This is a genomic window from Halobaculum saliterrae (genome assembly GCF_009831625.1).
Classification (GTDB): domain Archaea; phylum Halobacteriota; class Halobacteria; order Halobacteriales; family Haloferacaceae; genus Halobaculum; species Halobaculum saliterrae.
This window is the reverse complement of the sequence record NZ_WUUS01000003.1, coordinates 1-115,343: the sequence shown is the minus strand read 5'-3', so window position 1 is coordinate 115,343 and position 115,343 is coordinate 1. Positions and strand designations below refer to the sequence as shown.

Genomic DNA, 115,343 nt, shown 5'->3' with positions numbered 1-115,343 from the left:
CGTGTTCGACGATCGTCCGCCAGTCGTTCGGACGGATCGGGCGCTCCTCTTCGGACATCGTCACCCGAGGTAGTGCTCGACGGTACGGTTGAGGCCCTCTTCAAAGGAGTAGCGTGGCTCCCAGCCGAGCGCCTCGATCTTCGCCGTATCGAGGGCATAGCGCTGGTCGTGGCCGGCGCGGTCGTCGACGAACTCGATCAGATCCTCATCGGCGTCCACGGCGTCGAGGATCGCCTCGGTGACTTCGAGGTTCGTCTTCTCTGCGTCGCTACCGATGTTATAGATCTCGCCGACCTCGCCGTCACGGAGGACCACGTCAAGGGCGCGGCAGTTATCCTCGACGTAGATCCACTCGCGGACGTTCGACCCGTCACCGTAGACGGGAAGTGCCTCGCCGTCGGCGGCGTTTCGGATGAACTTCGGGATGAGCTTCTCGGGGTGCTGTCGAGGACCGAAGTTGTTGCACGTGCGTGTGATAAGGACGGGGAGGTCGTGCGTCGTCAGATAGCTCCGCGCGAGCAGATCTGCGCCGGCCTTCGTGGCCGAGTAGGGATTTCGGGGATTCAGCGGATCCTCTTCTGTGAACTTTCCATCGAGGATCTGGCCGTACACTTCGTCAGTCGATATCTGGAGGAAGCGATCTACGTCAGCTTCGGTGGCGGCATCGAGGAGCGTCTGTGTCCCCTGGACGTTCGTCGAGACGAACGGCTCGGCACCGTTGATCGATCGGTCGACGTGTGACTCCGCGGCGAAGTTGACCACCGCGTCGGCGTCCTCGACGAGCTCCGAGACGAGTTCGCGGTCTCGGATGTCGCCCTCGACGAACTCGTGGCGTGGGTCATCAAGTACACCATCGAGGTTGTCCGTCGACCCCGCGTACGTCAGCGCGTCGAGCGTGACGATCTCCACGTCGTCGTACGCGTCGAGTTCGTAGTGAACGAAGTTGGATCCGATGAATCCGGCCCCCCCTGTGACGAATATTCGCATTGTCGTCCAGTCATTCGGAGTACCTATTTACAGTCCTGTCGGTACAGTTGAATATGCGATCGCTCGTCGTCGGTGCGAACGGCTTGCTCGGGAGTGCTGTGGTCCATGCCGCCAGACAGCGCGACTGGACCGTCTTCGGGACGTATCATTCTACGAGTCCTGCGTTCGACATTCCGCTCACACAGTTCGATCTCCGCGACCACGGATCGTTCGTCGACGTACTCGTCGACTACGACCCCGATGTGGTGATCAACTGCGCCGCGATGACGGACGTAGACGGCTGTGAAGGGTCACCGGAACAGGCCGACATACTCAACGGCCAGGCACCGGGTGCGTTGGCCGCCCACTGTGAGGAGGCGGGGATCCAGTTCGTCCACGTCTCGACGGATTACGTCTTCGACGGGACGAGTCGCACCCCGTATCGAGAAGACTCGGAGCCTGCTCCCGTGCAGGTATACGGCGCGTCGAAGCTCGCAGGCGAGCGATCCGTTCGTCGCGAACACGAGGCAGCCCTCATCACCCGACTGTCGTTCGTGTGGGGGATCCACCGCGGTCGCGAGGAACTCACCGGCTTCCCGGCGTGGGTCCGTGAGCAGATCCGATCAGGCGAGTCGGTTCCGCTGTTCACCGATCAGTGGGTGACGCCGACTCGTGCTGGCCAGGCAGCTGACACGCTACTCGATCTGATCGAGTCAGGCGAGACTGGACTGTACCACGTCGCATGTCCGTCATGTGTCACCCCTTTCGAGTTCGGCTCGGCGATCGCGGACGCGTTGGGCACGGGCGAGGAGTTACTGGAAGAAGGATCGGTGGCAGACGTGCAGCGGGACGCGAGTCGCCCGACGTACAGTTGCCTGGATATGAGTCGAGTAGAAGAGGCGCTGGGACGGCCACAGCCCACGCTCCGAGACGATATCGCGGCTGTCGGGAACGCGTTCCGTTAGATCCGGTAGCGCTCCCGATTGTCGAGGAAGTGCTCACGGGCGTCCTCGGAGAGGTCCTCGAACCGGAGCACTGCCTCGCAGCCGAGCCCGGGGCATTTCATCACGCGGTTGGATTCGAGTTCGTTCGCCGCGACGACGGTACCACAGGCCGGACAGGAGTGGGTGATGATGCGCATCGGTTTCTAGAGTTTGAGCTGGGAGTTCTCGCCGACGACGAGGCGGCGGCCCTCAGGAAGGAGGTCGTCCGCGCTCACGACGTTCGCGCTCTGCCCGAGGAGGCTGTCGACGATGCGGCCGTTCGCGGTGATCTCGGAGTCGCCGATGACGACGCTGTTCTCGATGTGGATGTCCCGTAGGGTGCAGTCCGGTCCGATGGAGGTGTACGGACCGACGTACGTTCCCTCCTCGATCGTTGTGTTTTCGACGATCGAGACGGGGCCTCGAACGACCGCACCGGCCTCGATGGTCGCGGACTCGGCGAGTTCAATTCGTCCGGTGGTCTCGGCGCCGTCGGCGACCGTGCCCTCTATTTTGAGTTCGGAATCCTCGAGAACGAGGCGGTTCGCCTCCAAGATGTCCTCGGGCTTGCCGGTGTCCTTCCACCAGCCGGTGACGACGTGGGAGTCGATCTCGTGGCCGGCGTCGAGCAGGGACTGGATCGCGTCGGTGATCTCCAGTTCGCCGCGCCACGACGGTTCGAGGTCGTCGATCGCATCGAACACCGCGGGCGAGAAGACGTACATCCCGATGAGCGCAAGGTTCGTCGGCGGGTCGTCGGGCTTCTCGATGAGTTGTGTGACGTTGCCCGCGTCGTCGACATCCGCGATCCCGAACGCTTGGGGGTTGTCGACCTCCTGGAGCGCGATGCCGGCGCCGTAGTCGCCCGCCTCGAAGCTCTCGACGAGCTCGGTGATGCCGGAGTTGAGGATGTTGTCCCCGAGGTACATCACGAAGTCATCGTCGCCGACGAAGTCGCGCGCACAACCGGCGGCATGTGCGAGCCCAAGCGGTTCGCCTTGGACAATATAGGTGATCTCGACGCCGTATCTTGACCCGTCGCCGAGGAGTTCTTGGATCTTGTCTCTGCCTTTGTTCCCGAGAATGACGCCGATCTCGGTGACACCTGCTTCTTTGAGGTCCTCGATCGCGTATTCGAGGACCGGCCTGTTCGCGACCGGGACGAGTTGCTTGGGGCCGGTGTGGGTTATCGGTCGGAGACGGGAGCCAGTACCGCCGGACAAGAGGACGCCTTTCATCGATATGGATGGTACCTTACACGAGCGTAAATAGGGTTGTGCTTTGCCGACAGCCTAGTGGTTACCCGTGAATTTCGGCGTTCCAGTCGTACGGGATGCGGTCGTCGTCGTAAGGAATCCGTTCCTCATCGGGGTCCTCGTAGTCGTAGAGGTTCGTCGGGTAGTTGATGAGGAACGCGGGTTCGTCGCCAATGGCTTTGAATCCGTGCCAGCAGTCGCCGGGAATGCGGATCATTTGTTGGTTGTGTTCCCCGATCACGAATGTATCAAGTTCCCCCTGTGTGGGGGAGTCGTCGCGGTCGTCGTAGACGCCGACCGTTATCCGGCCTTTCGGGCAGACGAAGTGGTCGATTTGGCCCTCGAGGTGTCGATGCCATGCCCTGACGACGCCCGGGTAGGTCATCGAGTAGTAGGACATCTCCGGGTCGATCTCGTACTCCTCCCAGTCGCTCCGGAAGACTTCAACTAAATGGCCGCGCTCATCCGCGTTTACTTGGAGATCGCGCAGTTCTACGTCTTCTATCATATGCTAAATGACCTATCCGAGAAACTTACATTTTGGGATTCGAGAAAGCCGAACGTCCACTTATTTTATACGTTCCTATCTGTAGTAGATCAGACTGTCTTTCGGGATTCTACACACAATTGCAAAATAAAATAATCTAGATACTATTTGAATACATTTTACTACTGCATAATCAAAGGGATAGACTTTCATAAGTGAGCAAAATAGTGATGAATGCAAATTCGCTCTGTGACTTCTGAGAATGACCACTACTGACGACACCCCCACGTCGCTAACAGATCCTCAGAGGACGGTACATCTGGTAGTTGACTATCTAGCATACCATTCGGGACAAGCGAAAGTCGCAATCACTCGGGCCAAGGCGCTTGAAGAATTGGGGTATCGAACTAAAATTTGGACTGCTGACGTGGACTTTCCGTTTGCTGAATCGCAGTTTGACATCGAGACTCTAAACGCTCTTGGTCCAACAGGTATGCCGATGATCGCTCGACCAATCTCTGTACCGGAAGAGGATATCGTTATTTTAGAAGGAGGGGCCCTGGGGAATTTCTTTCTACACAATAATAACGTGGCTTACATCAATCATGGTTTCGTCCCAAGAAGTGTCACCGACACTCGAAGGATCTCTCATCAGGTGTATATCTCAACTAGACTACCGCAATTGCAATTTGCGGACAGTATATATTCTGTCTCTGAATATGCAAAAAGCCAACTCGAATCTAAATTAGGATATCAATCATCGGTATCCTACAATCCGATTGACACTAACCGGTTTAGGACGATAGCCACCGACCAACATCACGAGTTAGGTGTTCTATCTGGAAGCAGATCTCTTCTAAATGCACTGGAACAAACTGATATCAACATCTATTCACCTGATTTTGTTCCAGAGACTGAGTTACCAAAGTTCTATTCCAGCCTTTCGGTGTTCTGTCATTTAACTGCATGGGACAGTTTTGGACTGCCAGTGGTTGAATCGATGGCATGTGGTACACCGCCAGTCGTACTGGACAATTCCGTTAAGCGAGAGATCGTTGGCATTGACGAACTAATTGCGAGCACACCGCAGGAAGCTATTGAAATAATCAAGCAGCTAATTGACAACGACGAGCTAAGATCGGATTTGGCGGAGATGAGTCGCTCTCGCGTCGAGAATATGTTTGATCACACCGAATTAACACGCGAATTAATAAACGATATCTAAATGTCATACTTCAAAATATTTAGTATTTACTTCTGTCTGTTTAGCCGTGTTAAGTTAGGACTGAGACGGTCGTTAGTTCAGGTACTCTATGATCGAATTCGACCGTCTTAGCGGAGATAGCAAGTGGATCGATTTGGAGTTTGTGGAGCGGGCGCGGACACCCGAGCAGATCATTGAACTTGGTATTCAGCTCCATCTTGCGGGTCTCTCACTTTCGAATACCGAACAGTATCTTGAGAGATTGGGTGTCGAGCGGAGTCGCACCGCGATTCACAACTGGGTTCAGAAGGCCGATCTACAGCCGACCAACGACGGGGCTCCGAATCAGATCGCGGTAGACGAGACAGTGATTCGGATCAACGACGAACGACACTAGCTGTACGCCGTTGTCGATCCCAACACAAACGATTTTCTCCATGCCAGGCTGTTTCAGACGAGAACTACACAACTCACCGTGATGTTTCTACGTAAACTCCGCGAGAAACAGCAGGTCGAGCAAGCGACGTTCCTCGTCGATGGGGCGCACGATCTCAACGCTGCGTTGGAGCGACTGGGGCTCCGATTTCAGATAACTCGCCACGGAAATCGGAACAGCGTCGAACGTGTCTTTCGCGAGGTAAAACGCCGAACCTCTTCGTTTTTAAATACGTTCAGCAACGTGGAGCCACCGACGGCAGAATCATGGCTCCAAGCCTTCGCCGTCTGGTGGAATCAATGCAAAATTTAACACGACGGTTTATTACTATCAACATACACACTATATATAACCCAGATCCTCCAGCTGCTGTTTGGCCGACGCACTCCAGTCCGCCTGCTCGGCTTCAGCGGGGTCCTCGGGATGGGTCTCAAACCACTCTTTGAGGCGGGAACGAAGATCGTCCCGGACATCGGCAGTGGCTGGGTCGTCTATCAGATCCGTTTCCTCGTCCTCGATAGTGAATAGCGACTCCTTTTCGTCGCTCCGCAGGAGCCGATATCCGTCTTTCTCAACGGCTGTAACGGGTTCCGTGTGAACCAGCTCGTTCGAGTGCCCAGGTCCGTACTCATCCTCTTCGAACAGAATTGGGTTCACGCGCTGCGTGATGACGTAGTCTCGCTCGCTTTCCCGAAGGTTCACGCCAGTCATCCCCTCTGTATCAGCACCGACGTCCTCCAACAGAGTCCGTGTAATGTCGGAGTGAGTCACTGGGGCGTCGGTATTAGTATCCAAGTTCCACCCCTCCGCTACGAGCGGGACGTGAGTCAGGCCTCGATGCAACGTTTTCGAGTGAAATACTGTATTGCGCTCGCCAAAGAGATCCCCATGGTCAGCCGTTACGATGAAGATCGTGTCCTCGTACCGTTTCCGGAGTTGGTCGATGAGTCGACCGACCATGAGATCTGTGTAGTAGAGTTCGGTATCGTACATGATCCGAAGGGCTGCCCACTCGCGGTTTGACAGCGGGAGTCCGTCGGCCATGAGTTGGTGCATCTCGTCGTGAATTCGATACGCTATATCTGCCCCCTCTGTCGAGGTGAGGTCCCACTCTGCGAGACGATCCTCAAACTGATTCATAAACCCGTGGGGAGGATAGTACGGCGAATGAGGCTCAATATACTGAACTGCAAGGAAAAATGGAGCCTCGGCCTGACGGGTCGTCTGAAGAGCGATATCGTTGATCATTCCGGTTACCGAGTGCTTCTCTGTCTCACGTGAGAGGCCTGCTGAGTGTGTTCGAGCCCGAACGAGATGTCGAAGGACGTTTTTCGCGCCTGCGGTCTTCAGGAGTTGTTTGGGTGACGAACTTAGAAAGCAGAACTCGTCGAATCCGTTTGCGAGATTCGTCGCAGGCGCGAAGTGCGTGTTAGCGGAAACACCAATTGTCTCGTAGCCTACATCGGATAATCGGGAGGCAATCGTCCGCTCGTCGTCACCGAGCTTTCCTTCGGCTGGAGCGATACCGTGCTCCCACGGGTGGAGACCGGTCAGGAGCGACCCCATCGAACTCGACGACGTCACAGAGTGGGCGTGGGCATCGGTGAATTGGAGGCCACGCCTTCCGAGGTCGCGAATATTCGGAGTGATCACGTGCTCGCCGTGCGTCGGAACACGGTCGCCGCGAGCACTATCCAAAACGAGCAATACGATATTTGGCTGACTCATAGGTTAGTTAATGATCGCGACTCTTTTATTTGTCACGTTGCTCAGGCTTGTTTTCGTGTTCACATCAGAGAAGGACGTAGTTTCAACCACGACTCCAAGGCTATTTGCAACTCCTCGGTCGTTCACACCGGTATCCACAGAAACAATCGAGTCGCCATTATTATCACCCAAACACGATACCGTTCTACGACAGTGAATTGAGAGTGACGTTGATGCCATTGGGGTTGGGGGTCCAGTCTGTCGATCCTCCTGTCACACAGATTGTTGGGTTGACAATTGCTCCGTCTGGGATAATGATGTCGTCTTCGTTGTTGAAGCACGATGCTTCTTGAAGGTTTGCACGGACGCCTTGGCCGTGTTAAGTTAGGAGTGAGGCGGCCGTTAGATCGGATGTCTATGGCCGAATTCGACCGCCTCATCAGAGGTATCGACTGGATCGACTTGGAGTTTGTGGAGCGAGAGCGGACACCCGAGCAGATCGTTGAAGTCGGTATTCAGCTCCATCTTGCGGGTCTCTCACTTTCGAATACCAAACAGTATCTTGAGAGATTGGGTGTCGAGCGGAGTCGCACCGCGATTCACAACTGGGTTCAGAAGGCCGATCTACAGCCGACCAACGACGGGGCTCCGAATCAGATCGCGGTAGACGAGACAGTGATTCAGATCAATGACGAACGACACTGGCTGTACGCTGCTGTCGATCCCGGCACGAACGAATTCCTCCATGTACGGCTGTTTCAGACGAGAACGACGCAACTTACCGTGCTGTTCCTACGTAAACTCCGAGAGAAACAGCAGGTCGAGCAAGCGACGTTTCTCATTGATGGAGCGCACGATCTCAACGCTGCGTTAGGGCGGCTCGGGCTCCGATTTCAGATACGTCGCCACGGAAATCGGAACAGCATCGAACGTGTCTTTCGTGAGGTAAAATGTCGAACCTCTTCGTTTCCACATACGTTCAGCAACGTGGAGCCACCGACGGCAGAATCGTGGCTCCAACCCTTCGCCGTCTGGTGGAATCAATGCTAAACTTAACACGACGGACGCCTTGTTCAAACTTCGCGCCCCCTGAGTTACCAGTCACAGACACGCGAGCGAGATCTCCCAACGCTCCGTCGGTCGTATTAACAGCGAAGCCTCCAGCTGAGTCGTCAATGGTTGCACTCGCAGCATCGACAATTGTGGGGCCATTGACTTTCAGCGAGTTGTGGACACTAATATACGCACTTCCAATCATGAGTCGGGCACCATTGGTTGCTTCGGCCCCTCTGTTGGCTGCGTTGGTTGCCGTCGCGCCGCCAGCGGCGACCGTCTCTTTACTCACGAAAGTAGCCCGACTCCCACATGGGTTTCGCAGTAAGCCCCCCAGCGCGAGAAATACCGCTATTGCTGCAGGTGATGCAATTTGAAATATTCGAAGCATAGCGAACCGACGTCACAACCTAAAAATAGTCTTACGGCTATGAATGATTTGAATGGCGTACTCTCAGCGAGATAAACTCGGAGTAATTCTCGCGTTCGCCGCGATTTCTGTTCTCGCCATCTCATCGCGATTAATCACTAGTCCACCATATTGGGCATTCTTGGGGCTTTCAGTTCTCTTCCTTCTTGCATGGGCTAACGTTGTCTTTAAAAAGCGGGTTTTGATTCCTGCAGCCCTTCTACTACTGTTCGCCGCAACACTACGATCTCTTTACCTGACCCCGGATCCGATACTTATCGGCTACGACGCATACAACGAACTCCTCGCTCTTGAAAACACGATGGCTGACCACAAGTGGACCTTCAACAAGTCAGCGAGTTACATAGCCTCCTATCCAATTCTCTACGTCTTCTCAACGGTCATCGCAGAAGTATTCGGATGGGGATCGATGACGACAGCCAAGTATAGCAGCTGGCTCTACGTCTTCCTCCCAGGACTGTTTATTTATATTCTCTGTCGCAACCGAACAAGTAACTCGACTGCGTTTCTTCTCTGGCTACCCTTCGCAGTCTTATATACGCACGTGTTCCTACACACAAACATTCACCGAGAAGCTCTGGCTCTGGCATATATTCTTCTACTACTGTTCCTATATGATACTCTCAGGTACGACAACGCCGACCGACAGAAGCTCAATATGCTCAGTTTTGTCGTGCTTGCCACCCTGATCTTTACGCACCATATGACTAGTGCAGTAGCCCTTCTTTTCCTCATCAGCCTCTCACTCACCTATAGTATTGAATCACTTTCCGAATCAACCCCAGCGAATGTATATTTAATATCGGCGCTTGTCGGCGTTATGATTCTGATCTGGTTCTGGACCATACTTGAACAGACACCTATCCTACTAGTCGCGGCCATCGCAGAATCGATGACCGGCACCACCGGAACGGGACCATCCGGAGAAATTGGAACAATATCTGCCGGCTCACTACGTATCCAGATTCTGCTATGGGCCGAGGTTATTGCCGGGATCGTTCTCGGGATGCTGGGTCTCGGCGGTATTTACTATGGAAGGGGAGACTCCTTTGATCTCACGTTCCTCGGAATCGCCGGGTTATTCGGCATTCTCCTTGCGCTTACGATGGTCGGTGTTGTTTTTCCAGAGGAAGGACTCGGGCTCGCGACGCGATTTAAGACGTTTGTTTATATTGCGGCTCTTCCACTCGCCGCCTATACAATACACACGATGCAGAAACATCCACAGAGGGCGATATCGATACTGGCGATCATACTGGTTATTGCCTTCGCTATGTTGAGTGTCTATCGAATCCCTCCCTATCTTTATACGGGTGAGTACAATGGGGGGCCACGCGCAGTGATTACGGAAACGGATGCCGCCGCTGTGGAATTCCTCGGGACAGAGGCATCACACATGGATTTTGGAAACCCTATCGTGCCGAAGCTGAGAGGTTATTCGATATTAGTTCAGGATCGAGGGGGCGGATATGCGCCACCTAGCGCAGACTACAGCGTGACGCGAACAACACCACCGGATTCATCAGACTGTGCTATCTACTCATCTGGCCCCGTCGTTGTCACGAAGACGTGCAGCCCGTGAGAGTGGTAAACTCCCACTACAAACCCAGTGGATAACACCCACTCTCATGTTTGTCACGTTGCTCAGACTTGTTTTGATATTCAACTCCGAAAAGGACGTACCCTCAACCACGACCCCAAGGCCATTTGAAACTCCCTGATTGATCACACCAGTACCCACAGAACTATCGGCCCTCCTCGACAGTTATCCGACTCTCGGGTCGGCTGTCACGACATCGTACCTGTGCCCTTTGAGAGTAACCGTTTGATCCGTTGAGCGCGTTGTTTGCGGCTGCTTTCGCTGATGAGTCGCGGGAGTGAACAAGCTACTCAACGTTATGTGCGGCAATTTCGTACTCGATATGCCAGTTTTGAAAACCGTTGTTGGCAGCAACGGAATGCAGGCCGTCCGCGTTTCGCTGGACGACCTGCGGTGCGGTCTTCGTGTCATGCTTCCACCGGTCTGTGAACTGGAGGTCAAGAATGGCAAGCAACCCCATATTAGTAAATATCGTTACTTTCAGCGTCTGTACCGTTCGTCCCCCCACTGTCGGAAGTACGAGGATGCATGCCGTCGGTCAAAGAACGTGCTGTTGAGACGGCGTGGCCAGACTGCGGGTGCTGCTGTGCATTGCGCGTAGCAGCGTGCCAAACCTACTTTTTAGTCGATCAAATAATTTGTAGATCGTTGTGTGATCGGAGATATTGTCCCGATTGAGATTAAGAGCATCACGTACTTCGGCCAATTCAGTTCTTCAATTATACAGAGTTCATCAAGACCGATATAGCTCCGATTATCGGCGTCGTTGCCAACGAGTCTGGTGGATGATACCCCTCCATGTCGTGGACGCCATCGACCGTCTTTCGTATCTTGTGAATGGCATATAGCCAACAAGGAAGGAACTTTTCTTATAACCCTCTACCAAGAGAGGGCAACGGAGGTTAGAGCGGAGCGGTCGATTAGAAACCTTCAACACAATTGTAAGGACCAAATCATCTATGGCAGAGACAGGGTTCCGTGATTCTCCACTTCTCTCAATTATACAAGGGGCTGGATGGCATATTATCGGAAAGCTAGTGGCGAACTTCTTTGGCTTATTCACGACTATGCTTCTCACAAGAGGGCTGGGAGCGTCTGTCTATGGGATATTCGCCCTTTGTCTCACTATTGTCTCCGTCATCGGATCTGTTTCAAATTTAGGTTCTGATAAAGCTGTGCTGAAATTTCTTGCTGAGGATGAGGCCGACAAAGGATCACAACTCGGATTCTCCTATATCGTGGTTGTCTTTGGAGGAGGTATAGCTGGCGCTATTCTGTATATTGTTGCTCCAATTATTTCTTCATATACAGTCTCTAATAACACATTTATTATTTCGTTGCGACTCTTCGCACTCTACATAGTTATAAACCCAATTACTGTTGTTACGGCGAATGCACTTAGGGCCTTCAACCTTCCTGAGTATTCTTCTCTAATATCCAGAATTTCTCGTGCTGCAACAAAGTTTGTTTGTGTTCTTGGAGCGTTCCTTCTGTCTACATCAATATTTGGATTTATCATTGCGGTTCTAATCTCGTCATCCGCCACCGTACTAATAGGTCTCGCAATTATCATCCGCAAAACGTCTGTTCGTCCAGAAATCCCTGGTGACGAATTCCAGTTCGGCTCCTACCTCAACTTCTCAATCCCTCTCGCGTTCAAAGACGCTGGCTCTGTACTTTATACTCGAGTCGATATACTGATGCTCGGGATCTTCGCTGCCTCTGCCTCAGTAGGACAGTACCAAGTTACAATTCTTCTCTCCACAGTCCTCACGATGCCATTATCTGCAATCAATCAGATTTTTCCACCCATTATTTCAAACCTCAACGATCAGGGCGAAACAGAAGAGTTGGCCCAAATTTACTCCACCGTCACCCGGTGGACATTCGCCGCCACAATCCCCATGGCAGTAGGGCTAATCGCTTACCGATATGAGATTCTCGCTCTCTTCGGAAAAGGTTTCACTACCGCTGCTTTCGTGCTTGTCGTTCTCACGGTGGGACAATTAACAAATGCGTTCGTTGGACCAAGCGGATATCTCCTGATGATGACTGACCATCAGTACGTGATAACGACAAACCAGTGGATTTTCGGACTATTAAACGTGGCTGGCAACCTATTGTTGATTCAATGGTACGGGGTACTCGGAGCGGCGATCGCCACCGCAACCACGCTTACGTTGATTAATCTCGCTCGTCTAATCCAAGTATATTATTTCGAGGGGATGCATCCTTTGACCTCGAAAATCTCCAAACCGATTGTAGCCGTAGGGGTTATGCTGACGGCTATATTGGGCATTCAAGCTGTATTTGATGGGCGTAGTAGTTTAGTTCTTGGACTTGTCGTTGCCCCAATCACTTATTTCGGGTGTCTGACAGTGTTTGGTTTGGAGCCAGAGGATAAGGAGTTAATCACGAAGGCCAAAGAGAATTTTTAAACTACCCGCGCTCAACTTTGGTCAAATGAGTACTATTCATGGACTTTACTAAGGATGGCGTGAAGACAGTAGTAAGGAACCTAGCCAGAAGATCATCCACCTTTATAAACCGTCGCTTAATCAATCCCGGCCCCTCTGTAATGGATGAAGATTGGGATACTCTTCTTATACTTGATGGATGCAGAGCTGATACCTTCGCTGGCCATATGCATGAGCTCGAGGTGGATGGGGAGTATCACCGGCGCGTCTCACCAGCGAGCTCAAGTATGGAGTTTATGGAGGAAACCTTTGAAGACAAGGAGTTTCACGACACAGTCTATGTAACTGCCAATCCTCATATAGAATATTTTGATAGCGGTATTTTCCACGATGTATTCTCTCTGTTGTCTGACGAGCACTGGAACTCTAATTTAGACACGGTACTCCCCGAAACTGTAGCTCAAAAAGGCATCGAGGCCAGACAAAAATACCCCAATAAGAGACTGATTCTTCATTTCATGCAGCCCCATTATCCGTTTATCGGCGAAAAGGGCCAGAGCCTCCCCCACCGCGGTTACAATAAGAGTTTGAAACATGGGCACCATGATCAGCCCTCCATTTGGGATCTCCTCCGAGACGGTTCAAGCTGCCTTGATATTTCAGTGGTACAAGAAGCTTACGAAGAAAACCTCTCAATTGTGTTAGACACGATTAATCATATTCTACCTAACTTTAATCGTGAGACCGTCGTCATCACAGCTGACCACGGTAACTTCATAGGCGAACGCCTCTGGCCCATCCCCCTTCGAGAGTACGGCCACCCCGGGACGGCATTTGCGCCAGAGACGGCCTATGTCCCGTGGTTCGAAATCTCGGGGGACGACCGCCCTGAGATCCGGCCAGATCCACCAGTACGTTCGAACCAACCGAAATCAGAGGATCTGGTGAACCAGCGGTTAGAATCGCTTGGATATAAAGAATGAATCTTCCGTGCATCTCGGCTACATATCAACCCGAATCCAGTCATCCACTGATTAGACCTTAGTAGTGTGTGGTCAAGAGGGGAGTCGTTCGACTGCCATCTGAGTCGCAGAAAACGCAACGTGGCATTGACTTGGTAGAGTCTATACTCCTCGGTCATGAATCTCATCCCACCCCACTCCTCACGCACGTCATAGTCTCCTGGATTTGATGTGGTGAACGTTATTGGGGTACTGAAACTCCCTGAGGTGAGCGTCTCGCTACTATCCTTTGTCGCACGTACTGCGCCATCAGCGATTTGGGATGCCATGGTTATGATGCCGTCGATTCTACCGACGATTCAAATTTGATACCCGCCATTTTATACAAGTCGTAGTCGCCGTGCATCGTTAGTATCGGCAACTCGGGGTCACAGTCTCGCACTCGGAGAGGGTGGACAGATCCCCTCCTGCTCTTCACAGCAGAACGAGGTTCTAAGACAAGCCTCCGTCTTGAGTAATCCGGCGCTGGAGCGACGATGACTGGTTGTTGTCTGTCGCCCCGTAGACGAAACCTACTGTTTTACTCGTCGAGGGCGATCCCTTACCGAGTAGATCGCTCGCTCCGGGTGCCAAGAGAGATATGAGACACCGAATATGTCAATTTACGTTCTATTTTTGCTCCAAAAATAGATACAAATCCACGAGAGATACTGGATGTGAGTATTACTGATCTAAATAGTTATTTCAAAGTTCACTTAGTTAAGCAGACTCACTGCTGTTGAGATCTTGGGTTCTTTGAGGTTGCACGGATGAAATACTGGTCTCCCCGGTGCCCCAAGTCTTCTAAGTTGAATCCTATTTCTTCTAGTAATGAATAGACTTCAGCTGGCGTTCCCCCATATTCTTCGATCTTGTGTGGGTGAATCTCAATATATACAAGCCGACAGTGGTCTCGGAGTGTCTCCTTCATTCCCCGAAGGACTAGAAGTTCAGCCCCTTCGACATCAATCTTGACCACACTCGGGGCTGGTATCTTGTGACTCTCAATGAACGTGTCTCCCTTCGCTGTTTCCACGTCTATTGTTTCTTCTGAATCTCCGGTTGTGATACTGTGTTTGCCTTCGCCAGCGTCTTCACCAGCCAGTGTTAGTTTGATTGTTCCGTTTGTATTTGAGAGAGCAATTTCGAAAATATCTGCCTTAAGACCGTTTTGGGCAAGATTTTCTCGTAATTGTGCTGCGTTTCTGGGTTCCGGCTCAAAACCGATTACGTTTCGTTCCTTCAGTCGGCATGCTGCGAAACACGTGTACGTTCCGACGTTAGCACCGATATCGTAGAAGATATCCTCAAATTCAAGTCGATTTAATAGATCCTTGAGGACGACATGTTCATCCGCTAGATTTCGAAACCGCATGAATTCACTAAATGTTTCGACTCTGAATGTAACTGTCTCGTCTGCCACAGTGTGAGTTTTCTCTCTATCTAAAAGGAATAGAATTAATTCTACATATATATTAAACAAATATTTATTGAGTCCCAGCCGTCGCACCATGTACTGAGCTCGGCTTGTATATAGCCGGTCACATGTCTGTTGGAGCAGACGACTACTAACTGATCCTAAATCCATATTTGAGTAATCTTGGGGTTTACAGATAAAATTTCTGTGCTAGAGCGGTCGACCCATGATTGGTAACTTTTCCTGCTGATCCGCTAATCGACATTTCTAGACAAATGCGTAGAACATATTATTAAATCAGAGAATAACTATGATGATTATAGTGTATTTATACTAAATAAATAGTCATTTGAGTAAAATGTAAGATAGAAAGTATATAATTATGTTATAATATATATTATACAAGAGAGAGAGCGGTGTCATTATACTAATTTAGGATCTATCTGTCCGGTAATTTAGGTATTCTTGTTCACCCTGAAGATAGTCTCTGAAACACTAGAGACAGCGACAGAATGTTGAGAGTAGAAGCGGACGACTACGTCTGTCAAGGCGTTCGGCGTCAAGACCCATTCTGCCAATCGCTCTCTTTGAGAGGCAATGGAAGTCCTTCGGCGTTAAACAGTCCGATCCAGCGGCCTTTTAGTGGATACTCGAGTCGTTAATTAGCTTGGCGGCTGCCAATGGCGAGGCGGTCAAGGGTCGCTGTTGACTATACGAATATCAAAATTAACGATAAGTAGTCGTAGTTATACAATACAACAAACCGCTTGTTTAGATTTGGAGTAAATCGGACAAATGGTCCTCACCCGTACATTCAACCATATAGATAGCTCGATCTGGCAGCTAAGTCCCTTGCTGGACTCTATAAGAAATAAAATATCTTTGGCATCCCATCTCCTATCGATCAGTTCGGAGACGGACTGCTCTCTCGATTAGAATTGAACGATGAGGTTGACATCAACGACCAAAACTGGATTAAAAGTAATTTCGTACTTAAATACAAAGCAAGAACTCGACAATCATACAAATAGATTATATGATCTGTACAGTACTATGATTATCAGCGATTGGGTTTGTCGCTCCACGATCGAACTTGCCTCGCAACATATATACTCGGGACGAATGATAATTTTCCAAATAATAAAACAAGAGGGAAGATATATTCAATTCTGCTTGGATGTGGGTCAATTTTTATACGTTTAATTGAGAGGTATATTGCTCGTACAGACCACATTTTATTTTTAGCAAGATATGACATTTCACGTCCAATTGCTCTAGATCTAGCTTGGAGGTACACAGATTCATCAAATTGCTCGTATAGATACTCATACTGTTCTATTATCATATATGTTCCTTTAACCGCACCAAAAGATTCTTCACGGCTATCCGACATTTGGTTTTTAGTTACTAATGATTCATCAACGTATTCAAAGTCAGTAACGTCAGCAAGTCCAATCTTGAGATATGTATCATCTGATCCGGGAGTGTTTGGGAGAGGATACATCTGATCAAGTACGGTTGCTCGCATTAACATAGTGGAAGTGACACAGGCGTCCAGGTCAAATTTCAGTGCTTCCTTCAGAACATTACCGCGATGACCGCGAACCGGAAGAGTTTTTTTATTATCTGATTCAAAGCCGCAGAATACAACACCTGTGTCTGAACATTGATCGAAGATATCGACCTGTTTCTGAATCTTTGTTGGAGCCAGATAATCGTCGTCGTCCAACAACTGTATGAATGTGCCAGAAGCAGCTTCAATACCTCTATTCCTTGCTTCTTGCGGACCTCGATTCTTATTAAACTTAATATATTTTATATTCTCCCAAGAACGCTCTTCAATAATACTGTTCGCATGGCCATTACCAGAATCATCAACTATGATAATTTCAATTGGATCATATGTTTGACCAAGTACGGAATCAACACACTGTATAAGCTGTTCGTTCCTAAAATAAGTGGGAATAATTACAGATACTAATTCTCCATTCGCCATGAATTTGCTACACGTTCAGTCCGCAAAATTGTTCTGATTCTTCTCCACCTGTTGAATCCACAAAAGGTGAAATGACCGATCCAGTTTTGACTGGAAAACAGCTGTTCTTGTGCTTTCTTGACTTTGAATTTGTGTGTTCTATTGAATTTAATGATAGCAAGATGATAAGGGGTATATAACCACAGTTCTCTCTCGAATCTGTCGTTCTGTCGCTCAACTTATCAGCAGTGTATATTTCTTAAAGCGATCTGACGAAGTCTTTGATAACAAATTTGTTCGTGAGCTTACCGCTGATTATTGACGATAGACGTGCGAGCGATTGCTCACACGGTATCGCGTAAGAAGGCTAACATAGGGTCAGCGACTCCCCAACGGCACAACCGTCTAGGCTCGCCGTTGACGAATCTACAATGCAAATCAACGGTGAGTGGTCTTGATTGTATACTGCAGTAGACTCCGAAATAAATTGATTTTCGACATCCATCTATCTTTACAATAGTGCACCGAATCAGCAGCTCCGTTCCTCGCTGGGCTCCGTGAGAAATACGGTCTCTCCGAGGCCATGTTTCTCATTGACTAGTTCAACTATCAAACTACAATCCCTCAATAAGGCTTGAACGATCTATGAGCCGTCACCAAAGAAATACTCTCACAGATAGTGTGTGAGCTAAATCACAACTAATCAGAACCGTCTGTTCGGAATCGGGGACCCTAATTCTGACGTATCGTATTTGGGTGTTGTTCAGATAATACTGTCAGTAATAGAGTGAGTGGTTGAATCCATCTTTGTTGATGACGCACTACTGAGCCAATCTACATCGCTGATCACAATTTTGAGACTGTGCTTCAGAGCGGTTCGTTGCCGTCACTTCTACCGGTCGGAATTTTCCGCTAAACACCGTGAAACGGCCTTTTCCAAGTGAGTATTACTTTCACGCTTATTTGAACACGCCCGTATTTGACCTGCTTCACTTCTGTTGCGAATATTGCCAGTTTTGTGGGAAATTCTACTGCTCTTCTTAAAATCTTGACTGGGGTGTGGAAAATCTGTCTGAGTCTGGCATGTTCACTCTGGATCATGAGTGCCAAGTTGAGGAGTCAGCCGTCATCCAAAATACGATTTTACTCAAGACAGACTCTTTCTTCTGTGAGAGCGATACGGCAGAGATATTACGTTAGAGTCCAAATTTAGCCCGATGAACACTCTCGTCAAGAAAAATTTGACATTAGATACGATATGTTGGTGATCTTAGTAAATAGAATTGTAGTAGAGCGACAGAATATTCAAAATTTCTAGCTCTTAACTGTAATCCTTTCCGGCTATCAACTACTACCCACTATCGCAGATTCGAACGTCTTAATATACGCTTCGGCGACTGCGTCGAAAGCAAAGTTCTCCACTGCGTAGTCCCGACACGCTTTTCGGATGTTCTCCGGATCCTCACACACCCGTCTCGCAACCGCTTCCATAGCCGTCGCTATCGTCTCCGCATCGTCGTCTGATACTATCTCGCCCAATTCATCAGCGGTGATGATGTCAGAGACGTCACCGACGTCCGTGCTCACAATCGGAGTCCCACAGCTCAGAGTCTCTTTCACCACCGTGGGCGATGCTTCGTAGAGCGAGGGCAGACAGAACACGTCGGCTGCGGCCATATACTCGGGAACCTGCTTAAATGGAACTTCACCCGTGAACCGAACGTTCGAGTTCGTTACGTACTCTTGGAGTTCGTCTCGCATCTCACCCCTGCCGAGCACGATCAACTCCGTCTCTCGGTCGTTCTGGCTGACGATGTCGAAGGCGTCGAACAGCGATTTCAGGTTCTTTTGTTTAGAGAGGCGGCCAGCAAACAGGTATGTTGTCGTCTCATCGGCGATCTTGGCGTCGGCGCCCTTTTCAGAGGAGAAGAAATCCAGGTCAACGCCGCTGGGAATCGGCTGGTTCTTCGCTTCGAACCAGTCTCCGTGCCGTTCCACCAGCCGTTTCTCCGGTTCAGGCCCTGCCGTTGTCGTTTTATCTACCCGCCGGATTATCTTTTTTTCCAGTTTTTTGTAGGGTGTCGAGACGACTTGGGATACTGTTGGATAATTTGCGTCGAGCCAATCTAGGGGTACACCGTGGAATGTGCATACTGTTGGCACATCTGCGTCTTTCAATAAGAACGGTAGCATCACAAGAGGATGATGAGTGTGAATAACGTCTAAATCCTCGATATCGTTGGAATTCACTTTCCACAATAGATTGAATATAAACCGCCACCAGTTATCGGAATCCTGCTGGATCGGATGGTGGTCCAGATTACTTATTTTATCTCTGGTAGCAGTCAATTCAACATCAAACAAGCGTACTTCGTGGCCTTTGTCAGTCAAGTTCTGGACGAGGTTATTACAATAAGTAATGCCCCCACCTGTCCGAAGTTCGTTCGGATCGTAGTTATATACTACCCCGATCTTCATGATATAGTCATTTCGCTATTAGCTCTGTTAAGAATTGCGTTGTAGAGTATTTAAGCCGACAAAATATCGGCAGTAGTTATTATTAAATATACCCCTAACTAATTGTTTTTTGCACGTGAAAAGTGACTGCCGTTGGAGTATCCCACTCGATTCAGACATGCTATGGTCAACTTCTAGAATAAACATACAGATATCGGAGTCTGATGTTTCCGATTCAATGACCAATGTTTAATTCCAAATTTGCTCGGTTAGTCGAGAAACTCTCGGACGACGGACACTGGACTGCAATTGTTCTACTGATCGCTTCCCATTGGCTGTTTCAGGGGATATTTAATATGTCCAAGACAGAGCGGCGATTCAAACTCTGTCTCGATGGTATGCTCACTGCTGCCATCTACAGGGGCCTCAACGGTACAACCGGCCGATTACAGTCGTTCGTAGCCGGTATCCTCATTGCACACACACTCAATTTCCTATTCAATGGCCATCTGTTCGTTGTGTTGAAGCATTTCGACCTCGTCCACACGGACATCGAAGCGTTCGAGGAATACTGCGACGCTTTAGGTCGACTGGGTGAACAGCACGACAGCATCGAAGCCGTCGTCGCCCTCGGCAGTCTCTCACGAGATGAGCTTCACAGCACGTCGGACCTCGATATACGTGTTATCCGAAAAACTGGTATCACCAACGGAATCGCTGCATGCTCGCTTGTCACGCTGGCACGAAGTAAAGCCCTGTTCAAGGGCTTCCCGCTCGACATTTTCGTCCTCGACGATCAGAGCGAGCTCTCCAGAATACGTGACGACGAGCGGGAGAATCTTACAGTCCTCTACGACGCTTCGGGGCGCCTTGCGTGACCAGCCACCCTCAGATAGTGGCTGCTATTTCACGGTGAATCGCTTCCGGTGACCGACTAGCATCAATAACCAGTAGCTGTAGTCGCTCGGCAATAATTTTGTAATAGCGAATCTTTTCTGGGATGCTTTCATCGGCTTCGACATCGTCGCGACGACCCCGAAGTGTTTCTTCGTCAGCCAAGAGAACGAACGCCTCAGTATCGTCGGGTATCAATCGCAAAAAGAGACGACCTGTGTACGTCTGGGGGAACGACGGCTGGTTCGTCGAAAGCATGATGTTGACCATCGTATCGAAAATGAATCGGTCACAGACGATCGTCGTCTCGGACTGTTTTCGCGGCCACGCGACTTCGGTGACATAAGCGATCAATGTGTCCACCAGCAACAGGAGCGGGTACAGCCAACTGATGACTTTCGACCGCTCGAAGTAGTGGTAGCCCACCTTTCGCCCACTTTCGAGTGTCCGTATCTCACTGAGTCCAATAACCCGTGCAAAAGCGAGCAGGGGGAGCGACAGGAAGTGATTGAATCCAAGCCACTGATACTTGCAGTCGTGGCCCCGCGATTTGAGTTCCTTAAGCAACATCTCGGCCTGCGTCGATTTCCCGGCACCGTCCGGCCCCACGATACAGATTAGCCGACTCTCACTCATTGGAGTTCCTCCAGAATCTCAACGAACTGGTCACGTGATTCGTCCCACGTCGGATAGTCACTTATTCGTTCCCGATTCCGCCGGCCGACCTCGTCTACGTCCCTCAGTCGCGATTCGAGCGTCGCGGCGAGCGAGGCGACGTCGTTGGGTTGGACGAGCTGTGACGGGTCGCCGACGAGTTCTGGGAGCCCGTCTGTGTGCGTCGTCACAATCGGGCGTCCGACAGCCATTGTCTCGAGAATGCTGATCGGAACCCCGGAGATCACTATCTTGTAAGGCAGTGCCACCACGTCACTGGCCCGGAGATGTGCCTTCACACCCTCCGGCGTGAGGTTCTTCGGCAGTAGGAGAAACGAGTCCTGCACACCGAGGTCCGATGCGAGGTCCGTCAGGTACCGCTCTTCCTCGCTCAGCCCGCCGCCGTCTTGGCGAGCGAGGACGACCAGCGTTGCGTCCGTCGACATTGCGATCCTCGCGAAGGCCTTCACGAGCGTATCTGTCCCTCGCAGAGTCAGCGGCGATGTGAAATAGAGGATTATCGGGTCGCCGTCCGGCACTAAGTCAGCTCGCACGTCCGCCACGGCGCTCTCAGGTGGCAGCTCTCGGTCGAACGGGTCAAGGCCGGGCTTAACGACATCAATGGGTGTGGTCGTCCCAGTCTCAGCCAGCGCGTCACCTGTACTCCCGGTCAGAGTCACGAGGCGATCGTACTGATCCAGGTGCCGCCTGGCGACGATGTCGGGCGTGAGTGCTCCAACGAGATGGCCCAATAGGTAGGGTGCATGGCGGTAGAGCTCGTTGACGCCGACGCCGGCAACGTCCCGGAGTCCATACAGCGGACTGGTCATCACACCGATGGTCGGCGCGTCGATGGCCGCCGCCAGCGTGCACGGTCGGAACAGGCTTGAGGGACCGAGCACTGTCGCTACCACGTCGGGGTCTTCCTTACGTACTGCCTCAATGGCCACATCTGATGGACCCTTCAGGGTCCCGAGCGAGTCGACAGCCTCCACCGATACCCCGTCCACCTCGGCATCGGTATCGGTGAGGATTACAGCTTCTACGTCGCTACTGAGTCCGCGCGTGAGTTCTGCTACGTATCGCCAGGGTTGTTTGCGAAGCTTGCTTGACTCAAAATCGAAGCAGACGAATACCAGTTTCATACGTTCATACTCGCTTCGTATAGGTCCAGATAGCGATCCGTCACGGCGTTCCAGGTATACTCACGCTCGACTGTCTCCCGACCGCGTACCGCGAGGTTCCGTCGGTATTCAGGGTGTCGGAGGAGTTCGAGTATTGCTTTACTCATCTCCTCGGGTGCCCGTGCAGGCACGAGAACGCCGTTCTTTCCGTCTTTGATTACGTCAAGTGCTCCGCTGACGGCCGTTGAGACGACGGCGGTCTTCGCCGCCATCGCTTCCAGTAGGACTGTTGGTAGCCCCTCGTAATGTGATGGGACCACGAACAACGTCGCCTGCTGGTACAGGCGAACCAGATCTGCCCGCGGGAGGTGACCCAGAAACGAGATGTCTTCGGCCAGACTTGTCCCACTGACCCGTTCTTCGAGCTGCTTTCGAAGCGGGCCCTTTCCAACGATTTTTAGCGGAACCCGCTGTTCCTCGGGTAGTCTCTCCCACGCGTCGATCAGGTCCGCGATTCCCTTCCGGTAACTCAGCCGTCCGACAAACAGCCCGAACTGCTCGTCGGTCTCTTCCGCTCCGTCGAACTCCGAGATATTCACCCCATTTCCGACCACGTGTACGTCTGTGAGCCCAAAATGGTCCGCGAGCTCGTCTTTTACCGAGTGGGCGACTGTCGCTAGTTCGGTTGCGGATTCAGCCTGTGCGGCGATCATTCGTTTGCTAGTGACATACGTGACGATGCGATGGGCGAGTGCCCCCAGAGTGAGTGAGTCTGTCTCGTTCGCGTCTTCGACGACCGAGGTATGAATCGTCGAAACCAGCGGCGTGTCGATATCTACCACGGGTGTCAGAGGTGTATGTGTGTGGACAATATCGGGATCGAGTGCTCTTAGTCGACGGTTGACGAAGGCGCCGTGCAGATCCACGTGGAACGGATAGGCTGGAACGTACGTGACACGTTCGACCTTAATCCCGTCGTAGGTCTTTGTCTCTCCTCGAAGGCCACCTCGCGTGACGATCGTCACCTGGTGATCACGCTGTTTGAGTTCCTTCGAGAGATTGTAGGTGTAGTACCCGATTCCTTCCTCGGGTGGTATTGATGTCGATGTGACCATTGCGATGTGCATTGTTCAGTCCACCATTTGGTCGATATTCGCCGATAGATACGTCGCTAGCTCTCCAGCCGATTCACTCGTTGTCGGTGTGTGTGCCAGCGCCTTATCGATCGCACCTTTAAGATCGTCGACGTTCGCTACGACGAAGACGTCGTCTCTGTCTCTAAGAGCCTCTGTCAGCTCAAGCTGGTGGTTGTCGAGGTGTTCGTCGTACTGCTTGCGCCGTGGCATCAGAACGAGCGGCTTTCTGTAAGAGAGGGCCGTCAGAATCGTCCCTGCGCCAGCATGCCCGACGACGACCGACGCATTTTGGTAATATTCGTTGATTTTTGACTCAGAAACAAAGTCGAACCACTGGATATGTTCCGGTCGGTACGTTGAGTGGCCGACCTGTGCAACGATCTCGTCGTAATCGTCAGCCAGTTCATCTAACCCCGCTAGCAACCGATTGAATGACTGGTCGTGCGTCCCAACAGTACCGAATATCATAACACGCTCCCCTGAAACTCCGCCTTCTCACCGTACTCGTCGAGCAGCTCCGGCCACTGGACGAAAAGGTGATCGACGAGCGGATAGACGAGTCGGCCTGTTGCCGACCGGTTGGTGACGCGACACCAGCTCTCGACGAAGATCGTCGTCGCTCCGAGAAATTCGCCGGCGAGGAACGCAGGAATCGCAATCTCGGAGCCGGTACTCACCACGACATCCGGTTGCTGCGTCCAGAACCATCGGATTATCTTACCCAACGCCGTCGCCATGGACAGCGGACTGGTCCCGATGTTCTCTAGTGTATACGCGTCGATATCAAGATGCTTCGTGCGCTCACTTTCGTATGTCACATAGAAGAGGTCGTGCCTGTCAAACGCCTCTGCCAGCATTCGAAGTTCCGTGAGATGGCCGCCGTGCGACGATACCATAGCTATTTTCATAAGTTGAGGAGTCGATAGTTGAGCCGATACGCTGCGTTCGCAAGTTTCTTTCCGAACTGGTCAAATCTATTATACGTTAGTTGATCTTCTGGAATCTCGATCGCAAGGCGGGTGAGTACTTTCTGCGGATTTTTTTGCACCTTGTTCACGTCCATCGTGAGGCCGTCGCGTATCGCTCGTAGCTTGTTTCGTATCCCGTCGGTACCGCTGAGGAGTGCGAATCCGCAGGTCAAAAGTTCTGTCAAAAGCAATGACGGGAGCAACGCCACTGCAATCTGCGCATCAAGATGTTTCCGTAGTGTGTAGTATCGTCCTCGTTCAACGTGATAGATCTTCTCAGACGGCATTGCAACGTCTTGATATTCATGGAATACAACCGCATCCGGAACATAGCGAATATCAATCTCGTTTAGGGCCGCTCGCCACGAGAGCTCCACGTCTTCCATGTACAGAAAGAATGCTTCGTCAAATCCGTCCAGTTCTCTATACAGTGCAGTTCGGAGGGCGAAGCACGCACCAGAAAGACCGGAAATAGACTCCGGTTCAGTAAACTTCGTTGGCGATTGATTGAATCCCCTTGTGAAGCCAAGCCCTGTAAAGTGATCCACGTTGCCGCAGGTGTTGATTCGTTCTCCCCCGTAGGTGAGTATCTTCGGCGTTGTGATCCGACGGTCCGCTTTCCTCAGTGGCTCCAAAAGTGCTCTGAAACAGCCCGGCTTAACTTTCGTATCTGGGTTAAGGATGATTGTATATTCCGTGTCTATCTCGCTTACACCGGTGTTGTTACCAACTCCATATCCAAGGTTTTCAGCCGGTGTTAGTAACTTTACGTCCGGAAACTCCCGAGCAACGATATCTCTCGTCCCGTCGGTCGAACCGGTATCAACGACGATTATTTCCGCCGGTTCCTCGGCTAGCGAGGTCCGTAAGCACTGCTCAATGAAATCAGCGTGATTGTAGCTCACCACAACGATCGTGGCTTGAGACGTCAGTGTACCACTTGTCTTCATTGACTGCAGATCCCACCGGCTGCAACATTCGACCCATACCGATTCACACACTGAAACTCCCGCTGCTTGTGTCGTACAATGTCTGTACCGATAGGACTGGATAATTCTTTCATCTTATTCATCTGTTGTATGCAGTACGTTTGCAATTTGATTTAGAAGGAGCCCACAAAACCCACATAGCACGCCGAGGATTACCGCAAATCCCGCAACAAGCACTTTCGCCGGGTAGAAGTTCCCAGTGCTCTGATAGACCAAGATCCCGTCCAACCCATAGACTGCGCCGAACAGCGTAAGCACGAGTCCGGGAATCCCGAAGAACATCAGTGGGTGGCGATCGCGGACGAGCTGTAGAATGAACGTGAGCACCGACAATCCATGACGGAGTGGGTTATGCGTCTGCCCGTCGATCCCCTCATACCGAACCTCGATCGGGACCTCCTCGATCGTGAGCCCCTTCTGGGTCGCGTCGTTGATCATCTCGCTTTCCACGCCCATTCCGTCCGTCCGTATCCGGAGGTCCTGTACCGCTGCGGGCGACAGAGCACGGAATCCGCTCTGTGAGTCAGTCACCTTCGTTCGAGCGGAGCCGGTCGTCAGAACGTCGAGGACGCGCTGTCCGAACCGACGATAGATGGGCGTCTCGGTCCGTTCACCGGCGACGTACCGACTCCCGATCGCGATATCACAGTCTCCCTCCAGAATCGGCTCTGTCACGTCGGGGATGTCGTCAGGGACGTGTTGACCGTCACCGTCCAACAGCACAAGCGAATCGAAGTCCCGGGTTTGGGCGGTCTCGAGGAGCGTCTGGACTGCACGCCCCTTCCCACTGTTTTGGGAGTGTTCGACAACGGTTGCGCCCGCCTCCGTGGCGATCTCGACCGTCTTGTCGACACTGCCGTCGTCGACGACGATCACCTCGTCGGCAAACTCTTGCGCAGCGAGCACGACACTCCCGATCCCCACTTCCTCATTGTAGGCAGGAATACCGATGAGGACTGAGTCGGATTGAGCGTGAGCCTCCGTTTCGGGTCCGTTTTTCCGTTGTAGTGTGTTTTGCGTTGCCATGAGTCCTGTCGGCTCTACGTCGAGATATCCAGCAAAGAAGGCTGGATTATACGACTGGTAACTACCCCCTCAGTACCGCCCATCACTGTCTGATATAGAGGTATTTCTAATTACATAAAACGCTTACTCTTACAACGGTACCTCTCGCTATCACGGTTCCGACGTTCATGATTCACTAACGTTGTGTCTAAGAAATATGTCCAAACACGTTCAACCCGTAGTTCCATAGAGCGAGTTCTGAATACAAGCAATATCAATTAGTAATAAAAGACATTTAACGACGACCGAAAATATCAATGGACTGTTCTGTTCTCATTAGGCCCGTTGTAACTGCGGACTGGCTGTGACCGGGTGACAAGAGATATACAGTACGGCCGACTGACCGATACCAATGAAAGCAGTCGTGTTAGCAGCCGGGAAGGGACGCCGGCTCTGGCCGCTCACCGAGAACCGTCCGAAGCCGATGATCCCGGTCGCGAACCGCCCGATCCTCGAACACGTCGTCGACGCCCTCGACACCGCCGGCGTCGACGAGATCGTCCTCGTCGTCGGCGCGAACCGAGAACGCGTCCAGAGCCACTTCGAGGACGGTCAGGGCTGGGATCTCGACATCTCGTACGTCGTCCAGGAGCAGCAACTCGGGACGGGCCACGCCCTCCTCCAGGCGGAATCGAAGATCGGCGACTCGTTCGTCGCACTGAACGGGGACCGCATCATCAACGCCGAGCTCATCGAGGACGTCTGGGAGCGCCATCGGGACACGAACGACCCGGTGGTGAGCGTCACGCGCATCGACGAACCGAGTTCGTACGGCGTCGTCGAACTCGACGGCGAGGACGTCGCGAGCATCGAGGAGAAGCCGCTGCCGCAACTCACGAAGTCGGATTACATCAACGCCGGCGTGTACGCCTTCAGCCCGGACATCTTCGCCGCGATCCGCCGAACCGACACCCACGGTGAGCAGGCGCTGACGGACACCCTCTCGGAACTCGCGAGCGAGCGACGGATCCGTGCGGTGCAGTATCGCGGGATGTGGCTCGACGTCTCCGAGCCGTGGGACCTCCTCGATGTGAACGACTCCCTCATCGCCTACCACGGCCCCTCCGGTGACAGACCCGCAAGCGTCGATGAGTCCGCCGTCGTCGCCGAGGCTGCACTCACAGGAGACGGCGTCGCGGTCCACCCCCAGGCGGCGGTCCTTCGCGGCGTCACCCTCGGGGACAACGTGAGCATCGGCCCGGGTGCGATACTCGAAAATGCGGTAATCTTATCTGACGTGACAATTAAGGCTGGATCAGTAGTGAAGGACTGCATCGTCGGCGCCAACACGACGCTCGGTCCCAACACCACGGTCGAGGGGGGTGACACGGACGTCGTCCTCGCGGACACCGTGTATCACGACGTCACGTTCGGCGGCCTCATCGGCGACAACGTCGACGGCGGGGGGAACGTCACGGTCCAGCCGGGCACCATCGTCGGCAACGACGCGACGCTCGGCAGTGGGTCGCTCATCTCGGGCCGGATCGACGAGCGCAGTCACGTCACGAGGGGGTAAGACGGATGTGTGGGATCTCAGGATACCTCGGAACGGAGCCGGCGGGTCGAATCGTCCATCAGGGACTGAAGAACCTCGAGTATCGGGGGTACGACTCCGCGGGCATCGCGCTCGTCGGCGACACCCTCACGATCACGAAAACCGAGGGCGAGGTCGACGAGCTTCCGGTCCCGACCCAGGACGACATCACCTGCGGCATCGGGCACACACGCTGGAGCACCCACGGCGAGCCCACCGAGGCCAACGCCCACCCCCACACGGACTGTACGGGCGAGGTCGCGGTCGTCCACAACGGCATCATCGAGAACTACGACGCGCTCAAGGCGTCGCTCCGGGACGACCACGTGTTCAAGAGCGACACCGATACCGAGGTCATCCCGCACCTCATCGAGACCCACCTCGCGGACGACGTCGACCTCCTCACGGCGGTCCAGCGGACCACCGACCAGCTCGAGGGCAGCTATGCGATCGCCGTGACCGCGGCCGGCTACGACGGCATCGTCGTCGCCCGCCAGGACAGCCCGCTGCTCCTCGGGCACGCCGACGACGCGACGTTCATCGGCAGCGACGCCACCGCGTTCATCGAGCACACCGACCGCGTCACCTACCTCGAGTCCGGCGACATCGCCCACATCACACGGGAGGGAGTCGAGATCTACAATCACGGCGAGCGCGTCGAGCGCGACGTCGAGACGCTCGAGTGGGACGCCGACGCCGCGGGCAAGGGTGGCTACGACCACTACATGCTCAAGGAGATCCACGAGCAACCCCGGGCGCTCCGGCAGGCGATCTCCGGGCGCGTCGACGAACTCGCCACGAGCGTCGACCTCGATATCGACCTTCCCGAGGAGTACCTGCAGTCCGTCGAGGAGATCCAGATCATCGCCTGCGGAACCTCCTATCACGCGGGACTGTACGCCGCGGAGTTGCTCGAAGCGCATGCCGAGGTCCGCACCAGCGTGCACGTGGCCAGCGAGTACGAGTTCAACGGCGGACGCGACCCGTGGCGGACGCTCGTGATCGCGATCACCCAGAGCGGCGAGACGGCCGACACGCTCAGCGCCCTGCGGACGGCAACCCGCGCGGGTGCTCGCACGCTCGCGCTCACGAACACGCTCGGCAGCACCGTGACGCGGGAGGCCGACGACACGGTCTTCATCCGTGCCGGCCCGGAGATCGGCGTCGCCGCGACCAAGACGTTCGTCTCCCAGGTCGCCACCGCGACCCTGTTCAGCGTCTATCTCGCGCAGGTGCGCAACGGGATCTCCACGAAGACGGCGACCCGACTGCTGGAAAGCGTCCGCGACCTACCGGGAGCGGTGCAACAGATCCTCGATCAGGAGGATATCATCAAAGAGACCGCCCGGGAGTACGCGGACAGTGACGCGTTCTTCTACATCGGGCGGGCGGTCGGCTATCCGGTCGCGCTGGAGAGCGCGCTCAAACTGAAGGAGATCTCCTACGACCACGCCGAGGGCTTCCCCGCGGGCGAGCTGAAACACGGCCCGCTCGCGCTCGTCACCTCCGAGACGCCGGTCATCGCACTCTTGACGGACGAGACGCGCCCGAAGAAGACCCTGAACAACGTGAAGGAGGTCAAATCGCGCGGTGCACCCGTCATCGGCATCGCCAGCGACCCGGAGACCACGGGACATGTCGACACGACGTTCGACATCCCCGACTGTGGAGCGATGGAGCCCGTGGTCGGGAACGTCGCGCTCCAGCTGTTCGCGTACTACGTCGCCGACGAGAAGGGCCGTCCCATCGACAAGCCCCGGAACCTGGCGAAGAGCGTCACCGTCGAGTGATTCCGTCGTAGTACGCCACTCGTCTAGTTACTGTCGCAGTTGCAGACGCCACTGTCGCGGATCTGGATTGTGACGTGACGGTGGATCTCACGAGCCAACTGACGCATCGTCTCGGCCTGCCGCCTCGTTGGATGGCAATCTCTGTAGTAACGGGGAAACGCTGAAGCGAGTGTTTATCCGAGTATACAATATGAGCAAGTCAGTACGCATCTCGGAGAACCTCCACGAGCGGATCAAGGCCCACAAGCGAGAAGATGAGACAATGGAGGATACCCTCCGTCGGTTGATCGGTGGGCCATCGCCGGAGGACGTCTCAGGTATTCTCTCGGACGAGACTGCTGAAGGCATGCGCGACGCGATCGAGGCAACATCCGAGAACGCGAACGAGAAGCGCGACCACCTTACCTTGTAGCGGGCCAACCAATGCACCGACGCCGCACGGCGTTTTCCTGACTAGTGAATGCTTCAGTTGGAACGCTCACCCATAGAGTCGAATATTGGACCATCAAATGCGATCTGATGGTAAGGTTCTTTGGTTGTGGTAGCGTGATCGAACCTATGTCGACAGAGACCGATGGGCAGGGACGACTGTACATCCCGAAGGAAGTCCGCGAGAAGTACGGCCAGAAGTATCATCTCGTTATGTACGAGGACCGAATCGAATTGATTCCGGTCGCAGACGATCCACTCGCCGCCGTTCGCGAGGCGGCGGGCGACCTTCGTGATGCACCAGTCGAGGACATTCGAGGGGACATCGAAGAAGCAGCACTGGTGGACGCCCGAGAGGAGGACGCCGACAGATGACGGTGTACGTCGAGACGGACTTTTTGCTCGCACTCGCCAAGGACTCCGACTGGCTGCAGGGCTCTGCTGAGGACGCACTCGGCGAATACGAGGTCGAAACATCGGCGTTCTCCTACCTCGAACTCGTTCTCGCCCGAGAACGCTACGAGTTCGACTACGTACCGCTCGTGGCGAATCTCCTCGAACTCGTTCCAGTGCAGGACGAAGAAGAGAAACAGGTAGTGCTGAAAGCGGTCAACTATTACGAGGAGGGGATGACGCCGTTCGACGCGTTCCACGCGGCGACTGCGGAAACGCGAGGGATGGATGTACTCTCCTCTGAGAAAGACTACGATGACATCGAGGGAGAGCGAGTCCCACTCGAACCGACCGATGAGGAATGACTCTGGGGGCTCTATTGAATCGTGACTAGAGACCTTCTGTGAAGTGGTATGTACACACTCTGTAGGTGACTCGGCGTGCGATCGCTGAACGGTGTCCAGTTCGGTGAACGTGCGTCCAGCACTGAGTGTAGGAGACTGCTGATGCTCTTGGTTACTCTGTCGCTGCAAACCCTTCCAACCACAAGGTATTGGGTGATCTAACCTATCGGTATCACATGGCCCGATATCCACGCTCCGTTCGCGCAGCTCAGGTGAAGTGTACAGACTGCAATGCGCCGGCTGCAGAAACGGTCGCTAACGAGCACGTCTGCGTCGAGTGTGGAAGCGTTGTTGTCGGCGATCTGTCCTGAATCGCGTTCCACGTATTGAAACAGGCCGAAGCGATCCCGCCACTATTTGAATTTAGATAGGGTGAACCGCCTCGGGGTCAAGCCCCGAGGCACTCGGCCTGCTCCGCCTGTAGATTAATTGACTGAAGAAGTAGTGCGGAGTCTCCTTCCTCTAGGAACGAGCGAACCGAGTCAATAGTCTGATCAAAGCGATTATACACGTTCCCACAGTAGGTGGGAATATGGCTACGGTTGATTCAAAAGGTCGAATCGTTCTCCCGCAGGAGGTGAGAGAGCGTCTGGGGATGACTCCCGGCACGGAAGTAGAAATCCTCGAAGAAGACGGGAAAGCTGTCGTTGAACCGGAAGACGATCCCGAACGAATTCTCGAACGCATGGAGCGACTCGTTGAGGAAACGGCTTCGGAGCGTGGGGAGACGACTCCGATCGACGGGGGCGACCCGATCGCCCAGAAGCACAGGGACGCTGTTCGGAGAGGGGCGGAGAAAGACAGCGATGAGTGATGCTGGTGGCCCGTATCTGTTTGATGTCGGAGTGATTGCGCTCGCACACACAGAGGCTCCTGTGCGTGATGCTGCGCTCTCGTACGTTCGAGCTGCCGTCGCTGGTGACATTGATGCAGTTGTTCCGTATCCTGTGCTGATCGGAGCGCACACCGTCCTGACGACGTACTACGGCCGGTCAAACGCAGATGCATCTCGGCTTCTACAGAACTTCATGGACGCGAAACGAATTCACTGGTACGACGGGATGTCTGAAGGCGGAGTTCGGGGAGGATTATCTCAGGCGAGTGAAGTAAATGTTGGTGGATGGGACGGGTACTATGCCCAGATCGCCATTGACGAAGGGGTAGAGACTGTCGTAACGATTGATGACGACTTCGAACGATTTGATGAGTTCGATACCGAAGTCATCCTCTCTCCTGACGAATTTGCCGAACTGAATAGGTTTCTTCAAAACTGACTCCATCTCTCGGTCTGAGTCCAAAAGGAGTCGCTATCGAGTCGTTCAGCAAGCAGGAGATCCCGCCGCTTCCGGCGGGGAGGACTCGATACGTGATCGGCTGTCCGATGTATTCCATCGATTGTGAGGCACTCCTCCCGCTCCAGTGGGAAGCGCCGTTCCGTACCCCAGAAGAGCGATCACAACTCCCGTGCAGTCGACACGAGCGCTCGTGCCTCTGACAGGAGGTCGTCGGTCGTCTCCGCACTGCGTGCCTCCGCGGTGAGTCGCACCAAGGGTTGGGTCCCGCTCGCTCGGACGAGGATCCAGCCCTCGGGGAAGGAGACCCGAACACCGTCCAGTGTCTCGATGCGGTCCGACTCGTATCGTTCACGCGCCAGCGTCTCAACTGCCGCCATTACGGCATCGTTGTCTTCCACCTCGATGTTCTCACGTTGGATCGGGTACGTTTCGATCCCGTCGACGAGCTCGGCGAGCGACTCCTCCGCATCGACGAGCGCCGCGAGCTTCGCGGCGGCGAGCGGGCCATCCGGACACAGCGTCTCGTCGGGCCAGATCCACGCGCCGCTCGGCTCGCCGCCGAACGCGACGTCGTCGGCCGTGGCCGCCTCGGCGACGTACACGTCTCCAACCCGAGTGCGCGTCACCGTCACGTCCTGCGGGGCGAGCGCGTCGTCGACGAGGAGGCTCGTATCGACGGGGGCGGCGACGCGGTCGCCCGCGTCGACGCTCCGCTGCGCTAACAACGCGAGCAGCACGTCGCCGGAGACGAACCGTCCCGTCTCGTCGACCGCCATCATGCGGTCGGCGTCGCCGTCGTGGGCGATCCCCAGGTCGGCGTCGGTCGCGGCGACGGTCGCACACAGCGCCTCGCAGTTGGCGGCCGTGGGCTCGCTCGGCCGGGCGGGGAACGACCCGTCCGGCTGGGCGTTGAGCGTCTGGACGTCACACCCGAGCGCCGTCAGCGCGCTCACACTCACACCGCCCGCCCCGGTTCCGACGTCGACGACGACCGAACAGTCGAGCGGTCCATCCACCGCCTCGCGGATCGCCGCGACGTGTGCGCGGTCGGCCTGGTCGTCGGTCGTCGTTTCACCGATTCCGTCCCACGCTGCGAAGTCGTACTCCTCCTCGCGAATGCGGTCAGCGATCTGTTCGCGGCGCTCCGTATCGAACGCCTGTCCGGAGGGCGACCATAACTTCAATCCGTTATCCGGGGCTGGGTTGTGTGAAGCAGTGATCGACACGCCGGCGTCCGCGTTGTGCCAAGCCACACTTCGGGCGACCGTCGGCGTCGCAGCCCGCCCGAGGTCGACGACGTCGCTGCCGCCCTCCTCGAGTCCCGCGACGACTGCCGTTCGGAGCATCCGCCCGCTGTCGCGTGGGTCTCGCCCGACGACCACCCGGTCGTAGCCGTCGGCCGCGAGCGCACGGCCGACTGACAGCGCGGTCTCCGCGGTTACCTCCTCTCCAACGCGTCCCCGGATCCCGCTCGTCCCGAACACGCGCCTCGGTCAGTAGTCCACTCGCTTAGGTTTTCTCCCTGCGAACACGTTGTCACGGCCGAGCAGCTTGTTCGCTGTGGTCGGCTCTCTGTGCTGTTCAAGCCTTCTCGACACCGGTGATCTTGACTCTAGTGAACTCTACGGCAGTTTGACTGCGATAGCCTTAGTAATATAGAGGTTCAGAGATACAACTAACGATGGCAAGTAGTACAAACGATCCCACGGTAGTGCGCGTGTCTCAGAAAGGGCAGGCCACGATCCCGAAGGGGTTGCGAGAGAAGTTCGGGATCGAGACGCCGGGAGAAGTGTTCGTCTACGAAGAGCAGGGGCGCATCATTATCGAGCCGGTACCGTCGCCGGATGAACTACACGGAATCCACTCTGGGGAGCACGAACGCGGTGAGGTACTGGAGCGGGTCCGTGACATAAAGGATGAAGAAACGCGTCGAGAAGCGGAGCGAGTTGAACGGCTCCGCCCGTCCGAGGACGCATGAGCGGCGGATACGTCTTCGATACTGAAGCGCTCATCGCCTTCCTCTACAACGAACCCGGCCACGAAACCGTCGCAACTCTTCTTGACCAGGTCTTCTCCGGTGAGTTCGATGGGTTCCTCACAGAGACGAATGCCAGTGAAGTGTTCTACCTCGTTGCACGGTTCGAAGGCGCCGATGGCACGCCGACAGACGTCTCCCTGCGGGAAGCTGATCGGGATATTCGTGCACTTGAACGGCAGGGATTGAATATCGAGTCGGCTGACTGGCGACTGGCAGCTGAAGTGAAAGCCGATGGGAGCATCTCACTTGCCGACGCGTACGCGGTTGCGCTCGCCCACACCCATGACGCGACACTGGTCGCCGGCGCTGACGATGACTTTGCTGAGCTACCGATTGAGATCGATTTGCAGCGGTTCCGAGACCACAGTGCTTGAACCGAGTCAACTACCCCACCCTACTTCGCTCACCCTGACGGGTTCGCTCGTGGAGGGTGGGGGTTGTCCATGAACTCGGCCCCGAACCCTTCCGGGTGGGCGGTGGATCCGTCACTCGGCGTCACAGATCCAGACTTTAGGGCGAGCTGACTGTCGCCCGTCCGCCGAGACGACTGTTGGCCCCGGCGGACGTACCGCATCCCGATGTTCTTCGCTGCGTTGTAGTCCGCGTTCGCTTCCGAACCACACTTCACACACCGGAAACAGTTGCGAGTCTGACGATTCTCGTCTGTCGTGAACCCACACTCGGCGCACCGCTTCGATGTGTACGCCGGCCTGACTTGCTTCACCGAGATACCTTCTGCCTCGGCTTTGTACTCCACTTGCTCGTCTAGCGTTCGGAACGCCCACTTGTGACCCCACGACGCACCCGTCCGGTCGCGAATATGAGTGAAGTTCTCGAACGCGATCACTTCCATCCACCACCGGTCGCGAACCGTACCGACGCGGAGAACATCAGTGGCTGGACGACCATCGTGACGTGAGCCGTCTCGTTCTCGATCGGATCGAAGAGCGCATCGAAAGTCTGTGGGAACGACAGTGACGCTCGAGATGTGAATCACGCTGAACCGGTCAACGAGTTCAGCGTAGTTGTGGCCATCCTCTTTCGATCAGCCACCCTTATTTCCACCCCACACCTCCCCGTCGTTGTGTTACCGCTGGGACACCTCGCGATCGCGTACCTTTGGTATGCGGGCTACGCGGCCGTGGGGACGCACCGGCTGCCCGCTCGCGCCGCGCTCGTCCCGCTTGCGATCGGCAGCCAGTTTCCCGACCTCGTCGACAAGCCGCTCGCGTACCTCGACATCCTCATCTCCGGCCGGTCGCTGGCGCACTCGCTGTTCACCTTCGCGATCTGCTCTATCGCCGTCTGGTGGCTCGCTCGGCGCCTGCGCGGCCGCTGGAGCGACGGAACGCTCCCCGAACGCCTTCGGGTCGTCACGCCCGCGGCGTTCGCTGTCGGCTATCTGAGTCACCTCCTCGGCGACACCTATCGGTACCTCCTCGCCGTCGACCTGTGGGGAGCGCGGTTCCTGCTGAACCCGTTGTTCCCGTTGTCGACCTCGCCTGGCGACGAGATCGCCCCCTGGATCCGGCTGTTCCGCATCTATCGGGACATGGGGACGCACCCCAGCATAGAGCTGATCGTCGTTGCGATCGTCGTGTTCGTGGGGTTGCGAGTACGGCGCTACTGGAAACGTACACAGGTCGACCAAGTCTGAAGCGAATCCGATCATTGGCCTCCTTCTGCGCCTGTAGACGCGGGAATCAAGGCCCCCAAAGGTTGAGGTATTACGGAAGGTATTACTCAGTATGAGCGAGTCCACCCGCGTCACGGAGAAGGGGCAGGCAACGATCCCCAAAGTTCTGCGCGAGAAGTACGATCTCCAACCCGGCGACGAGGTCATCTGGATGGACACCGATGACGGTATCGTCGTGAAGAAGCGCACCCACACCGGCGGACGCGGGATGTTGGTGCCCGACGATACGTCCACGGAGAAGCGCAAGGAGATCGCCGAGGAACTGAGCCAGCGGGTCCGCGAGCGCCGTGACCGCAACTACGAGGAAGTGTGAGATGGCGACGTACACCGCCGACGCCGTTTCCCTTCTCGTGTACCTAGTCGATGCGCTCCCGAAAGCGGCTGATCGCGTGTTCGCCGAAGCCGAAGCCGGCGAGACAGCCATTCAAGCACCGAGCACGGCGCTTGCCGAGGTGCTGTACTCGGTCTCCCGCGACAAGGACGTCCGAGGGGTAACACTCACCGGAACGCCGGAGGACGCTCGCCGGGCACTGGTCGGGAACGGACCCGTCTCGGTCGCGCCGGTTGATCACGCAGAGCTGGTCGAGTACGCGCAGCTAGTGGACGGGTTCAGTATCCACGACGCGCTGATAGTTGCCAGTCACCGTGCGCAGGGAACCGGCGCCATCCTCACGACCGACGAAACCGTCCGCGACGCCGGCTATGAGACCATCTGGGAGTGACCGTCGCGCTCACACAATCGAGCGAACTGCTTCTCGGTGTCCTCGTCGAACAACAAGCGCAGCGTCAGCGGCACTCTCGACTACTCCGTCGACCCCGGGGCGTCCGTGGGTCCGGTCGCAACACTGGGATCGGAGCGTGCCCCTTTGAGGTTTCGCTCGCGCTCCTCGCGGATGGCCGCCATTTCGCTGGGGTGTTCGTGGTAGTATGCGAGCGCCCGGTAGACATCGGCCACATCGAGATCATGGCGATCGGCGACCGCCCGCGGTTCGAGCCCGCGGCCCTCAACGCGCTCGTATACGAACAGCACGCTGATGCGCGTTCCGTCGATCCGGGGGTCACCGCCGAGCACGTCCTCGGTTCGGACTATCCGAGGAGCGTTCCCGCCGTTCGACGACGTCGTCTCGCTCACATGCTGTCGTTCGTGGCCATGGATTGACATCCTCCTCCGGCTAAAGCCGGAGGAATCCCGAGCGTTGGGAGATTAGGGTTTGCAGTCTCCCTGTTCTCTCGGTGTGAACCGTCCGCTCTCGCGGTCGAACAGGAAGACTCCGGGCTGTGCCAACCAGCCGTTACTCATATCCCCCGCCGGGGGACTCTGAGTTATCTTTCTCCGAATGTTCACCGCACCGTTCACGTCCGCGTTCATCGTCGTCTCGCACGACAAACAGACGTACAAACCCCGTTCCACACGATTCGAGTCGCGAATCTGCCCGCAACACGAACACGTCTTCGAGGTGTTCTCCTCGTCCACACGGTCAACGAGAATGCCGTGTTCCTCGGCCTTGTATTCGAGTAGCCGAGGAAATCGGTCGAACTCCCATCCGTGGAGTTTCTTGTTCCCCGATGCACCCCAGCTCCGCGAGTCGCCGTTCTCATCCTTACGGATGTCGCTGAGGTCGCCAACCGCGATCTTCGCCACGCCTTCTTCGACACACCGCTCAACGATGTGCTTCGAGAGGGTGTGGAGGAAGTGGTCTTTGCGTCGGGAGAGTTTCTTCCGAGCCTTCAACACACGCTTCGACGGCCCGTTCTCACCTTCGGTCTGGTACTCCTCGCGCGTGAAGTAGTGCTTGTCCTCTTTCAGAACATTCCCCGGATACAACTCGCTTTCTCCGTCTTCGTAGTCGATGGCGAGATAGTTGCTGATCCCGAGGTCGATTCCCGCTGTGTTGTCGCCCGGCGCGTCCTCGACCGGAATTTCTTTCTTGCAGACGAGGTGGAGTTCCCACTCGTCACCGTTCCAGACGGCACGCACCTGCTGGATGTTCTCGACCTCTACGTCGGGGCGAGTGTTGTACTCTGCGAGGAGGAAGTCAGACCGTGACTCTTTCAGGTTGAACCCTTTCGAGAGGCGCAGTTGACCGTGCTTCGGGTCGTGCTTGATCGCTCGCTTCTTCCACGTCACGGTGGAGCGCGGGTGAGCGTCGCTACGCTTCCGGTATCCGGGTGGGTTGTTGCTGTCGTCGGAGTTGTACCAGCCTGTGAACGCCTCAGCAAGTTCTTCGAGAACTCGCTGACTTGACTGCGAATGGAGGTCATTGTAGCGTTCGTGGTCTTTCAACTCCGACTTCAACTCGGCTTCGTCAGGTATCTCACCGGTTTCGTCCCATCGTTGTTGGATGTAGTAACGTCCGACGTTCCACAGTTTCGAGGCGGAGAACCCGCACTGGTCGAGGTCGTCACGAACCTGTTGGGGGTTCGTGATACGGGCGACGTAGGTGCGGGTCGTCTCCAGCATCGTACTGTGTTCATAATATGTTATGAAAAAGTGTGTATTAAAACACACGACCGGGCGTGGAATATCCGGTTGGAACGTTGTCGATGGATTATCGGCCAGAGTGTCGGATTCATCCCGCGCCTAAAGGCGCGGGTATTCTCCTTGCTCTCTAACAATACGTCGGACTCAAGCGTCCGCTGTTTCGTCACGAGTTCAGTTGATCCGTCCGGGCCGACCGACGGGACGGCTCGGCCCGGTCACCGCCCGAAACGGATCAGTCCTGAGTTCACCCGCTCGCCCCCCCACCGATCGGGGCCCCGCACTCCTTGCACATGTTCGACTGCCACGGCACGGTCTCGACCACCGCTCGCTGGTCCTCACACCGCGGACAGTACGCGCGTTTCTGTTCCTCTGACACCGCGTCCGCATGTCCACAACGCCGTGTTGAATAGTTTTGGATGGTTGACCTGTTCGGGATGATGACTGGCAAGAGTCCGAAACAATCGAACGGATGTCTGATCCGGCGGGGCACGCTCACCGGTCGAAGCTCCACGATCACCCGACGGCGGCGACCCGGCTCGACTCGATGGCGGCCGGACTCACCGAGGCCGAGGGGTCGCTCACGTTGATCCACAGGTGGAGTTCACGGTAGGCGTTGTCCACGGTCGGCTCCGCGGGCGGATCGCCCACGTACAGGAGGTACGCGAGCCGCAGGCGCTCGCCGGTCATCCGGGGCGTCACAGTGTGGTTGAGGTGCCACGTCTCGTTGTGCGCGAGTTCGACGTCCCACTGCTTCAGCCGCGACTCCTCGAGCACCGTCGTCGAGTTGTTCGCGACCCTGACGCGTTGCAGTTGGACCACCACCGTGTAGTCGGTCGGCCGGTTCTCCTGGTTCGTCACGCCGACGACGAGCGACCGCGACTCCCCGCGGGTGAACTCCGTCGGGTAGTCGTCGGCGACCAACTCGCCGTCCTCGTCCTCGGTGAGGATGTAGAACTCGGTAAACGACTCGCCCTGTTTGGGCACCGCGACCGCGTAGCCCACGCTGGAGACCGCGATCACGACGCTGACGGCGAGGAGTACGTTGAGCGCGGCGTCGGTTCGCGTCTCCGGCTCGAACAGCTCGGCCCGAGCGTCCGCGATCCACCGCCGGTACGGGACGCGGAGTCGTTCGTCGGCCGGGAGCGCACGCCGACGCCGGGCGGCGACGGCCGTCAACGCCAGTGTCACCCCGCTCACGGAGACGACGATGGGGACCAGGCGAATGCCGAACGGCGTGAAGTTGAGGACGAGTCCGACCAGCGGGACGACCGCGATGCTGGTGCCGAACGAGAGCGCGACCCGTTCGATGCCGTCGATCCCCGAGGGGTCCTCGTCGTCGGCGTCGCTGTGGTCGCCGCTGACCCCGGCGCCGACGCCGTCGTCTCCTCGCTCGCCGTCCGCCGCGGGCGGCGTCCCGGCCTCAGGGAACAGCGCCGCGATCAGAGCGTAGCCGGGGACGAACAGCACGAACGGGAGACCGAACACCACCCGGAGGGGCGTCTCGTTGACGACGGGGGTGAACACGCTCACGATCGTGAGCGCGACCGCGACGACGACGGCGGCGAGGTCCGCGGGGAGATAGCGGACGGGGGCGGGGAGCAGTCCCCACCACCGGGAGTCGCCTGACATACCCGACGTAAGCGAGGCATGGCGCAAAAGGTAGTCGGTCCAGTCAGCGGGTTGACTCCCCGTCCGGTGAGACGAGGGACTCGACCGACGCGGTCAGACCGCCCCGTCGTCGCGGACGGTGACGACCTCGTCGACGACCTGCTCCAGCGTCGCGACGACCGTCTCGTCGTGAGCGCGCGGGTCGAGATGGTAGTGGATGTGCGAGTCCGCGTCCTCGACGAGGGTGTTGGTCACGTTGATGAACTTGATGGCCGCGCTGAGTTCGACGTACTGCAGCAGCGTCGTCAGCGAGTCGACGCAGATCCGGGAGTGTGCGCCGGCCGCCGACGCCTCGTCGACCACGTCGGTCAGCGACACGCCGATGCTCGTGAGATCGGAGGGCGCAGTGACGGCCTCGACGGTGAGTGGAACTCCCTCGGGCACCTGATCTCGGGGGTCGGACCCGTGGTCGCTCCGGTCGCGGGCGTAGATCATCGAGACCGGCATCGAGAGCTCGCCCCCCCAGTCGGTCAGCTCCGTGACCTTCCGGCCCATCGAGTGTCTGAAGTTGAGGTTACAGATCTTGAGAGGTGTTCGGTCCGAGGCGAGGTGACGGTGACACTCCCGGTCGCGCTCGTCGCTGCGAACGGGCGCCAGCAGCAACACCGACCGCGGATCCGACGGCTGTGCGTGTTCGTCGGACGACCCGGTTTCGACCGCTTCCATTCGATATACTGGTTGGATTCCTAATACATAAAGTTGTGTTGCCCTCGCACGGATCGTGTTGCATAGGGCGGTCGTTGATGTACACTCTCCATGCGGGCGACCGCGTGACGCCGAATGGTCGCGAGCAGGCTTTCGGCGAGGTGACGACACACTGCAGCAGTCGACTGGGACAACTCTCGAACTCCGGGAACCGTCCCCAACCGTGTTGTCGGGTGCGTGTCGACCTCGCGTCATGCCCGAGTTGCCCCGACGCTCGCTGCCAACACGACGCGCCGCCCTCACTGGACTCTCGGCAGTCGCAACCGCCGCTATGGCGGGCTGCCTCGGTGGCCGTGGTGCCGACGAGGAGCCCCCCACAGACGCCGTTCAGTCGCTTCCGACGCCCGTCCAAGGGGCCGACGACGCGCCGGTGACGGTCGCCGTGTTCGAGGACTTCGCGTGCCCGCACTGTCGGACGTTCGCCGTCGACGTCCATCCTCGACTCGTCGACGAGTACGTCGACCCCGGTGACGTGCGGTACGAACATCACGACTTTCCGATCCCGGTCGACGACCGGTGGTCGTGGGAGGCCCCCGGCGCCGCCCGTGCGGTCCAAGACACTGTCGGGGACGAGGCGTTCTTCACGTTCACCCAACGGCTGTTCGAGGACGGGTGGACGGACGGGTCTCCCGCGTACTCGGAGTCGCTCCTTCGGGACCTCGCCGGCGACGTCGACGCCGACCCGGACACGGTCGTGACAGCCGCGAGGGAGGGACGCTACCGGCCGGTGCTGGAGGCCGACCGCGAGGCCGGGCTCGACCGTGGTGTCCAGGGGACGCCGAGCGTGTTCGTCGACGGGACGCTCATCGACCGGCCGGACTACGCGACGATCTCATCGGCGATCGATGACCGACTGTGAACACGAGACGAACGGCGCCGAGATCTCAAAGGACACTGACGCGAAGTGGAGCGCGTGAACGGGTGCTGATCGGAGGACACGGTACCTAGTCACGACAGCCCGGGTAGCCTTCTCTCAACTGGCGGTCGATCGCCTCATCCCAGCACACAGCAGGAACCGTCCGATGCGAGTTCTGAGCGGGGCCACGTCGAAGACCCTTGTTCTACACGACCTCCCGAAAGAGCGGTTATTCCCGCGTCTCCAGCCGCGGCAGGAGGTTAATTCTCCTCAGGCTGTCGCCACCGACACGATGTACGTCGGCGACGCAGCAGGATGCGTGACGGCCTATCGACAGCACGGTACCCGGGAACGCAACCGACGTATACTGGTTTCTCTGTTAGTCTATCAGTTCGGTGAAGCTGTCCCCACCGAAGACTTAGTCACGCCCCGGACGTGTCTTGACGTGTCGAATGACTAATGAGGAAAAAGGGGCTGCAAAGGATCTATCCGATTCCGAGTCAGCTACACTCGAGCCTGGAGATTTCGTCTATCTAGCTGTTTCCTGGGTCGATCCGCCGGACCGTGGTTCCCCGTTCAGCGATTCCATCGGCCTGCTTCTCGGGAGCGGACGCTACCCAACGATCGAACAGCATCTGATCGGGTCTCACCTCGGTACGCAGCAAGAGTATCTGATCACGAACGCCGACGGCATCACGGAGATCGCTCCGGCTCCGCCGCTGGAGACGGTTTTCGATACGGAGACTGCCCGCCTGTTGGACCAATTGGGACTCTCAACGGTTGGAACATTCCTCACAGCAGATCTCTCCGGTATTGGATCGCTCCCGATAGACCAAGACCGACTCACGGAGATGCGTCGTGAACTCGCGGACTCGCTTGATGGCGATATCGTGACGATCACCAATGAGGAGATCTATCGATGGGAAAACCGGAGCGACAGTATCGGAACGGAGGCCCGGAGTGAGGATCGAGTATCAACAGCTGCTGATCCGATAGCTGACCGAAATGGGCAGCTTGCGACGAACCCCAACTCATGGCCACAGACATGGCCGACGTCGGGTGGAAACTTTCGTCGAAGTGGGAGTCGCGACACACACAGTGTTCCGACGATTACTGGAACGGAACGTTGGTCGAACAGTGATCTGATCAGCCGGGTTGGGAACGCTGCCCCGGCAGTCATCGACGGCCGCGTGTTCGTTTGGACGAATCGGGGGATGGCAGCCTTCGATGCCTCGTCCGGCGATGTAGAGTGGCACAAGAAGTACCCGGCGATCACGCGAACCGATGGCGGGTGGCCCTTCGATCTGCAGTCACCGATCGGGACAGATGGATCCGTATACTTTGCTCCTCAATTGACAGCGTTGGACGTAGCGTCAGGCGACCACGAGCAGGAATTCGCACCACGAACGGCAGTCGCTCGGGTGAGTATCGCAGACAACCGACTGTTGATCACTGGGGGAGGGTCACTGCTTCGTACCGAGCGCCTGAGCGGTCGCGAACGCGGGGCCGAAGTCAAAATCGAAGGATTCGATGAAGAGACTCCCCAGCACGCCCCAGCATACAGCACTGAACATGGAATAGCCGTCGTGGGGAACAACGAAGGCGCACTATGTGGGATCGATATCGGAGCGGGGAGCGTCGACTGGCGGGTCGGACACCACGGTTCATTCCGAACGCCGGCAGTCGCCACGCACGTCTACGCTGCTACCTCCGATCACCGCTTGGTCGCCATCGATGTCGACACAGGCGATACCGTCTGGCGAGCGGACATCACTAATGGGCCGATCTCTGATCCTGCTGTAGCTGGCGATCGGGTCTACGTGACCGCAACGGACGGACTCTATGCGGTCGATGTCTCCACTGGTGAAACCGATCTCGAGTACTCGTTTGACAGCGCAGGCGCTGATCGAGGGGCGAGCCCAGTCCCACCACGGCCGACGATCGTTCGGAACCGAAACTCACAGGTCGTGTTCACGGCGGTTGCGGACACGCTGTACGCGGTTCACGGGTCGACGGAAAGATCCACCTCCACCCAATGCGCATTTGACGCCACTGTCACGACCCAACCAGTTCACGCAAACGGGACGGTCTTTGTCCGTACCGCTGACGGAGTTTTGCATGCCGTCGAATGACCGAGTGGGAAGACTGTCCTGATCAGGAGGGCCGTGTTCTGAACAACGACTTGACCAGGGCTCGGAGCCGAGTATCCAGAGAGTCGCCATCGGTGTGGACGAGTCGGTCGAAGTGATCGCTATCCCCGTCGAAATCACGGGTGCCCGGGGAGTCGTCCTCCGCGTCATCGCGGACGTACACACCGAAAACAGGGAACGAACAGCCGGCGAGTTCCCGCTGATAGGTCTCGGGCTGGTTCGGTTCGCCGTCTGTGACAACGAACAGCAGCGGAACCGTTCCCTGCCCCTCTTCCAGCAACGCGCGACCTGCCGAGAGGGCCCCCGTGAGTGGCGTCCCGCCGTGGGCTTCCTCCCGGATGAACCGGGAAACATGGTTGGCGGGGGAGCCTCCAACCGGAACCTCCAGATGTGGTACCCCCTCAAACAACGAGAGAAGTCCCACGTCAACGTCCACAGCAGCAAACGCAGCAAGCAACTGCGCGACCGCTCGTTCGGCCGCCATGATTCGATCACCATCCATCGATCCCGAACGGTCTAGGATAATGACACAGGAGTAGTCGCGGTCGTCTCCCGCTGAGCGACGCTGGAACACACGCTGATCGCCGCGTACAACTCGGATCACCCGGCTCCCGTCCAAGCGTCCAGATCGGTGGCCACCGTCGAAGCTGGTCCGCCGGCGCCGGCGTAACTGCGTCGCTAGGTCGGCTTGGAGCTGCTTGGCACGCTCGACAGCCGTCTCCCAGACGTAGCGACTCGACTCGTCGCCGCTCGCTTCGGCGATCCCGATCCGTTCGACGCGAGAAGATTCATCGCGCGTGAGATCTCGGAGGTCGTGAGCATTGGTTTCCAATGGGGTTCGTGATTGTCCGCGGACGCTCCGTCCTCGTGCCGCCCTGCGAGCGTACCGCTCGAGTTCACGCTGGGCCACCCAGCCTGGCGGAAGATGTGACCGATCGCCACCGGGCGCACCTGTCTGTCCGGATGTCGGTCGCGTGGTTTCCTCCTGTTCGTCACTGGAAAGAGTGGGACCGTTGTCGTCGTCCCCACCGCTCAACCGCACGTAGGCATCCGCTCCTTGGGCGCTTGGGAGCTTCCCAGCTCGTCGCCCACCACCGAGTCCGCCCGCCGTGACGTCCGCAGGGCGGACGACGAAGACATCAGTCCCTCGAGACTGAAAGACCGGGAGCGGCGCCAGGTGATCCCGGACGTCCTGAAAGAAGTCCCAGGCCAACTCGACACGGGCTGTCGGATCGGGTTCCGAGAGCATGGCGGCAGCGTACTGGCGGAGCGGTTGCGCGATGTCCTGAAGCACGTCACCGCGATCATTGCGGACAGTTCGGGTCTCGTTTGTCGGATCCACCAGCGCCGCGAACCGATCGCCCTTCGTGAACCCGTTATCGATGAGTCCGACACGGATCGCGTCGAGAACTGAGTATTCCGCACGAAGTGTGGGCTCATCGTGGCCGCTAGTGTTCGGACTGCGTCCAGTCTCGGCAGTCGTGTCCGGTCCGAACTCGAAGAGCTCACTGTACCGACGGTGTCGATCGTCGGCCATCCGAACGAAGGTTTCGTTGAGGAGGGTCAGATCCGCAGTCACGCGGAACTCGTTGGCGATCTGTGTCTCGACAACGCCGTCCTCCGCCGCGTTGTAGACCGTCTTGAACGCCTCACGCCACTCCGGGCGAACGGACTCGAGTCGCTCGTTGAACCGTTCGAAATCCGAATACAACACGTGACCGAGTTCATGAAAGAGCAGGCCCACCTGTACCCGCTTGTTCCAGACGGCTTCCGGGAGATCTGTGCCGGGCTGGTCGTATGCGTTCGTCGGGATCTGAATGACGTAGGCTTCGCCAGCCCGCTCGGTGTCGGGTGTACAGGCGGCTCCGTCGTCGACGAACTGCACCGAAACAGAGACACCGCGAGGGGTACAGATACTGGCTAAGCGTTCGAGGGTGTCACGTCTGGCCTCCGAAGCGCGCCGGCTGATCGACAGGGCTGAGAGCTCGAAGTCCGGTGTGTTCTGTGTTATCTCCACGGTCGAATCAGAGCCGTTTCTGGATGTACGTCTCGACGAGCGATTCGTCGTATTCCGAGACCCGTGCGACGAGTTCGCTCTCAGCGGCGGTTCGGAGGCTCATGAAGTCGTCTTCCATGAACCGGGCGATCCGAACCAGTTCCCGGGTCGTTACCGGCGTCGAGAGCTCCCCGTCCATGTAGGCCTCTCGGAGGCGTCCGGCGAGACTGACGAGGGATTCGATCTCCTCACGACGTTCGGGGCCGAGATCCGTCCGTGAGAGGATCAACGCCGTCTCGACGTCCTGCGGGAGGTACGCCAGCTTGACGTGCCGGAACCGGTCCTCGAACGCCTCGTTGAGTTCGTACGTGCCTTGGTACCCGGGATTGGCTGTCGCAATAACGCGGAACTCCTCGTGCGGCGTGATCGTTTCGCCGGTCTGGGGGATCGTGAGCGTTCGAGTGTCCTTGCCTTCCATTACGGCGTTGAGCGCTGCGACGGTGTTGGCATCGGCCGCGTTGATCTCGTCCAGAAGGAGGATCCCACCTTCTCGGACCGCCCGAGTCAGCGGCCCGTCGATCCATTGGGTCTCAGTGGTGCCTGCATCCGAGCTAAGCAGGTGAAGGTGCCCCAGAAGGTCCTCTCGATAGGTGGTCTCGGAGAGTGTGATACGAAACAGTGGCCGGTTGGTTCGCGCACAGAGGAACTTCGCGAGATAACTCTTGCCGACCCCGGGGGGACCCTTGAGAACGACGTTCATTCCCAACGAGAGCGCTTTCGTGACGATCTCGACGTCTGTCCGGTCCCCGGCAACGGTCCGCTGGTGGTACGTGTCCTGAGCCAGCGTCGGGATCATCGGATGGCCGGTATCGGTCATCACCGGGAGCTCCTCGACTGTCTCCTCGGTGGGTTCACCGACAGTATGAGAGGGAGTTCGGCTGTTCTCGATCGAGGTGGGTGGATCTTCAGATGACATTGGGTACGAGAGGCATGAAGTGGTGCTACTGTACCGAGTGCTGGACGAGACAGTCACCAACGGAAGCGTATCACACCGATGACGTGAAGGAGTAAATATCTTCTTCCGGCGTGGAACGGACTCACGACCCAGGCCTGGGGAAAGCCTATGTCTGTGTGTTTCCGACACCAGCCCCATGCGGCGCGCGGCTATTGAGCGACAAGCGTTCGCTCTCCATGCCGGGACCTCACCACCCGAGACTGTACTGGAGAACGTGTTGCCCGGCCTCCAGTCAGAGCCCCGGCTAGTCCGAACCCGCGCCCTGGAAGTCGCCGTCGAGGCTGCAGTCGACGTCCCAGACAAGGCCGGAACTGTCAGTACCGTACTGCGGGACGCGATTGACGACGGGCCCCCGCTCACGATTCGTGAGATCGAACTCCTCCTCCCGATCGCGCAGGAACGTCCGCGCGCACTCGCCGATTGTCTGCAGTCGCTTTTCGACGTGCTCTCAGGGTCCGACAGGTACGATGACACCAGCGGGCTCTTCGATTCGGACGAGACCAACCGACGGAAGCTCGCCGCGTCTTCGGTGATCGCTGCTGCGGTCGACGGCTCGCCCGGGCTCCTGCAAGGTGCGGTCCCGACACTCGTCGAACTCAGCGGGCTCGAATCAGCATCCGAACGCCGGTGTCTGTGGGTGCTCGCCAGACTGGCCGAGGAGACCCCGTCGATCGTCCGCCCCACCATTGCGAAGCTCGTCTGGACGCTCGAAGACGGGTCACGGCAGGACCGAATCGAGGCCCTGTCTCGCTTGGCGACACTCGGCCGGGTTGTCCCGGCCCGGGTCCCCGATCAGGCCATCGCCACAGTCGCCAGGATCGCTGGGAAGGGAGCCCCGGAAGTCAGAGCAAGGGCCCTGTACACGCTAGCCGCTGTCGGTGGCCGTCCGTCGAGAGCCCTCCGACGCCATGCGTTCGACGATGACGGGATCGACGGCGGATTTATCGGCGACGTACCCGATCTAACCGACGAACTAGTCGGGGACGACCCGTCCCCGCCTGGGGTACCCAGAGGGTCGGGGATCGCTCCCCACCGATCGTGTCTGATCGACGCTTGTACCGACCAAGTGCCGGCTGTCTCAAGGGCGGCACAAGATGCCGTGATCGCCCTCGGTCGGGAGTCACCAGCCTGGCTCCGATCGCATACCGAGGTCATCGAGATACTGATCACTTCAGACTCACCGCTCGATCGGGAGGCTGCTGCGTCACTCATCCAGCGATCACTCGCGGAAGCTCCCGGCGACTACCTGGATCGGTCCTTCGAGCGGCTCCGCCGGCTGATCGGAGACACGGAAGCGAGTGTCACCTACCGCGCCACTGCTGCACTCGGGTCGCTTCTGTCGGAGCTGCTTGACAGGGAGTCGCTCTCTTCGGAAGAGGCTCCCAGTGTGGGCGTCGTTTCGAGAACTCTGTTCGGTCGGTACCTCACCGCCGACCGAACGCTCAGAACGGTGATATCCGACAGCTTCGAGCCGATCGAGATGAGCGATCTCCCGTCTGCCGCGCTCGACTCCGGTGTGGACGGAACGCTTCGGCGAATCGAACGTGTTGATCTGGACGATATCGTCGCTAGTTCTCATGGACGGTTTGACGTCGAACGCGACGCGTCCGATACCGAGTGGTCGGTGGACGAGGGATCGTTCATCGATCTCCTCGAGTTCTCAGCCCGGCTGCTCAGACTGACGGACCGGACAGACAGCCGATTGGCAACGGCGATCGGAGGCTTTCTCGAGTCCGAGGAGTGGGATCACGCCCGCCTGTTGTCGACCGTGGCGGCAGCAGAGCGCTCGCTAAGGGAAAGTTCAGTGTCGATCAGCGATCTGTTGGAGACAGCCTACTGGTCTCCCGGCGTGTACGGGGAGGGCGACCTTCGGGAGGAGGTCTTAGAGACCATTCAATCCGTGGACACACTTGATCCGGAGCAGGTGGCGCCACTCGTTGCGGACATCACTACCGACATCGTCGAAGAGGAGACGCCGTACTGGACGGGCGCCGTCGCAGTCGACGCCGTCGAGGAGGTCTTTCTGGAGCATCCGCCAGTGGCTGAGCACGCACGGGACGGGCTGTTCGAGATCGCCCGAACGGCCGAAAACGAGCACGCGGGAGCAGTCACACGGCTCCTCGCCACAGCGTTGTTGGTTGCTCCACCACGCGACCCCGATGGGGTCGTACGGCTCCGCGACGAGCTTGAGGCAGTGTCCACTGATCCGACGGTCGAAACCTGGCTGGCTACAGCACTGCTCGTCCTCGCCCCTGAGCAACGATCCCGGGACCGTGCCGCCGACCGACTCCGATCGCTCAGGGTTCGGGCGATGAACACGACACTCGGGACCGCCCTCGGTGTCGTCTGCACGACCACCGGGTCGCTTCCACGAGTGCTTTCGGAGCCACTGCTGCAATCCAGCCCCGATGCAGTCATTGACGCCCTCCAGCGGCTCGACAGCGCGCCCTGTGTCGATGAGGAGGCTGTCGACGAACTCGTTCGTAGCTTAACCGTGGAACTGGACCCGAACTCGCGCGACGAACTCGCGGCACTGCTCGGGTCGCTCACCCGACACACTCGCTCGGCGCTGCGAACGAGAAGTGAGTGGGACCGCCTCCTGTGGTTCTGTCCTGAAGCGGAGCAACGCTCGGTCCTTCGCTGGTTGACCGAATCCGGGGCGGACGGATCCGGGCGGGCAGGCGACGGCAGTGGGGACAGGTTCCGTCCCTTCCAGACGCACCCAAACACTGAGATACGTGGTATCGCATCGGCGGCTCCCCGAGTTGGGGTCGGGGGCGAAGCCACAGCCGGAGACAGCAAGTCCGGATTCCGAACCCACTCCCCGAGGGTTGCCTCTGCCGGTCTGGATCCCTCCACAGCTTCGCTGCCGAACGCGTCCCGAATGCAGGTTCCACTCTCACCGCAGTCATGCGCCAGGGTGAGTGTGAACTGGGATCGAACACGGGCAGGCCAGACCGATACCACGATCTCGAAGCTGCTAGCCGAAACGGTGACACACGGAGACCCTGACGAGACCATCGCAGGGCTTGAAGCTATCCAGTGGTGCGTGGAACACGGTGCCGTTGACTGGGACGTCGTCGAAGGGACGGTCTACGATCATCTCACCGATAGATGGCGTGTCGTCAGGCGGACGGCTGCTCGTGTGTTGCTACGGGGGACTTGGGCAGGGGTTGCCGATCCGGACCCGGATTTCATCGCCGACCGAATCGCGACGGATGACGCTGCCAGAGGGGTTTTCACCCAAGTCTTAGTGGCCTCCTCCCCGGGGCAATGGCCTGCACCGAGACGTACGGCAGCCGTGCTCGTCGAGTTCCTCCTGAGTGATGCACCCCACTCGGAGCGCCACGCCGCCGGGCGCACGCTCGAGGAGCTTGTCGGAGCGGCTCTGGATGCTGTTTCACGATCGATCCTCAACGGTGTCGAAGCCCTCGACGACGGCGAGGGCGACAGCCTCGCAGCGTACTACTTGTTGAAACTGTTCGATCGCTTGGTCGACGACCACGATCACCTGGCTGATGACATCGCCGGGTACGTGGAAGTGATCTTGACGACCGAGTCGACCGCGGCACCGGCAGCACACGAGAACGGTCGGACAGTGGGCCCGATCGATCCCCTGGCAGTTCGCCCCGTCGACAGGATCCGGATTTACCGGACCGCCGTTCGGGTGGCTGCCAACGGTGGGTTGCGGGCGTATCGTGGAGTCCTCGACCCACCTGACTACCTCGACACTGACGATGTGCTCACCGTCGAAGGCGTGACCTCATTCCTTCGAAACGCCTCCGACGACGCAGTGCAGGAGATCGGGCCCCGCGTCCTGGCTGCCCTGACAGCCGAGCAGCTCGAAGCGTTCCAGGCAGCCTGGCTTCGAGACGAGACCATCCGATCGACCGCGCTGGCTGCCAGACGCGTCACCGTGATCCCGTTGCTGGCTGAAGCGGCTGAGAGCACTGCACAGCCCGGCGACGGCCACCGGCCTCGATATGTCGATTTCGTCATCGAAGCGTTGACCGCCGAACCGGCGGAAGTACGGGTTGCAGCCGTCGAGTCTCTGTCACGGCTCTCGGCGCTGGGTCAGTGTCCAGTCGACGAGCTCGTTGCACATCTGCTCGGGCGGGCATCGGACCCGAGTGGCTGGGCCCGTCGGGGCACCGCCGAGGCTCTGGCGGAACATGCTCAACGGGGGCAGTTGGACGGTACGTGGCTTCACGAATGGGCCAGTCACGAACTGACCGGCCAGCGAGACCTGCGAGCCCGAACTGCAGCGATGCTGCTTGGGGCACTGGGAGTCAGCGAACCTAGTCTCCGTCGTGAGTGCTTAGAGACGGCAACGAATGTATTCCCGACGGGCAGGGAGCAACTCGATGACCGGCTGGTGAGTGCTGTCGACCGACTCTTGGAACCGTCGCCGACGTTGGCTGACGGACTCCCCTCGGCGCTAGCGGAGCGACTGGATGGGGAAAACTGGAACTCTCTCCCCTCGGGATGACAGATACAGTTGGCCCAGCGGTCGTCGAGCCAGCAGACTCATCGCTCTCTCGATAGCTTGTACTCCCACATGCGAACCGACGGCCTCCGCGCGGACCCACGGCCCGGTGTATTTTGCTGAGGGAACCCATAGCCTGCGGTGACTGATGGACCCGGGACGTGTGCGGGAAACGATCGAGTCGGTCTACGACCCCCATGAGGAGCGCGAATTCGACGAGTGGGACCTCGATGGCTATGGTGCGGTGCTACGGTGTGTCGCAGCGAATCGGTCGATCGAACTGGACGGAATCTCCGCGGAGACGGGCATTTCGAGCGACCGCGTTGAAGGGATCGCCGGCGTAATGGAGACGTTGGGTCTGGTCGAGTGGTCGTTCGGCGAGGAGGAGTCGACGGTCGAGTCGACCCCGACGACGTGGTCGATCCTCCTCCGGTCGGGGTACCACAGCGACGTCGAGCGAGTAGTCGGGGAGAAAGCGCGTCTCTCGCCGGAAGAGCAGCCTGAGTTCGTCGAGATGCTGGCGTATCTCGCCGGCCGAGCCACTGCTGTCGGAGTAGTCGAACTCAGCAACGAACTCGACGTCGAGCACGAACGAGTTCGCGAACTACTCCGTACGGCAGAGGAACTCGCTTGGGTGCAGCCGGACTCCGACGGAGCCGTCGTGACAGAGCGATTCGAGGAGGCACTGGCCGATATCCGGAGTGAAGGACCATCTGAGTCCGGCGACTCGAGTGAACTGGACATCTCGTCGGACAGAGTCGGTCGACTCCTGCGTTCCGAACTGGAGGGTGCGGGTGAGGATCTCGATCTGTACGAGGATACGGTCACGACGATCGCGAAGCACGGTCCGATCGGGCTCGTTCGGCTGTCGAACAGCATCGGTTGTTCACACGAACGGACTCGTGAGTTGCTCCGCGCCCTCAACGAACGCGGGTGGGTGCGTCAGACATCGGATGGCCCGCTTCTCACTGACCGATTCGAGGAAGCACTCTCGGGGAGTGACGCCGCTGAGCCCGATGGTCAACCGACACGATCGGAGGATTCCACCGCGGACGTGTCGAACGCTACGGCAGACACAGCAAGTACCCCCGGGAAACGAGACCGTGATCGGGGCCAGATCGACACCCAGCAGTCCGGTACGGACGCCACCGATGATACGGAACCGCCCGTGTCCTATGGCGACACGTCTGCGACAGCAGTGGGTGAACTCGAGTACTTCGACCTCGAGATCGACAGGCGACTTGGCGAGGGGAGCTTCGGGGAAGTCTCGGTTGCCAGTACCTCCGACAATCAACGGGTTGCGGTCAAGACACCCAAATCCGACGGCACGATCCACGTCGACGCCATCGAGCGCTTCATGTCCGAAGCCGAAACGTGGAATAAACTAGATGATCACGAGCATGTGGTCGACGTATATGGATACGACTCCTCACCGATCCCTCATATCGCGATGGAGTACATGGACGGGGGGAGCCTCAGCGAGCGGGCGGACGGACTCTCTCTGGAACAGGCCGTGACCATCGCTACGTCACTCACTGATGCGATCCTCCACGCGCATAGACGTGGCGTCATCCATCTGGATCTGAAGCCCGAGAACGTCTTGTTCCGGACCGCAACGGACGGCTTAGACGTTCCGAAACTATCCGATTGGGGGCTGGCAAAACGAACACTGGATCCCCGGGACGGGAGATCGGGACTCTCCCCGCCGTACGCAGCGCCGGAACAGCTCGACGACTCGATAGGAGAACTCGACCAACGGACGGACGTGTATCAATTGGGCGCGTTGCTGTACACGCTCACAACGGGAGCGCAGCCGTACACAGGTCCGACAGCTACCGTCCCGCAGTCAGTGGTTCGAGACGATCCGCCCGTCCCCAGCCATGAACGGGCTGTCCCCTCAGCGCTTGATGAGATCGTTACCACCGCCATGGCGACAGACCCGGCAGACAGGTTCGAGGACGTCATCTACCTTCGAGACCGGCTGACAGGACTCTCAGTTTGAAATCCGGTCGCGTTCTCGAGGACCTTCGACTTCGTCTGGGGCCCAGACGAGTAAGAACTGGACTCAGGCTTAGATACTTGGTCGTTCAAGTACAGGTCTCCGTTGGTGAACGTCGCTCAACCCCGTTTCCGGAATGAATCATGAGAGACGAACGTGTGCCAGATGTGACGGAGTTTGCGTCGCCGCCACGACAGTCAGTCGACTATCGGACGATCGAGAAGGAGCAACCGATCGGTCGTGGAGGACAAGCTGCTGTTTACCGTGTGACTCTCACCGAGGAGTCTGGTCCAAATCACATCGCGTTGAAAGAACCTCTGAGATCTGGAACACTCTCTGCAGAGGCTCAGAAGGTGTTTCTTTCGGAAGTGGAGAATTGGGAACTTGTCGACCGACGGGAGCGACACCGGAATCGGTGGTCGGATTATGAGCACATCGTCGGCGTCGTCAGCACGGGCGACCAGCTCCCCTGGATCGCCATGGAATATATGGACGGCGGGAGCGTGGAAGGGCTGTTGGAGTCGAACCCGGCGGGGATCGATGTCGAGCGAGCGATCTGGACAGCTGCGTGTGTCGCCCGTGGACTGGAAATCGCTCACGGGAACGGTATCGCTCATCTCGACCTCACCCCAGGGAATATCCTTCTCAGAGAGACTGGGCATGGGATGTGGGACGTTCCGAAGATTGCCGACTGGGGTCTCGCCCGGTTACTTGCTCAGGAAACTGGAACGATGGAAGCGCTCTCGCCACAGTACGCTGCACCGGAACAGTTCGACCCAGGCGAATACGGCGAACCCGATACTGTAACTGACATCTACCAACTCGGAGCGGTCCTCTACGCGATGGTTACTGGTGACCCGCCGTACACTGGGTCGCGTCTTAACGTCATGCGATCGGTCGTCGATGGGGGCTCTCCACCATCGGTACAGACACATCGTTCTGACGTACCCAGCGAGGTAGATGGCTTGATAAGCCGTGCACTCTCTGCCGAAAAGACCGACCGGTTCGCTAACGTGACCGAGTTCCGCAAGGCGCTGAATGACGTACTCGCTACGGGATGTTCAGTGGATGGTATCCGCCCTGAGGACCGCTCGAGACCGGTTGAACGACCACCGACGGAAACGAACCCAACAGGTTCCACTGAAGTGGCCGAAGGAGGTAGTGAAGCCACAGGCAGTCGGACCGATACCCCGGAAAGTACGTCCGAATTAGCCGAGCTGTCGCGGGTCGACGGGAAAGAAATCCAGAATCTCGAGATGAACGGTATCTCAACAGTCGCGGATCTCGCAGGCGCAGACGAAACCTCGCTCGCTCACGAATTGGATCGGTCTCCGAATGCGGTCGCGAGATGGATCGGTGAAGCAAAAGCCGTCCGTGGGACAGATACATCGCTGACCGGAGATGAACAAACTACCTCGAAGACACCAAAGAAAGACAATAATACAACTGACCGGACCACACCGGCCTCCGAGACAGTTCCATACCACCGACTCGATCGGATCACTGAGGCTGAAGCAAAGGCACTCGCAGCCGTCAATATCACGGACTTACACGATCTCGCAAATGTCGACGACATTGAGATCGGCCGAAAACTCGACCGGTCCCCCAACGCGATCGCGAGATGGCGTGAAGAAGCTCAGAGAGTCCGCTGAAAAAACAGCATACTGAACTCCATTATAGAGCCAAGCCAGCTACCAGCCATCCTCAGTCAGCATCCATAGTCCGCACCCTTGCGCCCGCTGGGGTGTTCACGACGGCGGCCAACTCATCGGGTCGTTCCAGCAACACCGCCTCACCGCCGGGTGATCCGAGGTTCGTCCGAATGACGTTCTCACAGACGACCTGTCCCGTTCGGGTCGGTTCTTGATGGCGCGAATGCCCGACGATTTGCGGCGGCGCGTCAGCGGTCATGTGCTTGAAGTCCATCCATAACAGGCCTGCCGACGGCCCACGGCCGCCGCCCTCCCCGATACCGAACACGGTCTCGTGTTCCGGAAGGATATCGAGGTGATCGTCGTCGTATTGCCCGTCTTCGAACATGGCGCGTAACTTCCCCCCGGCGGTACGCACCGACTCGTTGACGGTCGTCACGTCGAACGAATCAGTGCTGCCGGCGTGTGCGTAGGTGTACCGATAGCCATCGAAGGCGGCCGTGATCCGACCCGCTGCAACGTGAGTAACGAACGCCCGTCTGAGGTCGCGGTCAAGTTCGATACTGAACACGCCGGGCCAGCGGAACCGGTTGGGGAACAGGACCGCCATCTCGTGGTTCCCGAGGTGATACCTGATCCGACCCGGCGGAGCTTCCTCCGCGAGTCGCGTTAGGAGTTCGAGGCACGCACGGTTGTCGGGCCCTCTATCGATCAGGTCACCGTTGATCACGAGCAAATAGTCGTTGTCGGCCCAGTGTAGCCGTCCCTCCTCGTCAGTTGTCACGACCGGTGAGTACACGTCGGTCTCACCGACGGCTGTGAGGGCGTTGCGGGCGGCGTCAAGGTATCCGTGGATGTCGCTGATCGAGACGATCGTGGGTTCCTGTCCCTGTCGTCCGTACCAGTCGACGCTGTCCGGTACCGGACCAGGATCGTACTCCATACTCGTGAGACTCAGCGGGCGATTCTCATCAGTCCAGCGGCCGCACCGGAATTAGTGATCGGTGGACTATCACCAACCTCAGCTTGCGCAGCCGTCGAACCAGTAGACGTCACGGCTTGACCGCTTCCAAGTAACCTCGTTTGCACTCCGGACAGATATCTCCAGCACGGGCCGATCCCTCCTGGAACGAGTCCCCGCACTCTGGACAGTAGTACTCGGCGTCTGTGTCGTCTGATCCTTGACCCCCAACGTCCCGTGTATTCTCCTCTCGTGCTCGCCGCTGGGGTTCGAACGCCGCCGCACGGTCGATCCACAACTCGGCACGTCTCTCGGCGATACTGCTCTTCGCCGCGAGTGTCTGCGCGTCGGTAGCCGCGAGGTCGGCGACCGTCTCAACTCCGACTGCTTTGAGTCGGTCGGCGTATCCCGGACCGATGCTCTTCATCCGGTCGACGGGCACGCCCTTGCCTGCGTCGTCGGGCGTTTCAATGACGTTCGACGCTACGGAGGTACCATCAGTCCCGTCGGCGAGAGGCTCTTTGGTATCCCTCTCATCCGCTCCGCTGGTGGACAGCTCGTCATCTGTCCCCCCGTGCGTTACGCTGGTATTTCGATCGACACTGTTCCCACGGTTTGATTCGTTCACCGAGGACTGTCTGCTTCGCTCGCCGGAGTGCCCGCCTGATGGACTCGTGTGAGTCTTCGGTAGTGTCACCGCGGGAGGGAGACGCCCCCCGGTTCGCGCTGCTTCAAGCGCCTGTCCGAACGCCTTGATCCCGCTGTACCGTTCGGTCTTCTCGCGCTGGAGTGCACGCGTCACGACCGCGTCGACGACGGGCGGGACCTCCGATCGTCGGCGACTCGGCGGTTCGAGAGACTCCGAAGCCACCGTCTCACGCATGATCTCCGTTGGGGTCCCCGTGATCGGCGGGGAGCCAGTCAGGAGTTCGTACACTGTTGCACCGGCGCTATACACGTCACTCAGCGTGTCCGGCTCCCCGAACTCCTCGCGATCCAACTGTTCCGGCGCCGCGTACGCGACGGAGGCCCCGTCCGCGGTCCCGGTTTCGGAAGCGAGTCGCCGAGCGAGTCCCCAGTCCGCGACCTTCGGCCAAGGCCACCCGTCTGTCGTCGAGAGCAACACGTTCTCGGGCTTCACGTCGAGATGAGCGACCCCGGTCTCGTGGGCGACGTAGATGCCCTTGCAGATGCACTCACCGATCCACAGGGCCTGCTGGATGGACAGCCCGTCGGGGTTGTCTTCCAGCAACCCGCGTAGATCCCCACCGTCCATGAACTCGGTTGCAACCCACGGCATTCGTTCGCCGATGTCGAGGACGCCCACGACGTGGTCGTTGTCCGTCCAGCGACCGAGCGTCCGTTCCCGATCGTCGACTGTCGCCCACACGTCTGCCCTGTCGTTAAACGCCTCAACTGTGGAACGAGTGAGCGTGTCGCCACCCAGCGGCTCCCTGAGTGCGATCGTCGTCGAATCGTCGCCCGGCAAGACTGCCCGACGAACGACCGCCTGTCCACCTGTGTCGATCGTCCCTTCGATTCGGATCTCGCCTCGGTCGATCTCCCGCCGACGCGGGCTTGCGACCGATTCGACAGTTGGAATCGGCAGCTCCTCCGTCGGCTGACCGACGGGTCCCCGGCTCTCTTCGGTTGCATGCCGGGTGACAGCTTGAGGATCGTCCGCCGACTCGGACTTATCGGCGGTTCCCGCTGACTGGGTGGCGGCAGTATCGCCGGTGGTCGCTGTCTGTGCGGAATCGGACCCTCGAGATTCGGTCACTTCCTCATCAGCCGTGGGTGAGTCCGATCGCTGGGTGTCCCCATCGAGATCAGGGGATCCACCCGCGCTCGTAACGCGGTCCAGCAGTCGTCCGGCCGTGATCCCGTCGAGTCTGACTAGGAGCTCAGATAACTCAGCGAGCAACCGTTCGTCGCCCGCGTCGACGGCATCGTCCACGATGGGTTCGATGTCATCGCTGTGGAGCCAGACGGCACGCGAGTCTTCGTCGGCGATATTCACGAGGACGCGAACGACCCGGCGTGCCCAACTCCGCGGGAGTGCGTGTGCGGACTCGACGAGGTCCCCGACATGCGTCGCCTCGAAACTGTCAGGTGACGCGATCGAGAGACTCTCGAGCGTATCGACGAGTCCCATGTAGAACGGCACCGTGGAGCCGCGTCCCGACTCCCGCTTGAGCGTGGCTGTCACCTCGTCTACCCAATCGAGAAGGACAGTGGGGCTTTCCTCAGCGAGGCCCGCCAACAGATAGGAAACGGCCTGTAGAACTGGTCGCGATGCCCGTTCGTCGACGAGGATATCGACTAAGTCCGGAACAGCGGGGATGAGCATTCCCCGTGAGAACGCTAGCTCGCTCTCCTCAACCACCATTCCGGCCGCGTACAGCAGTGCGGGAGTGAACTCGTTCGTCGCTCGGTCGATCAGCTCCTCACACTGCTCGCGGTTGAACGTCGTTACGACCTCGAGGAGCAGGTCTCCCGCCTCATTACCGGTGGTCCCGGATCCAGCGTCCCCCTCGATCGCGATCTCCGCGAGGTCGACCACGTCGACCACGTCTGCGTCGTATGTACGACGCACTGCCCCGTCGGAACTGGTCACAACCCTGTCTTCGATGTCGGTCAAGCGTTCCTCCAGCGTGGAGGACTCGGACTTTTCATTCGTTACCGCGATATCTTCCGCCGCCTTCCCGTCATTGGATTGTTGACACTCAATGAGAACGTTGCCGAACGAGTAAGTAAGAACGTGACCATCGGTGGTCGACTCCACTAACGCGTGTTCCTCCAAGAACCGTAACACGTCGCGGACTTCCCGCTGAGTGAGACCCGCCAGCCTCGACAGCTGCACCACCCCTATCGGTCCCTCAGTGGCGACTGCACAGAGCACGTCAACTACTCCCTCGTTGTCAGGTTTGCGCCGCTCCGGAACGGCCGCCTCGTAGGCTGTTTCGACTAACGCTCGGTCGGTCATTCGGTGTGAGTAGCTCGATTCAACTGGCAAAACTGTTTTCCCGTGGGATCTGAGACCGGCCCTCGGAGTGGGTGAAAGGAACCGGGACTCGTCGACGAAACGGCTTTGTGGACACGTCCGAGTCTTCATCCAAACCGAATGTCAGACGAGCGTTCCAGTGAACCAGTACGCGGGTCCGGACGTCCAGTGCTCGGACCTGGTGATTTTGTGTATCTCTCCGTGACGTGGGTCGATCCACCGAACCGGGGGTCGCCGTTCAGTACTCGGGCCGGCGTGTTGCTCGGGAGCGGTCGATACCCTGTGATCGAACGGGAGGTCATCGGTTCGGCGTTGGACACGACGGTGACGTTTCGAGTGGGAACCGAACCGGCGGAGGAGACCGAAGACGAGTCGCCGTCGATGGATGCGCTGATGATTCAACCTGCCCCGTCGATACGAGACGTGTTCGACAGGTCGACGGAACGCATCCTGGAGGAACTCGGATTCGACACCGTCGTATCGTTCCTGCGGGCGGACCCATCGACCGTTGACTCCCCGCTCGTGAGCACGTCGCGGCTCGAACAGCTGCAGAACACCCTCGTGGACTCCGTCGGAGACGCTGATCTGGTTGAGGTAACCATCGATGAGTCGTACCGATGGGACGGTGACAGCCCAGCCGGCGAGTTCGATAGTAACACGCCCGAATTGGAAGCCCGGCTAGGCTCGGGAAACCGAAGCGACACAGCAAACGGAGAGAAGTCCATCACCGAGTGGTGGACGGCAGGGGCCGACTTCGCTCGAACCGGCTGTCGAGGAAACGAATCCCCAGCGTCCCTCGCTGGAACGGAACGCTGGACCGTGAGTCGCATCGACCGCACGGTTGCCGACATCGAACCGGCTGTGATGGACGGCCGGGTGTACACGTGGACGGGTCATGCGTTCGAATCCTATGACGCATCGACCGGGGACAAACTGTGGGAGCAACAGTATCCACTCCTCGAGGACGGCGCCGATGAACCGATGACACCACGACCGCCGGTCGGGAGTGACGGGTCCCTCTTCGTCCCACCGGTGTTGACGACTTTCGATGCGGAAACCGGTGACCGAACCGGGAGCTTCGGTGACTGGGTAGACGACGCACATGTGAGCATTGCCGATGAGAAACTCTTGATCAGCACGACGGACACCGCGCTCCGGGTCGTTCCGCTCGAGGACTCTGTCGACCCGTGGGAGGTCCATCCGAAGGGCGTCGAGGCCGATCCACAACCCCCGGCGTATGACGCAGACACGCAACTGGCTGTCGTTCCGGACAGGTCAGGTGAACTCGTCGGCATTTCACTCGACACGCGATCCGAGGAATGGCGCGCCAAACGGTCCGGTGCGTTTCGAACACCCGCGATCGGGACACACGTGTTCGGGACGACGACTGAACAACTGCTGGAAGCTGTCGACACGCAGTTCGGCGATTCGCTCTGGGCGAACGACGTCACTCACACACCGATCTCTGATCCGGTTGCAACTGATGACCGTGTCTACGTCGCCGCACCGAACGGTGTGTACGGCCTGGACGCCGACACCGGAGAAATCGAGTTCGAATACACGCTCGACTCGACGGCACCCGAATCGGTCCCGCCACGTCCAACCATCGCACGGGAGCCATTCTACCAGCGACGAGTGTTCGCGGCTATCGGCGAGACGCTGTATGCGGTCGACCCACGGAGCGGGGACTGTGAGTGGACGATCCCGTTTGACGCCACCGTGACCACCCAGCCACTGTACGTGAACGGCCGGATCTATCTCCGGACCAGCGACGGGGTGCTCCATGCGATCGAGTGACGTTCCGTCAGAGTCAAGAACTGTCGTGCCTCCGTGTCGGCGTAATGTGGATTGACCTCCGCCGGGACCGGATCCCCGACTTGGACCGGCTCGACACGCCGGGACGCGTGTCGGTCGAGTTCGACACGCTCGACATCGAAGCCCGTGTCGACGGCGGCGGTGCGGCAGTCATTCATCGAGCCGAGCCGGTTCACAGTGACCGCACTCACACGCTCGCGATCAAACAGCCACGCGTCGACGAGACGATGGACGCCGACGCGATGGAGTCGTTTCTGAACGAGGCCGAGACGTGGGACCGGCTCGACGATCACCCGAACATCGTGAAGATCGTCGACTGGGGCTACTACCGGTCGATCCCGACGATCGCCTTGGAGTTCCTCGATGGCGGGTCACTCCGAGAGCGCATCGACGACGGGGGGCCGATCCCGACCGACGAGGCGCTGTGGATACTCGCGCGGATCACGGCTGCGGTCAAACACGCTCACGACAGTCGGATCGCACATCTCGATTTGAAGCCGAGGAACGTCGTGTTCCAGTCGACGGACGGCGAGGTCTGGGACGTTCCGAAGGTGGGCGACTGGGGGCTGGCTCGTGAACTGATCCGTCACTCGACGGTCGATGGGCTGACTCGGGCGTACGCCGCTCCCGAACAGTTCGACAGCGACGAGTTCGGCGACCCGGGGCGACAGACGGACATCTATCAGTTGGGAGTCATCGCATACGAACTCCTGACAGGCCAACTCCCGTACGATGAAACGGGCGTTGCGCTGATGCGGCGGGTGTGTGAGCCGTCGTTGCCGCCGCCACCCAGCGAGGTGAAGCCAGATCTTCCTCCAGTCCTCGATGACGTCGTCCTCCCGGCACTGGAGACAGATCAGTCGGATCGCTACCAAACGGTGTACAACTTCGCCGACGCGATCTCGACGCTCTGGGACGGTGGCTACTTCCCGCCGGTCGTCGCTCGTCGTCGTGACGCAGCAACCACTCCACGTCAGCCAAACGTATCCAAGGACGAACCGTCCGAACCGGACGACGACGGTCACGACGCCGATCCGTCCGCGGGGCACCTCGACGCCGCTCACCGATCGACCGATGCTGTCGATGGCGTTCAGCCATCGGACGCGAACCCGGCGTCGTCGGACCGACCCCCGGCTGAGGAGCCAGCCCGAACTCAGTCGCCACCACGAGATGCGTCGACTTCTGACGACAGGGAGGAGACAGCATCCGAGGGTGGCGGGTCTGACTCACTCACCGATCTCACCGGTATCGGATCCACCCGCTCGACCGCGCTCGTGGACGCAGGAATCGAGTCGATCGAGGAGGTAGCCATGGCGGATCCAGCCACGATCATGGACATCGCTGACTTCGGGGTCCGAACCGCAGCCGACGCTGTGTCCCGTGCTCGGGCCCATCCGGCGGCGGGCGATGTGCGTGCGCGGCTGGAAGCGCGCTTCACCGACACTGGGCCGGCAACGCTCGTGCACGGAGTCGGGGACTCGGTCGCAACCCACCTTCGCTCGGTCGATATCGAGACCGTTAGTGAACTCGCTACGGCCGACCCCGCCGAGGTCGCAGACGAAACCACGATCCCGTGTGGGACAGCGGTCAATCTCGTCTCGATCGCTCGAGACCTCGCCAACTCCGGCGAACACGTTACAGCACTCGATGGAATCGGCGACAAATACAGCGAGCGACTCCAAGATGCGAGTGTTGTGACTGTCGAACAGCTCGCCGAGGCCGACCCCGACGACCTCGCTGCGTCGCTGTCCGTCTCAGAGGCGCAGCTTCAGTCGTGGATCGACCGCGCGAATGACTGGGTCGAGTCCGACGACGGTTCCGTTCCCGACGATCCACCCCCCATGTTTACCGCGCCACGGCTGACTCTCGAGGGAGGCGAGCGGCAGGCACTCGTGGATGACGGGATCGACACGATCGAAGCCCTCGCCGAGAGGGATACCGAGACTATCGCCGAGGTGCTCGATTGTTCTGTCCACCGTGCGAACAGCGTCCGTCGTCGTGCTCAGATCGGCGCAGCCACACCCGACAACTCCGACGGGGACTCGGTGACGGCAGTCCACGGAATCGGCCGAAACTACGCCGGGGACCTCGCGGCACTCGGTATCGAGACCGTCGAGCAACTCGCGGCCACACCGCTCGACCCGCTCGTGGCCGAACTTGGTCGCAACCATAGCGAGGAGCAAGTGCAGGAGTGGATCGATCGTGCGACCTGTCTGTCGGTACGGAGCGATCACGACAGTGAGATCCCGCTCACAGACGTCGGCGGGATCGGATCACCCCGTGCCGAGAAGTTGACCGACCTCGGCATCGAGAACGTCGGTGAGTTCGTGGCCGTGCCACCGGACACCCTGGCACGACTACTGGGATACGGCTACTCGATAGAACAGATCGAGAGACTCCAAGAGAACGCGGAGAGCGTCGTTGAATGAGCGATAGCGGCTTGTCCGGCCGCTCTCCATATCGCGTTCCGTCTGCGTGTGGCTCCGGAGTCTCCTGCTATCTGCTGGGCTTGTTGTGCATTGCCCGAAGCGAATCACCGATGGTGTCCTCAGTGGGTCGTGTCGGCTCTCGGCGGAGCGCTTCGGCTATTGAGGCGGTCCGCTTGGCACCCGTCGTCTCACGGAGATCTCGAATCGCGGCTGCGATCGAATCGGTATGCAAGCCGTGAAGTCCGGCCGCAATGGAGTCTGCACTCCGGTCTCGAGTTGAGTCGTGGCTTCGGTCTCGCGTCCGCTCCTGATCGCGATCGCCGACTTCGACAGCTACCTCGCCGGTTCCGTCGTCTCCGTCGTCACTGGTATCGAAGACTGGCGCCCGCCCCAACTTCGCCGCAGCATTGTTCACACGAGATTTCGCTTCCTTCACGTCCTCGGCCGTGGCGGAATCGTGAGCGGTAGTCTCCGCTGATCGGTGGCCAGACGGAGACGGGTCTGTCGTCGGCGATTGCGCTTGGTCCGGATGTGCGCTTGCGTCCGTCCGTTCAGTCCCGTCGTTGCGATCAGCCGAAGATCGCCCTTCGCTGATGGATTCGAAACACCGCTCACACGCCTCGCCGAACTGTGCGGCCGCCCGATATCGGTCCGCAGGTTCGGGTTCGAGCGCTCTGAGTACGATCGGATCGATCTCGTGCGGCACGTCATCGCGACGCTCGCTCGGGGGCGTCACCGGGTGTGTCCCGTCACCCGACCCCCGCGCAGTTGTCTGGGTAGGGGGAGTACCGACGAGCAGCGCGTACGTAACCGCCCCGAGTTGATAGACGTCAGCCACTGGTCCGACCGACCCCGAGGCAGCACCCGCAGTTTGCTCGGGCGCCGCATAGCCGATCGTGTATCCCTCAGGTTCCTCCGACTCTCCGAGGACCGTCGCGAGACCCCAGTCGACGAGTTTCGGCTGGTCCCACTGCTCCTCGTCGCTTGATGCAAGCAGGATGTTCGAAGGAGTGAGGTCGCGGTGTGCTACGCCTCGGTTATGGGCGTGTTGGACCGCATCTGCGACCGCGCTCGCTATCCACAGCGCCTCGAGTGGGTCCTCGACCGGAAGACGATCCGCGAGCTCCCCTCCGTCGAGATACTCCATCGCGAGCCAGGGACGGGGAGACGGTCCGCTGCCGAAGACCGATGCGATGTGAGGGTGGTCATCGATCCGGTCCCAGTCTTCTGCCTCCGCCAGAAAGGAATCGATAGCGTCCCGTGTGATCGTCGACTCCCAGTCAGGCTGTTTCACCGCGACGTGGTCGACCGGTCCGTCGGGCACATCGGCTCGATACACCGTTGCCGACCCGCCACTACCGATCTCGTCCGTGATGGAAAATTCGGTGAAGGAGACCGACAGATCCGTTCCAGCGTCTGGACTCGGCGGGACCCGTTTGTCGACAGCGGGGTCGAGCGGCATTGAGAGCCCGTTGCGACCCGAAGGATATGAAATGCCGGGGCGTGTCTAGATCCGCTCGTTGATGACCGCAGCACTCCTGAGTAACGGAGCCGAGTCACGCTCAAACTGCAGAACGAGGAGTCCTGCTGCCAGACCGTCGTAGAGGTCGCGAAACAGTAGTTCGCTCTCGGTCCAGCCGCTTTCGTCGTCGACCTGGTCGACGCGTCCGTTCTCAGTCACGCCGTGATCGATCTCGCCGAATTCATGTTGTGCCCGGAGGTCGACTAAGGCGTCGATCTGATCGAGGCCCGTCTCGGACGCGTACCATCGTGGGACCGCCTCGACCACATCCGCGACGGCTTCGACGACCAGCAGCTCTCGGTCGGAGACACTGTCCGCAAACTCCCGAAGCCGCATGGCTAGTTCTGTCGACGTCGCACCTCTCCCGGGGACGTGTTCGTCTGTCCCATCGGTCTCCTCTGCGATGTCATCGAGCAGCTCCATCAGTTGGTCGATCGCAGTCTCAGTTCCGCTGTGGATGTCGGATACGGTCACCTCTATGTCTCGGAGCTTGATGATACTCCGCAGGTAGGTGTATGCCACGGTCCGAGCCTTCCTCGATCGAAGTATCGACTCGACCATGTCGGGGTAGCGTTCCTGCATGAACCCCGGCCTCCTCCTTGCGATCGAGATCGCTGCCTCCGTCGCAGCGACGTGTTCGGTGATCGACCCGCCGATTGAATCCTCAATAGTTGTCAGATCCTGCGGGGACAGGGTTTCATCGCCCTCAATCCGTTCGATGACCGCGTCGAGTTCGGCCGGGACCTCCTCGTCTCCCTCAAACGAATCAGTCACAATGCCGCTCTTGCGGGTCATCTGTGTTAGTTGTTCCCTTGCTGAACGCAGTACGGTTCCAGCGCTGCCTGGCGACAGGGTTGCAACCAGCAGGTGGCGGCGATCGAGGAGGTCGGACCCATGCGCTGGGTGCCCACAGCCTCTCCGGCAAAAGATTGAGGTCGAGGACGACCAGTTGGGTTAATGTACGAGGGACGTCGTGATCCGCTTTATCCGCAACGGAAACCGCTCCGTTGTGATGACCGTTGATAATGCGGTATCATGACCGAGAATTCACGTCGCTGAAACGTGAATCGCCTCGTACGGGCGCAGCCCGGTCCTGATGCGGGCTGTTTCATATCGGCCCGCTCCGTAACAGTACGGACTGGTATCGACAGTTGACCGCAGATTGAAGTCGCTGTGGTCTGACGTTCGCGTGCATGCAGGAGGGGACAGTCGACTACTTCCACGAGACGAGCGGGTATGGATTCATCGAGTCCCCAGCGACGGCAGAAGACGTCTTCTTCCACATGACTGAAGTCGGTGACGAGGACCCAGTCGTCGGGCAGCGGGTTCGATTCGACTACGAGGCAACCGACGAGGGACCGCGAGCGACGGCAATGAAACCCGTCCCGGACTCACCACACGATCCCGGAGGTGGGGTGGAGACTGACGTCGATGCGGAAGGCCCGGACGCAGTGACCCCCTCATCCACAGAAGGATCGACACAGGGGGTTCCGGATGAGACGGTCTCGGATACGGCTGACCATTCGACGAACGACGACAGTCCGTCGCATGGAACGGCTGACAGCCCACGAGCCTCCACAGTTGATGGGGACCGCTCGGATCTTCGGATCCCCTCGACTGATGACCGCGATTCAGTTCCCCGGCCCGATCCGGCCGCAGTAGACGAGCCACTCGACGTGGGTGACCTCGTGTACCTTCGACTCAGTCACGGTGGTACCCCACTCGGCGACCGGCACCCGTTCAGGGACAGCTACACAGTCCTGCTTGGGAAGGGTGACTGTCCGGAGTTGGAGGAGGCGCTCGTTGGCCAATCGGTCGGCACGACAGGACGGATCGAGATCGCTACGACGACCGGAGAGATCAGAATGCCGCTCCGCCCCGGCGACCGGATCGAACCGGCTTGGCTCGCACGCCTAGCCGAAGACGCCGGAGTCGAGACCGTCCGCGAGTTCGTTACGGCGTCAGGTGACCGCCTCACCGACGGAGAGCTCCTTGACATGGAGCAGTTGGCAGCAAAGCAGGCGGAACTCGAATCGGCGGTCGAACACTGGGAACTCGTCGCATACGAGGTCGTCGACGCGGTACGGTGGCGAGAACACGGAGCCGGCATCGCTGGTCAGCGCTGACAGGTCGATACTCAACCCCTGTCAGCGTGATCTCGCTCGTCCAGCTACCTCTCGGAGGGTATCGTGTTCAGCGTTGACTCAGTCACCTGCAGTCCAGCAGTCGGGTCGATGTATCCGTTCACGAGCAACCGGATCCGCTCATCGAGACCGTCGGATCCGAACGCACATTCGATCTCGACGGCGGTCGCGTCATCGGCGGTAACCGACGGCGACCGGGGGTCCTCAGCAGTGAAATGCGATTCGATCCGTATCGTCGTTGGCGTGTTCGCAGAGACTTCGATAGGGTGTTCGATACGTCGAGTACTGTCGACTCGTGTCGGCTGTCGCGATCCGTCGACCAGTATCTCCTGCTGGTGTGGGTCCGACGTGGAACCGGCACTGACAGAGAGATCCACAGCCTCCAGTCGCAGAAGCATCGGAACGGAGACGTCGAACTCCGTTCGCACAGCGATGCCATCTCGTACGGGATCTGACCTGATGACAGGCCCTTCAGAGCGGACGTACCGACGGACATAGTTCGTTGCTGGCCCACCGCCAGTGAGGTCAACGTCCGCAGCCACGAGGTCGCTGGGGTCGCGTGGAGACGCAGCTGCTTGCTCCGACACTGGTGCTTGTGTCTGGTGGACGGCCGGACGCTCTGTCGGTGATGCGGCAACAGGAACCAATCCGTTCGCCAAGAAGTGCGCCACGTAGCTTCCCGCAGCGTATGCCGCACACTCCCGCCACAGTCCGCCCCCCATGTCATCGAGGCTCCCCTTCTCACCATCCGCGAGATCGGAGATCCCCCGAACGACGACGCCGCTGACACCGGTCGCCCGGCCGACTGCCAACAGCACACCCGCCGCTTCCATCTCTACGGCGGCGAAGTTCCGGTTTTGTTTGTCGAGTGTCTCGGTGAAGTCGGTGGACGTAATGACGAACGACCCGGACGCCAACGGCTCGTTGGCAGCTTGCAACGGTAACGAGAACTGATCGGCTCGAAGGGGGCCCTCGTCATGAGTCTCGGTGGAGTCCTCATCAGCCGTTGTTGGCGCCACGACATCCGCGTTCAGGTCTCCTCCCGCCCAGTCTTTGATATCGAGTTCGACCTCCTCAGTCACGGAGATGTCGTCCGTCTTGTCTATCTCCTCTCGAACCCAAGTGGCTACCTGTTCTGTCGTGTCGGTACGCCACGGTTCGTAGTGTGCCGTCTCGTTGCGGAACCGCGCGACTGCCTCCGCGACCTCGGGAGCGGTCGAATATGTCCGCCCGCCTGGTTGCCAGTTGACTAGGGGGAACGTCATGTCGCCGCCCCCCTGTGGCCGGTTCCGTTCATCGTCAGTAGCCTCGGACCCGTCCTGATCTGCTTCGGAGTCGCTCTCTGCGGACCCGTTCGCCATCGTGTCCTCCGCCTCAGTCAGCTTCGACCGGATCTCGTAGTTCGTTACCTCCGTGCCGACGACCACATCACCGAGACCGAAGTCGTCGTCGAGCCGTCCGGCGATCCCGACGAGTGCGACCAACTGGGGGCCCGGTGGGTCGATCATCGAGAGCACACGTTCCGTCTTCTGAGCGGCGTTCGCGTTGCCCATCTGTGACAGAACGATCGCAACGACATCCGACTCGGGGGCGTCGAGCTCGGAATCTGCGATCGAGAGTTCGTAGAACGTGATCCCGTTTCGAACGAACGAACGCTCGACATCGAACACGCGTTTTATTGCATCGAACTCCTCTGCCAACGGGACGACGACGACGACGTCATACGACCGCATTACCCAACCCAGCCCGGACAGGGAAATGAACTTTCCCCCCGACTTCGATGCGGAGGAGACGTTCAAGCAGATCTGCGACACCACCCCTGACAAGCCCGGGAAGACGGTCGAGTGCGAGAACGCCCCCGCCCGGATGCCGTCTAACGGCACAGTGTCTCTCTGAGTGGTTTGCTGTACAGACACCTCAGTTCCAGTGAGTTGCACGCTACCCCGATCTGCGCACAGAACACGAGGCCCGCGAAGCGACGGACGTGGAACTGATCTGGGGAATCGACCTGCGGAAATCGGCGTGTAGTCAGGTCTGGAACAGCACGAGATCGCCATCGAGGTACTTCTGTTCGTACCCCTCGTCGACGGCGAGCTCGTTGAACGTCCGTTTGACCACGTGCGGCTCGAACGTCTCCTCGTTGACCAGGGACTCCAGAACGACACCCTCACTCCCGAACTCCGTTCGACCGAAGCGGTCCATGATCTCCTCCCGGCACGCGACTTGTTGCTCTTGGTCGATGGGGAGTTCGAACAGGCGGGCGTTCTCCGCCGCCACCGGGTCCGACTCGTCGTAGATCAACTCGCCTGTCTGCAGATCGACGAGGACGATACTCAGTCGGCGGCTGTATTTCGTCCGTGAGATTCCGTCCTGAGTTATCTGTGCACGGACCGAATCACTCCACCCTGTCGGGGAAGCCATCCCGAGCAAGACTTCGACGTCGGTCTTCTCGGCTTCGTAGACAGAACGGTTGACGTACTCCAAGAGCGTCTCGAGCGTCGCTGGGGCGGCATCGAAACCGTTGGTAGCGTGGGCTTCGAGATGCGAACACACCGCCGCTTCGATGACCATCTCCGGTGAACCACCGACCCCGAGGAACCCGGAGGAGTCGATCGTGAACCGAGCGCTCGTGTTCACCGGGTATCGCTCGGCGCGCTCATCGTCATCGAGGAAGTTTTGCAGACGCGGGCGCTCGTTGCGTCGCTCCGAGCGTCCTTCCCAGTAGCCTTCCGGAATCGACCGTGTCTCGTCGGCGAGTCGGACGGACGGAGTGCTGTGAACGGACGCCTCGAACCGACCGATGTAGTCCATCTCGAGCAGCCTGGCGATCGTGGGCGTGACCACCGAATCTCCGTCGAGGCCGCCCGTATCCGTCTGCACCGACGAGCGGATCTCCTCGACGCGCTCGGCCAGGTCTGACTGTCGCGATTCGAGGTCTTCACTCGACGCCTCGAGCCGTTCGCGTTCCTGTCTGAGGCGCTCGATCTCCGCGGCTACCTCTGACCGCTGCTCTTCGAGCGCGGACATCTGCCCCTCAACGATCGTGGTAACCTCGTCGGTCAGTTCCTCGGTATCGGCGGCGGACGCATCCCGCTTTGCGTCCGCAAGCGACTCGATCTTGTCCTCGAGGTCTGCCCGGAGCTCCTCTGTCTCGGCGATCGTCGACTGCAGCTGATCGATCGCCTCTCGTTGTTCCGCGCTGGGCCCGGTCTGTAACGCGTCGATCTTTCGTTCGAGCGCGTCGACGTCGGGGTCCGACGACGCGAGTTCGGTTTCGATATCGAGGAACTGCTGGCGCCGGTGCTGTTCCTGTCGCTGGAACCCGGTCTCGACGGTTGCCTGCAGGTCCTCCAACTGGTCTGTCAGATCCGATTCGACTTCCAGTTCGGTCCGTTGTGCTTCAGCGACGGTTTCGACGGCCGCCTCGATTTCGGTGACCACGTGGTCCATCCCGTGGTACTCGACATACGTGTAGAACCCCTGCCGGATCTTCTCCAGCCGGTCTTCATACCGGTCTGAGAGCTGATCCATGACGTCCCCCTGAATGTCCGGAACGTCGAGTAACTCGTCTAAGTTCGCTAATTGGGTGTTGGTGTAGTTCTTGACGAGGTCGTACACCTCCCCGTCCATCCGACGGATGCGTTTGTTGATCTGCTCCTCGGAGAGCTTGTCGAACTGTTTGTACTGCTCGAAGTCGATCACCGCCTTGATCGCCTCATCAGCGAACTCCCCGTCGAGGCCCTCTGGGATCTGGTCGTGGGCGACATCGGCACCGTCCTGCGCGAAACTCGCGACGATCAGAAGGCGAGCTAATCGAAACCGACTCCGGAGGATCTCTGGCTCGTCGTCTTTGAGCGTCTCCGGGCACTCCTGACGGAACTCCCACTGGAACTCCTCCTCGTTTTCTTTGATTTCGTTGTACTTCTCGATGAGCCGCCGGTCGCTCATCCGGGATAGCGACGCCAAGTCCTCTCCCGACGTACGACTTTCCCCGAGAACGATCTTGAGCGGTGCACGTAACTCCTCGAGCCAGTCGATGCAGTTTTGACTCATTGTTGGCTTGCTGAGAACTCGTCGAGTTCTTCCTCGAAGAACTCGCTCAGGAACGACAGTGTCGGCTCGTACCCTTCGATGACGATCCGGGTAGTAGTAGTACCGTTCTCCGCTGAGACTGTGTACCGCACGTCTGCACGTCCTTTCTTCGTGACAACCTCGTATTCGTTTCGGTCAGGTGACTGGACGACCGCCTTCCGTTTAGAGAAAACGTACTTGAGGAACGACTCGACGGTGTCCACAGGTGCGTTGATGGTTCGCTCGATCCGTTCGGTCTGTTTGTCGACCGACGGCTCGGACCGGGCGAGTTCGTACGAAGAGACCTGTTCTTCCGGGACTTTCGTCACTAACTGTTCGTACAGTGCGTCGTGGTCGACATCGCTCATCACTCGGATGATCCCCTCCGGGCGCGAGATCTCTCCGCCGTCCCAGTTGTTGAACAGATACTCGATCCGCTTGCGCTCGGTGTCGTCCTCGTAGTCGACGACGAACAGGTGTTCGTATTCTTCAGCAGGTGATGGGTTCTCAGACATAACAACGGTGTGGAGATTGCCGATTCCGTGGCTGACGTCCGTCGGGTGCGGAGTGCGGACATCGAGCCATACCTCACACTACATTCCCACTACACATAGTTGTTTCCACGATGGAGGAATTCAGGCGCGGACTGAGATAGTAGTCTCCAATATGGAGATTAGTGTGAAACCCCTAATAGCCGATAGCTTTATATGGTTGCCGTCTACACGTGGTGGTGTGATGACCTGATGACCGGGTTCACTGCGTGGGTGGCCGGCGCTAGCGTCCTCAACGCCGTCGTGGCTGGGGTGCTCGTGTTGGCCATGTACAGCCTGATGGAGCGTCACATCGGTCTCGGTGCGTTCGGGGGCATCGCGATCGGTGCGGCTGTCATCTACGCCGAGGCGACCCTGGGAGAACAGATGCTCACGGTCACGGTGGCCGAGATGAAACTGCTGGTCATCGCTGCTGCCGTCGGTGCGGCGGTCGGCGTGACGGCAACTGTGCTGACGGTCAAGCCGAGCTTAGAGAGCTAACACAATGGAGCTTCGCAACTGGATCACGGAGACGTTCGGGAGTACGGACACGCTGCTTGATGACGACGTCTACACGGAGGACGAGATCCGTGAGGACAAGATCCGGCTCAAGCAGCAGCGGAAGCAGCTGAACAAGGACATGGGTTCGCTACGCCGCGAGTACCGCGAGCTGCTGGAGGAGGGTGCCAAGGCCAGCGAGGCCGAGCGCCCCCAGTACGCGCAGCGGGCCCGGATGAAGAAGAAGAAGTACCAGGTCAAGCAGCAGAAGTTCCAGAAGAACAGTGTCCAGATGGCCACGATCGTCACGATCGAGGGTGCCCGCGAGCTGATGGAAATGTCAGACGAGGATAACTTGAACCTTCCCGACATGACTGAGGTCGACTACGGAGAGGTCCAGCAGCACCTCCGTGAGGAGATGGTCCAGTACGAGATCGAGACCGATGTCATGCTGGAGGTGCAGGAGGCACTGGACATCGACATCATCGGTGCTGACATGGACATGAGCGGTGGCGAGGAGGAGGAGATCATGGGCGAGATCGCCGCCGGTGAGATCGACAGCGAGCAGGTCGACATCGAGGACGATGACGAGGAGGATGTCGAGGAGGATGTCGGACTCGGCTCCTCGATCGACGAGGGGCTGGACGGCGACGTCGGGATCGGCCCCGAGAGCCTGTGACCGACAGCCCGGCGTAGAGTTCCGAACGGGGTACCACCCGTTCGAGTTGCTTCCATGACCCACCGAGTCACGAACGCGGGTTCCACACGTCTGCGTTCGATCGGACGACCCCTGTTCGGTGTGGTCATGTCGTCCCGGAGCGTTCCCTCACAGCGACCACAACACACCTAACCAATGTCACTCGGCGACAGCACACGAAAGGAGATCCTGAAAAAGAACTACAGCAAGTACCGCTCCCGTGCGGAGTCCGCGCAAGAAGACGGAGAACACGAGGAGGCCGCCCGGTTCTACCGGAAGTGTGCGGACGTCGTCGATCAGCTCGCGGACCTCGAAAGCACCGAGAAGCTCGTCAGAAAGCGGAAGGAACTGGCGAAGAACCTGGCTACTGCAGCCGATGATCTGGAGGCGAAGGCGGAGCGTTCAGCTGCCGACTCCGGGTCGGACGGAAGTTCGGATGGGTCGAACGGTGACTCCGGTGCGGATGAGGACACGATCGATACGGACCGCTATCTCGTCGAGTCGCCGGACATCGACTTCGAAGACGTCGGCGGGATGGAGGACCTCAAGGACACGCTCACCGAGAGTATCATCGACCCGCTGGAGGAGCCTGAACTGTACGACCGCTACGGCTTGGGGACTGTCAACGGCGTGTTGCTCCACGGGCCTCCGGGAACCGGGAAGACGTTCATCACCCGCGCGCTGGCCGGGACAATGGGGTTCAGCTATATCGAGCTCGAGGCGAACGACCTGACCAGTTCACTGGTCGGGGAGGCCGCGGACAACGTCGCCGATGTATTCGAGGCAGCCAAGGCGAACCAACCGTGTCTGGTGTTCCTCGACGAGATCGACGCGATCGCAACCGAGCGATCGGGCGGCATGCAGAAGACGATGAGCGAGAGCCAGATGATCACCCAGTTCCTGACCGAGATGTCGAGCCTGGGAGACACAGACGTCGTGTTCGTCGCGGCGACCAACCTCCCCGACGAGATCGACGGCGCCGCCTGGCGACGATTCGACAAGCGGATCGAGGTCCCACCGCCGGAGGCGGACGGCCGCCGGGCAGTACTGTCGAAGCATCTCGAGGACTGCCCTGTGGACGAAGGCAGTGTCGATCTAAACCACCTCGCCGAACACACCGACGGATACACGCCCAGCGATCTGGCGATCATCGTCGATGAGGCCGCGAGAAATGCCTTACAGGACACTCGCGAACGTGGCGACTTCCAGCCGATCGCTCAACGCCATCTGAAACACGCCGTGGCCGAAACAGATGCAAGCCTCGAAGCATGGAACAACTAACATGAATGGATACGTCACCCCGGTGCTGGAAGACTCGGAGATGGATCCGATCCAGGTCGGATCCGGTCTCGGCGTCTACGCACGCGACGACGAGGAGTGGTACGTCCATCTTCGAACCGAACAGGGGGAGGTCGATCTGGGATATGCGGATATCGGCGTCTCCAGACTTCGCCCGGACGGCGCCCCGGTTCAGTTCTTCGAGGAGGACGACGAGGTGTTCGTCAGAAACGTCGACAATGCGAACGACGTCGAGATCAACTACCTCCGGTCGACCGACGTCCTCGAGAAGGGGGACAGCGCGAAGCTCCGGGGAGACTGCGTCGTCGAGCCGGGACTGCACACGGAGTTCTTGGTCACGCTTGAGGCGGCGGAGAGAACCGACGACGACGTTCCACTGCCGGTCCTCGTGAAGTCCGGCTGTAGGACACTCGAAATATCTGCACGGAGTAGCGACCACGAGACGATCATGCATGGGCAGTCGCTGCTGGACGTCCTCAAGCGGTACCCGATGGACAACGCGCAGTACGAGTCAGTTGTTGATGAACTGGAACGGCTACTCGAGTCACTCCGCTCGTTGGAGTCGGTCCGAGACGAACTCGGCGAGGGCAGAGTAAACGACATCGAACGTCTCACGAACCGGATCATCAACGTCTACGCCTTCGAGTCATGACACTCGAGTTCCGGTGCCGAACCGTCGTCGGTCATCGACGTGACGAGAATCAAGACACGGTTCGGTGTGAGTCGCTCGCAGAGGACGCGGCGCTCGTCCTCGTTGCTGACGGCATGGGTGGACACGCCGGTGGTGCCACGGCGAGCGAAACGGCTGGCGAAGCGTTTACGGACCACGTTCTCACCAGTGACTGGGAGTCCGACCCGACCGGTGTCGTCGAAGCCGCCGTCGAATCCGCACACGGCGCTGTGAGAGAGAAAGCGGTGGAGTCCCCTGAGAAGGCCGATATGGGGTGTACACTCGTGGGCGGAGTTGTTACCCCGAACACGGCTGTACTGGCGAACGTCGGCGACAGCCGAGCCTACGAGATCACCACCGAGGCGACCCAGTTGACGACCGACCAGACCCTCGCAAACGAGCTCGTGCAGGACGGCGAGTTGGACCCGGAGGCCGCCGACGACCACCAGCTCTCGAGCGTCCTGGAGCAGTCTGTGGGCGGTTCAGAGGAGATCGACCCAGAGATCGTCGACACCGAGTACGACGGCGTCCTGTTGCTGTGTTCGGACGGCCTGACAGACGAGCTTTCCGACGATCAGCTGCTACTGGGACGTCAGAACGGCTCCCTCACGGACGCGTGTGAGGAGTTGGTCACGGCGGCGAACGCCGCCGGTGGCCGGGACAATATCAGCGTGATACTGGTGCGCGATGAGTGAGGAGTCGTCTGCGGAGTCCGTCGGAGACGTCCTTTCGGAGCTCGCGTCGGTGTACACCCGGGAGCTGATATCCCATCAGTTGGCGGTACCCCGTGTGCTCGACCAGTGTGTCGAGGGTCCACCGACAGATCCGGACTGGTACCGGTCCGTTCTGGGACAATTAGCCGAGCGGACGACGTGCGACCTCGCGAGTGACGAGTTCGACTCGGCGCTCGCGGACGACAGCCCCGGAGCGATCCGGCTCGGGCGGGCCATGCGGTACGCCACAGTCACGGCGGCAGCGGTCGTGTTGGTCGATGCAACGCTACAGTATCCCTCACTCGACAGTACGACCCTCACACGAGCGATCAACGACGCCGCACGGAACGGACTCGATCCGGAGACCGTTACGAACGCCGGACATCGAGCGCTTGAGGTCGCTACCGCGATCGGACACGGTGAAGCGGTCGTCCGGCTCGCAGACGCGTTCCCACACCCGGACGACACCCGAGCGGCCTTCGCATCCGTCGTCACGGAGCACCTCTCGGATGGGTCCTTCGAGACGGTCCAGCAGTTCCGTGAGTCCCTCACGGACGCCCGCACTCGTGAGTGGACACGCGGCGATCTGCTTGCGTTCCCACCGATCGCGTTTGAGGAGCTGGTGGCGGACTGTTGGCGCGAGTACCAGAACGCTGTGATAACGACCCGGGGATCAAGCGACCGTGGGATCGACGTCATCGCCCGAACCGACACCGGAACCCGTCTCGCTATCCAAGCAAAGCGATATCAGCGGTCGAACACGGTCGGGATCGCGACTGTACAGCGGACGGCCGGACTCACGGTCGAATTCGATATCGATCGTGCGGTAGTCGTCACCAGCAGTAACTACACCCGCCAAGCGACCGAGAGCGCCGAACAGATCGGACTGCTCACCCTCGTCGATGGAGAGCAACTGTGTGCGTGGCTCACCGCTTCGTCACTTGCACCGCCGTTCATGGCCGAGTCAGCGTGACTCGTGTGGCTGCACCGCAGTGGACGTCCTCAGTAGGAGCACTCAGTGGTAGTATCGGAGCTAGCATCCGGGGTACCCACATCGGGATGGTTTCCCCGATTCGCTTGCTGCGGATGGCTCACACCTCTATGCAGTCACCCCACGCCAGCGAGCGGACCCATACACTATTGACAGTCACGGACGATCCTCGTTACAACGACCGATCATGAGTGACGACACGGAGCTCACTTGGGAAGAGATCCGCGAACAGTTCACCGACCGTGTCGTCCGCTTGGGTGGCTCGGACCAGTCCGACCAACCAGCGACGACAACTGCGGGGACGCGGGTCTCTGACGTACCGGGCACTGAACCAGCGGAAACCGCACAGCCGGACGCTACTGCGACTGAGCTCACCCGGTCAGCTAACTCCGCCGAATCACAACACCCGGAATCGAACGACGAGGTCGGCCGGTCTGCCGACCCCGACACCGCTACCGAAGCGGGAGACGCAGCCGGCGCTTCGCTGTCCAGGTCGACGAATGAGCCGACGGCGATTCCGTCACCGCCGACGTTCGATGCCCCCTTGGGGAAGGACGGATACGTCGTCGAACGGCTGCACCCGGGCCGTCGGGAAGACAAATTGACCAGGGTCTACAAGGCAGAACATCCCGATATCGACGATCCGGTCGTGCTGAAGGGGCCGAACCTGACTGCAACACGGAACCGGGAGGACCTCCAACCGATCGTCGACGAGGCAAAGAAGTGGCGTCGGTTTGCTGACGCGGATCACGTCGTCACCCTCCTCAACTCGGGTGACTCGGTCAGGAACCCGTGGATCGTGATGGAGTACATGGATGGGGGCGATCTGACCGAACGGATCGGCGAACTGTCGATCGAACAGGCGCTTTGGACCGGTATCTGTATCGTATACGGAGTCTACCGTGCCCACCGACAAGGAGTTCAACACCTCGATATAAAGCCGAGTAACGTGCTGTTCACCTCGATGGAGGACGCGTGGGACATCCCGAAAGTCGGCGATTGGGGAGAGTCACAAACGGTCGAAACCGATGAGTCCTCAACCACCTTCACGCCGAAGTATGCGGCACCTGAGCAGCATCTCCACGACGACCGCAGCCTCGCGAGGGACCTGGGCATCGAGTGGGAGCGCTTCGACAGCTCCACCACTGAGATCGACCAGTATCAGTTGGGAGTCGTGATTTACGAGCTCCTGACCGGGACGTTCCCGTTCGAGACCGACGAGTATCGGTTGGGGCACGCCAAGTTCGAGTACGAACCCCAGCCGCCGAGCGAACTCGTGGACGACCTCCCATCCAGTCTCGACGAACCGATACTGAAGGCACTCCAGCGAGACCCACACGACAGGCATCCGGACGTCTCACTGTTCCTTCGGGAACTCACAGTGGGTTATGACGACGTCGTCGACCGGTCTGTATCCTTCCGGAGAGTGAACACGAACGGATGGACAACCAACGGAACCTGAGTCGGTGAGAGTCACCACGCGGTCAGTCTCTTGCCTGCACAGTTCCGTCTGCATCAGCGATATACACAGTGCCACTGGCGACGGTCGGAGATGACGCGACACCGGCGGACCTCGCGACCTTCCATCGAACCGACCCGGTGGCGGCAAATAACGCGAATACGGTAGTCGATGTGCTGCTGACGAGGACGGTGTCCCCGTCGGTAACACTACTCGTGAGTGGGTCGTCGCACAGATCCGTCGACCATCGGACGTCGCCCGACTCCGTATCCAGCCCGTGAACTCGTCCCGTATTGGTCACTATCGTCAGTCTCGAGTCGGAGACGGTCGGTGTGATTTGGACCGGCTCGTTTATCGATGTCCGCCACAGGATATCCGATGAGCTGACACTCTCGCCGCCTCCGATAGCGAGGTCTCGGCAAACGACGTCGTTTCCATCCCCCGTGAACAGCTTTCCGTTGGAAACCGCCCCTGTTGGAGTCTGTGACGTTCCCGTCTTCGTATCGAACTGTGTCACGACACCCGATTCCGGATCGATCGCTCGGAGGGACCCGAAGGAGCGGGTGATCGCGACGCCGTCCGTGAACAGGATCGTCGCACCGTGGTCGGAGAACTCAGATTGCATCCACAGAACCGATCCCGTAGCTGGGTCAAGGCTGGATATCGCACCGTTGGAGAACCGAACCAGCACACCGTGCTCGGACGGAACGATGTGATAGACCGCAGTGCCGTGTTCGTGGGTCCAATTGGTCTCCCCGGTAGCGACGTCGATGGAAACGACGGTTCCGTCGACGGTCCCGGCGTACACAGTTCCATCCCGGTACGCTAGCGGTGTGGCAAGCGACGCCCCGACTTCGCAGCTCCAGGCCCAGTTTCCGGTCGCTCGGTGAATGGCGACGACGCGTCCGCTATCGTCCCCGACGATGACGGTCGTCTCGGCGACGACCGGCGCGAATCCAATAGTCTCCTCGAGGTCTGCCTCCCATTTCGTTGTCGGCAACTCAGTCGGGATCGATGACCGGGTCGCGCTCGTTAACTGGCTCGTCCCGCCCAACATCGGCCAGCTGTCGTGCGGAGCTTTGGGGTAGGCCTCATCGACAACCGGTCCAGACGCAGTCGTAGGGCCGTTCGAGTCCTCGGTCGATTCGCCTTGGCCGGTGGTCTCCGATGCGTGTGCTTGCCACCGATAGACATCCGTGATCTCGTATTCGGCGAGCGTCGACTGTTCGAACTTCTGGACCAACTCGGACTGGAACTGTTCGAGTCGGTCCGAGTCAAGCATGTACTCATCAGCCAGTCGGTCCGCTGACACGTTGAGAAACGCATGAGGTGTTTCTATTCCTTCCTGTCTGGCGATCGTCGCTAACCAGTCCGGGAGGAGGTTGTCGATGGAGCGTGCCGGAGCCTGGACCTGTATATCCATCTCACCGATCGGTTCGGCACCGCCGGCTGCTCGGTCCGGAGGGTCGTTCCACATGATCTCGATACTGCCCGTGTCTCCCTTCTCCGCACCGTACAGTTGCTCCTCAAGGTCCGGGCATGCGCCGGCACCAACGAGCAGTGCGAACGAGTCTCGAAACGGATGCACCACGGAGAGACCGTTGGGAGCCTCGACTCGGGGATCAGTAAACGAGATAGCTAGGTACACGAAGTCCCCCGCTTGAACGCCGACGGAAGCCTCACCTGTCATTAGCTGTTCATCGTGGAGGGACCTACTACAAAATATCTGTCGCGACAGTGGGTTCAGATAGCCACTTCATCCCGCTGTAACGTTTCTGTAGATCGCATCGAGGTTTGGTACCGCCAGAGATCGGTCGGCCGTATCGATACACGACTCGGGATCTACGTACTGTGGGCCGGCTCACGACTCACCCGGGAGCCACTCAGCCGTGTGAAACGAAAATCCGACCCCACTGCCTTCGAGTTCGATCGTAGTCACACCGCGAAACCCACCGTTGAGGAGATGTGTCTCTGAGTCCTCAAACGAGTCATATCCCCGGATATGGCTGTGGCCAAACACTCCGACGAGTGGTGCTGCCTGCCGGATCGCACCACTCAGCGCCATCCAGCCGTTGTGCAGCCGGTCCTCGGCGCGACCCTCGGCTGAGTGATGGACATCGAGTGTCGTCCCGAACGGCGGTACATGGCTCGCCAGCACGGTCGGGTGGTCCACCCGGAGTAACTCGATGAGTGAGTCGGCAGTTCGGAGTATCGCATCGAACCCGTCTCGGTGCCGCCGGTCGAGCCCGAAGTCGCTACACAACTCGGCAGGCGTCCGAGTGCCGGCGACCAGGTCGTCGACCCCGGCAAGCACTTCGTCGACGGCGACACCCTCCCGATACTCATCGACGTGTCCATGTTCGGTGTAGACGTCGAACGCGTCACCCGTCTCGTATGGGATCTCTCGTCCTGCGTCGAACTGAGTACACCCCACCCCGACGACGCTCAGCTCCGACCCGTTCGACCTGTCGTCTGTGAGGTCCGTCAGCTGTACGCGTCGTTCGTGGGCCAGGTAGACGGAGTCGAAGTCGGCGGCCAGTTCCGAACACGTGTCGAGCGGGTCGTGATTCCCCGGGATCAGAACCGTCGGGACGTGACTCCGATCGAACCGCTCTAAGACGTCGCGTCCGAGCTGAACGCTTTCCCGATTCGGGGTGTCTAGCAGGTCACCGACGACCACTATCAGATCCGTCTCGGGGGGGAGCGTCAGCTCCGAACCGACACCGTCGTAGGCCGGCTTGAGATGGAGGTCGTTGAGAACGGTGATCGTGGTCACACTCCGACCACGTGTTCATTGCCAAGAAAGCTAGCTGTGGTGTGACACCGGCTCTCGAAGCGAGTCACTCCGACGATCCCACGACGAACTCGTACGGTCCTATCCCGCACAACCGGACCGACACTGCTGGCGTCCACTCCGTTCGAAGTGAGAAGTTCTGCTCGGTGACAGTAGTCACCCACGCGCCACCACGACAGCCGTGCGAGCGGATTCAGATCACTCGATAGCGTGAAGCCGTCCGTCGGCTGTCCGGACGAGGACCGTTCCATCGATATACGTCGGCTGGGTCGTCACTGTGGCCTCGAACTCGACCGTCAACTCGCAGTCGCCGCTCCCTAGGTCGATAGCGTGAACGCGTTCCCCGGCGGCTACGAATCCCCTCTCGTACCCCTGTTCTTTGACGATACCCGGACGGATGGGCGAGTCCATATCCGAGTACTCCTCATCGAACGTGTAGACGGTAAGTGCCTCTCCGGAGTCCTGTTCGAACTCATGTAGTCCAGTTTGCGAGACAGCGTACACTCCGTCATCTGTGCTTACCGGGTCCGATATCGGTGTGTCCGTGATCTCTGTCTCCCAGAGGACTTCACCTGAACCCTGCTCGACGGCGAAGAGTACCCGGTCATCTGATGTTGCATAGAGAAGGGTGCCAACTGCCGGTGTTCCGAGTTCTCCACCTACCGAATTCGTCCTCCAGTTTCTTCTCCCGTCCTCTATCGAGTGAGAGTACATATTCCCCCTGCCGCCAGTGATAACGGCGTCGTGAATCGAATCGTACGCAGTATCCCCGTACGGTCCTCCTGAGACGCGAGCGAGCCGCACCGTGTCTTCTGAATTGTCTACCCGCTTGACTTTGGAGGTTCCAGAGCCATCGATTATGCAAATACGTTCGTCTGTAAGGGACACGTATCCTACCCTCTTCCAAGCGTCTGGGAAGTACACCCACTCCCGTTCTCCTGTCGCCACATCGAGAGCCGAACAGTGCGGACCGACGTAGATCATTCCCTCGGCGCCGACGATCGGGTGAGCGCTCTCAGTTGGGTCCTCCCCGACGATCTCCGCGTCGGTGACTTCCCAAGTTTGCTCACCGGAGTCCACGGAGAGTGCAGCGATGCCCCGATCCGTCCACACGAACACCGTGTCGTGCAGGGCTGACGGTGCGACGTCTGAGACCTCGAAATTGGGTGGACCCGCTGTCCACCGGACTGAGCCGGTGACGTCGACGGCGATGTCCGTCGTGTGGCTTCCAGTTCGTGCGACGTCGCCCCCGGAGGTAGGCCACTCCGACGGCTCCGATCCCAAGCGGTTCACGACGTCGGGATCGGCCAAACCAGCCGGCGGATCGGACCAGCGGTAGGCCTCATCGAGTGAGACTCGGAGGAGGTCACGCCTCTCGAGATCGAGAGAGTCCTTCACCGACCGTTGCATCTCTCGCAGTCGGTCTTGGTCGACGGGAAGGGATCCAACTCCCGAGAGATCGGCGGTGAGGAACGATACCAACGACGTGAATCCCAGTTGCTCCAGTAATTGATTCGTGCGCTGGTCGAACAGATCGTTCAGCGTCGGTGGCTTGGTGATCTGGTGAGAGTCATCGTCGTCGTCCGCGTCGGCGACCAGATAGATCGTTTCGGTGTCGAGATCTGCGTTGATCAGGTCCCGTTCTATCGTGGGGTATGTGCCACTTCCGAGAACGGTTCCGATGCGGTCACCGAATGGAGAACTCCGATCGGGGTTGCCGATCCAAGAGACGGAGAGGTGAACGAAATCCCCCGGTTGAAGCTGTGATCGGTTACTAGACCCAGTTGATTCGTTCGTTGTCTCATTACTCATCTCGGCTGTCTACTCCATCACTCACTCGATCAGCCTATTAACCATTATGGAGCACAGACCTCGCACTGAAGCGTTTGAGGGCCTGCTCCGTTCGAATAGGGTCCGTGTTCGGGCCGGCGTGTCCTCGGCTGTAGCAAGCGAGGAGATCGGGCTGACTCACTGGGCCTGTACCCGGTAGAACCCGTTGTTTCATTCTCGCTGAGACAACCGGGAATCAGACCGGTCCGGACAACGACAGTCGCGACTGTGGACCGAAGAAACGGCCGTCGGGCGACTTACCCGGAATCGTCGGTCAACAGTTCCTGACGGGCTGCCGCGAGTTCCTCGCCGACCCACGCCCCCGGCGATCGACAGTCAGCACAGCGGCGCGCGGTCGCGGCGAGAGCGTCGTTTTCGAGGTCGCCCTCGGCATGGTCGCGACAGAGTCCCCGCCGAAGGATGGTGTGGCCGTCGATCTCCTCCAGTGCCGTCCGTGCCGTCTCGACACGGGTTTCGTATGCGGTTTCGTGGAACCGCGGTCGAACGACGTCATTCGGGAGTGTCGGGTCCTCGTAATAGGCGCTCGATCGATCGAAGGACGTTCGAGCCTGCCACCGTCCCTGATGATCGGCTCGGATCAGATCCAGCAACTCCTCGACGGTCGCAAAATCCGGTAGCGCGTCGTCCTGCGGGCGTGTGTGCGCCTCGATGAACTCGAGCAGGCGGTCCGGCTCCCAGGTCACTACGTCGGGAACGGTCATGTGCAGGTCGGCGGCATCTACCATCGCCTCGCCGACGTGATCGGGGAGGCCTAATCGCGTCGCCAAGCGGTCAGCAGGCGCCTTCCCACGTGTGGAGTGATTTGGGAACGACGTGGGTGGGTCCTCGGAGTGTAGCCCTCCACCCTCGTTGGCGATGGGGACTTTCCCGAGGTCGTGGGCGATCGCCATGAGATACCGTCGGACACGGTCCTGGCCGGTGATATCTGCGTCAACACACCGGGCATGCATCTGATCGAGGACCTCCATCGCGTGGGTGAACACGTCACCTTCGGCGTGGAACATCTCGGGCCCGGCCGGAACGATGCGGCCGCGGTCCAGCGTTGACGCAAGCACGGCCAGCCCACCAACGTCCGCGAGTACCTCCCAGAACCTCCGGGGATCGACTGCCTCAGCCATCGCCGCCTGGATCTCGTCGCCAAGGCGGTCGCGGTCAACGAGATTGAGATCCGCGATGACCGCGGCCATCCGTGCGCGTGTGGACTCCGCGACGGCGAAGGTGTCCGGCGTCGCCGGTGTCGGCCCGGGCGTCGACTCGGGGATCGAACTTCCGGGAGCACCGAGCTCTGCAGCGCGGCGAGCCGTTCGAACAACACACAACGGATCAGTGTCGAACGCGCCGGGCGTATGTCGCAGCCGACCCGCTGCGATGTCGTTGAGTCCATCGAACGGATCCAGCAGCGTCGCCGCAGGGTCGATGTCAAGCTGGTGAGACTCTGTAGCCGCAACCGAGCTGTCGGGGCTGGTGAGCCAGACGGCTAGCGCGTCCACTCGGAGTCCGCGTCCGCGAAGGTCCATTCGAAGCTCGCCCGATTCGTCGTCGGTGTCGCCGACCGGGAGATCGGCGGAGTGGACTGAGGGACGGCGCGGGAGCCTCCAAGATGTCCCGGTCGCGTCCTGAACCACGTCATCTGACCCCGGTACGGGATCGAACCCACGCTCGCGCAGTGTCGCTGCATCGGTCTCGGTCACGACGAACGCGAGATCTCGACCGGGCCGGTCGAGTATCGCATCGCGAACCGGCGGGCCGACGATAGCGATATTTAGCCCGGCCGTCTCCTGTGGTTGAGCGGCGATGTGATCGCGGGCAGCCGTAACGAGTGCCTGCAGCGCGGACTGTTGGGAGGGGGTCAATTCCGGGTCCATCTCACTGTCTGGGGACCGCTGCCAATTTCCGGCTGAGGTTCGCTCGAGACGATCACTACTGGCTGTTGTACCTGTACCCGCATGAAGCCCGTCTCCCAGCACCAACTCACCCGGTCTGTCAGACATGCGACAACAGGCACGTATGAAATTCGTGCACATTATTAGCGGTGTGAAAGAGACCTCCAAGGCGGTCGACAGGTCGGTTCACGTCGTCAGTTACTCTCGGTGGTCGCTATCGGTGGCATCGTTGGACTCGCGGGTTGTAATGCTCCGACATCAGCAGCTGATGAGGAGACCCTCGGGCGGAGCCGATTCGGAGTCGGTTGGACACGAGCGGTCTCATCCGAAGGCACGAACACACGCCTCCGGCGCCGTCGACAACTCCAGCGTGGAGCATGCGGAAGCGACTGCCGGCGAAGCATGTGGTCACCGAGGACGGCGAGGCGCTGCCCCTGTCGGGGCACGGCGGGGACAGGAATGCAATTGGTACGAGGGACGTGAACGCGGGACTCCAACGAGTGCGTGCGCGCTGTAGGGCCCGCCCCCGGGCGCAGGTCGCGGGGGCGACCACTACGCCGCCCCGCTCATCAGGGATCGTCTCGACCGGATGGGACCACCCCCGTCACGACGATTGGAGCGTCTCACGCAGTGAGCACGAGGGTGTCATTGCCGTGAGCTTCGGGCTTCCCGAACGCCGTTGCCGTCCCGCACGAGGTCCTCACAGTTCGGGCAGACGCGAACAGTCTCCGAACCCGTGGGCGCGAAGACGTCCACATACCGCTGTGTGACGAATCCCTCGCAGTTACCACATGTCGGCATAGTTCGCCCACTCGACGTGCATAATATAGGCTTTCTGCCCGACTCGGAAACCCCGTCCAACTCACGCCCTCCGCTGGTCGACTATGGCACAGAGCCCTCCGAGTACAGACCCGTTGCCGTGGTCCAACGAAGGAGCACACGTGTCCGAAGGGACCCGCAGCGACGTCAGCTCAGTTCTCCCGTGAGGATCGAACACCGAGGCCATGAGCCCCTCTGAGTCGGAGGGGCTGCCGCAAGTCTCTTGGTACCAAATAACGAACTGAATGAGCGATAGTAGACGGTATGGACTGGGACGACGCCGTTCGCCGGAGCCAGAGCGCGTCGACGCGCCGAACGTTCCGACGTCGCGTCCGGGAGCAGGCAGCATCGCTCCGTGAGGCGCTCGGTGACGGCACGTTCGAGGGCGGGTTTCGACTCGGGCTCGAACTCGAAGGCTACGCCGTGAACGGCGACGGACGGCTCGCTGTGGCCCCGGAACCCGCGATGGCATCGGTCTGTGAGCGGGAGTTGGGGAAACACAACGCGGAGTTGAACACTCCACCGACGGGGTTCGATTCGGCGGGCGTCCGGCAACAAGCAACCAGTCTTTCCGAACGCCTTACTGGGATCCGAAGGGAGTTTGCGGCCCACGACCGCCGATTCGTCACCGACGGAATCTGGACCGTCGGTCCGCCGGAAGGGACACTGACGTACCTGACCGCAACCGAACCGAGACGGGGTATCGAGGTCGCAACGAACCTCTCCCCCGAGGGCCGGTACTATGCGTTGGATGCGGACATCACCGCCGACGGGCCCGTCAGGTTGGATCTCCCCGGCTGTCAGCGCAGCCTCCCGACGATCCTCGTTGAGTCGTTGGCCGCCTCGATGCAGGTTCACCTCCAGTCGCCGACCGACGCGTTCCCGCAGTACTTCAACGCGGCACTCCGCACCGTCGGACCGCTGGTCGCCCTGGCGGCGAACTCACCGTTTCTCCCCCCCGAACTGTACACCGACGCCGACGTCGAGACGGTGATGACTGCCGGGGTCGAGCTCCGGATCCCCGTGTTCGAGTCGATGAACGTTCGTGATCGGGGAAAGGTTCGGTTGCCCCGAGACATCGATGCTCCAGCCGACGCCGTCGATCTCGTCGTCGACGACAGGCTCTGTGCACCCTACCTTCGCGAATGGCTCTCGGAAGGCTCTCCCGAGGGATTCGAAGCGGACCACTGGGAGTTGCTTCACAAGCAGGGAACCTGCTGGCGATGGATCCGACCCGTCTTCGGCCCCCAGGGGCCACGCATCGAGTACCGACCGCTCGCTGCCCAACCGAGCGTGCCCGACGTCGTCGGCTTCCAAGTGCTCGTTGCCGGCCTGCTACACGGTGTCGTCTGCACGGACCATCCCCTGCTCGATCTGCCCTAGCAGGCCGCCCGTGAGTCGCTCTACGCCGCGAGCCGTGACGGGTTCGAGGCGTCCCTCGCGTGGGTGACCCGCGACGGCAGACGAACCGACGACCCGACGGTCCTCTACCCGGACCTCTTCGCACTGGCGCGCACAGGGCTCCGTGACCGCGGGCTGACGGAGGCCCACATCGACGACCTCCTCGCCCCTGTCGAGGGCCGCTGGACGGCCCGGACGACCCCAGCGACGTGGAAACGGGACCGAGTCGGAAGTCGACTCGACGCCGGGGACGATCTCACGGCCGCCATCTCCGGGATGCAACAGGAGTACATCCGGCGGGCCGAACCGACCGAGCCGTTCGTCGACTGGCTCGAGTGAACGGACGGTCACCTGCCCCCTCCACGATCCCGACTGCCGGTCTTCGACTTCCGCTCGCAGTTCCTCGACCCCGTGCCGCAGTCGCTGCACCTCTCACACGATCTCATGCGGATGTCTTCACCGACCGTCGTCGGGCCTCCGCGTCTCACTGCCCCAATGCCGTGCGTTCAGGTCGCCGCCCTCGGCCGACTCCCCGAGGCGAGATCGATCGCCGCCCGTTCGAGCGAACTCGAACGCGATCCGCCGTCGGCTCGGTGAAATACGCTTTTCAACACGTGTCGAGAACACGGTACCGATGCCGGGACTGCTCGTTTCTCTCGTCCTCGCCGTCGTCGCAACGCTCGTCATCTGGAAGGGAAGCGAGCACTTCGAGCGGGCCGCGGAGCGGCTAAGCAAGCACTACGGCTTACCCGTCGCCGTCCACGGGGCCATCGTCGTGGCTGTGGGATCGAGTTTCCCCGAACTGAGTTCGATCGTCATCAGTACGGTCGTTCACGGCGACTTCTCCCTCGGAGTCGGGGCTATCGTCGGGAGCGCGATCTTCAACCTGCTGGTCATCCCGGCCCTCTCCGCGCTCTTCAGCGAGGAACTGGAATCGACTCGGGACATCGTTCACAAGGACGCACAGTTCTATATCATCAGCGTCCTCGTCCTGTTCATCGTCTTCGCGCTCGGCGCGACGTACGTGCCGGGGGGAACGAACCGTGCAGCGATCCTGACGCCGACGCTCGTCGTCCTCCCGCTTGCCACCTATGGGATCTACGTCTTCCTCCACCAGCAGGACGCCAGTGATCACGTTGCTCACGAGCCCACCGATGTCCGTCCGCTCCGAGAGTGGGGAACGCTGGCGGTGACGTTGATCGTCATCGCTGTCGGCGTTGAGGGCATCGTTCGCGCTGCCCTGTCGTTCGGGGAGATCTTCGGGACGCCGACGTTCCTGTGGGGGCTGACCGTCATCGCGGCCGGAACGAGCCTGCCCGATGCGTTCGTCAGCATTCGGGCCGCCAAGAACGACGACAGCGTCACCAGCCTCACGAACGTCCTCGGGAGCAATACCTTCAACCTCCTCGTTGCCATCCCGATCGGCGTGCTCCTGGCGGGGTCGGCGACCATCGACTTCCTCGTCGCGATCCCGACGATGGGGTTCCTCGCGTTCGCGACGCTCGTCTTCATCGTGTTCACGCGGACGGACCTCGAACTCACCGACCGCGAGGCGTACGGCTTCCTCGGACTGTACGTGCTGTTTCTCCTGTGGATGACGCTGGAGTCGCTCGGCGTCATCGAGACCGTTCAGGGTATCTGAGCGAGATCGCCGCGTCGTTGACGATGCACTGTGCAGCGTCCGTGGCTGCTCGAGCACGCTCCCCCTTCCCCTTCCCCAGTTGACCACCGGACCGACCACGTTGCTGACTGCAGCGGCTCCGTTTCTCGCGACCGCCGCAGCACAGCCACGAAACGTGGTCCACTTCCGGGTGACACACACTCCGGCCGGGATAAACGACCACAGAGTCGCACCTGCCGCAACCGGCCGCGAGCAGGCTCAGGGCCGCACGATCGTACTCGCTGTGTCGTTCACTTTCACTTCCACCCTCCATGCATGGCCGAGTCCCTTATCCACGGTCTCCGTACGTCCGAGTATGCTTCGCGACCAGCCGAACGACGGTGTCGAACTGCCGGCGCTCGAGGCGGGCGTGACGCTGCTTGACGTCGACACCGAGCTCGGCGCCGAGCCGTTGTGTGCGCTCGTTCTCGATCAGCTCCTGGCCTCGGGCGACCACGCCTTCTGGGTCGACGCCGGGGACAACGTTCGGACGTCGACCCTCGCGACCCTTGCCCCACACCCCCAGTACCTCGAACGGATCACCGTCGCTCGCGGCTTTACGGCCTACCAGCACGCATCGCTCCTCGATCGGCTCCCGCGGATCGTCTCGAACGCGGCGCTCGAACGCACCGACCCGGCGCTCGTGGTCGTCCCCGCGATGGATCTACTGTATCGCGAGGACGACATCCCTCGCGAGCAGGCACGGGAGCTGCTCGTCCAGCGCTTGGCGACGCTGGCGGGACTCGCCCGTGATCGCGACCTTCCGGTCGTACTCACACGCACTCGCGACGACGAGCTGTCGGCGCCGCTCGAGGCCGCCGCCGAGGAGGCGCTCGCCTGTCGGGCGACACCGTTCGGCCCACGATTCACCAGCGACGACGCGGAGTCCGACGCGGAGACACTCGTCTATCACACGGGCGACGGGTGGCTCCAGACGACGCTCGCCTTCTGGCGGGAGATCCTGCAACACCGCGCTCGCGCCGTCGACGCGCCGATCGATACCGCTGGCGATACGCCGTCCGCCTCGTCGACATCGGTGACGTCGCCGGTCACACCCAAGGGGTGGTGAGCATGGGCCGCACGAACCCGACGTTCCGCGACGTGCTCTCGCGCATGGAGGACGAGTGGAGCGACTTCCGGCGAGCCCTGCGCCGGCGACACCGACCGTTGTTCGACCGGCTGTTCACCTACGCTCGCGAGCACGCCGACGCCGCGAGTCACCTGAACCACCCCGACCAGCTCGCGCCGGTGTTGGTGAGCATCGACCTCGAACAGGAGGATCGAATCGACGAGCTCGAGGAGCGCGTGGAGACGTTGGAAGGGCGCCTCGAGGACATCCCCGGTGACGCCGAGACGCCAGCCGAACGTGAGGGGTAGCGGATAGTGCTCACGATCGACGACGACGGCACCACGGTCGTCGAGTGGCGGCTCACGACCGACGGCGTCGAACGCACGTGTGTTGACGGCTACCGGCCAACGATGTACGTCGGGGCGCCCGTCTCGGAGTTGTACGGGGAACACGGCGGGCCGACGCCGCGAGTGCAGTTGCCGGCACGTGGGGCGCTCACGGAGGGCCTCCGAGAGTTGCGCTCGTTCCTCGAGGGCCAGGCGGCCGTCGAGTCGCTCTCGGTGGACGTGTGGCGCCAGACGTTCCGGGCGGACGCCCGACCCGTCCTCCGGGTGGAGTGTCGTGAGATCGACGACGTCCGTTCGGTCGCCCGGCGGGTCCAGCAGTTCGGCGACGCCGATGCCTACACCTGCTACAACGTCGATCTCACGCGGTAGTTCCGCTATACGCTTGAAACCGGCACTGAACCGGCGCCGGACACCGATATTCGTGAGCTTCGAACGCTGGATCTGGGCTTCCCGGCGCATGTATCGGGAGTGGAGGCGCTTCCGCAGCTCACCGTCGATGGGGAGTCCGTGGGATCGACGCCGCGTGAAGTGGTTGAGGCCGTCGCAGGGCGCGTCGCGAGCGTCGACCCGGACGTGCTGGTCGTCGACACCGCCGACGTGGTCCCGCTGTTGTTCGAGGCCGCGGGTGAGTACGGCCTGCGGCCGTTCGAACTCGGGCGTGAGCCGGGGTATACACAGTTGGCGTCGGCGTCGACGTACACGAGCTACGGGAACGTCGGGCACTCACCGGCACGGTATTCGGTGCCGGGGAGAGTGCTACTCGACCGGTCGAATTCCTTCTTCGTGCACGAGGCAGGTCTCGAGGGCTGTCTCGATCTGGTCGAGCGCGCTGGACTGCCCCTACAGGAACTCGGCTGGGCGTCGATCGGGCGGGTGCTCACGGCGATGCAGATCCGGGAGGCGCGGTCCCGCGGCGTGTTGGTCCCGTGGCGGGCGTGGCGCCCGGAGTTCTTCCGTTCGGCGGCGACGCTGGATACTGCCGACCGCGGCGGGACGACGCTCGCGCCCGAGGTCGGTGTCCACGAGGACGTCCACGAGCTCGACTTCTCGTCGCTGTATCCGAACGTCATCCGCGAGTACAATGTCTCACCCGAGACGGTGCGCTGTGGCTGCTGTGACAACGACGCGGTTCCGAACGTGGGGTATTCGATCTGTGAACGAGACGGGTACCTTCCCGCCGTGTTGGGGCCGCTCATCGACGGACGGGAGGCGATCAAACGGCGGATTCGCGAGGCGGACGATCCGGCGGAGATCGAGGCGCTGGAGTCGCGCTCGGCGGCGATCAAGTGGATCCTCGTGTCGTGTTTCGGGTACCAGGGCTTCTCGAACGCGAAGTACGGCCGTATCGAGTGCCACGAGGCGATCAACGCGTTCGCCCGAGAGATCCTGCTCGATGCGAAGGAAGCGCTCGAGGGCGGTGGGTGGCGCGTGCTGCATGGGATCGTCGATTCGATCTGGGTGACGCCCGCGCCGGATGTCGCGGACGGGGAGCGGCGAGAGTTGGTGGAGATCGCTCGGGAGGTGAGTTCGGAGGTGGGTATCGAGTTGGAGTACGAGGGCGCCTTCGAGTGGGTCGCGTTCTGTCCGCGACGCGGCGGCGACGGGGGGGCGCTCACGCGGTACTTCGGACGGCGTCATGGGGTGGAGCTGCCCGATCAGGGCGTGGGTGAGGCTGTGAAGACTCGGGGGATCGAGTGCCGGCAGGACGACACGCCGGCGTGGATCTCGCGGTTACAGGAAGCGCTGATCCGGACGGTGGACCGGACGCACGACGTGGAGGCGGTGGTGGGGGAGTTACGACGGTGGCTCGGGCGGTTGGAGGACGGGGAGGTGGATCCGGTCGAGTTGTTAGTGACCCAGCGCGTGTCGAAGCGTGCCGAGCAGTACCGGTACGAGACGGTGACGGTGGCGGCGTTGAAGCGGGCGAAGTGGAAGGACCGTGCGCTCGAACCCGGCCAGCGCGTCGAGTATCTGGTGGTGGATGACGAGGCGACGGGACTCGGGCGCGTTCGACTGGGGGATGAGTCGCTGGAGCGGTACGACGTCGAGTGGTACCGGCGCGAGGCGATTCGGGCCGCCGAGAGTGTGGTGTCGCCGCTCGGGTGGGACCGTGAGCGGCTCCATCGGGCGGTTTCAGGCGTCGTGGAGCCGTCGCTGGGGGAGTTTCGATAACCGACTGCTAACCATCACTCACTCAAGCAGCGACCGCGCTCGCTGGACGTAGGTGTTCTCGCCCTAGCTGCGACCCGCACTGATCGCCATGAGGGTGTCAAAAACAGGACGCTGTCTGCCACTGGGCGGGCTGACGACGCTCTCAGTGGAGCATATCTAGCAGGAAGATCGTCAGGAAGCCGACGAAGAACAGTGTCGTCGACACTGGGGTTTCCGGGACCTTGCCGGCTTTCACGAGCAGTTCCTCTGTCACGAGATACAACAGGGCTGCAGAGCCGAATGCGAGGATGATCGCGATCGGTGCGCCGGTCACTCCGTCCAGTGCGAGTACACCCCCAGTGACTCCGACAGTGAGCAACAGCCCGAATACAGCCGGCACCGCGAGTTTCCGGGCTACGCCGAGGTCGTTCGGGAGCGCGACAACGCCGGCGACCCCCAGGAACAGCACCTCGATGGCCAGTGCGACAGCGATGATGGCACCGGTGTCGGGATTGTTGAGAAAAGTCACTCCGATCAACACGCCGTCGATGAGCATGTCGATACAGACTGTGATGAGCAACCCCGAGGCACTGGCGAAATGCCCCCCGAACTCGCGCTTTTCGATGGTCTCGCTCAGCTTGTGAATGCCGAGCATCGTGACGACTCCAATTGTAAACCCCAAGACAACGATCAGTGGGGCTCGCTCGTGCACTTCAGGGAGGAGCTCGGCGGCGACGGCGGCGATCACGACACCCGCCGCGAAATGCTGGATGTTGCTCTCCATCTGTGCGTCCGGCGGGTAGGTGATGGCAATGACTCCGCCGACCATCGCGGCCACAACTGCGAGTGCAGTGTACGACAGCGCCTGCGTCAGTACCATGGGGGCCATCCCACCGCGAGGGCGAAGAAGGTTGACCAGACACCGCTGGCCAGTCAGTGGAGCCACCCCTGAGTGACGGCGCTGGTTCGGCCAGTCAGTTGGCCGTCAGTCCCGCACTGCTATCGATGAAGACGGCCTCACGGGTCCAGCGGTCTAGGGAACGTAGTGCCTGTTGGCGGGCCACCGGCAGCCACGTGTGCATCAGCATGCATTGAGTGAACGGGGGTCCCCTGATCCCTGCACAGTTACTGGCTCTCGATGTCGACGCCACCGATCTCGAACCGCGCTCCACCAGAGTTGCTGTGCCCGACAGTTGTGTCCCACCCGTGCGCCTGTGCGATCTTACGGACGATATTCAGCCCGAATCCCGTTCCGTCATCGATGCGTGAATACCCGGCCTCGAACACCTCATCGCGGTTGTCCGGGGCAATCCCCGGGCCGTCATCGGCAACGAAGAATCCAGGCCGATCATCGAGGCTCCCCACAGTCACAGTCACGTCCTCACCACCGTGTTCGACAGCGTTCCGGAACAGGTTCTCCAAGAGTTGTTGCACTCGATTCGGGTCGGCTCGAATCGACAGGGTCGTGTTGACCTCTATGGTCGCAGCAGCCGTCTCGACGTTATGCCACGTTCTGGAACAGAGATCCGCAAGGTCAACCGTCTCGACATCGCTCACTTCCTCTCCTTCCCGTGCAAGCGTGAGCAGATCATCAATGAGCGTCAGACTGCGGTCGATCGCGTTCGCTGCGTCAGCGAGGTTCTCACTGGAACAGTTCTCCCGAGCCAACTCCACTCGACCCTGTGCAACGTTCAACGGATTGCGAAGGTCGTGAGAGACCACGTTGGCGAACTCCCTGAGGCGTTCCGTCTGTTGTTCCAGTTGCTGTTCGTGCGTGAGTCGATCCAGGACACTCGCGGTGTGGTTGATCAGGAGTTTCGTCAGCTCGAAGTCGGTCTCATCGAACGCGTTGGGCGCTTCAGCGACGGCCTGGAACACCCCGTGGTTCTCAATTGGGATGCTGATCACCGAGTTGAACGGTCCCTGCGGTCGTGCGTCCTCCCACGTGGTCAGATCCCCGATGAGGAACGACTCCCCCGTTCGATAGGTCTTGCCGGTGATCCCCTCGTCAACCGACATCGTGGTGACTCGGTCTTCGGGAACCTCGTCTGGAACTGCAACGGGGACCAGCTCCCCACCGTTCTCAATGTTCACCACGCTCACGTCGAGATTGAGGATCTCCGCGCTAGCTCTGATGGTGTGTTCGTACGCCGCTTCGGCCGACTCGCTGGCAGTGAGTTCGTTCGCAACAGTGTGGAGGGCCGTCAGCTTCTGTTCACGGGCTTTCCGGTCGCTGATGTCCCGCCCGATGCCAATGATCCCAAGCACATCGCCGTCAGTGCTCGTGAATCGTGACCCAGTAAACTCGTAGGGAATGGACACACCCTCGGCGGTCAGGAGCTCCGCTTCGACGATCGATTCGCCGGTCGCTAACGCCTCATCGAGCGCCGTCTCAACGGTTGGGCGGTCCCTCTCAGCGAAGAAGTCGGTGGCTTGCATCTGGTCAAGCTCCGCATCGGTGTAGCCAGTGACCTCGGTGAAGCGGTCGTTCCACCGTCGCAATGTACCGTCCGGATCGAGATGGTAGAAGATGTCGTCGAGGCTGTTGATGGCTTGATCGATCATCTCACGCTCTTCACGAAGCTCATCCCGTAAGGCCAGGGTGTGAATGGCGTGAGCGATGTCGTCACCGAGTTCCGCTAAGAGCTCCTGCTCGTCCGCATCGAACGCGTAAGGGCACTCTGAATAGATACACAGGACTCCAAACAGCGTGCCTTTGAATACGAGTGGGACCGCAGCGATCGCTTGAAATCCACGTTCAAGCGCCGCGTCACGCCACGGCGTCACTACAGCGTCCTCGTGGACGTTTTGAGACACGGCGACGCGGTGCGTCCGTACCGCGGTTCCGCCCGGACCAACTCCGGTCGCCGTCTCGTCAACGGTGACGGTGATCGCATCGAGATACCCCTCCTCTAGGCCGGCCCATGCTCGCGGTTCAATGCGATCCGTCTCAGCGTCCACCTCACCGATCCACGCGAACAGATACGGGTCGGAGTCACTGACGACCTCACAGACCCGATCTTCGAGCGCTGATCGCGTGTCAGCTCGGACGAGTGCCTGATTGATATCGCTGGCAAGTGTCCGGATCCGTTCGAATTCGGCAGCACGGTGGTGTGCTCGATACTGTTCGACGGCGTTCTGGATCCGATTCGCCAATAGTCTGTATTGGTCGATTCCATCTCCCTTTTGGAGGTAATCGGTCGCACCCGCAGAGATCGCATCACTGGCAACTTCCTCGCTCCCCTTGCCCGTATAGAGAATGAACGGGAGATCGGAGCGGTCCTCGCGGACCGTTTCGAGGAACTCGATCCCGTTCTGTCCGGGCATCTGATAGTCGCTTACGACGCAATCGAACTCAGTGGCTGCAAGTCGATCTAATCCCTCAGCGGCGCTGGTTGCTGTTTCGACAGAGATACACTTTCCCTCCCTTTCCAGCATTTCCGCTACTAACTCCGCGAAGTCCGGGTCGTCGTCGACATGGAGGACATGGATACCCTCCGCTGTACTCATTGGCCACGGATTCCCGATCACCTCATATAACGTTATGGAATCAAATACAAGATTTGAGACGCTACCGACGACAGATCAACGGCCTGGGGGACGATCTCCGAATCGGATGCGATGGACGAGGCGGTGGTGGTGAGGACCCTCTCGGGGACCGGCACCACGCGTCCTTGAGATCTCCCACAGCAGTTCGCCAAGCTGGCGACCCAACTGCCCTGGGGGGGTCTAGGTCCCGCGCGAGATAGTCGTAGATGTCGATGGTACCCCGAGCATACAAGCGACGGTGACAGCCCAGCGCCGGTGTCGGTCGTCACAGGTGATCAGTGATAGACGGGAGCGTCGATCGCCGCGATGGCCGACCCGTACTGTCCGTCGGCCGCGACGCTGTCGTTCGGAATCGCCCCGCCGAACAGCGACACCGAGGCGAGGACGTCCGTTCGCCCGCGGTCGGCGAGTTCGCTGAGCGTCGCTCCTGTCAGGCGGGCGCCGAGGGAGTGGGCGAACAGGTGGATCGGTCGCCCGTCGTCCGCCGCCCATGCCGCCAACCAGTCGGCGAGCGGGGTGGCGTTGGCGTCCGCGGTCCGCTTCGCCGGTCCCCAGTCGACGTTCGACGCCCACGAGTAGCCGACCACAGGGGGGGCGTCGGCCTCCGCGGCTACTCCCGTCGCCGCCGCGAGCCCCAGCCGAGCGGTGTACGCCTGATCTCGGGCCGAGCCGGCATCCGCGCCGAGTCCGTGGACGAAGAGGACCACCGCGTCGGCCCCGTCGAGATCCCACGAGCCCACTCGCTCCGTCGGGTCCGCCGCGTCGAGTCGCCCCCGCGTCGTCACCATCGGCTGCGTCTCCGGCGCGTCGTACCCGCCGGAGTCGCCGTCCAGCGACCGCGCGATGTAGAGCCCGCCTCCCCGAAGAGGCCGAGGCCCCCCGCGACGCCGAGAAGGAGTCGCCGACGAGTGACGAGCCCGCCGGAGGCGTCGTCGGCGTGGTCCGAGTCGTCTGCGCTCATTGATGTGTTCGCTCGATCCGGGTCGTCCGCGGAAGTATTCCGTGATGTCGAAGTATCGACTCGAACGATCGGGCATCCGACGCAGTGGCCCCAACCCTCGCCGTCCGGTGGGATCGGTGCCGAAGTCAACGCGACGCCTCGCAAGCCCACACGTGAACGCGGCGATCGGATCGCCCGCACGCCTTCGTGGGTCGACCGATCAGGCGTCGAGCACCGTCCGGGCGTCCTCGATGGCGCCTTCGGCGTCCGCCTGGGAGACGCCGGCGGGGCCGAACGCCGCGCGCTCGTACACGTCCGTGAGGTGGTCGAGCGCGTCGGCCGCGGCGTCGGCGTCGGTCGCCTCGCGGTACGCGCGAGCGATCTCACGGTGGGTGAGCGCGTCGTCCACGCCGTGGCGCTCGGCGAGCGCGTCGCGAACGGTCGCGAACGCGACCTGCGTCGCGACGGTCGGGTCCTCGGCGAGGTGCGCGCGGGCGTCGTCGAGGGGCGCCGGCGTCGACTCGGCGGCCGCGGCGGCCGCAGGGGCGTCCGCGTCCGCACCGGCCGTCGCCGCCGTCGACTCGGCCGGCGCCGTCGGGTCTGAGTCCTCACGGGTCGCCAACCCGTACGCGCCGACTCCCGCGAGCACCACCAACAGGCCGGCCACGAGCAGCCCGATCTGCTCCGCCGGGAGGGGAACGGCGGCCAGTACCGGGGTGAGCACGCCCGACACGCCCGGCCCGAGGATCCCGAGGCCGTCGGTGTTCCCAGCGGGGTCGTCGGCCTCCCCATCGGGTGCCACGAGCGAGACGGTCGTTCGCGCACGTGCGGGTTCGAGGTTCGTCTCCGGCGCCGCGTACGACGCCACGAGCGTCGCCGTCTCCGCGTCCGACAGGGCGGCCGGGACAGCGACCGTCTCGGCGTAGCGGCCGTCGGGGCCGGTCGTGACGCTCGCGACGACGCGGTCGCCCAGGCGGACGTCGACGCTCTCCCCGGCGACCGGCGTTCCGTCGCTCGTCGTGAGCCTGCCGCGCACGGCGACGGTGTCGGCGGATTCGAGGCTCGCGTTCGCGGCGAGCCGTGTGGTCGTCGGCTCGACGGCGAGCGCCGACTCGACGGCCGTCACGACGACCGCACGGTCGTCCGACGCTGGGGCGACAACGACCCGCTGCTGCCCGTCGTCAACCTCCGCCGGGAGCGTCCCGGCGAGACTGTAGGCACCATCCTCGCCCGTCGTTCCCGTCCCGAGAGTCGCGTTACCGACCCGAAGGCGAAGCGGGATCCCGTCGACGGCGACCCCGTCGGCCGTGACGCTTCCGTTGACCGCGACGCGGTCGCCGAACGACGCCTCGGCGGGCGCGGTGAGCGTCGCAGTCGCCTCGACCTGCTGGACGTCGATGGGGACGGTGCCGTTCGACGGGAGGTACACCGACGCGTTCTCCGGCCGGTAGACGACCCTCACCTCCGTCGCGTTCGCCCGGAGCAGCGTCGGTCGATACCTGAGCGTGAGTGCCCCGGACTCGTCCGTCGTCGCGGTGAGCGTCCGCTGGCCGACCCGAACTTCGATACTGCGGTTCGCCACCGGCGTCCCGTTGGCGGTCCGGAGGGTTCCGGAGATCGTGAGCGGGTCGAGGAACGAGGCCCGCGGGTCCGCGACCGACAGGGAGAGCCGCGTTCGCGTCAGCTCCGCCGTCTCGAGTTCTGCGGCCGTCTCGCTCACGTTCGCAGTCGTTTCCTGGATCATCTCCCGCTCGCCTGCGAGGTTCACGCCGGTCGTGTTCTCGATCCGCGAGTACGCCGCGAGGAGCTCCCGCTGGGTCGTCTCGATCCGGTCGGCGGTCTCGGTGAGGTTGCGCGCGAGGCGGCGTGCCCGCTCGCGGTTTCCGTTCTCGACGGCCTCCCGGTATTCCTCGCGCGTCTGGCGGAACGACTGAACCTGCTCGACGTACGTCTGTTGAGTCCGTTGGGCCGACTCGAACCCCCCGCCGTCGTCGCCGTCGCCACCGTCGATGTCGCCCTGCACGTCGACGTACTTCTCGAGGTCGTCGTCGTACCCCGACCCGAGGAGCTCCTTCGCCCGCTCGTACTCCTCCTGATTCAGACTCGTCAGGCTGCCGTTGAGGTTCCCGGCCAACTGCCCGACGAGGTGCGAGCTGATCGCGGCGGTGTCGCCGTCGCCGTCGACCGACTCGGGGTCCTCGTGGCGGACGGTCGAGTTGTTTCGCGTGCCGTCGTCGGCCACCTGTGCGACGGGGGCGTCCGTGAGGTCGGCCTGCGTTGCCCCCGAGCCGGACACGACCGGGGCGGCACCCACGGCGCTGGCCGCGCTCGCGAGGAGGAGGCACGCCGCGATCGCCCGGACCACCGCCGCACGGTTCACGAGCGAACGTATCGGCGGAGCGTAATGAAACGAGCGGAAGCGTTCGCGGTCCAGTGGATGCCCCGCGGCGAGATGTGAAGTTCTGTGTGGCGTCGGGGCCGAGCGGCTGGTGACGGCGGGGACGCCGACCGTCCGCTCACACAGTGAGCCGGTCGACGGGAACACTCATATGTCGACCGACACGACACACCGGCAATGCAGGTGCAGCGACGCGCCCGCACGGTCGCGATCATGGGGCTCGCCGTCGTCGTGCTCGGCGTCCTCGCGGAACGCGTTCTGCTCGTCGCGGGCGGCGTCGCGCTCGCGGCGTGGCTCGTCGGGCGACAGGCCGCAGCCGTCCGTGCCGTCCGCGCGGTCGACCGCGACCTGACCCTCGACGTGACGCCGATCCGCCGTCGCGTCCCCGTCGACGACGAGGTACGACTGGCGGTCACCGCGCGGGTCGACGGGCCCGCGCCGGCGCCGACGGAGATCAGGGTGAACCTGCCCGTCGCCGCCGACGGGCCGCCCGTCGACGATCGGACGCTCCGGCTCGACGCCGGCGAGACCGAGGCGGGAACGACCGTCGAGTTCACCGTCCCCACCGCCGGTCGCTACGAGATCCCGCAAGCGTCGGTGACCGTCCGGCCGCGAGACGGACTGTTCACGGAGACGCTTCCGCGTGGGCCGACGCCGACCGTGACGGTCGCGGCGCGGACCCCGGCCGACCTCCGAATCGGCCGGGGCGGCGAGGAGGTCGCGATGGCCTACGGCGAGCATCCCGCCGGTCGTGGGGCCGGGGGTATCTCCCCGGAGGAGATCCGGCAGTTCCAGCCCGGGGACGCGACGGACCAGATCGATTGGAAGGCGACGGCCCGCCTCGACGACCTGTACGTCCGCGAGTTCGAGGCCGAGACGGACCGGCGGAGCGTGCTCGTGTTCGACCACCGCGGGGCGACCGACCTCGGCCACGAGGGGGCGACGCTGTTCGCGTACCTCCGGGAGGTCGCGCTCTCGTTCACCGACGCCGCGGAACGCCTCTCCGACCCCGTCGGCTGCTGGACCGTCGGCGACGACGGCGTCACGAACAGACACGACCCGACGACGGCGGCCTCGGGGTACAACCGCATCCGAACGACGCTTTCCGAACTCGTCCCGACGGTGCGCCCTCCGGTGACTGCGGACGGTTCCGTCCCGACTGCCGGGGGGGCGGTCGGCGACGGGGACCCCGGCGACGCGCGGACCGGTCGGACGGACGCGATCACCGCGGACACACGGGGCGCGCATCCGGGCCGCGCGGCGCTGGCCGACGCCCGGCTCGCGACCGACGAGACGCCGTTCGCGCGTCGGCTCCGGCCCTTCCTCGGGTCACGAACGTCGTACGTTCGGCGGATCGAGGGCGACCCGCTGTTCGGGGCCGTCCGGAGCCTTCGGGCGGAGACGAGCGGGACGACGTGGACGGTCCTGTTCACCGATGACGCTCGTCGTGACCGCGTCCGCGAGGCGGCGCGGCTCGCGACCCGCGGCGGCGATCACGCGGTCGTCTTCCTCGCCCCGCGAGTCCTCTTCGACGGCGACGTGCTCGCCGACCCGGAGGCGGCCTACGACCGATACGTCGCCGCCGAGGAGTTCCGGCGCGACCTCGACGGCCTGCCGCGCGTGACCGCCTTCGAGGTCGGGCCGGGCGATCGGCTCGACCGCCTGCTCGCCGCCGGGCGTCGGGACCGATGAGCACGTCGCCCCCAGTCGGGAGAACGGTCACGCCGTCCCCCTCATGGCGGCCCGATCGGTCGGAACGAACACACCTATGACGGTCGCCGGTCTATCCGGCCTCATGCGCGGCGGATCCCTCGCCGAGGTGGTCGCGACGGGGGCCCAGCGCCGGTCCGAAGCGTCGGCTCCGTTGCTGGCATGCGTGGTCACCCTCCCGCTCGGGTTCGCCGTCCTCGGCGGCCCGGTCGCGGCCCCGATCGGACTGATCGCGGTCGTGCTCGCGGTCCTTGCGGGCCCGGCTCTCGCGATCCTTCTCGCACACCTGCTGGCGGTGGTCGTCGTTCCCCAGCCGACGCTCGGGTCGGTGCTCGTACTCGAGCTCGCGATCCTCCCGCTGGTCGCCGTCCCGCTGGCCGGTCGTCTCGACCGCCGGGACGCCGGCGTCGCCTGGCTCGCCGCCCTCGGACTCGGCGCCGCGGCCGCCATCGCCGTCATCGCCCTCGACTCCTACGCCGCGGTCGCCGCGACGCTCGTCGCCGTCGCGGTCCTCGCGGCGTACGGGCTCCATCGCTACGAACTGGTCGTCACGGGACTGGCCGGTGCGACGAACGGGGGTGACCGCTGAGGTGAGTCGCGACGCCGGCGACGGGATCGGCCCGAAGAGGCTCGGATCCGGGGACGAACCGTCTGAACCGAGCGACCCGGAGGCCGACGACGGACCGACCGCCCCGGAGTCGACCGACGCCGAGACGGTCGCCCGCGTTGAGCGGTTGTCGGCGGAGAACCGCCGCCTCCGCGAGCAGTACGCACGAGTCAGGCGCACGGAGTACCGTCGCGCGGCGCTGGCGCTCGCGGGCCTCGGCGCCGTCGCGGTCGGGGCGGCCGCGCTGTTCCCCGCCGTCCGTGAGGTGCTGCTCGTGCTCGGCGCGATAGGACTGTTCGGCGCGGTCCTGACGCGGTATCTCACGCCCGAGCGGTTCGTCTCCGCGGACGTGGGCGAGCGCGTGTACGCCGCCCTCGCGGACAACGAGGCGGCCGTGACAGCCGAACTCGGCCTCCAGGACGAGCGCGTGTACGTCCCGGTCGGCCCGGGCGACCCGCCCGCCCGGCTGTTCGTCCCCCAGCGCCGCGAGTACGAGGTCCCCGACGGCGAGGCGCTCGAGGCGACGTTCGTCGTGCCCGAGGAGCCCGAGGCACGCGGGGTCGCGTTCGATCCGACGGGCGGATCGCTGTACCGCGAGTTCACGCGGACGGTGCCGGGCGAGCCGGCGGAGGCCCCGACCCGCCTCGTCGAACAGCTCTCGGAGTCGTGCGTGGAGACGTTCGAGATCGCCGACGCGGTCGAGACCGACGTCGACGCCGCGACCGGTCGCGCCACCGTCAAGGTGACCGGCGGCGCCTTCGGGGCCGGCGACCGGTTCGACGACCCCGTGGGATCGCTAATCGCGGTCGGGCTCGCGGTCGGACTGGACGCGCCCGTCAGGGTCGAGTCGGCGTCCGTCGACGGCGGATACACGGTGACCTGTCGATGGTACGGCGACGGTGCGGACGGAGACGGGAACGCCGGCGGCGAGGCTGAAGCCGACAGCGTCGAGGACGGGAACGAGTAACGCCGGTTGCGCTCGACGGCACCGGGGCACCGACGGCGACGAGGTATCCGTAGGTGGAGACGTCGCTACCGGGGGTCCTCCGGATCGAGGCGACCGAGGATCAGTTCAGTCGTCGCCCGCGCCGGTCGCGCGGTCGGGTCCGGGCTCGCTCGCGTCGGCGGGGACCGCAACCCGGTCGAGGATGCGCTCGACGACCCGCTCTGTCGACTCCTCGCCCAGTTCCGCCTCCGTCGAGAGGACGAGCCGGTGGACGAGGATCGGCATCGCGAGCGACTTCACGTCGTCCGGGATGACGTACTCCCGGCCGTGGATGGCGGCCCGGGCCTTTCCGGCGTTCAGGAACGCCAGGGTCGCACGCGGAGAGGCGCCGTACTCGATGTCCTCGGACTCGCGGGTCGCCCGCACCACGTCAAGGATGTACTCCTTCACCGGCGGGGCGACGTGGACCTCGCCGACCGCCTCGCGGGCAGCCATCAGGTCCCGCTCGTCGATCACCCGCTCGGTCTGGCTCGGACCCAGTCCGGGGTCGGCGTCGAACCGGTCGAGGAGCTCCCGCTCGACCGGCCGGTCGGGCAGGTCGACGGTGAGCTTGAACTGGAAGCGGTCACGCTGTGCCTCCGGCAGCTCGAACACGCCCTCCATCTCGATCGGGTTCTGCGTCGCGATGACCGTGAACGGGTCCGGCAGCGCGAGCGTCTCGCCCTCGATGGTGACGGTCCGCTCCTGCATCGCCTCCAGCAGCGCGGACTGGGTCTTCGGCGTCGCGCGGTTGATCTCGTCGGCGACGACGACGTTCGCGAACACCGGTCCCTTGTTGAGTTCGAACTCCCCGACGTTCTCCCGGTAGATGTGCGAGCCGGTGATGTCCGCCGGGAGGATGTCCGGCGTCATCTGCACGCGGGTGAATTCCAGTCCGGTCGCCCGGGCGAACAGGTTCGCGATGGTCGTCTTCGCGACGCCGGGGACCCCCTCCAGCAGGACGTGCCCGCCCGTCAGCGCCGCGATGGTGATCCGCTCGAGCACCTCCTCGTTGCCGATCAGCACCCGTCCCGCCTCCTCGCGGAGCGCCTCGTACACCGCCGCGGGATCCCCCTCTGCCTTACTCATCCTCGGACGGTTCGTCCCGGGTTGGTAAAACGCCTGTCATCACTCGGCGGATCCGGCGGGGACTCCACTCGGGATGCCTCCGTGTGAGGTGTTCCGCGAGCGCCGCTCGATCGATCGACTCGTCCGAATCGCCCGGTTCGCCCGTCGGCGTCGGTCCCGGGCCGGTCGACTCGTCGATCCCGAGTGCCGACCGGAGCCGGGGCCACCGTCCCCACACACCGATGCCGATCAGCGCGAGGACGCCGACGCCGACGGTGAGCGGTGTCGAACGCCTAAGTGCAAGCGTCACGCCGACGAGCGGCGGCTGGTCGGCCGTGTGGGAGTAGTCCAGCAGCACCCGCTCGCGGTCCGCGAACAGGTTCGCCACGAACCGGCGGTTACCCGGTCGCTCAAGCATGGCGTTGATGAACGCGCTCGGGTCCGAGACGACGATCACCCGCCCGGCGCCCACCGACTCGGCGGTCGCGACCGGCCGGGTGCGTAGCGTCTCGTCGTCGTCGATATCCCCGTCCGCGTCGGCGTCGAGATACGAGAACTCCGAGGATCGGACGAGCACCGTCGCGTTCGTTCCATCGACTGCGGGTTGGTCGGCGGGTCGATCTGTCCCGCTCACGGTCGCGTTCGCCGTCGCGTTCCGCGGAACGACGACGCTCCCGTGATTCAGCGTGAGGCTGTCGACGCCGGCCGTCAGCGGGTGATCGGCGGTGTTCGGCGCGACCGGCAGCGCCGGGGAGCGGTAGTACTCCCGGTCGTCGCGCAGCGGTCGGCCGTCGACCCGGACCTCCGAGTCGACGGCCGCGAGCAGTCGGTTCCCGTGAGGGCCGTAGTCCTCCGCGACGACGAGCGTCCCGCCCGCGCGGACGAACCGTTCGACCGCCGACGCCTCGGCGTTCGTGTACGGCCGGTCCGGGGAGAGCACGACCGCGACGGTCCCGTTCGGCTCGACCGTTCGGTACATGGACGCGTTCGTCGCGACGGTCGCCTGGGCGACGCCCTCGTCCTCGGCGACGCCGCGGAGGTCGGAGGCGCCGTCCCACGCGGGGTTGTACGCGCCGAACGCCGCCGCGGAGGTCGCGCCGGCGAACAGGACCGCGACCGCCATCACGCCGGCCAGGCCGACCGCCAGCGCGTGCGGATATCCCCAGCCGTCGGGCCACACGCCCATCTCAGATCACTCCCGGGGGCAGGATCTCGATCACGCGCCGGATCACGACGTAGCCGAACACCAACAGCCCCAGGCCGATGAGCCAGCGGAGCCGCCCCCGCCACGTCGGGGTCACCGCGAACGGCGCCGTCAGCTCCGTGACCACGAGGAAGCCGATGAGCGTCGTCACGAACACCAGCTCGTAGCTCAGCGACTCCAGCAACACGAGCGCGAGGACGGCCGCGAGGCTCCACGCGAGCTGTGCCCGTACGAACCGAGCACGCCGTCGGGTGGCCATCGGCCAGTACCTGCGTCCGAGCGCATACCAACGTGTCGATCCGATCGAACCTTCCCCGTCGAGTCACGGTCGCCGCGGGTTCGGTCGACGACGCGATCCGACGACTGGAGCGACCGTCAGTCCGCCGAGGCCCGCTCCGGCTTCGAGTCGTGTCCGGCGGCGAATCCATCGTCGGACTCCCCGGTCGGGGCGTCCGAGACGGACTCCACGTCGTCGATCGCGGGGAGCACGTACGCCGCGATGAACGTCAGGCTGAACCCGAGGAAGTGTGCATAGAGGTTCAACACCGTCCCGTTGCCGGTTCCCACCCGCGGGAACGCCAGCACGGGGAACGCCAGCACGAGGATCCCCGCACCGACTCCCAGTTCCGTGTACCCCGGACGAGTGACCCACGGCCTCCAGAGGTCGTCCACGGACGCGAGCTCCCGGCCGAGTTCGACTGCGTAAGTGAGGACGACGACGCACCCGACGACGGCGCCGAGCCATGCGCCCTCCGCTCGCGGCATCATGACCGCGGCGATGAGCATCGCGTCGACGAAGAAGACGACCGCCGCCCACCACCGAGAGATCTCCGGGCGTAGGGCCGCGCGAACGTAGCCGAACAGCTCCAGCGAGAGGAGGCTGAACAAGCCCGACACGATGCCGGAGGCGCCGTAACCGACCCGCGGCCGAACGAGAACAACGTTCAGCGCCGACAACGCGAAGGGGAGTCCGACGAGCGTCGCGATCAGGACGACGCGAAACCGCATCTCCGATCCGCGGATCCGGGCGAGGAGGTACGCCGTCGGAGCGACCAACAGGTACCCGCCGAGGTTCGAGAGCAGGTGGCCCACCTCCAGATGAACGAAGTGGGCGGTGTATGCGGTGACCGGCGTGGGATCCATGTACGAGAAGGCGAGCGAGCGCCGGACCGGCAGCGGCAACGCGAACACGGCGAGCAGGGCCGTCGGTACGGCAGCCAACAGCAGGATATCGGCCGCCAGCCATGCGCGATCGCGATCGATCATCGACCGGACCGAGCCGGTGGTCCCATTAGAACCGATCGACCAAAATATCCCAACTGAAACCTACAGATACCCGATAGAGGAGTCAACGGTGCTGAATCATAGGGAGAGTATCAAGTAACGCGAAACGCAGAAATCGGCGGTTCGCCCCTATCGGCTCCCGACAGGGGCCGGGTTCGGATGCTTACTCCTGCATCCGAGTCCGGTAGATGGCGACCCCGGCGATGACGGCGATGACCAGCAACAGGCCGACGATCAGGCCCATCGGGAGCCCCGCGGGCTCGCCGACGCTCGTGGTCGTCGAGCTGGTTGTGGTGGCCGTCGTCGCGGTCTCCTGTGCCTCGACGGTCACCGACCCGGCGTCGGTCCCGCTGACCGCGACGTCGTAGGAGCCGGCCTCGTCGAAGGAGACGGTGAAGCTCACCGTCTCGGAGCCGCCCGCGTCGAGCGTCACGTCGCGCGTCTGGACGACCTCTCCGTCGACGGTGAGCTCCGCGGTGAACGTCCCACGGGAGTCGCCGTCGTTGGTGACCGTCGCCTCGACGGTCGTCTCCTCGCTCACGTCGAGGGTCGTCGCGTCGATGGCGGTCTCGGAGACGCTGAACTGCGGGCCCGTCGCCTGCTCCGAGCGGACGCCGATGGCGTACGCGGAGAAGCCTGGCGAGCGCGCCTCGTACGTCCCGTCGCCGAGGTACGTCGTGGGCAGCTGCGTCCAGCCGTCCTCGGTGTACCGCAGGAGCACGACGCGGTCGTTCGAGGTCCCCTCAGGCAGCTCCGAGTCGGGCAGACTGAACGTGTAGTTCACCTCGTCGAAGAGGAGCTCGTCACCGATCGGGTCGGCGCTGAAGTAGCTCAGCGCGCGAGCGTTGTCGGTCGCCTCGTCGACGGCCGGGGTTCCGCTCGGCGGGTTCGCCGACGGCCGGGTGACTTCGACCCGGAAGTCGTCGGCGCTCCTGCCGAGCTCGCCGGTGATGCCGGTCAGGCCGACGCCGTTGTCGGTCGCGGAGTCCCCGAGGTCGGCGGTGAACTGCTGGCCGATACGCCCCTGTCCGACGTTGACCGTCGCGCCGGAGCCGGTCCTGACGACGTCGGTCTCGATGCCGGCGTCGCCGCCGCCACCTTGGCCACCGCCGCCACCGCCACCGCCACCTTGGCCACCGCCGCCACCGCCACCGCCACCGCCGCCACCGCCGCCGGCGGAGCTGACGGTGACCGCTCCGACGCGGACGCCGTCGGCGGTGATGTTGTAGGTACCGGGCGAACCGAACGAGGTCGTGACGCTGACCGTCCTCGTCCCGCCGGACCCGACCGACACCGACCGCGTCGCGATGCTGTCCCCGTTCGCACGGAACCGCACGGACTTGGATCCGGAGAACCCGCCGGTGTTGCGAACGTCGACGGTTATCGTGACGTTCTCACCGGTCTGAACGCTCGTCGCGCTCAGGCTCGGGTTCCGGAGGTTGAACGACGGTCCGGTGCGGACCTCGACGCTCGGGAAGGAGACGCCGTTCAGCGTCGCAGTGTAGGTCCCGCTCGTGCTGAACGAGCGACTGAAGCTGACGGTCGTGGACTCCCCGGGGTTCAGCGACACCGACTGGCTGGTCCCGAACGCGGTCCCCGAGAGGACCGGCCGGAACGTCCCCGAGTCGCTGACGGTGCCGGTGTTGGTCACCGTCGCGGTGAAGGTGACGCTCTGACCCGTCCGGACCGTCTTGGAGCTCCTCTTCAGATCCGACAGCGAGAGCCGGGACGGGTCGGCGATGGCGACCGTCGAGAGCGTCTCGCGGAGGTTGCTCGCGTTGTCGCGGACCGAGACGCCGACGGTGTGGCTCGACCCGTTCGCGAGGCCGCTCACCCGGAACACCGTCGCCGTGTCGTTCGAGGACACCACGGTGGCGGCGCTCGAACTCGCGAGGGTCGTGCCGTCGAAGGTGACCGACAGCGAGCTCGTGTCGACGCCGGATGCGTCGTCGCTGTATGCGACGGTCACGTTGAACGCGCTCGAACCGGACGGCAGCGTCGTCGTCGAGCCGTTCGTGAACGTCCGCCCGAGGGCACTGACAGTCACGGTCGGCTTCTGGGTGTCCGGCGCGATGGTGAAGTTGACCTGCTCGGTCGTCGTGTTGCCCGCGTCGTCCGTCGCCGTCACGGTGACGGTGTGGCTCGTCCCGGGCGACAGTCCGGTCGCGTCGTAGGTGATGTCGCTCAGGTCGGTCGTGTCCGCCGAACCGGTCACGTCGATGCCGTCGAAGGTGACGGTGACGTTGCCCTGCGAGACGCCGAGGCCGGCGTCGCTCACGTTGACGCCGACCGTGACGTCCCGGGTCGTGTTGGACAGCTCCTCACCCTCGGAGAGGGTGGTGAACTCGACCGTCGGCGGCGACGTGTCGCCGCGCACCGAGAAGTTCACCATGTCGCTGGCGGTGTTGGTCGCGTTGTCGGCCACCGTGACCGTCACGTTGTGGTCCGAGGGCGTGGTGAGCCCGGTCGCGTTCACCGTCAGCGTGCCCGCGGCGACGTCGATGTCCGTCGAGGACGTCACGTCGGTGCCGTCGAGCAGGACGGTGATCGCGCTCTCGTTGATCCCGGTGCCCGAGTCGGCGAAGTCGGCCTCGATGGTGACCTCCTCGGTGCCGGGCGCGAAGGTCTCCCCCTCGCTCGGGGAGGTCACGTCGACCGTCGGCTCAGTGTCCTCGACGCTGAAGGTCACCGTGTCGCTTCCGGCGTTGTTCGCCTCGTCGGTCCCGCTCACGACGAGCGTGTGGTCGCCGGCGGTCAGCCCGCTGGCGGTGTACTCGACGGTGACGTTCCCGTTCGAGGTGGAGATCGACACCTCGTCGGTGACGTCCTCGCTGTCGAGTGTGACCGTCACGTTGCTCGCGTTGACGCCGGTCCCCGTGTCGTTCAGGGTCGCGACCACGTCCGTGCTCGTCGTGGACGTGAGCGTCGTCGAGTTCGTCGGCTGGCTGATCTCCACCGTCGGAGCAGTGTCGTCGGTGCTCGAGACGGTGAACTTCGAGAGGTGCGACCGGTTCGCGATGTAGTAGGTCCGCGTTTCTCCGTTGATCGTCCGCTCGTCCAAGGTCGTTGCCAGCCGCTCGTTGGGCCCGCCGGACTCGTTGATGAACGTGATGTTCGTCTGTCCGGCGTTGGCCGGGACGTTCACCGCGTCCGCCGGGATACCGAGCTCGACGTTACTGATGTCGTCGTTCGTGAGGTTGAGTCCGATCTCGGCGTTGAGCAGGCCTCCGCTGACGAGCTGCCGGCCGAGGTCGGCCGAGGTGTCGTCCCCGGAGGTCAGCGCGACGAATCCTTGATCGACCGACTCGTTCGTCGTGATGTTGAGGTACATCCCGCTGTTCGGGTTGTAGACGATCACGCTGTCGCCGGCGGCGAAGTCCTGCGTTTGGACCTGCGCGCTTCCCCGACTGGTGTCGCCGTTTCCGGCGCGGTCGCTCCCGGCGACGCGCAGCTGGTACGTGCCGTCGGTGGTGCTGGCGTCGATGTCCGTGACGTTGATCGTCCCGCTGAACGTCGTGTTGTCGCCGTCGCCCGACAGGGAGACGTTCGCGCTGTTGCCGCTCTTGGTGACGGTCGCGTTCGGCGCGCCGACGAGCGGCTCGGAGCTGGAGACGTTCACGAACAGCTCCAGCGGGTCGTTCGGGTTGACCGACAGCGACGCCTCGATGCTCGGGTCGGTCGTGTCGAGGACGACCGTCGCGTCGCCGGTCGTGGCGTTCTGCAGTCCGTTCTCGCCGACGACCGACGCGGTCGCCGAGTAGTTCCCGTCAGGGAGCCGCTGGAGCGGCACCGACGCGGAGTACTCCCCGCTGCCGGACGCCGTCTCGGTCGCGGGGATGCGGAACCGGAACCGACTCCCGGCGCGCTGTGCGCCGACGGCCGCGGTTCTGAGGTTGGTCTCAGAAGCCGCGCTCACGGTGATCGACCCGTTCGTCCTGATGACCGTTCCGGGCGCGTCGGACACGGTCTCTCCGTCGGCGGTGATGTTCGCGATATCCACCGGCGGCGCCGTGTTGTCCACCTCGACGGTGAGGTTCTCGGTCGCGGTGTTTCCGAACGCGTCCGTGCTCGTCACCCGGATGGTGTACGTCCCGTCGGCGGCCGCCGACCCGTTGTCGGTCGCCGCCCACGTCTGCCGGATCGTGCCGCGGGTGATGGCCGCGACGCTGCTGACGTCGTTGCTGAAGACGACGTTCCCGTCGTCATCGAGCACCTCGACGGTGGTGGTGCCGGGGTTCCGGTCGTTGGCCTGAATGCCGAGGCGTGCGGGCGCCGCCGTGCTAACGACGCCGGAGCCGCTGCGCCTCAGGTTCACCTCCGGTTCCGCGGCGTCACGCTGGAAGGTGAACGTCCGCGTCGTGGCGTGGCCGGCGTTGTCCACGACGACGACCGTCGCGGTGTTCTGGCCCGAGCGGAGCGCGGAGGTGCTCTCGCCGAACGTCACGGTCAACCGACTCTCGTTGTCGACGTTCGCGTTCGCGAGGCTGACCTGTTCCCTGTTGATATACAGCTGCGTCGCGGAGGCGTTCACCCCCGTCTCGTTGGCGCCGAACCGTGCGTCGCTGAACCGCACGTCGAACGTCACCGACGAGTCGACCGTCCCGGTCGGGGAGACGCTGTCGACGCTCGGCGCGGACACCAGGTCGAAGGTGAACGTCCGCGTCGCGGTGTTGTCCACGCTCGCGTTGTCGGTGGCGTTCACCGTGACGGCGATCGGCCCCTCGTCGAGACCCGACGTGTCGATCGTGAACCGCCCGTCGCCGTCGAGGGTCGGATGCCTGTGAACCGTCTGTCCCGTCACCCGGTTACGGACGGTGTAGTTCACCGCCGAGACGTTCGTGTCGTCGGTGACTGCGAAGGTCAGGTCGTTCCCGTACGCGACTCGACCCTGTCCGGGTGCGGTGTGGGAGATCCCCGGCGGCGTCGTGTCGAGCGCGGAGACGTTCACCGTGAAGCTCCCGACGGCCGAGCCGTCGCGCGTGATGTTGAGCACCCGTTGGCCGGGCGTCGAGTACGCCTTCGTGAAGACGGTCGACCGGTTCGAGAACTGATCGACCTGAACCGTCCGGCTCTCGACCACCGAACCGTCCTCGGTGAAGTTCAGGGTGACGAGCCCCGTGCCGCCGGTGTTGTTGAGGTTCACCTGCACGGTCGCCGCGCCGCCCACGTTGAGGTTCTCCGGCGTCAGTAGCCGGACATCCGTGACGGAGATGTTCGGGGGCGGAGCGTTGACGGTCACCGTCTTCGGGTCGAGGTCGTTGACCGCGATCTCCTTCTCGCCCGTGGTGTCGAAGCTCGTGGTGAAGGTGACCGTCTCCGTCGACTCGGATGCGACGGTGACCTCCCGTTCCTCGATATTGGACCCGTTGACCTGCAGCCTCACCGTGATAGTCTCTTCATCCGGAGTAGGATTCTGGACGGTCGCATCGACGGTGACGTCCTCACGGAGTGTAGTCTCCGTCGGTGAGACCGTGAAGTCGGTGACGGATATCTCATCGTAGACGTCGAACGTGTCCGTGTCGCTGACGAAGGTGGTCGTCGGACTGGTCTTGGACGCCGTGATGTTCACGGTACCCACCTCGTCAAGAGTCACGACTGCTGTCCCATCTTCTCCAGTCTCGACCGTCCGAGTGCCGCTCGGTTCTTCGATTGTGAGCGTCGCGCTCGTGAGCCCGGGCTCGTCCTCCCGAGCGACGGTGAGTTCGACCGCTCCACCCTTCGGGACATCGCTGCGGTTCGAACCCATCGACAACTCGACCGTATTCTTGACTACCGTCACCGTCTTCGGGTCGAGGTCGTTGACTGCGACTGTTTGCTCGCCTATGGATCCGAAGCTCGTAGTGAAGGAGACCGTCTCTGTCGACTCAGCTCCCACGGTAACTGTCTTTCCGTCTCCCTCATCTTCCCCGTTGACTCGCAGCTGCACCGTGGTGGTGTCGTTTGAGGCTCCCGGGTTTTCGACCGTCGCGGTGACAGTCACGTCCTCATCGACTTCCGCTTTGGTCGGATCGACGGTGAAATCGGTGACGGTTGCATCGCCCGGCTGCAGGACGTCGATCGAAACCGAGTCTTCGAAGAAGATCGTACTATCGCCTTGTTTCGATGCTGTGACATTCACACTACCCGGATCGTCGAAGGTGACCACAGCGGTCCCGTTGCTGTCGGTCTCAACCGTCCGCGTTCCGCTGGGGCCGTCGATAGTGAGTGCCGCGCTCGTTCCGTTTCCGGTGTCCCCGCGCGTGACGTTGAACTGCACGGACTCACCGGCGAGCGGGTCAGTCCGGTTGGCGGTTACATTCAGTGGGACACCTTGGCTAAGAGAGACTTCCCCGCGCTCTGCAACGGTGGTTGTCCCGTTTTTAGCACTCCCAAGGTAGAGATACACGTATTCGCCTTCTGGCCATGAGGAGAGCGTACCGACGTTGAGTGTCGTGTCCGGGTTTCCGACAACACTCGTCACAGATGCGTTGATTGTGGTATCACGAACCGCGGTTACATTGTCCTCTCCGACCGCGACTTTTGCTAAAGATGCCAAGTCCGTAGTACCGGTGAACTTGGCTTCACCGGGGGCAACACCGAGAACTTCTGCTCCGGGTTCTACTCTGGTGACCCCTTCAGTATCGTTTATAGTTGTAGCGAGAGAAGAGATCTGATTGTCTTTGATCGTTATTTGTTCAATCTGAGCGGGGTCGATCTCGGCACTGAATTTCTCCTCATCAATGAGAAGGACAGTATGGCTCACCTGGCCTTCACTGAATGTACTTGAACTATCGATCTCGAACGAAACGTTCTCGCCGGTCGCCGAACCAGTCTGGGATACCGAAACCGCCTCGTCATCCTCTTTAACTGGGAAAAAGTCGAAACCGACGGCAGTCACATTACTTTCGATAGACAAACTACCAAGACTATCTTTAGGTCCGGTTATACCGGGTTCACTAGAGTTCTCGACCGCGACTGCAACCAATATATATCGTCCCGACCGCTGAGGGGCGAAGCTAACGGAACCACTCTCTAATTCCGGCTGGATTTCTTCACCTACTATACGAGCAGAAGTATTTGCTTCCCCAGTTAGTAGTGGCTCAATGGAATCCGGAGAGGTCGGTGCTGAGGCGTTTTCTCCCAGATGAATTGCGACATACTGTACTCTTTGACCAGAGATGTCAACAGCACCCGCAACAGGTTCCAAACTGGCGCTGACTGTTTCTCCTTTGTTGAAGAACGCGATTCTAGTCTTCGTATAAGATTGTTCAACTCCATTGGGCCCCAGATTGGGTAACTGGAACTTGACTTGAGGAATCCTGAGGAACGTCTCGGCAGTAGACTCATCAGTATCTAGCGATAGTGGAGATCCTAACCAAATCGAGAGGTTCTCACTCAAATTTTGTACATTGTCTGTTGAAGAGTTCACATCAGTCGTAATCGGTGTTCCAGTGTCAATCGATCTGGAAGATGCGTCATTTGGCGTTGCCGAGTTCTCCGCCATCGCCGCCGACACCGGCGCGACGACGGGAGATAAGACAGTCATTAACGTGATCGTTACGACCAGCGTAAGGCGAAGCCCTCTGGAGATACTCATCATCGGCAAATAACACTCTCATATCTTAAAAATTCGGGAACGCTGATAATTCCAGATATCATATATGAACGGCCGAGTATATAAATAAAATTTGCGAGTGAATTCGGGACGGATTAATAACGGCCAAACGACCGGCATTTCGTACACCGACGATATGCTCCGATTCGGGGCCGTTCATATGGGTGCCCGATCCGGACGGGCAACGGAGTAGCCCAAGGGTACCGAGCGGACTTCAGGGATCGATCGACACCGTTCGCGACCCGGCGTTCGCGTTCGTATCCGAATTCGATCATGTCTTCACTCAGTCTCGGTAGGTGTCCCTTCGGCACCGACACGTCGAGACGAGGCTGGGAGCGGCGACGACGATCAGTCGCCGTCGCGCAGCAGCGCCGCGGGCGGCGCCAGCAGGAAGGGGACGGAGGCGACCGCGGCGCTCGCCACCGCCAGCCCGACGCTGCCGACGAGCGCGACGGCGACGGCCGGACTGAGCAGGGCCAGTTCGATACGCACGCCGAAGGCGACGAGCAGGTCGAGTTCCTCGGCGATGACGGCCGCGACCGTAGCGAGCGCGAAGGCGGCGGCGACGGCGGGGACGGCCAACCGGAGGGCGTCGCCGGCGACGATGGCGAGGACCCGGCGTCGGCTCATCCCCGTGGCCCGATAGATCCCGACGGTCCGCCCGCGCGACTGGACGGCCCGGGCGAACGCGGCGACCGTGCCGCTCACGGTCGCGACGCCCGCGAGGAGGACCATCCCCGCGAACAGCACCTGCACGTTCCCGAAGACGCGGGTGATCACGGTTCCGATACCGGTTCCGGAGGCGTACGCGGCCGAGCCCGGGGGGAGCCCGCCGGCGACGGCGCCGCCGCCGCCGACCACCTCGTAGCGCTCGGTCGCGACGAGTTCGCCGTCCGAGAGCAGCCGGAACGTGTACGTCCCGGGGTCGACCTCGCCGTCGAAGCCGGCGGCCTCCGGCTCGACGCGGACGCGGGAGGTGTTCCCCGGCTCCAGCCGGACCGTTCGCTCCTCGACGCCCGTCGGCATCACGAGCGTCAGGTTCCGCTCCAGCGTCGCCCCCCAGGGGTTCGCGACGACGACGGAGACGTTCGGCCGGGTGACGGGCGTGCCGCTCTCGGGTTCGATCTGGATACGCGCGCTCAGTTCGCGCGTCGCGTTCGGGGTCACCTCGACGGTCGTTCGAAACTCGCCGTGGCCGGGGGCGGACACGACGACCGGGTAGGTCCCGGGCTCCGACGGCATCGGGACGGTGGCGACCCCCTCGGCGTTCGTCGGCGCGACGAACTCGCCGAAGCGGACCTGTCCCTCGGACAGTCGGGTCCCGTTCGTCGTGACGACGGGGACCAGCAGCGTCGAGTCCGGCGGCGCCCGCCGGGGGAACTCCGCGGGCAGGGTGAGCGCTCCCGGTCGCGTGACCCTGACTGACCGCTCGAACGGCCCGACGACGATCGGATACGTCCCCGGATCGGTCCACGTTACGTTCACATCGACGGTCGTCGCCTCGCCGCCGTCGAGATCGACCGATCGGCTGACGTTCCGCCCGTCGGTCTCGACGGTGACCGTGCGAGAACCGGCCTCGTCCCCGAAGTTCCTGACCGTCAAGGACACCGGCGCCGGCTCTCCGGCGGCGGCGTCGTCGGGGGTTTCGACCTCCGTGACGACCAGTCGAGCGCCGCCGTCGCCCGCGAGGGCATCCTCGGCCGACGCCTCCGTTCGAATGAGGTGGACCTGATCGCGCCCGCCCGTCGCGGAGTCGCCGACGGTCGCGAGCGGGACGACGAGCTGGTCGTCGACGAGGCCCTCCGCCTCGTACCGACCGACGATCCGCACGCGGTCGACCGCCGGGGAGACGCTCCCCCCGATGGTGATCGAGTCACCCACGTCGACGCCGAGCGTCCGTGCGAGTCCGTCGCCGACGACGGCCTCGCCGGGGTCATCCGGCGGGCGCCCCTCGACGAGGTCGGCGCCGCTCACGTCCGCGAAGGCGGTGTAGTTGGCGCCGCGAACGAGGTACGGTTGCCCGTTGGACGCCTGCGCGGCGATGATCTCCGGGCTCGCGGCGATACCCTGCGCCCGGAGTACACGGGCGTGAGCCGCGTCGATCCGGCTGTTCAACGGGTGCGCGGCCCCCGACTCGGTGATCGTCCCCGTTCCCGTGCCGGCCAGCGGGGCGAGCGTCCCGACGAGTCCGCCGACGACGAGCACGATGAGCACGAACACCGACAGCGTCGCGGCCGTCGGAACCGCCGCTCGGACGCCCAGCAGACGCGGGCGAAGCGCCTCGGACACTCGATCGACGATCGACGGCCCGCCCGCGCCGTCCGCCATGGCCCCGCCCGACTCGCCGGGACTCCGCCGCGGTCGCGCGGAGCGGGCGCCGCCGACGGCCGCGGGCGCTACGCGGACGGACGGGACCGCG

At 61.0% G+C, this 115,343-nt stretch carries 90 protein-coding genes and 7 pseudogenes (1 of these 97 running past the window's edge); 49 read left to right on the top strand and 48 right to left on the bottom strand.

The features are described from left to right. On the bottom strand, positions 1 to 58 hold the 5' end (the start) of the coding sequence (locus tag GRX01_RS05435) for a GDP-mannose mannosyl hydrolase (RefSeq protein WP_159664764.1). The gene continues 395 nt to the left of window position 1, outside the view; 58 of the gene's 453 nt are visible here — the first part of the coding sequence; its start codon is at positions 56 to 58; its stop codon lies beyond the left edge, outside the window. Positions 59 to 60: 2 nt separating this feature from the next. Further along, positions 61 to 987: a dTDP-glucose 4,6-dehydratase gene (gene rfbB, locus GRX01_RS05430; RefSeq protein WP_159664253.1), complete on the bottom strand. Its 927-nt coding sequence runs from the start codon at positions 985 to 987 to the stop codon at positions 61 to 63. Between the two features lie 53 nt (positions 988 to 1,040). On the opposite strand from rfbB, the gene rfbD reads away from it, so the two are divergent. After that, positions 1,041 to 1,931, top strand: coding sequence for a dTDP-4-dehydrorhamnose reductase (rfbD, locus tag GRX01_RS05425; protein WP_159664251.1), 891 nt, complete (start codon positions 1,041 to 1,043; stop codon positions 1,929 to 1,931). Here the strand turns inward: rfbD and GRX01_RS05420 are convergent. The 3 genes from GRX01_RS05420 to GRX01_RS05410 form a co-directional block, all read right to left on the bottom strand. Beyond that, positions 1,928 to 2,107 carry a hypothetical protein gene (locus tag GRX01_RS05420; RefSeq protein WP_159664249.1) on the bottom strand — a complete coding sequence of 60 codons (180 nt, stop codon included), beginning with the start codon at positions 2,105 to 2,107 and terminating at the stop codon, positions 1,928 to 1,930. The genes rfbD and GRX01_RS05420 overlap by 4 nt on opposite strands. 6 nt (positions 2,108 to 2,113) lie before the next feature. Next, positions 2,114 to 3,187, bottom strand: a complete 1,074-nt coding sequence (locus tag GRX01_RS05415) for a glucose-1-phosphate thymidylyltransferase (RefSeq protein ID WP_159664247.1) — start codon at positions 3,185 to 3,187, stop codon at positions 2,114 to 2,116. A gap of 61 nt (positions 3,188 to 3,248) precedes the next feature. Next, positions 3,249 to 3,713, bottom strand: coding sequence for a dTDP-4-dehydrorhamnose 3,5-epimerase family protein (locus GRX01_RS05410; RefSeq protein ID WP_159664245.1), 465 nt, complete (start codon positions 3,711 to 3,713; stop codon positions 3,249 to 3,251). Between the two features lie 241 nt (positions 3,714 to 3,954). On the opposite strand from GRX01_RS05410, the gene GRX01_RS05405 reads away from it, so the two are divergent. Together GRX01_RS05405 and GRX01_RS05400 are read left to right on the top strand one after the other, a co-directional pair. Continuing rightward, positions 3,955 to 4,917, top strand: a complete 963-nt coding sequence (locus tag GRX01_RS05405) for a glycosyltransferase family 4 protein (protein WP_159664243.1) — start codon at positions 3,955 to 3,957, stop codon at positions 4,915 to 4,917. Between the two features lie 88 nt (positions 4,918 to 5,005). Beyond that, positions 5,006 to 5,644: pseudogene (locus tag GRX01_RS05400) on the top strand (IS6 family transposase). Positions 5,645 to 5,674: 30 nt separating this feature from the next. Here GRX01_RS05400 and GRX01_RS05395 read toward each other — a convergent pair. After that, positions 5,675 to 7,060: a sulfatase-like hydrolase/transferase gene (locus GRX01_RS05395; protein WP_159664241.1), complete on the bottom strand. Its 1,386-nt coding sequence runs from the start codon at positions 7,058 to 7,060 to the stop codon at positions 5,675 to 5,677. Between the two features lie 396 nt (positions 7,061 to 7,456). Here GRX01_RS05395 and GRX01_RS05390 point away from each other — a divergent pair, with 396 nt between their 5' ends. Next, positions 7,457 to 8,089 (top strand): IS6 family transposase, encoded by a 633-nt coding sequence (locus tag GRX01_RS05390; protein WP_159664239.1) that lies wholly within the window; start codon positions 7,457 to 7,459, stop codon positions 8,087 to 8,089. Between the two features lie 446 nt (positions 8,090 to 8,535). Beyond that, complete coding sequence (locus GRX01_RS05385) at positions 8,536 to 10,104, top strand: hypothetical protein (RefSeq protein ID WP_159664237.1); 1,569 nt, start codon at positions 8,536 to 8,538, stop codon at positions 10,102 to 10,104. A gap of 226 nt (positions 10,105 to 10,330) precedes the next feature. Here GRX01_RS05385 and GRX01_RS05380 read toward each other — a convergent pair. Beyond that, positions 10,331 to 10,828, bottom strand: a pseudogene (locus GRX01_RS05380) (IS5/IS1182 family transposase); the annotation flags it as partial. 253 nt (positions 10,829 to 11,081) lie between these two features. On the opposite strand from GRX01_RS05380, the gene GRX01_RS05375 reads away from it, so the two are divergent. Continuing rightward, positions 11,082 to 12,560 (top strand): oligosaccharide flippase family protein, encoded by a 1,479-nt coding sequence (locus tag GRX01_RS05375; protein ID WP_159664235.1) that lies wholly within the window; start codon positions 11,082 to 11,084, stop codon positions 12,558 to 12,560. A 38-nt stretch (positions 12,561 to 12,598) separates the two neighbouring features. Then, positions 12,599 to 13,522 carry a hypothetical protein gene (locus tag GRX01_RS05370; RefSeq protein ID WP_159664233.1) on the top strand — a complete coding sequence of 308 codons (924 nt, stop codon included), beginning with the start codon at positions 12,599 to 12,601 and terminating at the stop codon, positions 13,520 to 13,522. Positions 13,523 to 14,270: 748 nt separating this feature from the next. On the opposite strand, the gene GRX01_RS05365 is transcribed toward GRX01_RS05370, so the two are convergent. Next, positions 14,271 to 14,963, bottom strand: a complete 693-nt coding sequence (locus GRX01_RS05365) for an FkbM family methyltransferase (protein WP_159664231.1) — start codon at positions 14,961 to 14,963, stop codon at positions 14,271 to 14,273. 1,054 nt (positions 14,964 to 16,017) lie between these two features. Beyond that, positions 16,018 to 16,953, bottom strand: a complete 936-nt coding sequence (locus GRX01_RS05360) for a glycosyltransferase family 2 protein (RefSeq protein ID WP_159664229.1) — start codon at positions 16,951 to 16,953, stop codon at positions 16,018 to 16,020. Between the two features lie 350 nt (positions 16,954 to 17,303). Here GRX01_RS05360 and GRX01_RS19600 point away from each other — a divergent pair. Next, positions 17,304 to 17,530, top strand: a pseudogene (locus GRX01_RS19600) (IS6 family transposase); the annotation flags it as partial. 746 nt (positions 17,531 to 18,276) lie between these two features. Here the strand turns inward: GRX01_RS19600 and GRX01_RS05355 are convergent. Beyond that, entirely contained in the window at positions 18,277 to 19,410 is a 1,134-nt protein-coding gene (locus GRX01_RS05355; protein ID WP_159664227.1) for a glycosyltransferase family 4 protein, read from the bottom strand. 335 nt (positions 19,411 to 19,745) lie between these two features. Here GRX01_RS05355 and GRX01_RS05350 point away from each other — a divergent pair, with 335 nt between their 5' ends. Beyond that, positions 19,746 to 20,267: a nucleotidyltransferase domain-containing protein gene (locus tag GRX01_RS05350; protein ID WP_159664225.1), complete on the top strand. Its 522-nt coding sequence runs from the start codon at positions 19,746 to 19,748 to the stop codon at positions 20,265 to 20,267. A 10-nt stretch (positions 20,268 to 20,277) separates the two neighbouring features. Here GRX01_RS05350 and GRX01_RS05345 read toward each other — a convergent pair whose 3' ends face one another. The 7 genes from GRX01_RS05345 to GRX01_RS05315 all read right to left on the bottom strand — a co-directional run bounded on the left by GRX01_RS05345 (position 20,278) and on the right by GRX01_RS05315 (position 26,180). Further along, entirely contained in the window at positions 20,278 to 20,919 is a 642-nt protein-coding gene (locus GRX01_RS05345) for a hypothetical protein (RefSeq protein WP_159664223.1), read from the bottom strand. Then, a complete protein-coding gene (locus tag GRX01_RS05340; protein WP_159664221.1) occupies positions 20,916 to 22,082 on the bottom strand; it encodes a glycosyltransferase family 4 protein in 1,167 nt (388 codons plus the stop codon). The genes GRX01_RS05345 and GRX01_RS05340 overlap by 4 nt, the downstream gene beginning before the upstream one ends. Continuing rightward, positions 22,079 to 23,188 (bottom strand): glycosyltransferase family 4 protein, encoded by a 1,110-nt coding sequence (locus GRX01_RS05335; RefSeq protein ID WP_159664219.1) that lies wholly within the window; start codon positions 23,186 to 23,188, stop codon positions 22,079 to 22,081. The genes GRX01_RS05340 and GRX01_RS05335 overlap by 4 nt, the downstream gene beginning before the upstream one ends. A 3-nt stretch (positions 23,189 to 23,191) precedes the next feature. Continuing rightward, positions 23,192 to 23,665, bottom strand: a complete 474-nt coding sequence (locus GRX01_RS05330) for a glycosyltransferase (RefSeq protein WP_159664216.1) — start codon at positions 23,663 to 23,665, stop codon at positions 23,192 to 23,194. Then, positions 23,662 to 24,093 carry a PssD/Cps14F family polysaccharide biosynthesis glycosyltransferase gene (pssD, locus tag GRX01_RS05325; RefSeq protein ID WP_303645987.1) on the bottom strand — a complete coding sequence of 144 codons (432 nt, stop codon included), beginning with the start codon at positions 24,091 to 24,093 and terminating at the stop codon, positions 23,662 to 23,664. The genes GRX01_RS05330 and pssD overlap by 4 nt, the downstream gene beginning before the upstream one ends. Before the next feature lie 8 nt (positions 24,094 to 24,101). Then, positions 24,102 to 25,070, bottom strand: coding sequence for a glycosyltransferase family 2 protein (locus tag GRX01_RS05320; protein ID WP_201289518.1), 969 nt, complete (start codon positions 25,068 to 25,070; stop codon positions 24,102 to 24,104). A gap of 159 nt (positions 25,071 to 25,229) precedes the next feature. Further along, positions 25,230 to 26,180, bottom strand: a complete 951-nt coding sequence (locus tag GRX01_RS05315) for a glycosyltransferase family 2 protein (protein WP_159664210.1) — start codon at positions 26,178 to 26,180, stop codon at positions 25,230 to 25,232. Between the two features lie 391 nt (positions 26,181 to 26,571). On the opposite strand from GRX01_RS05315, the gene GRX01_RS05310 reads away from it, so the two are divergent. From GRX01_RS05310 to GRX01_RS05280, 7 genes are all read left to right on the top strand, one after another. After that, positions 26,572 to 27,735, top strand: coding sequence for a sugar phosphate nucleotidyltransferase (locus GRX01_RS05310; RefSeq protein WP_159664208.1), 1,164 nt, complete (start codon positions 26,572 to 26,574; stop codon positions 27,733 to 27,735). A gap of 5 nt (positions 27,736 to 27,740) precedes the next feature. Further along, positions 27,741 to 29,543 (top strand): glutamine--fructose-6-phosphate transaminase (isomerizing), encoded by a 1,803-nt coding sequence (gene glmS, locus GRX01_RS05305; RefSeq protein WP_159664206.1) that lies wholly within the window; start codon positions 27,741 to 27,743, stop codon positions 29,541 to 29,543. A gap of 190 nt (positions 29,544 to 29,733) precedes the next feature. Next, complete coding sequence (locus GRX01_RS05300; protein ID WP_159664204.1) at positions 29,734 to 29,955, top strand: DUF7557 family protein; 222 nt, start codon at positions 29,734 to 29,736, stop codon at positions 29,953 to 29,955. 146 nt (positions 29,956 to 30,101) lie between these two features. Continuing rightward, positions 30,102 to 30,347, top strand: a complete 246-nt coding sequence (locus tag GRX01_RS05295) for an AbrB/MazE/SpoVT family DNA-binding domain-containing protein (RefSeq protein ID WP_159664202.1) — start codon at positions 30,102 to 30,104, stop codon at positions 30,345 to 30,347. Continuing rightward, the gene (locus tag GRX01_RS05290) at positions 30,344 to 30,730 is read left to right on the top strand and encodes a PIN domain-containing protein (RefSeq protein WP_159664200.1); all 387 of its coding nucleotides are present in this window, start codon (positions 30,344 to 30,346) and stop codon (positions 30,728 to 30,730) included. The genes GRX01_RS05295 and GRX01_RS05290 overlap by 4 nt, the downstream gene beginning before the upstream one ends. Positions 30,731 to 31,301: 571 nt before the next feature. Next, a complete protein-coding gene (locus GRX01_RS05285) occupies positions 31,302 to 31,583 on the top strand; it encodes an AbrB/MazE/SpoVT family DNA-binding domain-containing protein (RefSeq protein ID WP_159664198.1) in 282 nt (93 codons plus the stop codon). Next, positions 31,576 to 32,043: a type II toxin-antitoxin system VapC family toxin gene (locus GRX01_RS05280; RefSeq protein WP_201289517.1), complete on the top strand. Its 468-nt coding sequence runs from the start codon at positions 31,576 to 31,578 to the stop codon at positions 32,041 to 32,043. The genes GRX01_RS05285 and GRX01_RS05280 overlap by 8 nt, the downstream gene beginning before the upstream one ends. A 179-nt stretch (positions 32,044 to 32,222) precedes the next feature. Here GRX01_RS05280 and glmM read toward each other — a convergent pair whose 3' ends face one another. After that, on the bottom strand, positions 32,223 to 33,548 hold the full coding sequence (glmM, locus tag GRX01_RS05275; RefSeq protein ID WP_321167919.1) for a phosphoglucosamine mutase: 1,326 nt from the start codon (positions 33,546 to 33,548) through the stop codon (positions 32,223 to 32,225). A gap of 197 nt (positions 33,549 to 33,745) precedes the next feature. Between glmM and GRX01_RS05270 the strand changes: the two genes are divergently transcribed. Next, positions 33,746 to 34,042 (top strand): AbrB/MazE/SpoVT family DNA-binding domain-containing protein, encoded by a 297-nt coding sequence (locus GRX01_RS05270; RefSeq protein ID WP_159664194.1) that lies wholly within the window; start codon positions 33,746 to 33,748, stop codon positions 34,040 to 34,042. Then, positions 34,039 to 34,476, top strand: coding sequence for a PIN domain-containing protein (locus tag GRX01_RS05265; protein WP_159664192.1), 438 nt, complete (start codon positions 34,039 to 34,041; stop codon positions 34,474 to 34,476). The genes GRX01_RS05270 and GRX01_RS05265 overlap by 4 nt, the downstream gene beginning before the upstream one ends. Positions 34,477 to 34,505: 29 nt before the next feature. Here GRX01_RS05265 and GRX01_RS05260 read toward each other — a convergent pair. After that, positions 34,506 to 34,964, bottom strand: a pseudogene (locus GRX01_RS05260) (zinc ribbon domain-containing protein); the annotation flags it as partial. Between the two features lie 222 nt (positions 34,965 to 35,186). Here GRX01_RS05260 and GRX01_RS05255 point away from each other — a divergent pair. From GRX01_RS05255 to GRX01_RS05245, 3 genes are all read left to right on the top strand, one after another. Continuing rightward, positions 35,187 to 35,759, top strand: coding sequence for a metal-dependent hydrolase (locus tag GRX01_RS05255; RefSeq protein ID WP_321167918.1), 573 nt, complete (start codon positions 35,187 to 35,189; stop codon positions 35,757 to 35,759). Positions 35,760 to 35,850: 91 nt separating this feature from the next. Beyond that, positions 35,851 to 36,111 carry an AbrB/MazE/SpoVT family DNA-binding domain-containing protein gene (locus tag GRX01_RS05250; protein WP_159664188.1) on the top strand — a complete coding sequence of 87 codons (261 nt, stop codon included), beginning with the start codon at positions 35,851 to 35,853 and terminating at the stop codon, positions 36,109 to 36,111. Position 36,112: 1 nt separating this feature from the next. After that, a complete protein-coding gene (locus GRX01_RS05245) occupies positions 36,113 to 36,520 on the top strand; it encodes a PIN domain-containing protein (RefSeq protein ID WP_159664186.1) in 408 nt (135 codons plus the stop codon). Between the two features lie 80 nt (positions 36,521 to 36,600). Here GRX01_RS05245 and GRX01_RS05240 read toward each other — a convergent pair whose 3' ends face one another. The 4 genes from GRX01_RS05240 to GRX01_RS05225 form a co-directional block, all read right to left on the bottom strand. Then, entirely contained in the window at positions 36,601 to 36,930 is a 330-nt protein-coding gene (locus GRX01_RS05240; protein ID WP_321167917.1) for a DUF433 domain-containing protein, read from the bottom strand. 72 nt (positions 36,931 to 37,002) lie between these two features. After that, complete coding sequence (locus GRX01_RS05235; protein WP_159664182.1) at positions 37,003 to 38,259, bottom strand: RNA-guided endonuclease InsQ/TnpB family protein; 1,257 nt, start codon at positions 38,257 to 38,259, stop codon at positions 37,003 to 37,005. A gap of 534 nt (positions 38,260 to 38,793) precedes the next feature. Further along, complete coding sequence (locus tag GRX01_RS05230; protein WP_159664180.1) at positions 38,794 to 39,909, bottom strand: DUF1616 domain-containing protein; 1,116 nt, start codon at positions 39,907 to 39,909, stop codon at positions 38,794 to 38,796. Positions 39,910 to 40,002: 93 nt separating this feature from the next. Beyond that, complete coding sequence (locus tag GRX01_RS05225; protein ID WP_159664178.1) at positions 40,003 to 40,614, bottom strand: DUF7504 family protein; 612 nt, start codon at positions 40,612 to 40,614, stop codon at positions 40,003 to 40,005. A gap of 232 nt (positions 40,615 to 40,846) precedes the next feature. Between GRX01_RS05225 and GRX01_RS05220 the strand changes: the two genes are divergently transcribed. Continuing rightward, positions 40,847 to 41,512, top strand: coding sequence for a DsbA family protein (locus GRX01_RS05220; RefSeq protein WP_159664176.1), 666 nt, complete (start codon positions 40,847 to 40,849; stop codon positions 41,510 to 41,512). A 449-nt stretch (positions 41,513 to 41,961) separates the two neighbouring features. Continuing rightward, on the top strand, positions 41,962 to 43,641 hold the full coding sequence (locus GRX01_RS05215; RefSeq protein WP_159664174.1) for an outer membrane protein assembly factor BamB family protein: 1,680 nt from the start codon (positions 41,962 to 41,964) through the stop codon (positions 43,639 to 43,641). 22 nt (positions 43,642 to 43,663) lie between these two features. Here GRX01_RS05215 and GRX01_RS19450 read toward each other — a convergent pair whose 3' ends face one another. Together GRX01_RS19450 and GRX01_RS05205 are read right to left on the bottom strand one after the other, a co-directional pair. Beyond that, a complete protein-coding gene (locus tag GRX01_RS19450) occupies positions 43,664 to 45,676 on the bottom strand; it encodes a VWA domain-containing protein (protein ID WP_159664172.1) in 2,013 nt (670 codons plus the stop codon). Positions 45,677 to 45,683: 7 nt separating this feature from the next. Then, entirely contained in the window at positions 45,684 to 46,532 is an 849-nt protein-coding gene (locus GRX01_RS05205) for an AAA family ATPase (RefSeq protein WP_201289516.1), read from the bottom strand. Between the two features lie 274 nt (positions 46,533 to 46,806). On the opposite strand from GRX01_RS05205, the gene GRX01_RS05200 reads away from it, so the two are divergent. The 3 genes from GRX01_RS05200 to GRX01_RS05190 all read left to right on the top strand — a co-directional run bounded on the left by GRX01_RS05200 (position 46,807) and on the right by GRX01_RS05190 (position 54,807). Further along, complete coding sequence (locus GRX01_RS05200; protein ID WP_159664168.1) at positions 46,807 to 51,159, top strand: hypothetical protein; 4,353 nt, start codon at positions 46,807 to 46,809, stop codon at positions 51,157 to 51,159. Between the two features lie 160 nt (positions 51,160 to 51,319). After that, the gene (locus tag GRX01_RS05195) at positions 51,320 to 53,158 is read left to right on the top strand and encodes a protein kinase domain-containing protein (protein WP_159664166.1); all 1,839 of its coding nucleotides are present in this window, start codon (positions 51,320 to 51,322) and stop codon (positions 53,156 to 53,158) included. A gap of 155 nt (positions 53,159 to 53,313) precedes the next feature. Then, on the top strand, positions 53,314 to 54,807 hold the full coding sequence (locus tag GRX01_RS05190; RefSeq protein WP_159664164.1) for a protein kinase domain-containing protein: 1,494 nt from the start codon (positions 53,314 to 53,316) through the stop codon (positions 54,805 to 54,807). Between the two features lie 52 nt (positions 54,808 to 54,859). On the opposite strand, the gene GRX01_RS05185 is transcribed toward GRX01_RS05190, so the two are convergent. Further along, a complete protein-coding gene (locus tag GRX01_RS05185; RefSeq protein WP_159664162.1) occupies positions 54,860 to 55,750 on the bottom strand; it encodes a metallophosphoesterase in 891 nt (296 codons plus the stop codon). A gap of 109 nt (positions 55,751 to 55,859) precedes the next feature. Further along, positions 55,860 to 58,754, bottom strand: coding sequence for a protein kinase domain-containing protein (locus GRX01_RS05180; RefSeq protein ID WP_159664160.1), 2,895 nt, complete (start codon positions 58,752 to 58,754; stop codon positions 55,860 to 55,862). Between the two features lie 300 nt (positions 58,755 to 59,054). Between GRX01_RS05180 and GRX01_RS05175 the strand changes: the two genes are divergently transcribed. After that, entirely contained in the window at positions 59,055 to 60,569 is a 1,515-nt protein-coding gene (locus GRX01_RS05175) for an outer membrane protein assembly factor BamB family protein (RefSeq protein WP_159664158.1), read from the top strand. On the opposite strand, the gene GRX01_RS19110 is transcribed toward GRX01_RS05175, so the two are convergent. Beyond that, a complete protein-coding gene (locus GRX01_RS19110) occupies positions 60,527 to 60,880 on the bottom strand; it encodes a hypothetical protein (protein ID WP_233740928.1) in 354 nt (117 codons plus the stop codon). The genes GRX01_RS05175 and GRX01_RS19110 overlap by 43 nt on opposite strands. Here GRX01_RS19110 and GRX01_RS19595 point away from each other — a divergent pair. Both GRX01_RS19595 and GRX01_RS05170 read left to right on the top strand, forming a co-directional pair. Next, positions 60,788 to 61,300: pseudogene (locus GRX01_RS19595) on the top strand (serine/threonine protein kinase); the annotation flags it as partial. The gene GRX01_RS19110 and the pseudogene GRX01_RS19595 overlap by 93 nt on opposite strands. 48 nt (positions 61,301 to 61,348) lie before the next feature. Further along, the gene (locus GRX01_RS05170) at positions 61,349 to 63,016 is read left to right on the top strand and encodes a DUF4332 domain-containing protein (RefSeq protein WP_321167916.1); all 1,668 of its coding nucleotides are present in this window, start codon (positions 61,349 to 61,351) and stop codon (positions 63,014 to 63,016) included. A 67-nt stretch (positions 63,017 to 63,083) separates the two neighbouring features. Here the strand turns inward: GRX01_RS05170 and GRX01_RS05165 are convergent, their stop codons facing one another. Beyond that, positions 63,084 to 64,478 carry a serine/threonine-protein kinase gene (locus tag GRX01_RS05165; RefSeq protein ID WP_159664153.1) on the bottom strand — a complete coding sequence of 465 codons (1,395 nt, stop codon included), beginning with the start codon at positions 64,476 to 64,478 and terminating at the stop codon, positions 63,084 to 63,086. A gap of 45 nt (positions 64,479 to 64,523) precedes the next feature. After that, complete coding sequence (locus GRX01_RS05160; protein ID WP_159664151.1) at positions 64,524 to 65,333, bottom strand: TCP-1/cpn60 chaperonin family protein; 810 nt, start codon at positions 65,331 to 65,333, stop codon at positions 64,524 to 64,526. 398 nt (positions 65,334 to 65,731) lie between these two features. On the opposite strand from GRX01_RS05160, the gene GRX01_RS19590 reads away from it, so the two are divergent. Continuing rightward, on the top strand, positions 65,732 to 66,664 hold the full coding sequence (locus GRX01_RS19590; protein ID WP_159664149.1) for a cold shock domain-containing protein: 933 nt from the start codon (positions 65,732 to 65,734) through the stop codon (positions 66,662 to 66,664). 44 nt (positions 66,665 to 66,708) lie between these two features. On the opposite strand, the gene GRX01_RS05150 is transcribed toward GRX01_RS19590, so the two are convergent. Then, positions 66,709 to 68,415 (bottom strand): 5'-methylthioadenosine/S-adenosylhomocysteine nucleosidase family protein, encoded by a 1,707-nt coding sequence (locus GRX01_RS05150; protein ID WP_159664147.1) that lies wholly within the window; start codon positions 68,413 to 68,415, stop codon positions 66,709 to 66,711. Between the two features lie 25 nt (positions 68,416 to 68,440). Between GRX01_RS05150 and GRX01_RS05145 the strand changes: the two genes are divergently transcribed. After that, positions 68,441 to 68,578 carry a hypothetical protein gene (locus GRX01_RS05145; RefSeq protein ID WP_159664144.1) on the top strand — a complete coding sequence of 46 codons (138 nt, stop codon included), beginning with the start codon at positions 68,441 to 68,443 and terminating at the stop codon, positions 68,576 to 68,578. Between the two features lie 132 nt (positions 68,579 to 68,710). On the opposite strand, the gene GRX01_RS05140 is transcribed toward GRX01_RS05145, so the two are convergent. Next, a complete protein-coding gene (locus tag GRX01_RS05140; protein WP_159664142.1) occupies positions 68,711 to 70,630 on the bottom strand; it encodes a hypothetical protein in 1,920 nt (639 codons plus the stop codon). 101 nt (positions 70,631 to 70,731) lie between these two features. Then, positions 70,732 to 71,121 carry a hypothetical protein gene (locus GRX01_RS05135; RefSeq protein WP_159664140.1) on the bottom strand — a complete coding sequence of 130 codons (390 nt, stop codon included), beginning with the start codon at positions 71,119 to 71,121 and terminating at the stop codon, positions 70,732 to 70,734. Between GRX01_RS05135 and GRX01_RS05130 the strand changes: the two genes are divergently transcribed. From GRX01_RS05130 to GRX01_RS05095, 8 genes are all read left to right on the top strand, one after another. Further along, positions 71,104 to 71,253, top strand: a complete 150-nt coding sequence (locus GRX01_RS05130) for a hypothetical protein (protein WP_159664138.1) — start codon at positions 71,104 to 71,106, stop codon at positions 71,251 to 71,253. The two genes, GRX01_RS05135 and GRX01_RS05130, sit on opposite strands and share 18 nt — an antisense overlap. A 207-nt stretch (positions 71,254 to 71,460) precedes the next feature. Continuing rightward, a complete protein-coding gene (locus tag GRX01_RS05125) occupies positions 71,461 to 71,784 on the top strand; it encodes a hypothetical protein (RefSeq protein ID WP_159664136.1) in 324 nt (107 codons plus the stop codon). A gap of 4 nt (positions 71,785 to 71,788) precedes the next feature. Beyond that, positions 71,789 to 72,460: a hypothetical protein gene (locus tag GRX01_RS05120; RefSeq protein WP_159664134.1), complete on the top strand. Its 672-nt coding sequence runs from the start codon at positions 71,789 to 71,791 to the stop codon at positions 72,458 to 72,460. 174 nt (positions 72,461 to 72,634) lie between these two features. Further along, positions 72,635 to 73,759, top strand: coding sequence for an ATP-binding protein (locus tag GRX01_RS05115; RefSeq protein WP_159664132.1), 1,125 nt, complete (start codon positions 72,635 to 72,637; stop codon positions 73,757 to 73,759). 1 nt (position 73,760) lies between these two features. Continuing rightward, positions 73,761 to 74,429 carry a hypothetical protein gene (locus tag GRX01_RS05110; protein WP_159664130.1) on the top strand — a complete coding sequence of 223 codons (669 nt, stop codon included), beginning with the start codon at positions 73,761 to 73,763 and terminating at the stop codon, positions 74,427 to 74,429. After that, positions 74,426 to 75,142, top strand: a complete 717-nt coding sequence (locus tag GRX01_RS05105; RefSeq protein WP_159664128.1) for a PP2C family protein-serine/threonine phosphatase — start codon at positions 74,426 to 74,428, stop codon at positions 75,140 to 75,142. Before GRX01_RS05110 ends, GRX01_RS05105 begins: the two co-directional genes overlap by 4 nt. A gap of 94 nt (positions 75,143 to 75,236) precedes the next feature. After that, entirely contained in the window at positions 75,237 to 76,133 is an 897-nt protein-coding gene (locus GRX01_RS05100) for a restriction endonuclease (protein ID WP_159664126.1), read from the top strand. A 205-nt stretch (positions 76,134 to 76,338) separates the two neighbouring features. Continuing rightward, a complete protein-coding gene (locus GRX01_RS05095; protein ID WP_159664124.1) occupies positions 76,339 to 77,613 on the top strand; it encodes a serine/threonine-protein kinase in 1,275 nt (424 codons plus the stop codon). A gap of 22 nt (positions 77,614 to 77,635) precedes the next feature. On the opposite strand, the gene GRX01_RS05090 is transcribed toward GRX01_RS05095, so the two are convergent. The 5 genes from GRX01_RS05090 to GRX01_RS19700 form a co-directional block, all read right to left on the bottom strand. After that, positions 77,636 to 79,300 carry an outer membrane protein assembly factor BamB family protein gene (locus GRX01_RS05090; protein ID WP_159664122.1) on the bottom strand — a complete coding sequence of 555 codons (1,665 nt, stop codon included), beginning with the start codon at positions 79,298 to 79,300 and terminating at the stop codon, positions 77,636 to 77,638. A gap of 171 nt (positions 79,301 to 79,471) precedes the next feature. Beyond that, positions 79,472 to 80,386: a metallophosphoesterase gene (locus GRX01_RS05085; RefSeq protein ID WP_159664120.1), complete on the bottom strand. Its 915-nt coding sequence runs from the start codon at positions 80,384 to 80,386 to the stop codon at positions 79,472 to 79,474. 216 nt (positions 80,387 to 80,602) lie between these two features. Continuing rightward, a complete protein-coding gene (locus tag GRX01_RS05080; protein WP_159664118.1) occupies positions 80,603 to 82,216 on the bottom strand; it encodes an outer membrane protein assembly factor BamB family protein in 1,614 nt (537 codons plus the stop codon). A gap of 275 nt (positions 82,217 to 82,491) precedes the next feature. Then, positions 82,492 to 84,306, bottom strand: a complete 1,815-nt coding sequence (locus GRX01_RS05075) for a hypothetical protein (protein WP_159664116.1) — start codon at positions 84,304 to 84,306, stop codon at positions 82,492 to 82,494. Between the two features lie 477 nt (positions 84,307 to 84,783). After that, the gene (locus GRX01_RS19700) at positions 84,784 to 84,939 is read right to left on the bottom strand and encodes a DUF7563 family protein (RefSeq protein ID WP_449271450.1); all 156 of its coding nucleotides are present in this window, start codon (positions 84,937 to 84,939) and stop codon (positions 84,784 to 84,786) included. A gap of 282 nt (positions 84,940 to 85,221) precedes the next feature. On the opposite strand from GRX01_RS19700, the gene GRX01_RS05070 reads away from it, so the two are divergent. The 6 genes and pseudogenes from GRX01_RS05070 (at position 85,222) to GRX01_RS05050 (ending at position 91,606) form a co-directional block, all read left to right on the top strand. Next, complete coding sequence (locus GRX01_RS05070; RefSeq protein WP_201289515.1) at positions 85,222 to 86,340, top strand: hypothetical protein; 1,119 nt, start codon at positions 85,222 to 85,224, stop codon at positions 86,338 to 86,340. Positions 86,341 to 86,403: 63 nt separating this feature from the next. Further along, entirely contained in the window at positions 86,404 to 86,697 is a 294-nt protein-coding gene (locus GRX01_RS18760) for a hypothetical protein (protein WP_201289514.1), read from the top strand. 295 nt (positions 86,698 to 86,992) lie between these two features. Continuing rightward, positions 86,993 to 88,000 (top strand): sodium:calcium antiporter, encoded by a 1,008-nt coding sequence (locus GRX01_RS05065; RefSeq protein ID WP_159664114.1) that lies wholly within the window; start codon positions 86,993 to 86,995, stop codon positions 87,998 to 88,000. Between the two features lie 334 nt (positions 88,001 to 88,334). Continuing rightward, entirely contained in the window at positions 88,335 to 89,087 is a 753-nt protein-coding gene (locus tag GRX01_RS05060) for a hypothetical protein (RefSeq protein WP_233740888.1), read from the top strand. Positions 89,088 to 89,089: 2 nt separating this feature from the next. Further along, positions 89,090 to 89,395: a hypothetical protein gene (locus tag GRX01_RS05055; RefSeq protein ID WP_159664112.1), complete on the top strand. Its 306-nt coding sequence runs from the start codon at positions 89,090 to 89,092 to the stop codon at positions 89,393 to 89,395. Positions 89,396 to 89,398: 3 nt separating this feature from the next. Continuing rightward, a pseudogene (locus GRX01_RS05050) lies at positions 89,399 to 91,606 on the top strand (type B DNA-directed DNA polymerase). A 142-nt stretch (positions 91,607 to 91,748) separates the two neighbouring features. On the opposite strand, the gene GRX01_RS05045 reads toward GRX01_RS05050, so the two are convergent. The 4 genes and pseudogenes from GRX01_RS05045 to GRX01_RS05030 form a co-directional block, all read right to left on the bottom strand. Next, positions 91,749 to 92,465 carry a ZIP family metal transporter gene (locus GRX01_RS05045; RefSeq protein WP_159664110.1) on the bottom strand — a complete coding sequence of 239 codons (717 nt, stop codon included), beginning with the start codon at positions 92,463 to 92,465 and terminating at the stop codon, positions 91,749 to 91,751. A gap of 245 nt (positions 92,466 to 92,710) precedes the next feature. Then, positions 92,711 to 95,095: a GAF domain-containing protein gene (locus GRX01_RS05040; protein WP_159664108.1), complete on the bottom strand. Its 2,385-nt coding sequence runs from the start codon at positions 95,093 to 95,095 to the stop codon at positions 92,711 to 92,713. 317 nt (positions 95,096 to 95,412) lie between these two features. Beyond that, positions 95,413 to 95,922: pseudogene (locus GRX01_RS05035) on the bottom strand (DUF726 domain-containing protein); the annotation flags it as partial. A 372-nt stretch (positions 95,923 to 96,294) separates the two neighbouring features. After that, entirely contained in the window at positions 96,295 to 98,454 is a 2,160-nt protein-coding gene (locus GRX01_RS05030) for a hypothetical protein (protein WP_159664106.1), read from the bottom strand. A gap of 195 nt (positions 98,455 to 98,649) precedes the next feature. On the opposite strand from GRX01_RS05030, the gene GRX01_RS05025 reads away from it, so the two are divergent. The 3 genes from GRX01_RS05025 to GRX01_RS05015 all read left to right on the top strand — a co-directional run bounded on the left by GRX01_RS05025 (position 98,650) and on the right by GRX01_RS05015 (position 101,756). Continuing rightward, complete coding sequence (locus GRX01_RS05025; protein WP_159664104.1) at positions 98,650 to 100,164, top strand: DUF58 domain-containing protein; 1,515 nt, start codon at positions 98,650 to 98,652, stop codon at positions 100,162 to 100,164. 103 nt (positions 100,165 to 100,267) lie between these two features. Beyond that, positions 100,268 to 100,771: a hypothetical protein gene (locus GRX01_RS05020; protein WP_159664102.1), complete on the top strand. Its 504-nt coding sequence runs from the start codon at positions 100,268 to 100,270 to the stop codon at positions 100,769 to 100,771. Position 100,772: 1 nt separating this feature from the next. Then, entirely contained in the window at positions 100,773 to 101,756 is a 984-nt protein-coding gene (locus tag GRX01_RS05015; RefSeq protein WP_201289513.1) for a hypothetical protein, read from the top strand. Positions 101,757 to 101,861: 105 nt separating this feature from the next. Here the strand turns inward: GRX01_RS05015 and GRX01_RS05010 are convergent, their stop codons facing one another. The 5 genes from GRX01_RS05010 to GRX01_RS04990 form a co-directional block, all read right to left on the bottom strand. Then, positions 101,862 to 102,863: an AAA family ATPase gene (locus GRX01_RS05010; protein WP_159664100.1), complete on the bottom strand. Its 1,002-nt coding sequence runs from the start codon at positions 102,861 to 102,863 to the stop codon at positions 101,862 to 101,864. After that, positions 102,856 to 104,028 (bottom strand): DUF4350 domain-containing protein, encoded by a 1,173-nt coding sequence (locus tag GRX01_RS05005; RefSeq protein ID WP_159664098.1) that lies wholly within the window; start codon positions 104,026 to 104,028, stop codon positions 102,856 to 102,858. The genes GRX01_RS05010 and GRX01_RS05005 overlap by 8 nt, the downstream gene beginning before the upstream one ends. 1 nt (position 104,029) lies before the next feature. Further along, the gene (locus GRX01_RS05000; protein WP_159664096.1) at positions 104,030 to 104,305 is read right to left on the bottom strand and encodes a hypothetical protein; all 276 of its coding nucleotides are present in this window, start codon (positions 104,303 to 104,305) and stop codon (positions 104,030 to 104,032) included. Positions 104,306 to 104,421: 116 nt separating this feature from the next. Beyond that, on the bottom strand, positions 104,422 to 105,312 hold the full coding sequence (locus GRX01_RS04995) for a rhomboid family intramembrane serine protease (RefSeq protein ID WP_159664094.1): 891 nt from the start codon (positions 105,310 to 105,312) through the stop codon (positions 104,422 to 104,424). 181 nt (positions 105,313 to 105,493) lie between these two features. Continuing rightward, positions 105,494 to 111,076, bottom strand: coding sequence for a CARDB domain-containing protein (locus GRX01_RS04990; protein WP_159664092.1), 5,583 nt, complete (start codon positions 111,074 to 111,076; stop codon positions 105,494 to 105,496). Between the two features lie 1,684 nt (positions 111,077 to 112,760). Here GRX01_RS04990 and GRX01_RS04985 point away from each other — a divergent pair. Further along, the gene (locus GRX01_RS04985; protein WP_159664090.1) at positions 112,761 to 112,919 is read left to right on the top strand and encodes a hypothetical protein; all 159 of its coding nucleotides are present in this window, start codon (positions 112,761 to 112,763) and stop codon (positions 112,917 to 112,919) included. Between the two features lie 353 nt (positions 112,920 to 113,272). Here GRX01_RS04985 and GRX01_RS04980 read toward each other — a convergent pair. Then, on the bottom strand, positions 113,273 to 115,343 hold a 2,071-nt coding region (locus GRX01_RS04980), incomplete at its 5' end, for an FtsX-like permease family protein (protein WP_233740887.1).

Excerpts from the sequence above, each read along its gene's own strand:
- rfbB (WP_159664253.1), bottom strand. The coding sequence starts at position 987 with ATGCGAATATTCGTCACAGGGGGGGCCGGATTCATCGGATCCAACTTC.
- rfbD (WP_159664251.1), top strand. The coding sequence starts at position 1,041 with ATGCGATCGCTCGTCGTCGGTGCGAACGGCTTGCTCGGGAGTGCTGTG.
- GRX01_RS05420 (WP_159664249.1), bottom strand. The coding sequence starts at position 2,107 with ATGCGCATCATCACCCACTCCTGTCCGGCCTGTGGTACCGTCGTCGCG.
- GRX01_RS05415 (WP_159664247.1), bottom strand. The coding sequence starts at position 3,187 with ATGAAAGGCGTCCTCTTGTCCGGCGGTACTGGCTCCCGTCTCCGACCG.
- GRX01_RS05410 (WP_159664245.1), bottom strand. The coding sequence starts at position 3,713 with ATGATAGAAGACGTAGAACTGCGCGATCTCCAAGTAAACGCGGATGAG.
- GRX01_RS05405 (WP_159664243.1), top strand. The coding sequence starts at position 3,955 with ATGACCACTACTGACGACACCCCCACGTCGCTAACAGATCCTCAGAGG.
- GRX01_RS05395 (WP_159664241.1), bottom strand. The coding sequence starts at position 7,060 with ATGAGTCAGCCAAATATCGTATTGCTCGTTTTGGATAGTGCTCGCGGC.
- GRX01_RS05390 (WP_159664239.1), top strand. The coding sequence starts at position 7,457 with ATGGCCGAATTCGACCGCCTCATCAGAGGTATCGACTGGATCGACTTG.
- GRX01_RS05385 (WP_159664237.1), top strand. The coding sequence starts at position 8,536 with ATGGCGTACTCTCAGCGAGATAAACTCGGAGTAATTCTCGCGTTCGCC.
- GRX01_RS05375 (WP_159664235.1), top strand. The coding sequence starts at position 11,082 with ATGGCAGAGACAGGGTTCCGTGATTCTCCACTTCTCTCAATTATACAA.
- GRX01_RS05370 (WP_159664233.1), top strand. The coding sequence starts at position 12,599 with ATGGACTTTACTAAGGATGGCGTGAAGACAGTAGTAAGGAACCTAGCC.
- GRX01_RS05360 (WP_159664229.1), bottom strand. The coding sequence starts at position 16,953 with ATGGCGAATGGAGAATTAGTATCTGTAATTATTCCCACTTATTTTAGG.
- GRX01_RS05355 (WP_159664227.1), bottom strand. The coding sequence starts at position 19,410 with ATGAAGATCGGGGTAGTATATAACTACGATCCGAACGAACTTCGGACA.
- GRX01_RS05350 (WP_159664225.1), top strand. The coding sequence starts at position 19,746 with ATGTCCAAGACAGAGCGGCGATTCAAACTCTGTCTCGATGGTATGCTC.
- GRX01_RS05345 (WP_159664223.1), bottom strand. The coding sequence starts at position 20,919 with ATGAGTGAGAGTCGGCTAATCTGTATCGTGGGGCCGGACGGTGCCGGG.
- GRX01_RS05340 (WP_159664221.1), bottom strand. The coding sequence starts at position 22,082 with ATGAAACTGGTATTCGTCTGCTTCGATTTTGAGTCAAGCAAGCTTCGC.
- GRX01_RS05335 (WP_159664219.1), bottom strand. The coding sequence starts at position 23,188 with ATGCACATCGCAATGGTCACATCGACATCAATACCACCCGAGGAAGGA.
- GRX01_RS05330 (WP_159664216.1), bottom strand. The coding sequence starts at position 23,665 with ATGATATTCGGTACTGTTGGGACGCACGACCAGTCATTCAATCGGTTG.
- pssD (WP_303645987.1), bottom strand. The coding sequence starts at position 24,093 with ATGGTATCGTCGCACGGCGGCCATCTCACGGAACTTCGAATGCTGGCA.
- GRX01_RS05315 (WP_159664210.1), bottom strand. The coding sequence starts at position 26,180 with ATGGCAACGCAAAACACACTACAACGGAAAAACGGACCCGAAACGGAG.
- GRX01_RS05310 (WP_159664208.1), top strand. The coding sequence starts at position 26,572 with ATGAAAGCAGTCGTGTTAGCAGCCGGGAAGGGACGCCGGCTCTGGCCG.
- glmS (WP_159664206.1), top strand. The coding sequence starts at position 27,741 with ATGTGTGGGATCTCAGGATACCTCGGAACGGAGCCGGCGGGTCGAATC.
- GRX01_RS05300 (WP_159664204.1), top strand. The coding sequence starts at position 29,734 with ATGAGCAAGTCAGTACGCATCTCGGAGAACCTCCACGAGCGGATCAAG.
- GRX01_RS05295 (WP_159664202.1), top strand. The coding sequence starts at position 30,102 with ATGTCGACAGAGACCGATGGGCAGGGACGACTGTACATCCCGAAGGAA.
- GRX01_RS05290 (WP_159664200.1), top strand. The coding sequence starts at position 30,344 with ATGACGGTGTACGTCGAGACGGACTTTTTGCTCGCACTCGCCAAGGAC.
- GRX01_RS05285 (WP_159664198.1), top strand. The coding sequence starts at position 31,302 with ATGGCTACGGTTGATTCAAAAGGTCGAATCGTTCTCCCGCAGGAGGTG.
- GRX01_RS05280 (WP_201289517.1), top strand. The coding sequence starts at position 31,576 with ATGAGTGATGCTGGTGGCCCGTATCTGTTTGATGTCGGAGTGATTGCG.
- GRX01_RS05270 (WP_159664194.1), top strand. The coding sequence starts at position 33,746 with ATGGCAAGTAGTACAAACGATCCCACGGTAGTGCGCGTGTCTCAGAAA.
- GRX01_RS05265 (WP_159664192.1), top strand. The coding sequence starts at position 34,039 with ATGAGCGGCGGATACGTCTTCGATACTGAAGCGCTCATCGCCTTCCTC.
- GRX01_RS05250 (WP_159664188.1), top strand. The coding sequence starts at position 35,851 with ATGAGCGAGTCCACCCGCGTCACGGAGAAGGGGCAGGCAACGATCCCC.
- GRX01_RS05245 (WP_159664186.1), top strand. The coding sequence starts at position 36,113 with ATGGCGACGTACACCGCCGACGCCGTTTCCCTTCTCGTGTACCTAGTC.
- GRX01_RS05235 (WP_159664182.1), bottom strand. The coding sequence starts at position 38,259 with ATGCTGGAGACGACCCGCACCTACGTCGCCCGTATCACGAACCCCCAA.
- GRX01_RS05230 (WP_159664180.1), bottom strand. The coding sequence starts at position 39,909 with ATGTCAGGCGACTCCCGGTGGTGGGGACTGCTCCCCGCCCCCGTCCGC.
- GRX01_RS05225 (WP_159664178.1), bottom strand. The coding sequence starts at position 40,614 with ATGGAAGCGGTCGAAACCGGGTCGTCCGACGAACACGCACAGCCGTCG.
- GRX01_RS05220 (WP_159664176.1), top strand. The coding sequence starts at position 40,847 with ATGCCCGAGTTGCCCCGACGCTCGCTGCCAACACGACGCGCCGCCCTC.
- GRX01_RS05215 (WP_159664174.1), top strand. The coding sequence starts at position 41,962 with ATGACTAATGAGGAAAAAGGGGCTGCAAAGGATCTATCCGATTCCGAG.
- GRX01_RS05205 (WP_201289516.1), bottom strand. The coding sequence starts at position 46,532 with ATGACCGATACCGGCCATCCGATGATCCCGACGCTGGCTCAGGACACG.
- GRX01_RS05200 (WP_159664168.1), top strand. The coding sequence starts at position 46,807 with ATGCGGCGCGCGGCTATTGAGCGACAAGCGTTCGCTCTCCATGCCGGG.
- GRX01_RS05185 (WP_159664162.1), bottom strand. The coding sequence starts at position 55,750 with ATGGAGTACGATCCTGGTCCGGTACCGGACAGCGTCGACTGGTACGGA.
- GRX01_RS05180 (WP_159664160.1), bottom strand. The coding sequence starts at position 58,754 with ATGACCGACCGAGCGTTAGTCGAAACAGCCTACGAGGCGGCCGTTCCG.
- GRX01_RS05165 (WP_159664153.1), bottom strand. The coding sequence starts at position 64,478 with ATGCCGCTCGACCCCGCTGTCGACAAACGGGTCCCGCCGAGTCCAGAC.
- GRX01_RS05160 (WP_159664151.1), bottom strand. The coding sequence starts at position 65,333 with ATGACCCGCAAGAGCGGCATTGTGACTGATTCGTTTGAGGGAGACGAG.
- GRX01_RS19590 (WP_159664149.1), top strand. The coding sequence starts at position 65,732 with ATGCAGGAGGGGACAGTCGACTACTTCCACGAGACGAGCGGGTATGGA.
- GRX01_RS05150 (WP_159664147.1), bottom strand. The coding sequence starts at position 68,415 with ATGCGGTCGTATGACGTCGTCGTCGTCGTCCCGTTGGCAGAGGAGTTC.
- GRX01_RS05145 (WP_159664144.1), top strand. The coding sequence starts at position 68,441 with ATGAACTTTCCCCCCGACTTCGATGCGGAGGAGACGTTCAAGCAGATC.
- GRX01_RS05140 (WP_159664142.1), bottom strand. The coding sequence starts at position 70,630 with ATGAGCGACCGGCGGCTCATCGAGAAGTACAACGAAATCAAAGAAAAC.
- GRX01_RS05135 (WP_159664140.1), bottom strand. The coding sequence starts at position 71,121 with ATGAGCGATGTCGACCACGACGCACTGTACGAACAGTTAGTGACGAAA.
- GRX01_RS05125 (WP_159664136.1), top strand. The coding sequence starts at position 71,461 with ATGGTTGCCGTCTACACGTGGTGGTGTGATGACCTGATGACCGGGTTC.
- GRX01_RS05120 (WP_159664134.1), top strand. The coding sequence starts at position 71,789 with ATGGAGCTTCGCAACTGGATCACGGAGACGTTCGGGAGTACGGACACG.
- GRX01_RS05115 (WP_159664132.1), top strand. The coding sequence starts at position 72,635 with ATGTCACTCGGCGACAGCACACGAAAGGAGATCCTGAAAAAGAACTAC.
- GRX01_RS05110 (WP_159664130.1), top strand. The coding sequence starts at position 73,761 with ATGAATGGATACGTCACCCCGGTGCTGGAAGACTCGGAGATGGATCCG.
- GRX01_RS05105 (WP_159664128.1), top strand. The coding sequence starts at position 74,426 with ATGACACTCGAGTTCCGGTGCCGAACCGTCGTCGGTCATCGACGTGAC.
- GRX01_RS05095 (WP_159664124.1), top strand. The coding sequence starts at position 76,339 with ATGAGTGACGACACGGAGCTCACTTGGGAAGAGATCCGCGAACAGTTC.
- GRX01_RS05090 (WP_159664122.1), bottom strand. The coding sequence starts at position 79,300 with ATGACAGGTGAGGCTTCCGTCGGCGTTCAAGCGGGGGACTTCGTGTAC.
- GRX01_RS05080 (WP_159664118.1), bottom strand. The coding sequence starts at position 82,216 with ATGAGTAATGAGACAACGAACGAATCAACTGGGTCTAGTAACCGATCA.
- GRX01_RS19700 (WP_449271450.1), bottom strand. The coding sequence starts at position 84,939 with ATGCCGACATGTGGTAACTGCGAGGGATTCGTCACACAGCGGTATGTG.
- GRX01_RS05070 (WP_201289515.1), top strand. The coding sequence starts at position 85,222 with ATGGACTGGGACGACGCCGTTCGCCGGAGCCAGAGCGCGTCGACGCGC.
- GRX01_RS05065 (WP_159664114.1), top strand. The coding sequence starts at position 86,993 with ATGCCGGGACTGCTCGTTTCTCTCGTCCTCGCCGTCGTCGCAACGCTC.
- GRX01_RS05060 (WP_233740888.1), top strand. The coding sequence starts at position 88,335 with ATGCTTCGCGACCAGCCGAACGACGGTGTCGAACTGCCGGCGCTCGAG.
- GRX01_RS05055 (WP_159664112.1), top strand. The coding sequence starts at position 89,090 with ATGGGCCGCACGAACCCGACGTTCCGCGACGTGCTCTCGCGCATGGAG.
- GRX01_RS05045 (WP_159664110.1), bottom strand. The coding sequence starts at position 92,465 with ATGGTACTGACGCAGGCGCTGTCGTACACTGCACTCGCAGTTGTGGCC.
- GRX01_RS05040 (WP_159664108.1), bottom strand. The coding sequence starts at position 95,095 with ATGAGTACAGCGGAGGGTATCCATGTCCTCCATGTCGACGACGACCCG.
- GRX01_RS05025 (WP_159664104.1), top strand. The coding sequence starts at position 98,650 with ATGCAGGTGCAGCGACGCGCCCGCACGGTCGCGATCATGGGGCTCGCC.
- GRX01_RS05020 (WP_159664102.1), top strand. The coding sequence starts at position 100,268 with ATGCGCGGCGGATCCCTCGCCGAGGTGGTCGCGACGGGGGCCCAGCGC.
- GRX01_RS05010 (WP_159664100.1), bottom strand. The coding sequence starts at position 102,863 with ATGAGTAAGGCAGAGGGGGATCCCGCGGCGGTGTACGAGGCGCTCCGC.
- GRX01_RS05005 (WP_159664098.1), bottom strand. The coding sequence starts at position 104,028 with ATGGGCGTGTGGCCCGACGGCTGGGGATATCCGCACGCGCTGGCGGTC.
- GRX01_RS05000 (WP_159664096.1), bottom strand. The coding sequence starts at position 104,305 with ATGGCCACCCGACGGCGTGCTCGGTTCGTACGGGCACAGCTCGCGTGG.
- GRX01_RS04995 (WP_159664094.1), bottom strand. The coding sequence starts at position 105,312 with ATGATCGATCGCGATCGCGCATGGCTGGCGGCCGATATCCTGCTGTTG.
- GRX01_RS04990 (WP_159664092.1), bottom strand. The coding sequence starts at position 111,076 with ATGGGTTCGAACCGCAGCGATGTCCCGAAGGGTGGAGCGGTCGAACTC.